This is a genomic window from Pedobacter sp. GQ55, from assembly GCF_059758925.1.
Window position 1 is genome coordinate 173,015 of sequence record NZ_JCAXEI010000008.1, and the last position, 83,030, is coordinate 256,044.

The window sequence follows — 83,030 nt, forward strand, 5'->3', positions numbered from 1 at the left end:
CGTTTCAACGACGAAAAATTAGAGAGCATCATGCGTAAAGTATCCAGGTGGTACGATGTCGAGATAGAATACGAAAATGAAAAATTAAAGAATGAACCATTTGCCGGAGTAACAACACGCTTTGCAAACGTTTCAAAACTTTTCAGAATGCTGGAATTAACAAATGAAGTAAGATTTAAGATAGATGGTAAAAAAATTAGGGTACTAGACAAAAAATAACCAAATACCAAAACCAAAAAAACATGAAAAACAAAGAAAATTCTGCTTAACACCACCTCAAAAAATGGTTATCTGGATAAAAAGTCAGGAACACTCGCGATGTTCCTGATTCAATATCTGATCAATCAAAAAGCATTGCGAACACAATATTTATTAATCTAAACAGACAAACAAATGTATAAAAATTTTACGATTTTTCTTTGTACGGCCACCGGCTACACCAGGAAATTCCTGCTGATTATGAAAATTACAACAATTTTAATACTCGCAGCATTAATGCAGGTAAGTGCTTCAGGCCTAGCACAACGCATTACGCTCAATCAAAGATCCATCGCGCTTAAGCATGTTTTCAATGAGATCAATAAACAAACAGGCTACAACATCTTATGGTCGGCAGAAAAAGTAAAAAGCAATCAAAAAGTTGATGTAAATTTTAATAACCTACCCCTCAAAGAAGCACTCGATAAATGTCTGGAAGGTCTTTCATTAACCTACACCATAGAAGACAAGATTGTAGTTATAAGGGAACAAGAAAAGAGCTTTATAGATCGTTTCATAGACAGACTAAATGATATTGAGGTAACAGGAAAAGTAACAGACCAAAGTGGCAATCCTATACCCGGTGTATATGTTACAATAAAAGGTACAAATCAGACCGTGTCTACAAACGTCAACGGCAAATATAGTATTGTCGTTTCCGATCCTAATTCCACGCTTATCTATAAATATGTCGGTCTGATCAGTCAGGAAATCAAAATTGAAAACAGAACACAGATCGATGTTATCTTAAAAGAAGATCAACAACAACTTACCGAGGTTGCAGTGGTAGGATATGGTGTCACAAAAAAAGTGAATCTGACTGGGTCAATATCCGTGTTAAACATGGCAACAAGAGAGAACAGACCCCTTACTAACGCCAGCCAGGCACTACAAGGCGTTTCCGGTCTTTGGGTAAATCAAGCAGGGGGTAAGCCTGGTCAGGACGTTGGCACCATCAGGATCAGAGGCGTCAGTCAAATAGGCTCATCAGGAAATAACAATCCGCTAGTACTAGTAGATGGGATTGAATATCCTTTGGGCGAGATCAATCCTGATTTTATAGAAACAATAACTGTTCTTAAAGACGCATCAGCTGCAATTTATGGATCGAGAGGTGCCAATGGCGTAATACTGATAACTACGAAAGCTGGCAAAAGTGGTAAAACAGAAATCAATTATAATTTCAATTACGGAATTCAGAATGCCACTGCACTACCTGATGTTCTTTGGGACCCCATCCAATACATGCAACTCAAAAACCAGGCACTTATTAACGAAGGAAAATCAGCGGCAGCAGTCGACTATTCAGAGGCACAGATTAAGGAATACCAAAATGGGATGAGCACAAATCCCTACGCCTACCCAAACAATAACTGGTTTGATTTAGTATTAAAAAACGGCTATCTGCAGCAACATAACATTAGATTATCCGGAGGTACAGATAAAATATTATATAACATAGGCCTTGGCTATATGGATCAAGACGGAATACTTATTGATGCAAACCATGCAAACAGATATACACTAAACACAAATGTATCGTCCAATATCACGGATAAATTAAAGGTAGGTGCTAATATAATCGGTAATTACCGCAGCTACACAGAGCCTGCTTTCGGTGGTAATGGAGGCAATGCAACCAATTACTATTTCACAAGACTAACAAGAGTGCTTCCAATATTCACTCCCTACACGGAAGACGGTAGATGGGGCTCAGTGGTCTTCCCTACCCCTGGAAGAAACACTATTGAAAACCCTTTAATGCTGTTAAAGGAAGGCCGGGATTTCCGCACACCCCAACGGATCCTGGCCAAAGTATTTGCCGATTATGAGCTCCCCTTCAATCTCAAATATGGCATTAACTTCGGGATCGACAGGTTAGACGGATATGCAAGTGTTTTCACGCCATTAGCCATATCCTATCACCCAATAACCGGAGCACCGAATAATTACAACATAAACCCAAATTCATACGAATACAATGAAAATGAGGTAAATATGTCCTTCTATCAAACGCTGGGCTGGGACAAAACTTTGGGCGGCAGCCATACCATCTCCGCTGTGTTAGGAACTAGTTATAATAACTTCTACCGCAAATCCTTTAACGGACAGATAGAAGGATATTTCGACAACACGCTAACGGATCTTTCTGCGGGCTCAATTAATCCCACGACATCTGGAACAAGAACCAAAGATGTTCTGGCCTCCTATTTTGGCAGGCTAAATTACAATTTTAAAGACAGGTACCTGGTTGAAGCCATTGTCCGCTATGATGGGTCCTCAAGATTCTCAGATAAAAATAAATGGGGGGCATTCCCTTCGGTATCCGCAGCATGGCGTATTGATCAGGAAAGCTTCTTTAAAAGCAATACTATAGATCAGCTAAAGATCCGTGGTTCATGGGGAAAACTTGGAAATCAGGCGGTAGACCTTTACAGTTATCTCAATGCGGTTCGCCTTGGCGCTGATTATTCCTTCAACAATGTGATCAATTCCGGTGCATCCGTAAATGCGTACAATGATCCGGGCATATCATGGGAAACCACCACGACAACAGACCTTGGAATTGATGCGGAAGCGTGGAAAGGCATGCTTGGAATAACTTTCGATGTGTTTAAAAAAAGAACCTCAGGCATCCTTCGTCCTGTTAGCATTCCTCAGCAAGTTGGCGGCTTAACCGGTCCTACAAAAAACGTTGGGGTGGTGGACAATACAGGATTCGATCTCAATTTATCACATCGCAATAACATTGGCAAATTCAACTACGAAATATCCGGTGGGATTAGCTATGTAAAAAATAAGGTAGTAGACCTTGGTGGAGAGACCATCATCAGTGGCCGCAGAATAATTAAGGAAGGATTTCCCATAGACTCCTATTATATTTACCAAGCTGATGGAATCTACCAAAATCAACAGGAAGTAGACAACAGCGCTAAAATAAGCACTGCTGTAAAACCAGGTTACATCCGCTACAAAGACATCAACGGCGACAATAAAATTGATGGCAACGATCGGATAATCACCGGCCGATCTACCCCGCAATACACCTATAGTTTTAACGTAAATCTTGGTTATAAAAATCTAAGCCTTACCTCTTTTTTCCAAGGAGTACAAGGAATAGACCTCTATCCAACGGTAAACCTGGCCCAACCATTCAATAATGGCGCAGGTGTAACGAAAGAATGGGCAACAGACTCATGGACTCCTCAAAATCCCGGCGCAAGATTGCCGATACTTACAACAGCTACAGGTACTCCTGAAATGTATTCAACAGCAAATTCGTCATCATTCTGGTTACAGGATGGATCCTATCTAAGACTTAAAAGCTTGCAGCTAAAATACGATTTCCAGCAAAAATGGATCTCAAAAATAGCCTTAAAAAAACTTGTGCTCTTTGTAAACGCAGAGAACCTTGTAACCTTTACCAAGTTTAAAGGATTTGATCCTGAAAAAGACATCAAATCGGATACATTTTATGAATATCCAACATTGAAAACATTCAACTTTGGAATTAACGCAACATTTTAATTTAATGATCTGACAGGTTTTTAACCTTAAAAAAAATATACAGATGAAAAAGATATCAATTATGCTTTTGTTACTGGTAGCGCTTGTGTCATGTAAGAACGCACTTGAAACTGAGCCGAACGACAGATACACCGAAGAAACATTTTGGACTTCCGAAAAAACAGCTCAGGCCGGGCTCACAGGATGCTACCAGGTTCTAACCTCTAATGGGTTATATGGTTATGCTACTCCCCTTTGGGAGGAAACAGCAACACCAAATGCGTACAATTATGATAATTCTGCAGGTTTTGGTGTAATTGCACTTGGTACACACAATGCCAGCAATGCAGACATTGGCAATATCGTAACCGGCGTAATCGGAACAAGATGGCAGGACTGCTACAGGGGAATAGGAAGATGTAACATGCTCCTTGAAAAAATAGACCCCATCTCCATGTCAAACGCAATGAAAAATCGCATGAAGGCAGAGGCTAAATTTCTTAGGGGTCTTTACTACTCTATTTTGGCAACCTACTATGGCGGTGTCCCCCTAATACTCGCAGCTCCCAATCTTGACGAACAAGCCCGCTTACCAAGAAATACCCGCGCCGAGGTGGTGCAGCAGGTAATCAAAGATCTTGATGAAGCAGCAACGGTTTTACCGGTAAAATATACAGGAAATGATATCGGCAGAGCAACCAGTGGTGCCGCACTCGCCATAAAAGCACGGATGTTGCTATTTGAAGCCAGTCCGCTTAACAACCCAACAAATGACGCCGCTAAATGGACAGCAGCAGCAAACGCAGCAAAAGCCGTAATAGACTTGCCGGGTACAGGATATGGCCTTTTTCCAAATTACAGACAACTATTCTTACCCGCCAATGAAAATAAACAGGAAACTGTTTTCGATGTTCAGTACACCATAGTAACCACAGGATTTGGCAATTCTTTTGACCTCATAGACCGCCAGTATAACACCAATGCGCCATTACGCAGCCTCATCGATGCCTACGATATGAAAGATGGCCTGCCGCCATCACAATCATCTCTATACAATGCATCCAAACCTTATGAAAACCGCGATCCTAGAATGTATCAAACCATAGTTTACCCTGGTGATACTTATATTGGTACCGTTACAACGCCGACAAGCCCATTCAAACAAACCGGCTACGGCGTTAAAAAATATAGCATTTACGATAAGGAAGAAAGCAGTAACCTCATCAATTCTGCTTACCGGTCCGAAACAAATTACATGTTGGTCAGATATGCTGATATCCTTTTAATGTATGCCGAGGCACAAAATGAGATCCTGGCAGCTCCCGATGCATCCGTTAGAGATGCGGTAGAAAAAATCCGCCAAAGGGCAGGCCTGGATCCTTACCAGGTATCAGCCTCATTAACAAAGGAACAAATGCGTGAACTTATTCGCCATGAAAGAAGAATTGAATTTGCCTGCGAGGGATTTTATTACACAGACATCAGAAGATGGAAAACAGCCGAACAGGTAATGGTTGGTGCTATATTTAACGCTCAGAACCAACAAATAGTAACCCGTAGCTTTAATTCAGATAGAGATTACTGGTGGCCAATTGCACAAAAACAAATGGAGTTAAATCCAAACCTCGTTCAAAATCCAAACTACTAAAGAACATGAAAAAACTGTCAGTCCTTATTGCCTCTTTTCTGCTTTTAAGTTCAGCATGCGCAAAAAAAGAAGCTAGAGATACTATAATACCGAAAGATCCCCCGGTAAATCTACCGGAGCCCCCGGCAACAGTTGCAGAATGTAAAAAATGCATTGTGCTTTCTGAGCAATCTCAAAATAGAATTGCCATTGCTGACGTGCCATCAAAAACAATTTTCTGGGATTGGAAGGCAGCAACATCCAACGTAAAACCAGAACACGTGAAATGGTTCACCAACCCCAGCGACGCTAAGGTAGTATACAATGGAAAATACATCCTTACAACTGCTTCCGGAGGGGGTGTAGCACTAATAAGGATTGCAGATAAGAAGACGATTTTTTATGCATACGCAGGAGGTAATCCTCACTCTGCAGAACTGTTACCAGATGGAAATATTGTCAGTGCTTCGAGCACTGACAATTATTTAAAGCTATTCAAAGTAGACACCCTTAATTTTCCTGATAACGTTTACACAAAGATTATCCCTATTGAATTTGGTCATAATGTAGTTTGGGATCAAAAAAATCAACTGCTTTGGTCGGCTGCCATGAATCATCTAAAATCATTCAGTTATAATTTCAATTGCTCAAAGCCCGACCTTACATTAACAGAAACTATATCACTACCAGGCACAGAAGCACATGATCTTTTCCCTGTTTATGGCGAAAATTCTCTTTGGTTAACCAATATCAAAAACGTTTATAAATTTGACGTTGCAACAAAACAGCTCAATCAAGCCAATGTTATTCAAGAGAATATCAAAAGTGTTTCTTCCGGTCCCATCGATTTTCCCACAATAGTATTACGCCCAAAAGAATCGTGGTGGGCAGATGAGGTACTCGACAATAAAGGAAACAGTATATTTGTTCAAAGTGGACTGAAGATATATAAAGCACGCTGGGTAATTCCAAACACGTTTAGCTATCCTCCAAATGCAAGTTTTAAGCAATGCAAATAAGATGTACATTTAACGAACACTTTTAGGAACTATTTAATACAAAAATGGAGGCAACAATACAAACACTTTATAAATCAGATATTTGTGTCGTCCATAATTTTTTATGCCAGTGCACTGACTGCACAGTATCTGGTAAAGAACATCAGGAGAACTTTGTTATTGCTTACATCAGAACTGGAAATTTTCAATTCAAAGTATTCAGAAATAATCTGGATGCTTACCATGGTTTTTTTTTAATTAATAAGCCCGGCTATGAATATAGGGTGGGCCATGATCATAAGTTTCCCGACGAATGTACTATCTTTTCTATTTCAGAGGATAGCTTACAGCAGTTAAAGGAACAAGTTGGTGCACTATCCTGGTTTTTTGACAATCCTGATATTCAATCTGTTTTGGTTAAGGCCACTCCCGAAACGGAATACCTGCATCATTGCATATTTCAGCTTTTACAAACAGTTCGGTTACCCCGGCTCTGGGTAGAAACGCTAATGACTGAGCTCTTCATGCAGGTACTTTTAACGTATGAAAAACCTGCACTACCACCATTGCTAACGGTTAAACAAAAGATGAACTACTTGCCGACTATTGAAACAGTTAAACAGTTCATAAACGAAAATTTTACTGCAGATATTTCTTTGTCCGAACTTGCAGAATTGGGCTATCTAAGCCCTTTTCATTTTAACCGGCTCTTTAAACAGATCACTACAGTTACACCGTATCAATATTTACTGCGTGTACGCTTAAAGTACGCCCACCTTCAACTTTGCAATACTTCAACTCCTGTTTCTGATATTGCTTTCTTAGCAGGATTTAACAGTTTGGTGCATTTTTCTGCCTCATACAAAAAAATGTATGGCGTGTCTCCTTCTTCTACCCGAAAATAAAAAGCGCAATTTTCCTTAAATCTTAGCCGAATCCAGGCTTTAACTTTGCTTTCACAAAAATCACTTTTTATGAAAACGCAATTATTATCAACATTGGAACAGGCTAAAAACTACACATTAAGTGTTGCTGAAATGATGCCCGAAGCTATGTATCATTTTAAACCGGCTGATCCTGTCTGGAATTTCAAGGAACTCCTGCATCATATTGGGTATGGGATACATTGGTATGGAGACAATTACCTTAAAAAGAAAGATACCGCATGGGCACCTCCCGTTCCAACAGAAGACAAAACTTCAACTATAGCTTATCTGAACACAGCATTTGCTGCCTTACGGGCAGCCATAGCTCATATGGAGGAAGATTCAGGAGCTATAAATGGCGTTTATGCTGCCCTTGATCACATCACACATCATCGCGGACAAGCAACCGTTTATTTGCGGTGCAATGGAATTGTACCTCCTGAATATATCTATTAATAATTTAACCTTAACTCAAATTAATATGGCAGTGTATTATATGAACAGCTACGATATTGTAGACACAGAATTATACCAGGAATATGGTCCAAAAGTATACCCAATACTGCAGCGATATGGTGCAGAGATTTTAGCTTCGGATGTAGCACCTATAGTTATGGAAGGTGAAGCTAGGAAGATGAATGCAATTGTTAAATTCCCATCAGAAGAAGCGGCTGTGAATTGCTATAATGATGCAGAATACCAGGCAATAAAAGCGATCAGAATAAATTCAACGGCTAATTGCACAATGGTTCTAGTAAAAGAGTTTAGTCTTTAACACCTAATCGACTAAGAAGCAGGGAGTTAGCTTCCCTGCTGTCTTCTCACACCACTGTAGGTACCGTTCGCTATACAGCGGTTTGCTAGAATGACCTCGTTTGGTATGTCGTTTTCCAATAATAATAGTTGGCAAATCCGTCAAGCCCAAGGCCCAAAAAGAACTTTTTGTCGAGGGTCGTAAGCAATGTGGGGCTATTTGCAGTTTGTTGAGTCCTGAAAAAGGTTGACCAAAATCTTAAAAAAATGGTCAATGATAATTTTAAAAGAAAACAACGTCCACCCAGGCGTTACAGTGAAAACTTTAAACAGTTAGTAGTTAGCGAATATGAATCTGGGGGTCTAAACAAGGGTCAGCTGCAGCGTAAGTATGATATCCGGGGTAATCACTGCATCCAAAATTGGTTAAGAAAATATGGTAAATTAGTCTATCCAATTTACAAAAGTATAGGCAGACCGATGAACGATAAAGAACAACAACATATCAAGGAACTGGAGGCTGAACTAAAGCAAGAAAACAAGGTTCTTGAAAAGAAACTCAAAGAAGCAGAGCTTCAACTTGCTGTATATAAAAAATTTGTAGAGATCGCCGAACGTGAATATAAATATAGAGATCCGAAAAAAGTCTGGCGCCAGGCACTCCAGGAAATAGCACTTCTATATGACAAGATTAGTATTTCTAGGTTGTGCAGACTGTTTGGCTATACAAAACAGGCCTTTTACAAAGGCAAGAAGAATGCCATGCAAAGAATACTGAAGCATCAACAGGTTAAAGAAATGGTTCTGGATATCCGTCGCCAGCTGCCCCGGACCGGGGTACGAAAACTCCATTTTATGTTGCGGGAGAACATGGAAAGTAAAAACATAAAAATAGGGCGTGATAAGTTATTTGAAATTTTACGTGCTGAGCATCTCTTAATTATCAAAAGACGCTAGTATACTAAGACCACTAATTCTAAGCATTGGATGAAAAATCACATGCCAAGGAGCGTTAACAAATCACAATTTTTGAAACGCAACAACCTGATTTTTGATCGGTTTGATAGTCCTTAAATAGGCATAGATAGCTGCAAGATCATTGGTCTTCATCCCAGCGTACATATACCATGGCATTGGTATATGTGGATCGCCGGGGTTAAGTTTAGTCGCTTGCTTTTCTTTACCCTCAAAGCTTTTAAACCGTTGGATGAATATATCTTTACTCCATAATCCTATACCAGTTAGTTTATCTGGTGTGATATTTGCAGAATGTACAACACCTCCCTGCTGTTTAAATTCCATCCCGCCGCCAAACTCTGTCCCTGGGATTATATCACCGTGATATCTTTTACTATGACAATCTACACAAGCCGCTGCGTTAACTAGGTAAGCGCCATATTTGATGGTATCATTTTCCGATGGTAGCTTACCTAAATTTGTCTTATGTGGCATGGTATTAATGATAAAATTGACAGGGAAGTCAATTTCTGACGCCGGTATATCCTTTTTAATTGCAGGAAGTGTACGCAAATAAGCAATAATGCTATACACGTCTTCTTTATCCATCTGCCCTATATGGTCCCAAGGCATTAGTGGAAAGACGGCTTTGCCAAATTTGTTCTCCCCGGTAGTTAGCGCCCTGAATATTTCGCCATCCGTCCAACTGAGTAATTTATAAGGGGTTATGTTAGATGCGTAAAACTTTCCGGGAAGGCCCATCTGCTGATCAAATTTTTCCCCGCCAGCACCGAAGCCGCCCACCACCGGGCTTGCGAACAAACTCTCGTCCTTGGTGCTGTGACAGTCCATACAAACAGAAACGTGGTTGGCTAAATAATTGCCACGTTTTATTCGTTCTGCTGTGCGTTCTATTTTAATTTGAGGCGCTGCGCCTGTGTCTGGTAATGCTACCTTTACATAAATGCCGGTGGCAGCCACTACTACCAACAATCCGAGTAGGATAAATCCAGTTATTTTGAATGCTTTCATATTATGCTAATTTTGTGCTTATACGTTTTAATGACATAAAAAATTGGGACAAAACCGACCAATGGCAAGTGCCAAGGTAGCGGCTTTGCACCTCCCAGCTACATTAGTTTTCAGAAATGGTTGGGCTTTTCCTATCGTACTTATCGGATTTTACTATATCAACCATGAATTTAGCTACGCTTTGCCTGCTGATTTGTAAACTTGGTTTAGGAAAGTTATTAAAACTCACCTTTAAAGTTTTTATCTTTCTGGAGTCACTTAAGGCAACAGGCCGTACAGCCGTCCAATTTAAGTTTGAAGCTGCTAATAGTTTTTCCTCTAATTCGTGTTCCGCGTAAACAGGACGGAGGTTAGTGTAGTTAATTAACCACCTGAGCCAAAAAGGGATCTCTTTTTTGGTCTCTCCGACACCCCACGCAGAGACCGTAATTAAACGTTTTAGGTTTTGTTGATCCGCTTCGGCTATCACATTTTTTATGCTTTCAGATATGAAATTTGAGGGAGTTACTAATTTAGACCAGGGAGCATCTGAGGCTCTGACAATACCCAAAGCACTTATTATTAGATCACACCCTTGCATTGCAGCTGCTAAATCTGCTCGACGGGTCGGTGTTCCCTGATATACTTTAATTGATTTTGAACTAAAGGATATTTTGTTTTTATCTCGTACCAAAACGTTTAAATCATATCCTTGCTTTAGTGCCTCTTCAGCAATAAGACGACCGGTTCTACCAGTGGCCCCTAAAATGAGTATTTTCATAATTTTTATTTTACTTGTTTGTTATTTCATTTATTGAAGACAAACCATTTTTATCTTTTGAGCGCCTGTTATAACACTTTATAAATCTGGCCGGTTTGTCCGCCCAGCACGCTTTTGACATAAGCCTGTGTAACCCGGCTCATTGTGACAGGAACATGTCCCGGGAAATATGAAAAATAGGCCGTAGATTCTTCAACTATATCAGGCCCAACCGCATTTATACGCACGCCGTTCTCCAACTCTATCGCTGCGCCCTTTACAAATCCATTGATCGCTCCATTCATCGTACTGATGTTTGCTCCCATAACAATCGGATCATCGGCCAACGCACCTGATGTTAAGGTAAACGAGCCCTTCGGATTGATATAATGCTGCCCAATCAATACCAGGTTAACCTGGCCCATCAATTTGCTGTTTACACCAATTCTGAAATCAGCCTCTTTCATACTAATCAGAGGTCCGAACTGTGCATCCCCGGCAGTGCAAATTAAGGCATCAAATTTTCCGACCTTTTTATAAAAGTTTTCTATGGATTCAGTTGACGATATATCTACCTGTATAGCAGAACTTTTTATACCAGCCTTAATTACTTCATGATCTTTTTGTAATGCGGCGGTTATGTGTTTTCCGATGGTACCTGTGGCACCTATTATTAATATTTTCATTTTCACTTTTTTAAACAAAACTATTCCATAACTTTACCTTTGTCAAGTAATGGCACATTTGTCAAGTATTGACATTTAAGACACTAACGCTCATTATGAACATGTTAGCAGAAAAAATAATTGAAAAAAAAGTAGAGCTGGATTGTGATTGCTCAATAATAGAGTCAATCAGTATCATAAGCGGCAAGTGGAAACCCGTTATTATCTGGATGTTATTATCAGGTCCGAGGCGATTTGGTGAGTTGCATAAAGCAATTGATGGTATAGCACTAAAGGTATTATCCAGGCATTTAAAAGAACTGGAGGCCGATGGCATCATAAATCGGAAGGTATATGCCGAAGTCCCACCAAAGGTGGAGTATACACTCACTGAAAAGGGGATGTCGCTCAACGATGTGATGCAGCTATTAGCAGAATGGGGTAAAAAGAATACAATAACCACATAAGAATCACTTTCTGACCCAAAACCGTTCTATATGGAGGTGATGTACACTTAAAAATGGAGGTGTTAGTTTCGGAAAAAACAGCATCTTTATGAAAAAAAATATCGAACTCCCAAATCGAACGAAGCGACGGCCTTAATATATCAGATTAACAACAAGTTACAGGAAAACAAAAACGAGAAAGAACCACTTTTTTCCGATTTTTCCCGTGAAGTGGTCTCGGCGACACCGATTTCAAACTTATTTTTGGAAGATTTACAGCTAATTATTGACATTCTAGGTCATGAAGGAGGATTTTAAATATCTCGGCGAGACGGATTTCAAACTTTTTTAGTATTGTAGTATGGGTTAAACCGTTCGCACCTATATGTCCAATTTTATCAAATAAATGAACATATGGTGGTTTTATGTCCATTTACTTATCCTTTTTCACGACGTGTTCATATTTTTTAAAAAACTGAACACGTCGTACTTATATGTCCAACCACTATGTGTATATTTGTTTATAAGTTCAATATCATCGAAAAACTGAACATATGCCATACGATAGAACACAGCCTTTCAACGATCTTCCATTTCTACCTCCACTTAAAAATATGGAAGAAGATGTTGAAGTGATGAAGAAACTCGTCACTGCTTCCCGTGCTTTGGCGACTACAAATTCCAGTATCCATAGACTTCCAAACCCTACCATGCTCATCAATACCATTGCACTTCAAGAGGCACAAACCTCTACAGCAATCGAGAACATATTTACCACCGAAGATGAACTTTACAAGGCGGTGTCAGAAACTATTCGGGAAGAAAATATAAAACCAGCTACAAAGGAGGTACTTCGCTATCGGGAGGCATTATGGGAAGGATACAACATCACCCAAGAAAAAGGGAAGATGGACATGGATAGTATCATTAGCATCTTTAGACAGATTAAGAACTCTACAGCTGGAATAAGGCCACCACAGACCCTTACGGTGATTAGACGCGGACAAAGCGAATTCAGATCGGGCGAGGTAATATATACTCCTCCAAGAGGAGCGGGCATCATTGAAGCCAAGATGGAAAATCTGATCGAGTACCTAAATGACGATAAGAAATACCCTACCGACCCTCTGATCAAAATGTGCATTGCCCATTATCAGTTTGAAGCCATACACCCATTTTCAGATGGAAACGGAAGAACCGGTAGGATTTTGAACCTTTTATACCTTGTGAACAAAGGCCTATTAGGGCAACCAGTACTCTATCTTTCCAAATACATCATGATCAACAAGGACGACTATTACCACCATCTGAGCGGGGTTACCCAGCGTGGTGCATGGAAGCCATGGGTGATGTACATGTTAGATGCTGTAGAGAAAACAGCAGCGCTGACCAATCAATTAATCACAAGTATTCTCAACCAAATTGAGGCGACACTTGCCCATGGCAAGACAACCATTAAATGGTACAACAAAGAGGTCAATGAGGCGGTCTTCAGCCAACCCTACATCAAGCCAAAATTCATAGGAGAATTATTGGGCATTACCTCAAGAACTACGCTGACCAAATACTTCGGCGAGCTGGTGGCTGCTAAAATCCTGAGCCCAGCTAAAGATGGAAAAGAGGTATATTACATCAACGATGATCTTATCCAAATTCTGAAAGGCTAATTGCAGGATTAATTTCAAATATATTTTGCAATATCCACAACTGATTATGACAGATTGATTTTATGGACGCCACTTGGAGAGAAAACAATATCGATATTGAAAAAATACAATCTTTTGTGACAACTAGACTTAATAAAAGTCGAGGGCCTAATTTGTTATTTAATCAGCTGTGTGATAGCTACATGATTATGCAGCACAAGATACTAAAATGTTATATATTTGATGATTTTGACACCCTATACGTAGAAGCAGATGATGGAAAAGGTGTTCTTAATGTGATATTTAATTGATTATTAACAACGAAGTTGAAATACAGGATGTCAATGCGTAAAATCGAGATAGAAAAAACTACTAATGCAAATCTGCATGTACAGTTCTTTATATCCAAATCAGAAATCACCGAAATTAAGTTAATTGAAGTCAAAATAAACCCCTAAAGTCCTGTATTGTCGATATATGCTAAAAAGCCTTAAGATAATTCTTAAGGCTTTTCCAATTTTGTGGTCCCGACGAGAATCGAACTCTTCAGGTAACCAACAAACTGTCAATGAATTATAAATATTAAAATCTACTACTCACCGAATAACTCACTGGTATTGAATACGTTTTAGCTGCAATTGCTATACTGCTAATTTACGTAAGAGCCAGAACTTTTGCAAATCCAATCGGCCATTCCAACATTATCTTGTCCTTCAGCTTAGATTACAGTACAAACCGTTTTCTACTTAAATTTTATATCTTTTATAATCCTATTGATAGGTTCCGTGGCCTTCTTTTTATCGGCGAGTTCATATTCCAATACACCATTTAATATTTTCTTGTTGTTTTTGCTTACAGCAAAAAAAGAATATCTGCCTGTCTTGTCATCATCAAACTCAAAATCTATAACAAGGACTCTATATTGATCAAATATTTTAATTCTTGAATTATAAGGTTTCCCAGGGGTCCAACTATTCATTTCTTTGAACCCGTTATCCATTTCTTCAAGATGATTCTTTTTTAATTCGCCACTTGCAGCATTTATAAGGAGGAACATGCCATTTAGTTCATAGACTTCACCAACATTAGGCTCAGTGCGACCTATTACTGAATTTTTACTTTTACCAATTCTTGAATTTTTGCTTTTGGCAACATCGATCCTTTTTGTCCCTTTTAAGTCAATTTGAGCTATATTCGTTAGAGCCGTTTCCTGACTCATTGCAACGTTATTAAATATTATTCCAAATATTAAGCAAGAAATTATTTTGATCTTCATATTATTTAACTTAAATAGAATGTAAGTCTTTGGGAAGGGTAGATATTATAACAAGGTGTAATATGAGCCCCGTCCTATACCTTGACGTTCAATCATCCTTAAAACGATAAGATTTTCAAGCATTCTTTTTACCGTTGCATTTGAGACATCCAGTTTTACAGCTATGTCACTTGTTTTAATTCCCGGATTGCTCTCTATAATATGTAACAGTTGTTTTTCTCTAGCTGAAATACTTTGTTCAACACTACGCGTATCAAGTTTACGCATTAAAGCTTCTTGTATATTTCTAAGGCAAGATAGAAAGAAACCAATCCATTCGGTAACATCCTCTCCCGGTCTTTGAGACTGACAAGCTCTCAGAACTCTATAATATTCTGTTTTCTGACTTTCAATTTCATGCTCAAAACTGACATACCGAATCCATTGATAGCCAAATTTTCTTAGCAGTAGTGTAGCTAGCAAACGACTGAGGCGGCCATTTCCATCCTGAAATGGATGTATAGAAACAAACTCATAACAGAACAAAGCACATCTAACCAGTGGGTGAGCTTCTACATCGGTATCATACCAGGAAATCATTTCCCTCATTGCATCGTCCGTTGGAAATCCCGGCGGCGTTGTCTGAAAAATAATCTGGCTGGTACCATCAGCAAGATGAGCTTCTACAGCATTGGTGTGCTGCTTATAATTTCCTTTATGCCACTCGTCTTTCTGGCTGTATTTTAGAAGCTGGTTATGAAGGTTTTTAAGTCCGTTCTCAGATACGGGCACATCCTCATAGTGTTCATCAATTAAATCCAAGACTTCAAAATAACCTACAACTTCTTGCTGATCCCGCTCTTCAAGTTTCGATATGTCCATGTTCTTTAAAAGAACATCAACCTCTTCATCACTTAATTTCGATCCTTCAATTCGTGTAGATGCCCCGACACTTCTGACTGTAGCAATTGATTTCAGCTCTTTCAGACTCTGCCCTTCCCTCCGTTCGATAGCTTGCCATGACGCATCAAATCGGTCTATTTCACTAATTAAACCGATCAGCTTCCAATTGAGATCGAGTGTTTCTGTATGTACATTAACCTTGCTCATAAAAACAAATATAACAAAATTAAAGCAATCCATGAGCCGCTATGAGCCGTAAAGAACCGATAATGAGCCGATAATTAACCATAAATATTGCTAGCTTTCGATCCAAATCGATCGAAGGCAAAAGCTCACAAAATAAGAAGAGCTTGAACCGCTATGAGCCGAAAAGAACCGATAATGAGCCGATAATTGATCTTTGACAAAAATGGTAACGTGGCTAATGCCGACGCCAGTTATCCAATGCTAAAATCCAGACGGAAATTGAGAGGTTGTTACGTTAATTAGTATACAATTCGTCTCGACGAGAATCGAACTCATCAGATAACCATCATATTTTCAGTGAATTACGAATGATAAAACTTGTTACCCGCCGAATAACTCACTGACTGGAAAATATCCTTTTCAATAACAGAAACCAAAAGAACCAGGAACCAACTTCAGACTGTCAAAAACTGCTCACAAATCACAAAAACGGGAGTAAAAATTCTGCTCATTCAAAAAGCCCATTTGGAATAGACAGGACCAATTAGACTAAAGAAAAACTGGTCTTATTATTCCCACAATTAAATATTCGTGGGTACTTCAATCTTTATATTTGATATATTCATCCTGTAAGAGTTAAACATAAAAACCATCATTATGTCAACAATAGTACCGAGTAACGAATATGAACAACTCTTTAATCTTTTTGACTCCATTTATCCGCTAAGTGAAGAAATTAAGGCAGCGATAATATCCAATAGCCATATTTTCAGTATCAAAAAGCGGCTGAAGCTTTTAAGCATAGGTGAACGGAGCAACATCATATATTTTGTCGTGAAAGGCGCCGTTAGGATTTTTCATCTTGATAAAGAGGGCAAGGAGACCAATACCTGGTTTTTATTTGAGAACGAGCTTGTGCTATCCATTTTTAGTTTCTATACCGGCCAACCAAGTTTCGAGTATATCGAGACTCTCGAAGACTGTACACTTATTGCATTAAAACGGGAAGACTTAGAAACAATGTACATAAAGCATATGGAATTCAACTTTTCAGGCAGAAAATTAACCGAATCTTACCATATGCATAACGAGATACGTGCTAACGAATTACGGATGTTGAATGCAAGAGAGCGCTATGAAAACCTGTTTGACAGGAATCCTCAGCTTTTCCAGCGTGTTTCTCTGGGTCATATAGCCTCCTATCTAGGCATATCGAAAGAGACCTTGAGCAGAATTAGACAACAAAAGTGATTTTTTTGACATTTGTCAAAACCTCACAAATTAAAACGGTCTATCTTCGACTATGAAACCACAACGCCAGCTAAGGATAAAATTTATCACGACTTGCCTTTTATTAGCTTTCGCCTGCAATTGCTCAGCACAGGAAGACTTTACTCCAGATGAAAGAAAATACTATGCGACTGTTAAATCATTACTAAAGAATTTTGAACACAAGAAATACGATTCAACCCAAAGAGCGGAGGTATTTGAAAAGTTTGTGTACTTCGATAATATTCTGGCTGATACATCAAAAGCAAAAATAAACGAGAGAATAAAGTTTTTTGATGCACTTTTCCCCCGCGTATTTCGATTTGTTGATTCTGTTGGCATAGAAAATCTAGATGCAAGACCAACGCGCTTGTTCAAAACTGACACCGCCTATTTTCAACATTTTGATAAAAAAGGTGAACTGGAAGATCTACTCCCTTTTGCGATCACTTTCTACTACAAAAAAACCCCCCAAATACCATTAGGAACACTTCTTTTCGAACCCAAAACACATAAGCTCTTGGCATGGACAATCATCAACCAGGGAGGCTACTGGTATTTTCTTACCTTTAATTTATTCTAAGAATTCTTCATTTCCCGATAACTTAAAATTTACAAGAGGGGTCTCAAATATCTTGACGAAACTGAATGCAAACCCTTTTGAAGATTTGAGCATTGTTATTCAAATTAATATATTTAGAAATGAAACGCCCTTCTATTATTGCACTAGTATTGGTTTTCCACTGGCTTTCAGCCATCAGTCAGGAAAAAATGATTGTTCATCAAGAGGATTGGATTGCCTACACCTATCAAGAGGCATCCAAAACAGTATTATCATTAAATAAGCTCCCACACAAGATACAAAAGAGTGTTAAGGCACTAATGGAAGAATCGTTTGGGGACTTTAAAGATTCCCTCTACTTCGTTAATGCTCAAATTGTTGATATTCCCAGTTATCTTAAAGATGGTGGTCCTCATAAGAAGCACTGGATCGTTCCGAAGTATGAACTTAATTTTTATTTGAAAAATGCATCCATAGGCGTCATCCGTTATAATATAGTCCTTCATTTAGATGATTATGGACAAATTTTACAACTCAACTGGCCAAGAAATGGAGTCGGAAGTAAAAAATTATTTCTCTCGAGAGATTCAATTAAAGTATTTGCACTAAAAGAAGGAAAAAGGCGCAAATACAATCTAGATAAATTTCTGGTCAATTTTGAATACAATAGCCAATTTGATAAACTTTGTTGGGAATTTTGCTTTTTGGAGAAAGACTCGGTAGATGCTACAGAATATAACTTTATTAAGATTCCTAGTGATGAACTAACTATAATTGACAGTACTAAAACGGATAAATAATATCTGCAGAACTATCTATTAAAACCGACAAGGAATTCAAACAAATAGATCTACAGAGAATCGAACTCTTCAGGTAACCATCATACTGTCAGTGAATTATAAACGATAAAATTCCCTACTCACCGAATAACTCACTAGTCTTGAATACGTTTTTAGCTGCAATTGCTATAGCACTAATATATAAAAAAAATAAATCTTTTGCAATACTACTACCCAGGTTGGTCAAATATCTTAAAGACGGACATTATACCATCAGGGAGATTGCTAAGCTGGCGAGCATTTAACCAGGATGTGATGAAGGCCAAAAAAGAAATCGGATTAGAATAATGGACTAGATGTCGAGAGCATTGCATCACCAACCATACCTATTAAAATCGGTGACACCCATAAAATTGTGATGTCGTAAAATTACTGCAATGTATCATTAAAAATGGCTGAATAAACTATTAGCCTTGCAAAATAGTTATTCAGCCATTTAAAAGAAAGTTGTACAGCGATCACATTTAGCTACCCTCTTTTTGCACAAATGTTAGCGGGTGTTTTTTGGCGTAATACGTATTATGTCGTCCGCTATAATGATTTCTTTACCCGGGCTTATCGCAAGAATGAATTGACATAACTCCGGAATACTTGGATAATCGTTATCTCCAGTGAAAAGTCTTGTGTCGTCTATCAGAATAACATGGTCATCACGGTGGTTGATAATCTGTTCTAATTCTGACAACACAGGAGTATCCTTGTCACCCTTGGCCGTAGAACCCCCAGAGTAATGGCCATCAAGCCAGAACAACGCTGGTCCGTTCAACTCTCTTAAGATGTCCTTAAGAATAACTGAACTGTCACCCTGTAAGATTTTCACATTACTATCATCTTTAAATCTTTCAACGGCTTTGCGATGAAGATCAGGACTGAGTTCCACGGAATATACCATATTGAAATGCCCTTTTTGAGCCTCAACCATCTCTCCCAAATAGGTGCCCGTCTCGACCAGCGTTTTGGTTCCGAACCTTTCCCTATAAGCATAAATATTATTCTGCTTAATGATATGAAGGCTGGGCAAAAAGGTCTTTTTGTTCACATACTCTTCAAACTGGTCATAGGCAGCCTTATTTCGGGTATATTCCTTGTATTGTTTTAGTTTCCTCCTGAAAGATTTAAACATTTCGAGTTAATTATGGTGTTCCTAGTTAATTATATTTGTATAAAAGACCATTTTGAGTAGTAATCCAAGGCAGCCCATCTGAGCCTACTGTAACACTTTTGCCGTTGCCACCTGGATATTCAAACCAATCGCCGTTTCCAAATTTATAAATTTTATATTCCCCATAAGCATTTCCGATAATATATGTACTCCCGTCGCTACCTACAGCGATATCGGACGCCTCGCCAGGCAACTGGGTCCAATAACCATTTAAATATTTATAAATCGCTCCAGACTGATCTACTACAAAAGGCCTGCCAAGCTGATCGACGCTGACTCTCTGGGATTTTGTAGGCTTTGGAATATTCGTCCAGTCACTGCCGTTCCACTTATACAACTTGTATCCACCATATGCATTTCCGACAATATATACGCTTCCGTCCGCCCCAATACCGATATCGGTGGCAGCCCCGGGCAACTGTACCCACGAGTTATTTGCGTATCTGAAAATGTACTGCGACTGGGTTATCACCCAAGGGTTGCCCGAAGGGTCGACACTTACCCTAGATAGAGAACTTCTGTTCGTGTCAGTCCAATCGGATCCGTTCCATTTGTAAAGTTTGTATCCACCATAGGCATTTCCGATCATGTAGGTAGTACCGTTGCTCCCTGCTCCGATGTCAATTCCTCCGCCTGGCAACAGCCTAAAGTCTCTGACTTTCATCTGGTTATCCAGCAAGTATTGTTTAACATAGGCTTCAACTGCCGCCTTTTTTGCCGGATCGGCTATTATATCCGAAATCGGGAGAAGGCCCCCAGCCGTGATGTCAATCAGTTCTGCGTTAGCGTCTGTCAAACCAGCACTCCAGCCTGCCGGATTGAAGGTAAAGCTAGGCGTACCCGTCGAGTTGAAGGTCACAGTGCCCACAATTGCGGCTCCAGCATTACCTCCAACGGTTCGCACAAAGGCCTTTTCGTTAAAATTCTGTTCGTACTCGGTTCTATCATACGTTCCTTCCGTGTTGAGACCGAAAATCTTGGTAAAGCTAACTTTTGCTCCGGCGCCTGCGGCAGTTACTTTGTTAAGGCTTTTTGTTTGAGATGTGTATATAAGTTCCAGCTTTCCACCGAGCCTAATATCAGTTAGGATATGGGTTCCATATAGATCTACTAGCTGAGCGGCAGAAAGTGTCGCGAGATGGGTTACAAACCCTGGATGAAGGTAATTCTTTAGCATACTTGCATCGGCGATCATCTTGACCCTCCGTTTAGTCGCTAGCGAATTATAGGTGGCGTATATGTTTTTTTTATTATACTTTTCCTCGTAAGAGCCGTTGTAGTCAAATGTCCCTCCAAACAACATCCCTAAACCTCCTGTTAAGGTCGCTTTATTGGTAAGCTTCCATGAAAGTTCCTCAGCATGCTGCCCAGCCTCAAATGTGTGTGTTCCGGTCTCTGCGCCGGATTGGTTGATGTAAGTCGGATGCTCAAGCTTCAGCCTCTCAACATCGATTATCTCGTATGTAGAAGATTCGGAGTTAGCATAATGTCCGGTAACATCATAACCGTAACCCAGCAAATCCCAATTGCCATCTCCGGCCCCCGAAGTTCCCATGACTGACATTTTTGAACGGTTGATCTTCGTTGAATCTTGAGTAAGTTCGATTGGCTTTTCACAAGACCACATCATTGTCGTAATGGACAAGAGCGTTAAAATTTTTCTCATAATTATTAGCTGTGCCTACTCTTAAGATTTTCGGCGTTCTCTGTTTAAAATATTTTTTTTCGCGAAAATATGAATTTCTCTGGTCGATCGTTAATTTTTTATCCAGTCATTTACATTCTCTGCTTGTTCCGCTTGCTGTACTGTATATTTCGGAGATAGTGGTTCTTCCCCAATTTTGGTGGTCAGGTCGATTTCCCGGTTTTTCCTTCCCCCGAGAAAACTCTTATTACGACCGAAAAGCATATTTTAGAGCCCGATGCACGATGAGGTTTTGTTCTACCACCAAAATTGGGGAAGAACCACGTTCCGCGAAAGAGGTGGCCACATATGGAATAATCCCCAAACACGTGTTTCCAAGCTTTCCAGGTGACGGTTAAGCAACCGGGTATCTTCTCGATCACCTTTACCGCTATTGACTCTAGAGGACCACTTTTTAGGATCACAATCTCGACCGATAGACAACTCTTTAGGGATCCCCTCTACAGTAATTCGCATGTAGATCGGCTTATGTGCCCCGGGAACATAATTTTTCGGCTTTTTAAGATAAAAAAGCAAAGAATAATTTGCATTCATAATTTACTCATTTTAATGTGAACAAAATTAGAATTGCAGCCACCTATAAACAAGATGTACATTTAACGAACATGCTCTTTATCAGAAACTTACCCCATATCCAGTGAGTCAGCATTTTCAAAGTGGTGACTCACCGAATTACTCACTTTAAAAACGGTAAAAGTTGAATAATTTGGTACCTCACTAAAACAAAAAAGCCTGCAAATCGATGATTTGCAGGCTTTTTTGCGTTTTGTTACTCTTTTCAGTGGTCCCGACGAGAATCGAACTCATATCTAAAGTTTAGGAAACTTCTATTCTATCCGTTGAACTACGGGACCAATAATAAGTGCCGTTAAAGGATAAATCTTAATAGCAGGCGCAAATATAATAATAAAACCATTTGCTAGCGTAAAAAATGCAATTCATGCTCCAGATTTGAGCTTAAAGAATTTTGGATTTTATTCTCTTGTGACTTTGCCGCCAAATCCTTTAAAGCTTTCAACACGCATCGAGAAATTAATTGTAGTTGATTACTATCCTAAAGAATAGCCATTGTACAAACTTTGGTGGATAAATTCTGTTATACACTCCTTGAGCTCACGGACTCCCCTTTATTTTGTAATTGGTATATTTAGTACGAATGTCATTGCTCTAATTTTACAGGAAATAACCCTATACGTTTTTAAGAAATGGAAACAAGAATTAACATTAAAAAATTAGAACCAACAGGATACAAAGTCTCAGGGGAACGAAATAGGGTTTGCTGTGTCTGTTAATCCTTCGTATCTTGATATGCTTTATTCCAATTTTCACTCAAACCAATAAACTTATGAATTTCAGCGAACGCCTTACCAGTCTCTCCGATAAGCCTGACATCATCATGATCGTTACCGACCAGGAAAGAGCCACACAGCATTTTCCAGAAAGCTGGGAGCAGGATAACCTCAAGACCCTAACTTTTCTCAAACAAAACGGCTTTAGCTTTGACCGTGCCTTCTGCAATACCTGTATGTGCTCGCCCAGCAGATCCACGCTGCTGACCGGCCTCTATCCTGCGCAGCATCATGTAACACAAACCCTTACCGCAGGTGGAAAATACTCTCAAGGTGAAGTTACCCTCGACAGCACGCTTCCCAACGTGGCGCGCATGTTGACTGGTAATGGCTATGAGGTACATTACCGTGGGAAATGGCATGTAAGCAAAGGCGTCGATGGCGGTAGTCCTGATCCATCGGATAATGCGCTGTACGGCTTCAGGGGCTGGAAAGCCCCGGATGCCGGTGAGGATACCGCACCCGAAAATTTCGGTGGCGGTTTTGCAAACCACGACGGAGCTTATATACAGCAGGCCATCGACTTCCTGAAAAATGTAAGGGAACTGCGCTCCCAGGGAAAGGGAAAGCCGTATTGCCTTATTCTCTCTCTAGTTAACCCCCACGACGTGCTTTGCTATCCCAAGGGATTCAAGTACGGCTACAACGATAATTTCCTCAGAGGGTCAATAACCCTTCCCGAGACAGTAAATGAAGATCTTACCGCCAAAGGCAAACCTTTGGCGCAGGCCCAGATAAAAACCACGGCAGGTCTGGGCCTGGGCCTGCTGAATACGCCAGAGAAGCAAACGAATTACCTCAACTTCTACGGCAACCTGCTGCGCCTGATCGACACCGAGATTGGCTTTTTTATCGACGAGCTGTATAAGGAGGTGGACGGCAGCAAACTGGCCGACCAGGCACTGGTGATCCGCCTTGCTGATCACGGCGAAATGGGTATGGCTCACGGCGGCATGCGTCAAAAGGCATTTGTAGCTTATGAAGAAGCAATTCGGGTACCAATGGTCTTCTCTAATCCAGTAATGTTCCCTAAAACCAATAACTATAAAGGCACACAGAACCTAGCTTCACTGATCGACATTATGCCAACAATCGCTGCCATTACCGGTGCCGATCTGCCTGAAGGCTTGCGAGGTACCAGTCTCTTACCTTTGCTGAACGAGGACAAGCCGGTGCAGGATGCCATCTTATTTACATTCGATGACACGAAGGCCAGCGCTGCCGATAAAGCCAGCGTGGTGAAGGCGGCAAACCGGATACGTTGCGTGCGTACCACCGATTGGAAATACAGCCATTATTTCGATGCGCTTGGTGGCTACCCTGAAGAGTTTGAGCTGTACGACCTGCGTGGTAAAGATGCGCTCGAATATGACAATCTTGCACATGATCCAGCATATACGGAAACTATGGTGGAAATGGCCAAACTGCTGCAGCAGCAGATAAAGCAGAAATTAGTTATCCGCCCCGAACCTTTTAATGAAGCCGAATTCGTAGAATGGTACCAATAGATGGAATAAAATACCTTGGAGGATGGGTATCCTAAATTAAATCAAATATGCATTTTTATATTTAGCACTCTTTCTGTAAGAGCGTGGTTAACAATGGTAGTGTGGTTCATTTATCGAACCACACTACCATTGTTATGATTTTGTGCTGGCGAAACGAAAGCTAACTGGCCCTCTGAGTTTTCAGACATTAAGATCATTCCCTGAGATAGAATACCCTTAATTTCGCGAGGGGCAAGGTTTACAACCAAACTAACTTGCTTTCCAATTATCTCTTCTGGCTTATAATACTCGGCAATACCAGAAACAACAGTTCTTTGATCTATACCGGTATCAAGGGTTAGCTTTAATAGCTTTTTGGTTTTTTCAACCTTTTCTGCTGCGACAATTGTAGCTACCCTAATATCAATTGCTGTAAACTGTTCAAATTGAATGTTTTCCTTAGCAGGCTCAACAGTCGCAGTTGCAGCAACATTATCGGCTTTGCTCTTGTTAAGCTTGTCTATTTGAGCTTGTACAGTTTCATCTTCGATCTTATCAAATAGTAACACAGGCTCATTAAGCTGATGTCCACGTTTCAATAAGCCCATTTTACCTGCATCTTCCCATAGATGACCACCGTAGTTCAGCATTTTCTGCAATTTATCGGCAGTAAATGGTAAAAATGGTTCAATCAAAATTTCTATAGTAGCAGCAATTTGCAAACTGATATTTAAAATGGTACGAACACGATCTTCATCTGTTTTAATTACCTTCCAGGGCTCCGTTTCTGCAAGGTACTTATTCCCTAAGCGGGCAACATTCATTACCTCCGACAAAGCCTCTCTGAAGCGATAATTTTCAATCGAAGCGCTGATTTTTGCAGGGTACGCAGCCAAATCATCGACCACTTGCTGATCTTCCGGAGTTTTAGTCATGCACATTGGGACTTTACCTCCGAAATACTTGTGGGTTAAAACTACCACCCTATTAATGAAGTTACCTAAAACGGCAACCAGTTCATTGTTATTTCTTGCCTGAAAATCTTTCCAGGTAAAGTCATTATCTTTTGTTTCAGGTGCTGTAGCAGTTAAAACGTAACGCAAAACATCCTGCTTGTCTTTAAATTCCACCAGATATTCATCAAGCCACACTGCCCAGTTTTTAGAAGTCGATATTTTTTGACCTTCCAAATTCAGGAACTCATTTGCAGGTACATTGTCTGCCAATATATAATCACCGTGGGCCATTAACATCGCCGGAAAAATAACACAGTGGAATACGATATTATCTTTACCTATAAAGTGAACAAGCTTGGTTTCATCATCTTTCCAATATTGTTCCCAGTTGCCATTTTCTACCTCGTTCTGGTTAATGTAATATTCCTCGGCTTTAGGGTTCCAGATACCCAAACGAGCATATTCAAATAGCTCTTTTGTTGCCGAAATATAGCCAATAGGTGCATCAAACCATACGTACAAAACTTTACCTTCGGCGCCTTTAACCGGAACTTTAATGCCCCAATCTAAATCTCTGGTCATCGCACGGGGCTGTAGGCCTGCGTTAAGCCAGCTTTGGCATTGCCCGTATACATTTGGTCTCCATTCTTTGTGGCTTTCAATGTAAGTTCTTAATTGATCCTCATATTTATCAAGCGGTAAAAACCAGTTCTTTGTTTCTTTGCGTACGGGTTTCTCTCCAGATAAAGTAGACTTAGGATTGATAAGATCTGTCGCATTTAAAGTACTTCCGCAATTTTCACACTGATCGCCGTAGGCATTTTCATTTCCACATTTAGGACAAGTTCCAGTAATGTATCTGTCGGCCAAAAAAGTTTGTGCCTTTTCATCGTAGTACTGCTCGGTTACTTCTTCCGTAAAAACGCCTTTGTTGTAAAGTGTTTCAAAGAAATCTGAAGCAGTTTGATGGTGCATCAAAGAAGATGTACGGTGATATATGTCGAAAGAAACACCAAGTTCCTTAAAGGAATCGCCAATAATTTTGTGGTATTTATCAACTATTGCCTGAGGTGTCGTTCCTTCTTTTTTGGCCTTTAGGGTAATGGGAACCCCATTTTCGTCAGATCCGCAAATAAACTTTACATCTCTTTTATTAGAGCGCAAATACCTCACATAAGTGTCTGCAGGCAGGTAAACACCGGCAAGATGTCCAATATGTACAGGTCCGTTTGTATAGGGCAGCGCAGCCGTAACGGTATATCTCTTTATTTTACTGTTATCCAAAACTATTTTTATTATTTTGTCAAAGATAAGTGTTTTACTAATGATTAAACAGCCAGGATATTTAAAAAAAGGCGACAAAATTGCAATAGTTTGTCCAGCCAAGAAATTAACCCGCAGCATTGCCTATGCAATTACTGTCTTGGAGGGCTGGGGGCTACAAGTTGTAATTGGCAAAACGGTACATGCAGCTCATCACCAATTTGCTGGTGATGATAGTTTAAGGGCTCAGGATCTTCAGTCCGTTTTGGATGATCCGGAGATTAAGGCCATTATAGCAGGGCGGGGTGGTTACGGAACAATCAGAATTATTGATGATCTTGATTTTACTGCGTTTAACGCCAAACCTAAGTGGATTGTAGGCTTTAGCGACATCACCGTTTTGCTATCTCACCTAATTGCAAAACTAAATACACAAAGCATTCATGCTCAAATGCCTTATACTTTTGACAACGCAACTCCTGAATCATTGGAATCGTTGCGGATGGCTCTGTTTGGCGAGAAGATTGTTTACGAATGCCCGGCAGGCAATATCCCCAATAGAAGGGGAGAAGCCGAAGGCGTATTAATTGGCGGCAATTTAACGCTTTTAGTAATGGTTGAAGGTTCGGCATCAGAAATGGATTATACCGACAAGATTTTGTTTATAGAGGATGTTGGGGAGCATGAGTATTCTATTGATAGAATGATGCGTTTGCTTAAACGCAGTGGCAAACTGGCAAAGTTAAAGGGCCTAATTGTAGGTGCTTTTAATGAAGTAGAAGTAGAAGACATTCCTTTTGGATCGAGCCCGGAACAGGTAATCTGGGAGATTGTAAAAGAATATGAGTATCCGGTTTGTTTTGGCTTTCCCGTGGGTCATATTAATGATAACAGAGCGATGGTTTTGGGAAAACCTGTTCAATTAAAAATTGAAGTTAGTGCTGTTAAACTAAAAAGCCCTATCTAATAAATAGATAAGGCTTTTCATGAAAGTTAGTACTGATCTTCTTCGTACTGAGATCTTCTGTGACCAGAAAGAATATAAGTCTTTCCATCAGTCTCAGTTGAATATTTTACATATATACTGTCTGCGATTGTTTGACTTCCTTTAAGCTTAGTAGCCTCAAGTAATACTTTTCCTTCTAAAACGTTAAATCCTTTGTTTGGAGTAAAAGCAATATTAGTTCCGCTACCACTAATGGTTTTAGCCGGAACATCACAGCTCACTTTACCTAATAATCCATAAGGCACAGAACTACTTAACATTTTCATCCAAATAACATTGTTTACGTTATCAGAAGTGTTGTATGTACTGAGAGTAGTATATACTGTAGTAGTTATTTCTCCTTTATCATTTCTCACTTCTTTCCTTGCAAGCGATCCATCTTCATTGTATACATGAACATACCACTCACCTGAAATAGGATATACTGGTGAAACTACCACTTCAGGATGGTCCTTTTTACAGCTCGCAGCCATTAGGCCTACTAAAACGAGCATTGAATATATTAATCTATTTGATTTCATAATTTCTTATTAAAAATTTAAAACTACTGTTTGTGCCACCACATTTTAGTATTAATAGCAACTGCTTTAGGTGTATTAGGGTTAAAGTCAGAAGATATTTTTGGATATAATAATCTTCTAGGAATTTCAACTCCACCTAAACTTGTATTAATCGAAATGGTATATTGACCAGCAACATAGCTAGGAGATTCCGTATCAACAGTACTAATTGCAGGGTATCCTGTTCTGTTTTGATCAAAGAATGAATCCCAGGCCTGGCAACGAACTGCTGCTACCCATTTTTGAGTAATGATAGCTTTAATCATTTCCTCAGTAGTGCCACTTTTAAATTCATATGCACCACCTGCAGCGATAAAGCTCGCCGCGTTTTTAGACCATCTTGTAAATGCAAGTGTCACTGCTTCATCATATGCAGTTTTTGCTTTTCCTGCATCACCTAAACGTGCCCAGGCTTCAGCCTGCAAGAATTTAGATTCTGCTGCAGAAGCAAAATAAACTGGATCAGTAGCAGCTAACACCGCTCTTGATGTTTCGTTAGTTTGAGGACCGGTTAAGGTAAAATTACCTTGCTCTAAACCGATATAAGCTTTTTGACCAGGCGCACCTTTAACATCTGCCAATTCAAAGAAATCAGCAATACGTGGGTCGTTGTTTTTCTTTAAAAAGCTTAGCAAAGTATTACTTGCCTTTATGTTAGAAAAAGTATTTAACTTACGTCTGTCATACTCATAAAGAGGGTTTGATTTGCTTTCAACGTCAGTGAAACCAGTCATCTTTGCATCCAAAGTAGCCAATAAGTCCCCTTCGGTTAATAATGCCTGAATTGCAGCCTGATTTGTTGTAAAATCTCTCATAAGGATTTTAAGCTTCAAAGTTTTAGCAAATTTAATCCACTGAGCCATGTCACCTTGAAAAATAAAATCTTCATTTCCAATCTTAGGTAATGCAATAGCATCAGCGCCTTTTGAAATTGCTTCGTCAAGCTGAGTTATTAATTTAGCATTTACAATTTTGCCTTCTTCCCAATGAGGCGCTTTGTTTTGGTCTCCAGTTAAACCTTCACTGTATGGCAATTGGCTATAAAGATCTACCAATACATGGTAATCTAAAACTGACATTACAGAAGCGGGAATATAATAGTTCCAGGCTCCTGAGGCTTTAGACATTTCCATGGTTAAAGACAAGTCTTTCAATCCACCACCATAAACACTTGTCCAGATGCTGTTATAATCAGCAATACCAACTGCGTACTGTTCTAAACTTTTATATTGATTAGACGTATTGTTCTGGGTATAATGTTGAGACCAGAAAGATCCAATATTTTGAATATCTCCTCCAATTTTAGAAGCAGAGTAAGCAATACCGGTAGGCAAAAGCAACTTTGGATTAGCTTCTGTTGGCAAGTAAGGATCTCTGTTTATATCTAAATCACTTTTACATCCCACCACTGAAACCAGTGCTGCCATGTATAGTCCGATTAATTTTATTTTTTTCATTTCTTTAATGTTAATAGATTAGAAAGTAACTTTTAAACTACCACCGATAGTTCTAACAGTTGGACCTGCAGCAAATTCACCAAAGTTTGATGTAATATCATTACCATAGTTTGTTGATTCAGGATCTACAAAATTGTTTGAATCAGGAGTAAATATTAATAAATTTCTACCCACTAAGCTCAAATCGATGTTTTGTAATTTAAGTTTAGAAACAAACGTTTTTGGCAATGAGTATGTAAATACTAACTCACGAAGTTTAACATAATCACGTTTTAAAACGGCATGCTCATACATCGAGTTGTTAGAGTTCGAATACCAGTAACCATTAATGTTGTTTACAGAAACCTGGTTTGTGTTTTCAGTATAAGTCATTACCCCATTTACTAAACCCGCCTCTTTAACTGAGTTAGGAATAAGGAACGGCTGACGGTAGTTGAAAGTAGTTTCAGTTGAATTACCCACAAAGTTACTTAACTGAGAAGTGTACGAGTAGAAACGTCCACCTTTACGCCAATCTACTAAAGCAGATAATGAGAAACTTTTATAAGTAAATTTATTAGAGAATCCCATTTCAAAATCTGGATTTGAATTTCCTACATTTTTCTTGTTTACTAAATCAATTTTAGGCAAACCATTAGCTAGCACAATCACTTTGCCGGCATCAGGACCTGATTTTACTGTTTCAACCTGAGGAACTTTATAAATTCCAAGAGGCTCACCAACTTTTGCAACATAGTCTACAGAGTAAGCGCTAAAGAATTGATATTCCTGAGCATCATCATATAATGAAAGTACTTTACTTGCGTTTTTAGTGAAGTTAACACCCAAATTCCATTGGAAATCTTCAGTTCTAACAGGAGTTCCTGTTAAAGCAATCTCAACACCTCTGTTTTGGATGTTACCAATATTGATGGTTCTTGTGGTATAACCTGTTTCGGCAGGAAGAGTTGCGTTAATGATCTGATCTTTAGTTTTTCTGTTATAGTAAGAAACATCCAAACCTAAACGGTTGTTAAAGAAACGTCCCTCAGCACCAAATTCAATCTCTGTTGTCATTTCCGGACGTAAATCAAGATTACCTAAGCGTTTATTATGCTGTAATCCTGCAACACCGCCAATAGGCAATAAAATGCTTCCACTTGGTAGTGGTGCAGATGCGTTTTGGTAAGTGTTATAAATTAGATAAGGACTTGCATCATTACCTGTTTTACCATAAGCAGCACGTACTTTAATCAAGTTTACATTATCAGATTTAAGTTCTTTAAATAAATCCGTAACAATTAATGAAGCGTTTGCTCCTGCGTAAAAATAGCTGTTACTATTAACAGGTAGTGTAGATGACCAGTCATTTCTTAAAGCTACGTTCAAGTATAAATAATCTTTGAAAGAGAAATCAAATGCACCAAATGCACCAAATAAACGTCTTCTTACATCTTGAGAAGCATTTACCGGAGTACTACTTGTATTCAATAAACTGTACCAGTTTGGAACATTTAAGCCTGTAACAAATGCATCTAATGAATTGTAACCTCTCTGGTTGTAGTTACCACCAGCCGTTGCATTTAAACCTATATCTTCAGTCAACTTGTAATCTGCCTGTAACATTACAGTCGCGTCAATCTGATTGTTTCTTCTAAAGTTTTCGCCATATCTACCAGTTACCGGTGCTTTTTTACCTGTTGCCGAGAATGAACCCGGACTATAGGTGATAATTGATCCGAAATCTCTAAAACGGGTGCTAGAGAAGTCGCCACCTAAACGACCAACTGCTGTTAAGCCTTTGATTAATTTGTATGATAAATCAACTTTACCATAAACACGGTCATCCTGAGCAACACCTTTATTGTCTTTTACTACTTTATATGGGTTTGAAGCATATAAAGTATAGAAGTTATCGTAGTTGTTGTATACGTTGTCGTAATCTTTTAGCGATGTTAAATCAATATCAACAGGAGTTTGAATTAATTCCTGGAATAAAGTTTTACCACCATCTGCAGTTCCCTGACCACTAAAGATCAAGTTTGCATCTTTTCTAACATAGTTTAAGCTAAAGTTTGCTTCAAACTTGTCGTATTTAGTGTTTCCTCTAAAAGAGAAGTTATTTCTTGTGTATCTGTCAACATTACCTGGTGTAACACCTCTTTGTCCAACATTTCCATAAGAGAAAATTAACGACGTATGTTCACCACCTGCTGAAATCGAGATTTCATTGGTATGGTCTAGGCCAGTATCATAAAAATTGCGCAAATTGTCTTCAACATAAGCAAATGGTTTTTGCTGACGAACGCCATCAACTTCAGTACCCCAGTCTTTAACAAGTCCATTTAATCTTGGCCCCCATGATCCGTTCTCTTCAAAAGCGAAATTAGGCCATCCTTGACCGAATTGATTTTGTGTAGTTGCAGTCATCAAAACATTACTGAAGTTTATTGCTCCATTATAAGTAATTTTTAATTTTTGATTTTGCTTAGCAGATTTAGTTGTAATCATTACCACACCATGTGCCGCTCTTGAGCCATATAATGCAGTTGCCGAAGCTCCTTTTAAGATATCCATGGTTTCGATATCATCTGGATTGATATCATTTACCTGGTTTCCTAAGTCAACCGACCTGGAAGAAGTAACCGTTGAAGCATTATTATCATTGATTGGAACACCATCAACAACATATAATGGCTGGTTCCCCGTAAATGACGAAATACCACGAATGATAACTTTAGTTGATCCACCAACAGAGCCAGAGTTAGAAATACTAACACCTGCAACTTTACCTTGTACACCTGAAAGTGCATTTACATTGTTTGCAGCAGTAATTTCTGATGCTTTTACAGTTGAATTAGCATATCCTAATGTTCTTGCCTGTTTGGTTTGACCCATTGCAGTTACTACAACTTCGCCCAAAAGATTGGCATCTGAGGCTAAAACTGCGTTAAGAACACCTGAAGTTCCAATTACTTTACTTTGGGATACATATCCGATATAAGAAAATTCTAATGAGGTTACTGATTCAGAAACACTGATTGAATATTTACCTTTTACGTCGGTCATCGTTCCGACTTTTGTACCTTTTACTACTACAGTTACACCCGGCAATGGTAGCCCATCATCTTTACCTGTAACTGTACCAGTGATCGTCCGTTGCTGTGCCATTGCTGAAAAAGCAAATAGCATTACCACGAACAAACTTTGTAGAAGTTTTTTCATGAAGAATAAAATTTAGGTTAGTTAATAATCGCCGAATATAGATCGATTTTAATATGCAAGCATATTTTTATTACCAGCAAAAGAATAAATGACAGTAAAATGACGAAACTGATTGTTGCCAAAAACACAAAAAAAGACCGTAATAGAGAACGAAATTTCGCTACATTACCACAAAATTGGTTTTTATTTCGAATTTGTCAAAAAATACACACTATTATCTAATTTAAATTTGATTCGATTTTTGCAAGACCCGTAAACAATAACGTTATCATAATTTTGGCCCACTTTATGCTAAACGCTCTGCCAGAGCGCGTTGAAATATGGGGAAGTCCGGCAAAACCACTTTCTCTCTTGCCACATAAATAAAATGGGAGTCATCAAATTTGATGACTCCCATTTTATTTATTATTTATTTATACTATGGCCTTGGCCCTGTACGTACTAACGTATCCACTGCAAGCCTTGTTGCAGGGGCAGTACCCCAATCAAACGCGACATAAAACGTCTTGGTTGCAGGGTCGTAACGGCTGTCATAACCAGGTGTATTTTTTAACCCTGGATTACCAGGACACGTAATGGTAACTTTATTGGTGGTTGTGTTTATAGTAAATATAACTCCATCAGATTCAGGAGTTCCGATACCGCCAACTGCACCACCATTAGCCCATATTTGCGAATCGAACCAAACAGAATTTGGTGTTCTGGTAATCAAGCTAGCTTCCACTCCACTAAAGTTTCCACCGAATGAAAGATCCGGACCTGTTGCTGAATTACGGGTAATTTTTCCTTTAAAATCGAACACGCCATCGTATTGATTCTTAACTGAAATAAGCAAAACGTGCTTACTATAGTTACCACTTAGGGCCTCTGGACCATTAGTAATACGCACCGGTAAACCAAACAGTTTAAAAATATCTTCGTCCGTTTGTACAATGGTCTGTGGTTTTAAGGTTATTGGAAACTTAACCGATTTTTGCCCTGCAGGTATGGTTACCGAACTTGGCATTTCAAAATCTCCTGCCGTTAAAAGCTCATAATCAGATCCGGTAAGTGAATTATATTCTTGCAGTACATTCGGATCAAACTCGATAGTTACGTCCGAACCTGAACTTACCCCCTGGCCAATATAGCCAACTTGTAGCTCTATAACCGCAGTAGCATCACTTGATACTATCCCTGTACTGGTTGTGTTTGGGCTTGAACTTGATGGCGATGCGTCAAATATACCGATAAAGCTTTTGTCAACTCCGGAAAAATCCTGGTCAACGATATCATCCTTCAGACATGATGATAAAGACAGTACCATCACCATTAGAGGGACAATACCTTTTTTTATATAATTGAATTTCATTTTTACCTGTTTAATAGTGTTATACATTTTCTACTAGGAAATTATCTAGGTCCTTTATCCCAAAATATTCGTGATGAATGTGGGTTAATTGTACCCTCTAACGCTACGTTAGCTGCATTATAGTTATACTCACTCTGTGCGTAAATCAGCCTCAATGGAATATTTTTGCCTCCTCGTTCAGGTGAAAATGATAGCAATTGGGCTTGCTGAGCAGCAGATGACAGTATTGCGTCAGCACCATCTAATCTTCTATAATCTACCCAGCCCTCAAAGTTATTAAGACCCATTAAGGCAATATACTTCTGTGTAGCAATAAGCTTAATCTTATTACTATTTGCTGGAGCATCCCAATTTGAGATTGCGTTTGTGAAATAATCTTCAAGTACATCATCAGGAACACCTAAAAATTTAAATGACGATGCTACTGCTGCTTCATAAGCAGTTTTTGCATTACCACCTATCCATCCTCTTTGAATGGCTTCGGCTTGCAGAAATCTACTTTCAACTACGGTAAACAACCATTGTGCCTGAGATGCAGATACGGACAGGCCAGGACCAGATACATCAGCCTGATTAACCGCCTGAGGGCCAGTATTTGGCGTAACCTCACCATAATTACTTCCCAGATAATCTGCCTCAAGAGTTCCTGCTATTGGCGTAACGGCCTCATCAAAAGTATAGAACAAGCGTTCATCGACATAGTTATCGCCATTTACACCATAAATTTGTTTTAGGAAAAAGTTGTTCGCTCTCCAGAAATCGTTTACAGAAGATCCTGATGGTGCTGTATCATATGTATCCCAGAAAGGATTCTGTTTAAGATTATCAGCTACATAGCCAGGTTGCACGTAGGCTCCACCGTCTGTTGGACTAACAGCTCCGCCGAAAGGAGCGGTAATTCCGTCAAGATATCCTTCGGCTGCAGTTTTAGCAAGTTCGGCAGTAGCGTCTCCCGCACTGATCACTTCCGACTGATGGATAAGCAACCTCAATTTTTGTGTATTAGCCAGTTTTTTCCATTTGGTAACGTTGTTGTGAAATACGATATCTACTCCGGCAATTGTAGGATCAGTTGCAACACCAGCTTCGTTTAACAATCCTATTGCTGCATTCAATTGAACGATAAGGTCGGCATATATTGCAGGTCCTTTATCATAGGTCGGCGTAAGGTTTTTTGTTAAATCGAACGCTGCAGAGTAAGGAACGTTATTGTACTGGTCAACCAGATACATGAAGCCTATACTTTTCATAATTTTAGCAACGGCCACGTAATAATTTTTACCAGCTTCTGCTGCTTTTTTCTCGGCAACATCAAAATCATATAATATATCGTACCAGTCATTCCACTGAGCAGCTTCAAAACTAGAAGTGATGTTGTAGCCCTCGGTAGCCGGATTGGCACCATACGTACCTGAACGTGCATAATAACCCATCCATCCGGCGATATTACTAAATGAGGTTGCTGACTTATCTGCCGCACGTTGAATAGCGCGTGGCAGTAAAAGTTCAGGAGTTATCGACTCCTCTGTCGGTGAGTTTGGGTTCTGATTTATATCAAAAAAACTCTTTTTACACCCTGCGGATATGAACAGAATCGATGTAAAAAATATAACGGTTAGTTTTTTCATAACTATATCTTGTAAGTATTTATGATCTTTTATTAAAATTTAATGGCAATACTACCACCTATAGTACGCACCGGAGGATTGATTTGAGGATCTCCTAAACCACCCTGGTTTGTATTTGCAACTCCACCATCTGCTACCGCTGTAGTTCCAGTAAATTCAGGATCTGTATAAATATTTGTTTTAGGAACCCATAAGAAAAGGTTACGACCAACGGCTGTAAGAGATATCCCTTTGATAACTTTTTGTTTGCTTAATAGCTTAGCAGGGATGTCATAAGACAATGCGATTTCACGAAGCCTCCAAGAACTTGCTTTAGTAATAAAGTTACTAGAAGCGTCCATATAAGCATCTGTGAAGAAGTTTTGCGGATTAAGTGTTACGCTTGTATTCGCAATGTATTGTCCCGGATTTGCCGGATCTTCATATGATGAGTTTGGAAGTACAAATGGCTCACGGTTATTAGTCGCAGTATTGTAACCAACACCAGTCCATGCCATTGAGTTACCAATATCATGATATGCGTAATGACCTGTTCTGTATTCGAACAAAGCCGACAAGCTTACACCTTTCCAGGTTACTGACGGGTTGATGCCTATTATCCATTTAGGCATAGTCTGACCAAAAGGTTTCAAGGTAGGATCAACCGTAGGGGCTCCTGTATATTGGTTTACAATAACACGGCCCTGATCATCTCTAAAGTAATCTGTCCCTTTAAGCAAGAAGGCCGAAGAACCAACAATTGCGGCATTAATCACATTATTTCTGGTTTCACCAGTACCACCGATTGACAGTTCAGTTAAACCAGGATATATTTCTGTAATGTTACTTTCGCTATAAGTTGCATTAGTTCTCAACTTTATATTACCGTCTCTAAACGACACTAAAGGTGTTAAGTTCAAGTCTAACTCAAGTCCTTTATTAATAAAGGATGCAGCATTAACCAATGCACCTGTGTAACCTGTAGCACCTGAAGTGTTTATGGTTACCAGCTGATCTGTATTGTTTTGATGATAATAAGTAGCTTCTATGTTAATGCGGTTTCTCATAAAGCTTAAGTCGAAACCAGCTTCTTTATTATTAATAAACTCAGGAGTAAGAACGCCAACTGCGCTGTTATCAACAGAGAAACCCGGTAATGTACCATAAGGGAAACCACTGCCTTGTGAAAAAGTAGCGGCCAATCTATAAGCGCCTATATCAGCATTCGCAGTTTTACTCCATGACCCACGAAGTTTAAAGTAAGAAAGGATATCGTTGTTCTTTAAAGACTCTATGGCATCTGTAAGTACAAAAGATGCATTTACAGCAGGGTAAAAATAAGAGAATTTACTGTCGCTGTTTAAATATAACTCCGAAGTTACGTCATTACGACCAGTCACCTCAACGTTTGCCCAACCTTTATAGCTTAAGCTTGCACTACCAAAATAACCAGCAAGTCTGGTACGTGAATTTGTTACACCACCAGTTAACTCTCCGGCTCTGTTACCCACGTTAAATAGTTCGGGAACTACAAGATTAGCAGCAGAAGGTGTACTTAAGCGTGTGTCACGCTGGCGTAGAGATGTTCCTAAAACAGCACCTACTTTAAAATCCCCAAACGTTTTGCTGAAGTTTGCGAAGAATTCTGATTGTAACTGGCTGTTTCTTCCAGAACGTTCGGTAAGTGCTCCAGGAATGATCTTAAACGATCTTCTCAAACCAAGTGCATTTGGCACCTCACCTCTAGAAATGTTTCTGTCATTTACAAGATTCATATTTAATGAAGCCCTGTAAGTAAAGTTAAGCCAATCAACAGCTTTATAGTTTAATTCTAATATAGAAGACAGATTTTCTCTTTTACCTTCTCTTCTCCAGTTATCTAAAGCAAAGTAAGGGTTTAAACCATAATCAGTAAAATAACCATTGTATTCAGCAATGGGATTATTCTTGAAATCTTTGAACGAAGTAAGAGGAATGTGAGCAGGAGTATTATAAATTAAGTTCTGAAGACCTCCATTTAAACCTACGTTGTTTGCGCCGTTATAGTCAGACATCGCATCATCATCAAATACACTATAGTTTGATTGTGCATAGTATGTATTAAATGAAGCTTTAAAACGCCCGTACTCTTTGGCTGCATTTAAACGCACACTTGTCCTACGGTTCTTATCATCTGGAACAATCCCCTTAACGTTCGCATCCTGTACACTTAAAAAGAAATCTTTAGCGGCAAAAGAAACGTCGTTTTGGATAGTTACACCTGTATTCCAGAAGTCTTCTCTTGAATTGTTTGCCGAAAATGGAACCTGCTCAGCAACACCCTCTCCATCAGAGAATTTGTGCCCGATATCTACAGTAGAGCCATCAAATGCAGGTCCCCACGACCAGTTTTCGTACGGAGTATACACTTTTGAGCCATCCGCATCGATAAAACCGCTACCAAATTTTGTTTGAAATTTAGGGAAAAAAGAAACGCTTGTGAATTGCGTAGAGTTTTTCACCATAATCTCTGGAGTCTCAGCACCTTTTTTGGTGGTAATAACGATAGCTCCGTTTCGTGCATCCGGGCCATAAATAGCCGCAGCGCCAGCACCTTTTAGGATTGTTGAGCTTTCAATGTCATTAGGATTCAGGGTAGACATATAACTTAACGGAGTAGGGACCCCATCAAGCAATAACAAAGGATTGTTGTTACCTGTTAAAGAACGAATACCACGTAAATTAATCTTTACATCTTCGAATACACCACTGTTAACAGTTGAAATGTTCAAACCAGAAACTTTACCCTGTAAACCATTAGCTACGTTAACAGAGCTGGCTTTGGTTATTTCAGCACCTTTTAAATTCGTGGCCGCATAACCCAGCTCCTTCGCCTGTCTTTGGATACCAAGCGCACCGGTTATCACAACTTCACTTAAGTTCTGCGAGTCAGAGGTTAATGCCGCATTCACCACATTAGATGTAGCAACCTTGGTTTGGGATCCATACCCCAGATAAGAGAATACCAACTCTACTGAGCCAGATGGAACAGATAAGGAATATTGACCACTTGAATTTGTTTGAGTACCTACTTTAGTACCCTTAATCACAACTGTCACACCCGGAAGAGGCAATCCATCGCCTTGGTCCGTAACTGTACCAGTAATTGTTCGATTTTGCGCCATTGCAGAGCCCGCAACAAACAGCAATATGAACAAACTTTGTAGAAGTTTTTTCATAAAAAATTAAAATTTAGGTTAGTTAATAATATTTGAATATACGAATTTGATATGCTAGCATAAATGATTTAATGCGCATTGAAATTAAATGACATAAAAATGACACAATAAACACAACATCGTTATAGCAGAACTATTGGTTAACAAAATTTAATATTGACTTTTAACCAATAAGCATCAATAACCTTCAAAAAACATTGAAAAAGTGGCATTCACCAAAATATTTAACATATTTTAACACTATGTCTCACAAAATTTAACTACCTAGATTTTTAATTTCAATGCCAACATCCTGATTTTCAGAAACATCTAATTAACCAGAAACACAGCATTGATAAACATCTGTTTTCCGTTCTCCCAGAACGACCTGAAAAGTATATCACTTGCAAGATAAATTACGGTCCCTTTTGAGACTGATTGAATGCCAAACAACATTCCATTATCCAACTTTTTCAACACATCCTTGCCCACTACACCAGCCACATAACTATTTGGCTTCAAGACACCTACACTCCAATCTTTATTTAAAAGCTCGTAGATTTTATCATCCGTTTTCAAGGCATAATAATAATCTCCCAAGCCAGCAGATATTGGATGGCTATGATCCAGATTAACTTTAAAAATAGCCCCAGGAATGGCTTCTGACAAATCATCAAGATTGCGTTCTCCATACTTTCTTGCCCTATTAACCTTTATGTCATTTTTTACACTCTCTCTCAATCTAATATTAAAAGGCTTTTTTCCTAGTGCACTTGAAATTGCACCTTCAAACAAAATTATTTTCCCCCCATTCTCAATCCAACTCTCCAATTTCTCGTCAATATCTTCGCTATAATTACCATCTGGCATAATCAAGGTATTTATCTTATTGATATCCAGCTTATCTATGTTATACGCAGTTATCATCGTAACGGGGTAGTTCAGTTCTTGCTCAAAGAAATGCCAGGCCTCACCAACACCTTGAGTAGAGATGCCTGTGCCGGCCACTATAGCTACTTTAGGCACATTTAGAATAGGATAAACGTTTGAACCGAAATCTTTACCCTTATCTACATAACCACTTGCAGAAGTATAAGCTCCAGCATTTAGGTCTTTTTGTATACGGGAAATCTTAGACGAAAGCCCCTTTACTTGTCGCTCATTCTCTGTTCGGTATACCAATAACGATCCGGCAGGAAACACCTTAGTACCAATAGTAAACGCTTGTTCAGCCGATCTTACCTTAATGTTTGCCCGCTGCAATGCAATAAGAACCTGCGCATCTTCAGTCGAATTCCACTTAAAAATCCAGGCGTAAGGCTTCTCTGCTACTTCAGACTGCTCCTTAAATTCTTCTAAAGCGGGGTAGATTCCTTTTACAGATTCTTTACTTGCATACGCTTTTAAACCGTAAACATATGGCAAAGCCCATGCGGTAATGTCGTAGGTATTAGAATCATTAACAGTGGTTTGGGGTTCAAATAGCACATTAGCCAAAACAGCCTTTGGTTGCCGCAGATTTACAATCAGGTCATTCCTATCTACCTTAAAGCCCTCTACTTTCTTTGTTTCATAATTATAGCCCCGCATGTTCTTATCCAATCCAAACCCATACTCAATGCCGTTCTTTTTAAGGAGTTCGGCAAGCTTCTTAACTTTACTCAGATTTTGCGCCTTCACTACATATGTTTTATAAATACCCGGAGGATTCGCAACCGCTTTTTCAAAATAGAGTTTGAACTCCTTTACCAGCTTATCGGCATTTTTTGAAACCGTTTCAACAGTAGCCATACCGGTAGTATAATGGTGACTGATCCTTTCCTTAAGCGTAAGCGTATCTCCATCAATAGTTACTACAGACAGGCCGGCACCAATTCCCCCTTGTTCATAAGTCATTCCTACGGCACCATTGTATAAGGGATACGTATCTCCGTAAGAGGGATAAAGCAGGTCGAAGCGTTCCTTAGTAAAATACTGCCATCCGTTCTCATCAAAATACTTAGCATTGTTTTTTCCAACGGTGACCTGAAACTCACGCTGCCAGGGAGTAACATCCTGATGGATCGGCTCGGCCGCAGGCGCAAAATAATAGGGCTCATTATAACTTTGTTCATGAAAGTCCACATGAACCTCTGGCATCCACTCATGGTATACCTTTAACCGTTGCTGTGTTTCTATCTGTGTTTGCCAGGCCCAGTCTCTGTTTAAATCAAAATAATAATGGTTCGATCTACCACCTGGCCAAGGCTCTGAGTGTTCTCTTGCCATTGGGTTAGCATTGGGCTTATGCCCACTAACCGAGTTAAAATAACTCACATACCTTTCTCTGCCATCCGGATTTAGGCATGGATCTATAATCACAATGGTGTTCTTTAACCAATCTTTAATGTCATTTGTTTGTGCTTCAGCAAGAGCAAATATGGTTTTCATAGCCGTTTCAGTAGAACTGGCTTCGTTCCCATGCACATTGTAGCTTAACCACAATATAGCTGGCTGTTTACCTTTCGGTGCTGCTGATGCCTCGGCTTTACTCAGACTTACATTATATTTTCTGATTTGCTCTAAATCATCTATGTTTTCTTTTGAGGATATTACTGCAATTAACAGCTCTCTTCCTTCGTAAGTTTTGCCATAGCTTACAATCTTTATGTTCTTTTCTTTACTGCTTATGTATTTAAAATAATCGATAACCTTATCATGTGATGTAAATTTACTTCCAAGGGCATATCCTAAAAACTCATCCGGAGACTTTGTCTGAGCATCTGCAACACTTAAACCTAAGAGCAAAAACAAAAAAGGCAGCAGAAAGTATTTCATATCGACGAATTAAGACTCCAAAATACTAATTTTACCATATTAATTATTCATTTTATCTATGGCCGCCATCGAATCCCTTTATCAGCATTATTTAAAGCACCCTGTTATATGTACCGACACAAGGAATATTACTCCTGGTTGCTTGTTTTTTGCCCTAAAGGGTGATAATTTTGATGCCAACACTTTTGCAGAGCAGGCCCTTACAAATGGCGCAGCATATGCTATTGTAGATAACCTTGCATACAAAACCAGCAAGCAATGTATTTTGGTGCCTGATGTACTGACAACATTACAAGATCTTGCCAAACATCACCGCTCACAATTAGATATACCGGTTATAGGTTTAACTGGTAGTAATGGCAAAACAACTACCAAAGAACTAATAAAAGCGGTTCTTTCCGAAAAATATAAAACCTTTGCCACCAAAGGCAATCTAAACAACCACATTGGTGTACCCCTTTCTATTTTATCATTAACCAATGATACCGAGATTGCAGTAATAGAGATGGGCGCCAACCACCAAAAAGAAATAGAGTTTCTGTGTACTATAGCGCAGCCGACTCACGGTTTAATTACCAATGTAGGCATGGCCCACTTAGATGGCTTTGGAGGATTCGAAGGTGTTAAAAAAGGGAAAGCAGAGCTCTATGCGTATCTAAAGAACAATCATGGCTTTGCTTTTATTAACAGGGATAACTCCTACCTTTTGGAAATGAGTGCTGCTGCTGACCTTGACAAGGTTATCTATTACGGCACAGAATCAACAGATACAATATCAGGAAAGCTGATTAAAACAGATCCATTAATTGAAATTTCATGGTCAGACAAAGTAGCCAGTTACCAAATAGCTGTTAATTTAACCGGATCTTACAATTTCGAAAACATATTGGCGTCTATATGCATTGGAGCATTTTTCGATGCTACTCCTTCAGCAATAAACAAAGGTCTTTCTGGATACTACCCCAACAACAATCGCTCACAAATCACAAAAACGGAGAACAACACAGTAATATGTGATTTTTATAACGCAAACCCGAGCAGCATGACTGCTGCCCTAAATAACGTTTCTCTTTTAACTGCCGACAAAAAAACTGTAATTATAGGAGATATGTTTGAGCTTGGTCCAGAATCTGCGGAACAACATGATCTTATTGCCAAACAAGCCGAACAGCTCCATGTAGAAACACTTATTTTTATTGGGAAAGACTTTTACGCATTAAAAGATAGGTACAAAGGGCACTTTTTTAGCACCAGGGATGAGGCTCAGAAATTCTTAAAAAACGATCCTATAAGGAATAGTCTTGTGTTACTTAAAGGATCAAGAGGTATGGCACTAGAACAACTGCTTCCTTTACTTTAGTTCGACCTTTATCCCCGCATCACTGATCTCAGCAAGCGGATTATCGCGCATATTCTGCTCTATTTCCAACTGATATTTACCGGCAGCGGGGAATTTGTAATTGGTAAGCAAAGGCAAATTATAGGTAAACAAGTTACCTGAACCCGAACCGTTCCACTGCCCATCTGGTTGTGCCAATCTATACTCGTAACGTCTAGTGTGTTTTTCCTGCCCACTTCCGCTTATATGGAATAAAACAAAAATATTTGAATACCTGTAATCCGCGGTATGGCGCAATTTAAAATAGATATTATAAGGCTTACTGCTGTCGGTAATTTCAACTAATGTTTTAACCTTGTTAGGGTAGCCCCAGTTACGTGCAGGCATAGACATATTGCTATCCACAAGCGTATTGGTATCGCATCCGCTAAAAAAGAGAATGATTAAAACTGAGGACAGCAGTAAAACTTTAAAATTATTCATCCTTAGGCTTTTCCTTTTGTTTTTTCCTTCGGTTATTGTTTCTATTTCTATTCCTGTTTGCCGACGGCTGACCAATGGCGGCACCTGGTTGCTCGGGAACAGTACCTTCGGCAGCCTGAACTACAGGCTTATTGGCTGGTTTAGGGTGTTGACCTTGTTTCGGATTCTGAACAGGTTTTGCTCCCGGCGCAGGCTTAGGTCCTTTCTCAGGTCTGGCGCCTTGTACAGCTGGCTTAGGCCCCTGTGCAGGCTTAGTATTTTGAGGGGGTCTTGGTCCTTTTTCAGGCCTGTTTCCGCTATTCCTATTTTCGTTGGTCTTGTTAGGATTATTTCTATTATTCTTGTTGCCTTTATTTCTAGGTTTATCGTCTAAACGGGTTAAACTATCTTGTCCAACAACATTTTCATAATCAGGTATTTTCTCTACAACGGCTACCGGAGTTAACTCAACAGCCTCTTCTTTAAGATTAATTGGCTTCTGTCCGCGTTTATTCATTGCCATGATCTCTTTCACACGGTCAACTTTAAGTGGGATCCAATCTTCTGTATTAGGATAACTGAACCACATAATCTTTTTAAAGATGTCTGTTTTTTGGTGACGGGCAACTCCAATTTCAGTTTGTAGGCTTTCAATACGATCAGGGATGTCTTTTAATGCATCTAAATACGTATCCAGCTCATAATTTAAGCAACACTTTAGCTTACCACATTGACCTGCAAGTTTTAAAGTATTCAAAGAAAGGTTCTGATATCTGGCCGCAGCTGTCGATACCGTTTTGAAATTGGTTAGCCATGTAGAACAGCAAAGTTCGCGACCACAAGACCCAATTCCACCTAACCTTCCGGCTTCCTGACGCATTCCAATCTGGCGCATTTCAATCCGGATTCTAAAGGTTTCAGCCATCTTTTTGATCAGCTCCCTAAAGTCAACACGACCCTCTGCAGTATAAAAAAAAGTTGCCTTAGTTTTATCTCCCTGGTAATCAACATCGCTGATTTTCATGGACAGACGTAAATCTAAAGCAAGGGTACGTGCTTTATGCATCGTTTCCCATTCCAAAGCCTTGGCGATCTTCCATTTTTCGACGTCTGCCTCAGTAGCTTTTCTGTAAACTTTTCTGGTTACCTGATCAATAGTTGCTTTACGGCGTTTCATTTGCATGCGCACCAGTTCCCCGGTTAAGGAAACATGGCCGATATCATAACCGCCTGTAGGACCTTCAACAGCAATTAACTCCCCTATTTCGAGGTATATGTTCTCGCTATTCAGGAAAAATTCTTTCCTGGCACCCTTAAATTTAACTTCTATTACTTGAAAAGGTATATAATTTGAAGGCATGTCAAGATTAGACAGCCAGTCGTAAACTTCCATTTTTCCGCATCCTCCAGTAAGGCAAGAGCCATTACTTTTGCAACCCGAGGGGGCACATCCGCCACCTGTAGAACAACTTCCACATCCCATAATTAACTATATATATATTGAGTCCCTTTCGGGAGCGTTTTAAACTTAATTATTTTTACCAGTTGTAAAGATACATCTAAAAACAGAATTTTAGGATTTGCATTTCTCTCGATATGATAGTGCGCCTTTTCCAGCTCTGAAATAATGGCGTCTGCCATATTAAGATTAAGTACATGGGTTGATAGCCGTTTTGCCGTGTCCATAGCTGAACCAGGCAGCTTAACCAGCTCTTCTGCGCCACTTAATAACAGGCTGCATTCTCTTAAAAAACTAATCCCGTACTTTAAAAAATTCTTTTGATTTTCTCTACCCCAGCCCGCAATCTGATCTACAAAATTGGTTAAATCTAAAACCCTGTTGCCATATCCCATCCTCAGCCATTCCGCAAATTTCTCGGCGTTTTCATTTTGTGTATTGGCCACCAATTGCTTGGCCTCAATCAAATTTCCATCTGCAAGAAAGCTATACTCTGTAGCCTGATTTTCTGACAAACCAAATTCATCCATCAAATAACTTTCAACAGTAGAATGTGGTAGTTTAGGAATCTTAACAATCTGCGTCCGCGACAATAGCGTAGAAAGAATCTGTTCCTGGTTGTTTGCCACTAAAATAAACAGGGTGTTTTGCGGTGGTTCTTCAATAATCTTTAATAAGGAGTTTCCTTCTTTATCCAGATATTCGGGCAGCCACATGATCAGCACTTTCGTCTCGGCCTCAAAAGCTTTATAACTTAATTTTTTGATGATATCATGACACTCGGCAATGTTAATGTTTGCCTGTTTATTCTCTGCACTTAATTTAGATCGCCAAATATCCATGTCAAAATAAGGATCAGCAAGCACCATACTCCGCCATTCATCTAAAACATCTACTGCTGTTTTTACATCTTTAGAAGCGAAAAAAGGGTAAGAAAAATGTAAGTCCGGGTGAATATATCTTTCATATTTTCTGCACGAAGAACATTCACCGCAACTGTCATCAGTCTGTTTATCAAGACAGTTAATATATTGGGCATAGGCAATTGCTAAAGGCAAAGCACCACTTCCTTCTGACGAAAGAAACAACTGCGCATGACTTATCCTATTCTCAGCAAATGTTTGTATCAACTGCTGTTTTATGCTTTCCTGACCTATGATATTCTTAAACTGCATTTGGTGCAAAATAGCAAAATTTTAACACTTGCCTATAACGGCACTAAAAGTTGCCTGCCAGATTTTATTATCTTTGCCCACATGCCCAGAATTTTAGCTTTTGATTATGGAACCAAGCGTATCGGATTAGCCGTTACAGACCCCCTGCAAATTATTGCCACGGGACTTGATACCATACACCCCAAAGACGCTATAGAATATCTAAAAAAATATCTTTCAACAGAACAGGTAGAAGCCTTTGTTTTTGGCGATCCAAAGCAAATGGATGGTTCTCCTTCGGATTCTGCACAGCATGTAAAAGGCTTTGCCAGAACCTTAAAAAGAACCTTTCCTGATATCCCCCAACATTGGATTGATGAACGGTTTACTTCTAAACTAGCCCATCAAACAATTATGCAAAGCGGATTAAAAAAACAAGACCGACAAAATAAAGAGCGCGTAGATACCATCTCGGCTACTATTATTTTGCAATATTTTATGGAACAGCACCGTTTATAGATTGCATTTATTAAAATTATATGAGCTTAATCAGCGATGACATGCAGCAGCTTTTGCTTAATTACTGTGAACCAGAAAGCGAATTGCTACAAAAAATAGACAGAGAGACCAATTTAAAAGTGCTGATGCCACGCATGCTTTCAGGCCATTATCAGGGCCGGGTACTTAGCTTTCTAAGCAAAATGACAAACCCTACCCGAGTTTTGGAAATTGGCACCTTTACCGGCTATGCCACCCTTTGTCTTGCTGAAGGATTAACAGAAGACGGAATTATTTATACGCTAGATATAAATGAAGAGCTGGAAGACATGGTACGCCACAACTTTGCCCAATCTGATTACAACAGCAAAATAAAATATATCCTTGGCGATGCGACCCAAACGGTGAACGCATTAGAAGAAACCTTCGACCTTGTCTTTATTGATGCCGACAAGAAAAACAATGGCACCTATTATGATCTTGTTTTCAACAGAATCAGGCCTGGCGGACTCATTATAGTGGATAACGTACTGTGGAGTGGAAAAGTACTGAACACCAATCAGGATAAAGACACTAAAAATATCACTACATTTAATGACAAAATTGCGGCAGATGACCGTGTAGAAAAACTCATTTTACCTGTTAGAGATGGGTTATTTATCATCAGAAAAAAATAAGGTATGTTTAAATCATTACTGTTAGTTTGGCTTAGTGCTATCACCATAACATTTAGTGCCGGCGCTCAAACCACAGCAGAATATATTGCAGAGCATGCAGCATATGCGCAAACACTGATGCGGGAACATAAAATACCTGCCAGTGTTATTCTTGCTGTTGCCATACACGAATCAGCATCCGGCACAAGTAAAATTGCCAGGTATCTTAACAACCATTTTGGAATTAAAGGCGCAAACAGCAATACCGAAATTCGTTCGTCCTATAAGGATTACCCCTCCGTGAAGGAGTCTTATAATAGTTTTTTGGGATTCTTAAAAAGCCGATCATCTTTTACCTCGCTTTTTGAGAAATATGATCAGTTTGATTACAGAAACTGGGCCAGAGGTATACAGCGTGGTGGCTATGCCGGAAGTAGAACATGGGCATCACAGATCATCGGAATCATTAAAAAAAATGACCTTTCGCAGTATGACGAACGACCTGATGATTATGTAGAGCCACCTGCAGCTGTTGTCGCTACCAGATCCAGATCAGCAAAGAATTCAAGATCAACATACACAGTTAAAAGAGGCGATAGCCTAAATAAGATAGCAAAATTGAGGGGAACAACCGCAGCCTCACTAATGAAAAAAAATGGGCTAAAAGGCGCTGCGCTTAAGCCCGGACAAAAACTTAAACTATAATGAACAAAAGAATAATCATCCTTGCCGCCGTGGTGGTATTTTTCTCTGCCTGCAAAACAAAAAAATACAGTCGCAACAATAAAGCGATCGAAAAAGCAGCAGACAAAGCAAATCCGGAATATAAATCGCGTACTACAGTAATGTATATTGATGAATTCAAAGATGTGGCAATTGAAGAGATGAATAAATATGGTATTCCGGCAAGTATTACACTTGCGCAGGGCATTATTGAGTCGGGAAGTGGAAATAGCAGTTTGGCAAAATATGCGAACAACCACTTTGGCATCAAATGTACTTCCGAATGGAAAGGCAAGGGATATTATAAAGACGACGATAAGGCCAATGATTGTTTCCGGGTTTATAAAGACGCCAGGGAATCTTACCGGGACCACTCTGAATTCTTAAGAAGAAAGCGCTACAGCGCTCTTTTTGAGCTTGATAAAAACGATTATAAAAACTGGGCTGTAGGTTTAAAACAAGCCGGTTATGCTACAAACCCTAAGTATCCGGATCTGCTGATCAATACCATCGAAAAGTATCAGTTGTATTTTTATGATATGCCAGAATCTGAGAATGAAAAACTAAAACGCGAAGACCGTGTTTTCTCAGAAATCAACGCGAACATCCCTCAGGAAAAGAAAAAATTCACCCCTGTCGCCACGCCTCCTTCAAAACAAGTAATTAAAACTCCGGATACATTAAAAATAGGTGCTCCTGCTGTAGTAATTAACACTCCTGATCCTGTTTCCTCAACAAGTTTAGAGAGCCCTTACACCGTAAAACAAGGGGATACTCTTTACAACATCTCCAAACGTTTTAACATCTCTGTGGATGATATAAAGGCGCTAAACAACCTTGCAGACACAGGCATCAAGATTGGGCAAAAGCTTGTGTTAGTTAAATAATGTTAATGTTTATTAAGCGCAGATAGTTATCTTGTAGTTTTGTATCTCCAATGAGATTTTTTAGCCTGTTATTAATCCTTTACTGCACAACACTAACTGCAATAGCCCAAACCAATACGGTAAAAGGCTTTGTGGTTGACAAAGATTCGAAGCTTCGCCTGGCTAAAGTATACATCTACAACGCCAGCAAAGACGAGGGGATTTACAATACCCCTAAGGGTGAGTTTTCGATAAATGCCGCTGTAGGAGACACCCTGTACGCTGTATTGCAAGGTTATGCGGTTGATACACTTATTCATCATGGCCAGAAAGCAGTGTATTTTCAATTGAAATCACTTGGTATTAACTTACGTGAGGTATCCATTACCGGCAGGAAATATACCCCTAAAGAATCCCATGCCAATAGGTTAAAAGAGTATAAGTATGCGCTGGATAAGGGTAAGGCAAAAGACTTGCTTAATCTTGGTTTAGGAGGCGCGGGGCTAGGCATTGATGCGATTTACAATCTGCTAAGCAGGGAGGGTAAAAATGCCCGTCACCTTCAAAAAATACTTGAGCGTGATTACCATGAGGCGATTATAGATTATAGGTTTACGCCAGATTATATAAAGAAGGTATTGCAATTGGGCGACTATGAAATGGAGGATTTTATGCAACAATACCGGCCTACTTATCAATTCGTTTTAACCGCTTCAGATTATGCTTTTGTTGTATATTTAAGGAACAGTTATGCCAGCTATAAGCGGAATCCTGCTGCCTTTAGACTACAGCCACTTCCTAAAATAAAAGTAGAAGAATTTTGAGACCCTTCTTTCTCATATTATCTAAATTACCGGCCAATGCAATGGCTATTTTCCCTTTTATTATCTTAAAAAACAAAACGCTAAAGGTTGATAAGGTATTAATTAATCATGAACGGATACATTTTAGACAACAGCTTGAACTGGTTATTCTGCCTTTTTACTTTTTGTATTTACTAATGTACCTGATCAACCTGATCAGATATAAAAATCATTATTTAGCTTATTTCAATATCCCGTTCGAAAAAGAAGCATATTGCTTTGATGCTGATCTATCGTATTTATCTCATAGAAAGGCATTTGCATGGGTTCGTTTCATCAGTAAAAAACCATAGATAAGGGTAAGTTTTGCAATTAGTTTATTAATAAACTTTTAATAAGTCACATTTTTGTTTTTCTTTGTAGTAATGAAGAGTTTTAATATCTGCCTCTTGTTACTGTTTATCACCTCGTCAAGCCTGATCGCTCAGGAGATTGATACTGTGCCTATTGAAACCAAAGGACTGGAGATAAAATTAAAGCGTAGTCCGTTGCCATCAAGGACCGGAATACTGAACTATACACCTGTAAAGATTCCCCCCGTAGTTATTGCCGAAAAGATCAATTACTGGAAGGTGAGGACTTCTGTTGGGATTAATGTGAATCAGGGTAGCTTTTCAAACAACTGGAAAGCAGGGGGAGTAAACTCTCTTGCCGTTGGAGGGCTTGTTAATTACCGTGCTGAATATAGAAAAGAAGGTTATGGTTTTATAAGTGAGGTAATGCTGGAGTATGGTAAGGTCAAAAATAAGGACCAGCTGCAAAAGAAAACAAGGGATAGGATTTTCTGGGATAACAAGGCTGATTTAAGATTGTCAAAAAGCTGGTATTTCTTTGGATCGGTGACGTTTGAGTCACAGTTTGATAGAGGCTATGTCTACGAAAGGCCAAATAATGGCGAAGAAGTACAACATTTAATTTCACGGTTCATGTCTCCAGGCTATTTAACGGAATCAATCGGTTTCGAATATAAACCAGTAGGTTATTTCTCTACGAGAATTGGTACAGGTACCGCAAAACAAACCTTCAAACTAGACAGGGATACCACCAAGTATAATACGGGAAATTTTGGAGTTGAGTACGGCAAAAATTTCAAGAACGAGCTCGCTTTTCAGATCGTAAGTAATTTTGACAAGCAAATATTTAAGAATGTAAACCTGAAAGCCAGGTACCAAATGTTTATTCCTTACGACAGGCCGTTGGTACACGTTGATCATCGTTTAGATGTAGAGTTAAGATCTCAGATAAACAGGTTAATGAATGTAACACTTACCGGCGTGGGATTATTCGATAAAGACTCCGATCCGGAGATCCAGGGGAGTCAAGCCCTCGCATTGGGTGTGGCATTTACCTTCCCTCGTTAATATTCTACATAAAGATTACGGATATTGTTATCTGTATCATGCAAAATTAATAACTTTGCAATTCACAAAAAATTGAACACTAAGCATTAAAGAAAATGTTTGAAAATTTACAGGATAAGTTAGACCGTGCGTTTAAGGTTTTAAAAGGACAAGGAAGTATTACAGAGATCAACGTGGCCGAGACCATGAAAGAAATCCGTAAAGCCTTATTAGACGCCGACGTAAATTATAAAACAGCCAAAACCTTTACCGATGATGTTAAAGAAAAAGCATTAGGCTTAAATGTTCTTACAGCCGTTTCTCCGGGCCAGTTACTTACCAAGGTAATGAACGATGAGCTTACCGCTTTAATGGGTGGAGAGGTAACAGAATTAGATTTAAAGAACAATCCTACTATTATACTTATTGCCGGGTTAAACGGTGCTGGTAAAACTACTTTTACCGGTAAATTAGCCAACTTCCTTAAAAGTAAAGGCAAGAAACCGCTATTGGTAGCAGGCGACGTGTATCGCCCTGCGGCTGTAGATCAGTTACAGATTTTAGGGGAGCAGATTGGAGTGCCCGTTTATTCGAACATTGCCTCTAAAGATCCCGTTGGTATCGCTTTAGAGGGTATTGCTGAAGGTAAAAAACAAAATAATAATGTAATCATTATAGATACGGCCGGTCGTTTAGCAATAGATGAGCAGATGATGGATGAGATCGCTGCCGTAAAAGCCAGTACTAAACCGCACGAAATCCTGTTTGTTGTTGATGCCATGACCGGACAGGATGCGGTTAACACGGCAAAAGCATTTAACGATAGATTAGACTTTACCGGAGTTGTATTAACCAAATTAGATGGTGATACCCGCGGTGGTGCTGCATTATCAATTAAATCTGTAGTAAACAAGCCGATCAAGTTTATTGGTACGGGCGAGAAAATGGAAGCCCTTGATGTATTCTATCCTGAAAGGATGGCCTCAAGGATTCTGGGCATGGGTGATGTGGTTTCCCTTGTTGAACGTGCACAACAGCAGTTTGACGAAAAAGAAGCGGCCGAACTTCAAAAGAAAATTCGTAAAAACAAGTTTGATTTTAACGACTTCTACAATCAGATCCAGCAGATCAAAAAAATGGGTAACATGAAAGACCTTATGGGCATGATACCTGGTGTTGGTAAAATGATGAAGAACGTTGATATTGAAGATGACGCATTCAAAAGCGTTGAGGCGGTAATTCAGTCGATGACTAAATTTGAACGCGAAAATCCTGATAGCATTCAGCAAAGCAGACGCTTACGTATTGCCAAAGGTTCGGGAACAAAAATCGAAGAGGTGACCAAACTGATCAAACAATTTGAAGACATGCGTAAGGTGATGAAGCAATTCTCTAACCCGGCCGCAGCTGCAAAAATGATGAGGAATATGCCAAAGATGCCTCAGGGCAAAATGTAATTTCAATACGTTTTACAAATTCCAACCACTTAATGTCTAAATCAATATAGTTTAGCAGTACACATATTGTATGCAAAATTGTGCTCATCAAGACATTTGGAAGCGTTGTTTTCGAGGTTGATGCTTTAACCATTACCATAGAAGTAAGTACTGGAGCCGGAACAGACATCATATTGTTGGTCTGCCGACAATGCCATTAAAGAAAGCTTAAGAAGGGGCATCCGGGCAAATAGAAAATCCTGAAACAAGCCAATACTTCATCATGGGGGCTTTCTCTGGCGTACAATGGGGTGCTTTTTTAGATGAATTGCCAGAGTTCAAAAGAGCAATGCGACAGCCTCTCGAAGACCGCCAGGTTACGGTATCCCGTTCTAAACTAAGTGTGGAATATCCTGCAATTTTTATGCTTATAGCCTCAATGAATCCTTGTCGAAGTGGCTACCTTATGTTGCCTTGTTCGCGAAGGGTTTCTCTTTAAATGTAGTTATTCGCTGAGTAAGGTTTAGAAAACTCATCATCAAATTTACACAGAGATAAATAAGTTATTTAATAGATAAAGAAGGTTTGATCACATTAGGCATGAAAAATAATTATGTAATATCTTATCTCTTAAAATCATTAGCCATTAAATTTTTTCGAGAACGCAAGAATAAAACAGCTAACATCACTAAATATGGTATACAAAAGCGACGACAAAATAAATAATCCTATCAATGTTCTTGTACAGGAGTGTTAAGTTATTCACCTGTCAATTTCTTATGGCTTGCTCCCCAAGCTTCTAACTCTTTGATAACTGACTTCAACGCGTATCCAATTTGTGTCAATTCATACTCTACACGTGGCGGGACTTCTGCGTAAACGGTCCGGCTGATTATTTTATTCTCTTCGAGCTTACGCAGTTGCAAAGTCAACATCCGTTCAGTAATACCAGGTAATTTCTTCTTTAGTTCTCCAAACCTAAGTTTACCACTTAATAACCAGGAACATATTACCAATGTCCATTGTCCTCCAATAATATTTGAGGCATATGCTTCCGAACATTCATCGCTCAGAGCAACCTTATTTGAGAAGTTGGTTGAGGTTTGCTTGATCTCGCTCATTACTTACATTATTTATAGTACCTAACAATTAGCGGGTAATATACGAAAGTTCACATGCAAACCTAACTTTGTCTTAAATACATGAATCATTACAATATGAAAACTTTAATAATTGTGGCGCATTCTAATATTACTGAGTCTGTGATAAATAAGAAATGGGTTGAGGACGCGCTTAAATATCCTGAAAAATATAGCGTAAACCATTTACAGGAAAGTTATCCGGACGGAAATATAGATGTCTCCTCCGAACAGCGCTTAGTTGAGCAGCATGATAAAATTGTTTTCCAATTTCCATATTACTGGTTTAACTGCCCCGCCCTGTTAAAAAAAGGGTTTGATGAAGTGTTGACACCTGGATGGGCATATGGCAGTAAAAGCGGATGTCCGATGAAAGGGAAGAAAATAGCCTTGGCAATATCTTTAGGAGTAGATGAAAACGATTTGAATGGAACAGGAAAATATAAATATACCATGCAGAAACTCACACGACCCTTTGAGCTGTGTTTTGAATATATCAAAGTTGACTACCAACCGGCATTTGCTTTTTAGGGGATGGATTACAACGTATTTGAAAACCACATCGCTCTTGGTGCAAGATCTATTTGGCATTTTTTGATGAATTGTAACAGGGCTCAGGCTTAAACTGAATTGCAAAATGTAAAAATTATATACTTTAAAAATTTTAATATGGAATCACATAAAAAACGAATCTTAATTGTGGGCGGTTACGGTATGGTTGGAAGTAATATAGCACGACTAATCAGACAAGTTGATGATAGTATCGAACTTATTCTTGCGGGAAGAAATCCGCAAAACGGAATACCTTTAACGAAGGAATTAAATCATTCAGAAACAGCCTATATCAATCTCGAAGAAGGCTTCGATCTAAGTCACTTTCAGGAAATTGACCTAATTATATCAGCATTAGATGATCATAGTAATATATTACGAGAAACTGCTATCTTAAATGGCATTGCATGTATTACTGTAAGCGAATTAGCGGATCAAATTGCTCCCATGGCGTTTCTAGGCCTGCACAAAACGATTGCTGCGCCAGTTGTTTACGCAGGTCATTGGCAAGCTGGATTACTAACCCTTATGGTTAAACAACTGGCAAGCAAGTTCAGCCAAATAAAAACTATCGAACTTGCAGGATTATATGACCCAAAGGATAGCGTAGGGCCGCTAGTTACAGACGAAGTTAGTGGTTTTGTTGGTGAGGCGCTGATTCGCAAGGCGGGAAATTGGCTATCATTACAAGCAAAAGAAAACCCGAGAACTATTGAATTGCACAATCATTCATCAGCAATAGGTTACCCACTCGGTACGCTGGATGTTCCGAGCATCGCTGCTTTTACAAGTGCGAAAAATATTCGGTTCGACTTTATTATAGGGGAATCTATAGGGAGTAGTAATGGCCTGGAAGCTTCACATGATTTATACATTACTATTAAGGGCACCCTGCTATCCGGCGAAAAAAGAACACTCAGCACGATCATATCGGGCCCGAAAGGCAATTCTCATCTCACAGCGGTGGGCGTATATTTAATAACAGAAAAGATATTGGGGCTTAATGGACAATCTGAACAAAAGAATGGGGGTTTGTATCTTCCAGAAACTATTGTCTCAAGTGATAATATCAGCAACCGTCTAAAAGAATTCGGAATCGAAATAATTGAAGAAACCTGGGAAAGTTTGTAGAACTTAATCAGGATACCTGAACACTATTAAACAAAGTCACAAAATTGAGCGAGATTATTATGACTAACAAATGGGCTTATGAAATAGAGTATCGAGATTAGACATTCAAGGGTTGGCGGTAAAGAAAAAAAGTAATAATTAATATAAATAAAATAATAACTTGAAAAAACTAACATTTACAATATCCATCTTACTGTCAGTCGGCATCAAAATCAAAGCAAAGGCGATGAGTTACCTCCCTAATCAAAACACATTTCAGACTGTTATAAATCCTCAAAAAATCAGGAACTGGAATGACAAAATACGAACCATAGATATTTACAATTCCAATGCTGGTAAGGTAATTTACAATGGAGAAAGCTTAGCAATGAAATTACAAGGAAGCACTCCAGATTTAAGCATCACTGAATCGATTCACATCAAAAAACAATCAAAAATGAAAAACGCAACGATATTACATAAAGCCAACGAATTTGTTAAAAAGGGAAACTATGAAAGTTTTCTAGTTTATTGTACACAGGATACCAAATGGGTTTTTGTAGGTGAACGTATCCTTGAGGGTAAAGATAAAGTACGAGAGTATATGAAAGAATTTTATTTGGAACCGCCTGTATTTACCGTCGAAACAAGCATTGAGGATGGTAGCTTTGTAACGGTGACAGGTGAAATCACCTTGAAGGCTGCAAATGGAACCTATAACCACTATGATTATTGCGATGTCTGGCGCTTCGAAAATGGAAAAATTGCAGAATTAAAAGCTTTCGTCATAGAAAAAAAATCTTGACAAATGAATCATTAAATAAAAATGGAACTGGCAATTGAGCCTATATGGGCGCTACAGCTTTATGACTATGACGCAATTATAAATCTTTCAAAAGACGCTAATTAAACTGGAGATTTCGCAAGGGGGTAGCCATGTCATTAGGAAATTTTGAGCCAATGTGCTTCTGTTAAAATTGGACACTATAACATATTGATCGCTAAGATACTCGAGTTGCGCAGTCCAATTTCTTGAAGTGGTCAACTCGCTACGTAATCGCTTAGTGAGTGGCGGCGAAATCTCCATATATATTACAATTCAGCAAATTTAAGAATTGTACCATAAGCGAAGGTAGAAAGGATACTCACTGGCGATGAAGTAAGAGGTCACAATTCTGGAGTAAATCAGGCAATTTATCCGGATCAGGGATAGGGTCAAGTGATTTGGAATTTAAAAATAGTTTCAATCGGGGAGTTGCATTATGCCTTGAGAGGAATTCATTCCTCTTTTTTTTCCAGACTGCTATATAGGTCAACAGAGGGCAGAGGCTTTTTCCAAAATCTGTGAGTGCATACTCTACCTTCGGTGGAAGCTCCCTGTACTGTTTCCTGCTAATTAAGCCATCAACTTCAAGTTCTCTCAGTTGTTCAGTTAATATTTTTCTCGATATAGAGGGTATCCTAACATTGGTTTCCCCAAAACGCCGGGCATGCTTGGAAAGCACATGCAAAATAATCACTTTCCACCGTCCCTCCAGTCAGAGCTATCGTTTCTATAGCAGGACAGCCAGCATGATCTAAGTTATTCTAAGGTTACCACTTTTTTGTTCTGTTATCAAATAACAAGTGTTACTTTTCAAAATCAATATTACTTTTAACTATTGCAGATCTGGCAGAAGCGATACACTACCGAAGCCTTGACCGCGGCAGCTGGGCTGGTTAATCAAGGTCATCTTCCAGATCTTCTTCATCTTCCTCTTCAGGAACGTAAGCCATGATCTCTCTGCCGATGTTGTTGATTTCATCATCTATTTCAAAAACAGGAATAGCTGTTTCCGGATCAAGTTTTAACCACTGTAAATCGGTGTCTTTTTGTATGTGAACATATTCTTTGCCATTTTTAAAGATCACATAAGTATCATTTCCCTCTGGAAATACGGCGTAATCTACATCTCCAATGCTAATGTCGAAGGGCTGTTGCATAGTTTTATTCTTTTTATTTCCGGATGTACTCTTAACGCAGGGTTGAGTAATTATAAAACTGCATTTTTCCAGTTCCGGTTATGTTAATTGTTTTTGTTTCATTATTGCCATTAGCCCCTTTTAAATCCAGCGTAATGGCATTATCTCCTTTTTTCAAAGGGATTCTTGCATAACGGATCTCGCTAGGCAAGGTTTGCCAGTTTCGGGTATCTGCTTTCTCCGAAAGCAAACTATACAACTGCATTCCAAAACCCAATCCCTCAAGTAAAGTATTGTCTTTACCGTCTTTTCCATTTCCTTTAGCACTAGCTTTAAGTACATATTCTGCACTTTTCTTTACCGCCAGGCGGGTAAGTATTTTGCCCATCTCCTTTGCAAAACGCTGATCAAGCGTTTTAAACGCAAGCTCGTTAATATCTTCTGCCTTTTCAAAGTTTATGGTCGATTGCCCATCAGTAATGGTCGCACTTGTAAAATAAGGCTGCTGAGCAACGTATTTCGGATAAGTTACCCTAAGGCTATTAACAGCGTTTAAATTAATGTCACCACTTCCATAGGACGTATTATAGGGAATAAACAAGGTACCTGCAACATTGGTAAACACCAAATCTCCATTCGATCCTCTGATAAGAGAAAAAATAAACTCTTCCTGTTGCTTAACCGGTGCCAATCCATTTTCCCAAAACAGAATAAGAGTTCCTCCTTCTGATGACGGCTCTGGTTGATATTTTAAGTTAAACAGTTCTTCAAATCTGGTCAATTCCGACTTGAAGCCATTCGCGTCCGCCATTCTAAGCACATCCAGCTGAAGCCCTTTAGGTAGGATTGTCCCGTAGTAGGTTTTATCCGGGCTTTTCAAATAAACTTCTGCCGCATTACGGTAAGCGATAAAAGCATTGTTAACGTCTCCATCGCTTTCATAAATAAGGCCTTGAAGCATTAACGAAAATGCGTCTTTAGAATACCTGCTCTCTTTATCATTAAACTTGTCGCCTTGTTCCTGCGATTGCAAAGTAATTCTTCGGGCTTCAACAATAGCATCCTCTGGTTTATGTAGATACAGGTAATTAAGTGCCTTATAATAATGGATCATAAACTTTTCAAAGTCTTCTCCTTTATAAGCCTGGGTCATAGGATTTACAAGCGTACCCACAACAGCATCCATAGCACCGCCGATTCCATTCTCCAATAACTGGTCGGCCTCATTAAAGTAACGGTTGCTATTTTCATAATCACCAATCAGGTGGCTTGCTTTCCCCTTCTCCATTAAAAACAGCAGCTTATTCCGCGGTTTCTGAAGTAAGCGGTTCTTATCAAGCTCCTTAACCGCCTCATTGTAATTTCCAGTCGCGATTTGTTTATAATAACCCGCAATCTTCTCATTATAAGAGGCACAGCTAAAAAGAAAAAGCACCAATCCTAAAAGAACCGATGCCTTAAGCTTATTCTTACTATTATTTGTCATACTGTTATTTTAGCCGGATCAGAATCCTGCTAGTTCTTAACGTATTTAGCAATTTTCTTGTCGCCTATCCATACAACCTCATTGGTTTGTATGTCTGTAAGCTCCAGATTTACCTGATAATAAACTACTTTTTTGCGTTTATGAGAATCAACTATAGAGTTGATTGAGCCTTGCAAAATATAGTCGGCTCCATTTTCCAATCCGAACTTCTTCATGGTAGAAATAGAAGCATTGTCTTGTTGATCAGCTTTCTCTGCACGCAGTTCTTCTCTTTTCTTGCCCCCTTGTACCAAACGAACACGTTCGCTTTGAACAAATGCCTGTTCAACATCTTTCACAAATGTTTCTGCGTCTATATGCTCATGACTTTTGTTTTGAACAAGACCAACAACCACTACCGGTTTCTTACCTGCTTTAGCTTCAAGATGTGTAGATAGCCATTTAGCTCCCAAAACACTTTGGGTCATTTCCTGGGCAACCATTCTCGAATCTGTATTGTTCCAGTTTCCGCTAACATCAACGGTATCTGTAGTGTTAATTCTTGTTACTTGTCTGGAGCATGAAGAGATCATTATACCAGAAACTGCAATGGCAGCAAGGGTTAATATTTTTTTAAACTGCATTTTATTAAATATGATTTTATGTAAATGTTGTGTTTTTACTTACCAGCCAAAGCCCGTTCCATAATAGCCCCAATGGCTATTGTAGCGACGGCCCCATCCGAAATTTAAAGACGGGTAGTAATAAGAGTTCCCATAATAAGGATAGCTGTATAAGCTACGCTCATAATTGCGCTCACGACGAAGCTTACGACGTTCCTCTCTCGCTTCATACCAATCGTATGCTTTGTAGGTGTTTTGAACAGTAGTCCCCTGATCTCGAGTTAAAGAGTCGGACATGTCCATGTATTTAGCCCTTACCACTTCGTATCTCGGGTTTTGATCCTGAACCAAGCTGGCTTGCTGCCCATAGCTATATGTAATTCCGGCCATTAAGCCTGCAATAATCATCAAAGTCCTTTTCATAATATAAAGGTTTAACTAAAAGCAAAATTACTTAATATTTTTATTGATTTGTTTATAGATTTACAATCCAAATGTCAATAATCGAGTTAAAAAATGTTAAATCTTAAGGCGCTTTAACTGTTCAATAAATTCAATGAATTTTGAACTTGAATAGTTGGCTGCCCCAGACTCATTATAAGATAGCCGACCTTGCTTATCAAAAACAATTGTTGTGGGTAATGCCCCTTTAAAAAGATTTTCAGGAATATTGCTGGCTACAGAATAAACAGGCATTTGATAGCTTCTGTTGTCCATATACTTCTGCGCTTTAGCTAAGTTGCTGTCTGCATCTACCATTATAAACACTACATCCTTATCATTCTTGTATTGCTCATAAAGCTTATTGATAGACGGCATTTCTGCCAGGCATGGAGGGCACCAGGTAGCCCAGAAGTTAATAAAAATTACCTTGCCCTTTAATGAGCCGAGGTCTGTAACCTTTCCGCTCTTGTCTTCGAATTTAATTCCCGACAAATCTGCCGGAGGTGTTCCCTTTGCTATTGGTTCCGTTTTAGGTTTAAATAAACCGATTTCCATTAAGCCCTGCATTAAAAATGCTTTTGCCGAAGGGACAAATAAAATCACCAGAAACAAGGCTATAAAGACCGCATTAACAATATTTTTCTTCGTCATCATCTCTTTCATAGCCAGGCAAAGTTACGCCTTTAAAAATAAACGCTAAAAATCCAGCTTAAGCCTTACCCCTGTGCCTATTAATCGTAAATTCTCCTTAGAAACCTCTTTCATTGGAACTTTCATAAAAGGCTCTATTGATACGGCTTTATTTTTAGATATCTTTTGTTTGTATCCAAATGAAAAATTATAGAATCCTATATATCTTCCATCTTTAATTTCAGAATCCTGTGCGGGTTCTACTACCCTTTCATTTACAGCAAATGTCTTTAGCTCAGCCAATCCATCACTAGAATTTACCGCACGCTCTACCAATTTTTCCTGGATATAGCTGTTGCTTTGTTTCTGATTAATTACCGCAAATGCAGATACCCCAACATTGGCATAAAGGTTTTTACTTAAGCGGTACTTCAGCTCAAGCGGAATGTCTATCCCCGTAACTTTAGCCTCTATTGATTCCAAATTTTTGCTTCCATCGGCAATAGCAGTACTCATCACTGGAGCAGGTAGGCTTCTTGAGGCGGCCATTTCGCTATAAGATACTCCAGAGGTTAAAGAAATTTTCTCTGTTAAAGCGTATCCCATACTTACCCCATAACCCATGTTGAGTTTTTTGGTATTTCCAAATGATGGTGAAACAACAAGCCCCATTTCCCACTTGTCTTCTTTTCGGGGAGCTGATGATTTTGCCAACGCTTCTCCCTGATTCTTTTTGGTTTCATTGTTTAGAAACTCCTGGAAAAGAGTGGTTTTATTTTCTCCTACTATTCGTTTCGTCTCTGTTTTAACGATGCCCTGCTTAGTATCGGGAACACGAACCAAAGGCACAACAGGATTGGGTTTTTCAATAATGGTTTCTGCAGAGGTAACCGGAACAGTATTTACAGGTTCCTTAGCAGCGGCATAAACAGTTACATTCTTGTTTTCTCTTACCGCAGCTAATTGATCAGGTTCTGCAACCGCTATTGGCAGGTCTGCTTCTTTGGCAATCTTGTCTTCAATTTTTGCAGAAGGGTCATGTGTTTCCTTTTGTTTATGCTGTACGTTTTGCACAGGCAAAACATCTGTTGTTTTGTTGGTGAAGAATAAAATTGCTGCACCGGCGATAAGTATTACTGCTGCTGCACTACTTAAGCGCCACAACCATAATACTTTTGCATTTCTTTTCCCTTCAATTTTATTGAAGTTTTCCCATGAGCCCGGAACATACTCCTCCTCATGCCCTGTCAGACTTTCCTTTATATGAGCTATTAACTCATCTTCAGATCGTTTCATATGTTCAATTGGTTGCATATGAATTAATTAATGTTTTAGAATACAGGTCCCTCAACTTATTCTTGGCTCGCGTAAGGTATACCCTACTCGAACTCTCTGGAATGTTCAACATTTTCGATATCTCATCGTGCGAAAATCCTTCAATTTCATACATATTAAAAATAAGCCGGTGTGTTTCCGGCAATTGATTAAGGAGCTTTAAAATATCTTGCACATTTAATTGCGAAACTGCATTGACTTGTGTAAGCGGTTGCTGATTCTCACTAATATCATCAACGTACAAGTAAGTCCTTTTTGTTCTTAAAAAATCTATTGCTGTTCGCGATGAAATTCTTGCTATCCAGCCCTTAAAGGCCTTTTGTAATTCTGTGTTATCTTTTGGAAAACTAAATTGGGTTATTCCTTTAAAAATCTTTATAAAACTATCATTTACAAGCTCTTCCGAGTCATTTCTATCATTAACATAACGCAAAACAACGCCCATTAAATAGCCATAGAATGATTTATAGATCATTTCTTTACTCTTGTTGTCATTCTTCAAACACCCCGCTATAATCTCCTCAAGCCCGGGCATTCTTCTTCAGCACAATTAAGAATTCTTCTTATAATCATATCATATCGCGTACAGCAAACTAAATAAGTTTAATTTAAGCCGACTTAAATTGCAGGCCGGCTTATTAAATCTTATTCTTAGTGAGTAAAAATAGCTGCTCCAACCTTCATCTCTTCTGTTGTTGCGGCCTTAAGTCCTTTTACCCAAATGGTATAAACTTTTCCGTTCTCAATTTTTTGATCAACCAACGTTGCAACATCTGCACCGGCAGCATCTTTAACTTTAAATGATACTTTATCACCTGCATCAACACTTTCAAAGTTACTATATTCTTTAAATAGTTTATTAGTAGCCACAGGCACATCCTTTCCAACTATTGATAAACTTAATGCAGGAGCGTCAGGACTAAGGTTTATGAAACGAAGTTTCGCTTTACCGGCACCTGGCATGGTAACAGAATCTTTAACCAATAGGAACTTTACTTTATCAAATGAATCGATAATGAAAAGTGAATATGCCATTTGATCAGCTAATTTTAATTTTTCTGTTAAAACGCTGGTAGAAGATCCTTTTTTGGTGATTTTTACTTCTCTCTCTCCCGAATAAATTTGCTTGTAGTCAATTCTGTTGGTGTAAGCAAAATCATCGTTGTTTACCTTGGTATCTCCAATATAAAAATCTAATTTTTCAGTAGTTGGAGAGGCATGGATAACGTCCATAGCAGATATCGGTTGTGGTGTATAGTCTATCTTATCCTTTGAACAAGACACCAATATTGCCGAGATGGTAACTGCAGCAATAAGTGTTTTCGATATCGCTTTAAATTTGTTTGAAATTTCCATAATGTACTATCTTTTTAAGGGTTGTTTTTTACGATTAATAAAATAAATGGTTAATGGCCATTAACACTTTTTTCACTAAAACGACTCTGATCGTCAAAACGCTACAACAGCATTAAAAATAAAAATCCCGTCATGAATTGCTCATGGCGGGATATAAATATATTATAGATCTGAAAACCTAGATCAGCTCAACGCTTCTGCTTACAAAAGCCGTTAATTCTGCTCCTGTTAACATTCCCTGAGCAAGCAAAGCTAAATCCACTGCTTGTTTAGCAAGCAGGCTCTGTTCTTCCTCATTATCTGTTTTAAGGATCTTTCCAATCAATTTATGGTTTCCATTAATGGCAACCTTATAGCTGTCGGGCATATTGCCATAGAAGCCCATTCCGCCACCCATTTGAGCCATGTCCTTCATCCGGCGCATAAACTCATCCATGGTTACAGTAACAGGTAACTCATCCGGATTTAAGCCCACTACCTCTACGTGCATACCCGGTTTGGTTATTGCTTTTTCAAAAATGCTCGACACTGTTTTGCTTTGTTCTTCAGTAAGCACAGACTCAATAGCATCACCTTTTTCAATTAATTTATCAGCAACGCTTGAATCAACACGTTTTAAAGCAGTTTTTTCGAGCTTTTGCTCCAGGTGGCTAACAAAGTGATTATCAATAGCAGAATTCATCAACAACACATCGTAATCCTTTTTGTTGGCCGATTGAATAAAACTATCTTGTTTTGAAGGGTCGTTGGAATAGATATAAACTACCTGTCCGTTTTTATCGGTTTGGAAATCTTTAACTTTTTCACGGTACTCATCAAGCGTAAAGTTTTCATTTTTGGTGTTTGTTAGTAATGCGAAATCTTTTGCTTTGTCATTAAATTTCTCTTCACTTACCATTCCGTATTTTACGAACAGACCAATGTCTCCCCACTTTTCTTCATATCCTTTACGGTCCTTGTTAAACAGCTCCTGAAGTTTATCAGCTACCTTTTTAGTGATGTAGCTATTGATTTTTTTAACGTTACTATCTGCCTGTAAAAAGCTTCTTGAAACGTTCAAGGGAATATCTGGCGAGTCAATAACACCATGTAATAACATTAAGAACTCCGGTACAATATCTTTTACCTCATCAGTAATAAATACCTGGCGCGAGAATAACTTGATCTTATTGCGCTGCATATCAAAATCATTTTTCACTTTAGGGAAGTACAATACTCCCGTTAAGTTAAAAGGATAATCTACATTCAAATGGATCCAAAACAATGGATCTTCAGAAAATGGATACAGCTGCTTGTAAAATGCAAGATAGTCTTCATCTGACAAATCTGCAGGTGCCTTAGTCCAGATCGGATTAGTTGTATTAATAATATTGTCAACCTCTACTCCTATAGTTTTTGGTTTTCCTTCTTCATCCTCACCATCTGGTTCCTGAACTGTTTTTGTTCCAAACTTAATTGGTACAGGCAAAAATTTACCATACTTATCAAGAATCTCTTCTATTTTATGGTTGTCTAAAAACTCTTCAGACTCTGCATTTATGTGGAGTATAATTTCAGTACCGCGTGTTGTTTTGCTGCCTGCAGTAATTTCAAACTCGGTGCTGCCATCACAAACCCATCTTGCCGGCGCTGCGCCTTCCTGATATGATAACGTCTGGATCTCTACCAAATCAGACACCATAAAGGCCGAATAAAAGCCTAAACCAAACTTACCAATGATCTCATTAGCGTCTTTCGCGTCTTTAAATTTCTCTACAAACTCACTTGCTCCGGAAAATGCAACCTGGTTGATATATTTTTTGATCTCCTCGGCAGTCATCCCCAAACCGTTATCGGTAATGGTAATGGTCTTCTTTTCTTTGTCAACAGCAACCTCAACTAAAGGGTTACCCAGCTCTCCGCTATACTGACCAAGAGCTGCTAAGCGTTTAATTTTTTGTACCGCATCAACGGCATTTGAAACAAGCTCTCTTAAAAAGATCTCGTTATCGGAATATAGGAATTTCTTGATGATTGGGAAAATGTTCTCCGTGTGAATGGATATCGTTCCTTTTTCTTCTATGCTCATATGTTAACTCATTTTTAAGTACATAGGCTTACTATCAAGGGATGTTCCAAATTACTTTTTGTTGTCAAATTGACAGTAAGTAACATTTACACGACATCTTTTTTGTATACTTGAGTATCCTATGATCAACATCTCAGCCAATGAACATTGAACTTTTTAAAAAGCTTTTTGAAGAAGGCAGTATTTCCGAAGAATCATTCGAAAAGGTCCAAAACGCCTCCCGAACGACCTTATTTTCCTTGCATTGGGAGGTAAAAACTTTGCTTTACCTTGGTGTAATGCTGTTAAGTTCCGGACTGGGGATTCTGATCTATAAAAACATAGACACAATTGGCCATCAGGTCATTTTATTGATCATTGCCGCCATCAGTACCGGTTGTTTTTTTTACTGCTTTAAAAACAAGAAGCCCTTTAGCAAAGGATTGATAAAATCTCCAAATTCATTTTTTGATTATATCCTCCTTCTGGGCTGTCTTAGCTTTTTATCATTTGTCGGTTATTTACAATTCCAGTACACCGTATTTAGCACGAACTACGGAATGGCAACATTCATCCCAATGGTTGCATTGTTTTATATTGCCTATGAGTTTGATCATCTGGGTATTTTAGCAATGGGGATCACTAATCTGGCCATTTGGATGGGTGTGTCTGTCACCCCAAAACAATTGTTATTAAACGCCGACTTTAATAGCCAGACCGTTATATTCACTTACCTGTTTCTTGGATTATTATTACTTCTTGCTGCTTACCTGACTGTTTATTTTAACTTTAAAAAGCACTTCAGGTTTACTTACCAGCATTTCGGTGTACACCTTTCCTTTATATCGCTATTAGCAGGCTACTTCTTTTATTACGACTCAGGAACTTCGTTTCTATTCATGGTTGCCCTGTTTGCTTTAGCCTTCCACATTTATAAAGATGCCATGAAACATCAGTCTTTCTACTTCTTGTTACTGGTTGTTATTTATACCTATATAGCCATTAGCACCCTTGTAGTAAGGGGGCTTTTCGCGATGAAAGATGATGCATCAATGACCCTCTCGTTTATGTATTTTATTGCCTCTGCAATTGGCATTATATTTCTATTAATTAACCTCAACAAGAAAATTAAGGCCGCATGATTATTTATAACAACATTTGGCTAGCTAATTTATTAATTAGAGAAGAAGCACAAAGCGCCCGAAAAGCTGAGGCAATAAGTATCCAGGAGCAAAAGAAAATAGAAAATAAATATCCTGTAGGATTTTATTCTCCTAATATTTTTATCAGAATAGGTCTGTTTATTCTAACCTGTATTATTGTTGCGTTTTCTATTGGATTACTAATGCTTATGGTAAGCGACACGAATGTTATTGACAAATGGGGCTTTTCCTTATTTAATGGAATTATTACCTATATAGCCCTGGAGGTAATGGTAAGAAAAAGTAATCACTTTAAATCAGGAGTTGATGATGCCTTAATGTGGATTTCAGGAGGATTACTTTTAACTGCATTTATTATACTGCAAGCAGGTGTCAACAGTGATTTCCCTTACTCACGCATTTCATTCTTTCTATGTTTATTGGCCCTGTACTATGCACTCCGCTTTACAGATATGTTAATGACAGCCATAGGCCTTTTCGCGCTTATTGCCACTATCTTTTTTGTTTGGAAAGACCTTTTTTCATGGGGGATGGCAACCATGCCCTTTTTAATGATAATTGTTTGTTCAGGAATTTATTTTCTATCCAGGCGGAGCGTTGGAAAAAAAACTACCCTCTATTACACCAACTGCTTGTATACACTACAGATTGTAAGTTTGCTTGTTTTATATCTGGCAGGCAATTACTATGTGGTACAATCGTTTAGCCCCGCTAGCGAAGTCATTTACAATAGCGCCGAACCGGCTCCTGTTCCTTTTGGATTTTTCTTCTGGGCATGGACGATCCTTATCCCTTTTATTTATTTAGGGATTGGAATAAAAAACAAAGACGTAATCATATTACGAACAGGCCTGATCCTGATAGCGGCAGCAGCATTTACTTTCAGAAACTACTATCATCTCATGCCAATTGAAGGCGTACTTAGCATTGCCGGGATCATCCTTTTGGGGATTTGTTATACGGTAATGAAATACCTTAGAACACCTAAACACGGCTTCACTTATGAAGATTTAGAGGACGACAATTTTATGGATAAATTAAAAGTAGAATCGCTCATTGTATCTGAAACTTTCTCTGGCACCCAGCCTCAGGGCGACAATACCAGGTTTGGCGGCGGAGATTTTGGAGGTGGTGGCGCCAGTGGTAATTTCTAAAGAAATCGTTATCTTGAGCTAAGATAATGCTTTAAAAATGAATTCTTCGAAATTAAAAGCAATGCAAACCATCCATCTTGCATTCTGCCTGGCCATCGTTTTAATGGCAGTCACTTCGTATCTAACCGTTAAAGATCGTCTTTACCTGGATGCCGATTTGAATCAGAATGATGTTTTCTTTCCGCTATCTCCCTTGACCGGTCTTGTTTCAATTGCATTAGGGCAATTCTTGTTCAAAAAGCAGTTATCTAATGTTCAGGAACTTTCTGCAGACGACAAGATCAATAAATACCAAGTTGCTTTTTTAATGCGCACAGCCCTTTTTGAACTCCCTGGGCTGTTAAATATTGTTGGGTTTCTGCTAAGTGGCAACATCGTGTTTCTGATTGCGGGAGTGGTTTTCTTTATGCTACTGGTATCAGCAAGACCAAACAAGCAGGCTATTATTGAGGCCTTAAACCTGAACTATCCGGACACAGAAAAATTATAATTGCATGATATATTTCTCTGTATCTTTGCACAATTAATGGAATACAACGTTCACACCTTGCCTAATGGCATCCGCATACTTCATGTACCATCTGCATCAGCGATATCTCATGCCTGTATCATTATAAATAGTGGCTCCAGAGATGAGAGCGATGAAAATGCAGGACTGGCCCATTTTATTGAGCACCTGATCTTTAAACGTACTGAAAAGCGCAGCACAAATCAAATACTAAACAGACTTGAAAGTGTTGGCGCAGACTTAAATGCCTATACAACAAAAGAGTATACATGCATCCATGCTTCATTTCTAAACCCTTATCTAGACAGAACCCTGGAGCTTTTTAACGATATCGTTTTTCATTCTACATTTCCTGAAGATGAAATGGATAAAGAGAAAAGTGTGGTATTGGATGAAATAGCCTCCTACCTTGATCAGCCGGAAGAAGCTATTTATGACGATTTTGAGGACATGGTATTTTCCGGACACGCACTTGGGCGTAATATACTGGGGACAACAGAAAGCGTAAGCAAAATTACGCAGAAAGACATTCATCAGTTTATAAAAGAAAACTATCATACAGATAAGATGGTAATTGCGGTATTGGGCAATTATTCTTTAAATAAGGTTGTAAAAGCTGGCGCAAAACACTATTCGGAAATTCCGGCTAACCTGCATAAATCAACCAGACAAGCCCCACTAAAGGCTCCTGTTGTTACTAAAACATTCAATAAGCCAATCCAGCAGGCCCATGCAATGCTGGGTTCTCAGGCATACTCTTTACACCACCCTTATAAAACAGGTCTGTTATTATTAAATAACCTACTTGGGGGCAATGGCATGAGCTCTATCCTGAATCTTCAGATCAGAGAAAAGTATGGAATTGCCTATACCATTGAATCTGGCTATAGCCCATTAAGCGATACGGGTATTTTTACCCTTTATTTTGGCACCGAGAAGGAAAAAGTAAATAAGGCAAGCGCGCTTATTTTTAAAGAATTGAAAAAGCTTCGCGATAATCACTTCAGCGAAGTACAACTCCAAAAAGCTAAGAATAAATTTATCGGACAGATTGCCCTGGGCGAAGAAAACCGAATCGGACTCATTATTTCTATGGCCAAAAGCCTTATCGACTATGATAAAATAGATGATCTCCAGACCGTTTTCAGCAAGATACAAGCGGTATCAACAACAGATATTGGTAATATTACCAATGAAATATTAGATGAAAGTAATCTTAGTGCCCTAACTTTTTATCCTTTAGGGTAATATTTGTATTTTTGTAGCATGAAGTTACCCATTGTAGCATACGGAGATCCGGTTTTGAAAAAAGTATGCGCTCCAATTGATGAGACATACCCGGATTTGGCACAGCTAATCACCAATATGTTCGACACCATGTATAACGCAAGCGGTGTTGGCCTGGCAGCCCCTCAAATTGGCTTGCCAATACGTCTGTTTGTTATTGATACTGGCGCTGATGAAAAAGATAAAAACCGTTTTAAAAAGGTATTTATCAATGCTGAAATTCTGGAAGAAACCGGAGAACCATGGGCTTTTAATGAAGGATGTTTAAGTATTCCTGATATCAGAGAAGATGTGACCCGTAAACCAAATGTTCTTATTGAATATTATGATGAGAATTGGGAGCTTCATACCGAAGAGTTTACCGGCATGCCTGCGCGTGTGATTCAACACGAATATGATCATATAGAAGGCACTTTATTTACTGATAAATTAGGATTGTTGCGTAAAAGAATGCTTCAAAGTAAGCTGGATGCAATTTCTAAAGGCAATATAAAGGCCGATTATAAGATGCGTTTCCCTAATCAACACAAAGGTAAAAAGCGCTAATTATCGGCGCTTCTGCTCTTATCTCCTTTAAAGATAGACTGCATTAGTTTACCCCATGCAAATGGATTAAGCAAAGGATTCGTCTGAACCATGTTCTTATTTAGCGACCTTTCATGATTTGTTCTGAAATTCGTGCTCTGAATTTCGCCGCCATCTCTTGGAAGGGTTTGCATTAATCCAGACAGGCTTTCTTGTGACAGATTTTTAGCGGCAATGGCATAATCATCATCGGCGATCTTCATAGACATAAAGTCCCTCGTGAATTCCTCCACAGTTGCCCAGGGATAAACCCTAACGGTGGGAAGGTTTATGATTTCGGCTTTCAGCTTAATCATAGCCGTATACTTTGTGTCATTAATTACAGACGGGACAGGTAAAAGCAAGTCTTTATAACCTACCGCAGTATACAAAATTGTATCTCCGGGATGGGCTATAAAAGAAAAGAATCCTTTATAATTGGCAGCATAACGCTGCTCCTTGTTTGATAAATTTGTAACCGTAACATAAGGCACAACAGTATTACTATCCACATCGGTAATAATTCCGGAAAATTGGATCAATTTCTTATCCGTAGTTATTTGCTGTGCAAATACCGAAGAAACGAAAAGAAGCAATATTAAGGTGAACGAATACTTCATGTTACAAAATTAGCTGTATTTGGTAAAACGGCTAGTTAAATAGTGTTAAATCGTTTATACTGGTTCAGCTAAATTTATAGCTACTACTGAGGTAATTTGTGGCACGGCCTTCATAATTGCTTGTTCAATGCCCGCTTTCATCGTCATAAAGCTCATTTTGCAGGATCCGCAGTTACCTAATAATTTTAATTTAACTACATTCTCCGGCGTAATCTCTTCAATCGCAACATCTCCACCATCCGCTATTAAATACGGACGAATGGTCTCTAGTGCCTGCTCTACTTGTTCTGTTAAATTCATTGGTTATATTTTATTAAAGTATAAAAATAGTAAATTTTTAGCAATTAGCAGTTTGTGCATTATTTATAGCTACTTGCTGAGCTACTCTTCCTGCTATTTCTGCAAATGCTCCAGAAAGGACGCTCTCTGTATTTAAGGCGATGGGCGCACCATTATCTCCCGCTTCTGCAATGCTTTGTACAATTGGAATTTCGCCTAAAAACGGCACATCAAAAGATTTTGCCAATTCTTTACCTCCATCTTTACCAAAGATATAATACTTATTCTCTGGCAATTCTTCAGGTGTAAAATAAGCCATATTTTCGACAACTCCTAAAACAGGAATATTTATGCCCGGCATTTTAAACATAGCTAATCCTTTCCTGGTATCAGCTAAAGCTACCTGCTGAGGAGTAGTAACAATAACAGCTCCAGTAATTGGAAAGCTCTGCGTAATGGTGATGTGGATATCTCCGGTACCCGGAGGAAGATCTACGATCAGGTAATCAAGCTCACCCCAATCAGCATCATTAAACAACTGCTTTACTGCATTCGAAGCCATGGGTCCGCGCCAGGGCACTGGCTGATCAGGATCTGCAAAAAAACCTAGCGACAGCAACTTTATACCATATTTTTCAATTGGCAGGATAAGCGTCTTACCATCTTCGGTTTCCCTGGCACTTGGCTTTGCACCAACCAGATCAAACATCGTAGGTACAGAGGGCCCGTAAATATCCGCATCTATCAAGCCAACCTTTGCTCCGTCAGCCGCTAAAGACACAGCAAGATTACTTGCAATAGTCGATTTTCCTACGCCGCCTTTTCCAGATGAAACCAGAATAATATTTCTGATGTCTTTTAACTGGGTGCTATCCATTGGCTTGGTTACCCTCGAAGTAATATTGATAGTCACCTCTGCCTCCTGGCTAACAAAATGTTTAATCGAGTTAAGGCAGGCATTCTTAAGCATATCCTTCATAGGACATGCAGGAGTAGTCAATTCTAAGGTAAAACTTACGTTCTTATCTTCTATTTTTAAATCTTTGATCATGTTCAAAGTCACCAGATCTTTTTTAAGGTCAGGGTCTTCAACATTTCTCAAGGCTGCAAGGACTTGTTCTGGGCTAATAATCATTGTTACAAATTTAACTAAAACTCCCCAAGCATTCATGTCTCTTGGTTACATTATTGCAAATGGGTGAATAATTTTAATTGACTTTAGCGTTTTTAGTGTAATTTTAACACGAAATAAAAATTTGTATTTAACGTTTAGCAATAAAAATTTTATTCTACAGCATGCATCTTCCAAAAATTAATATCCCTAAAAAATACATAAAGATAGGAGCGTGGGTTTTAGGCTGTTTTCTAGTGGTTTGTATTACGGTTGGTGCCATTGCTTACAACAAAAGGGAAGCTTTATTAAAGACAATGATGGCCAAAGCAATTGCCAAAGCCGACAAAGACTTTAATCTGAATATTAAAATTGGAACAGCTGGCTTTAGTGGTCTTAGTACTGTTCACATGACCAATATTACAATTGTCCCTAAAGATAGAGATACCTTAACCACCATCAATGATCTAACTGTAGGGGTTAAGCTGTTTCCTCTAATTGTTGGCAACGTAAAGCTATCTGAGGTTACCCTAAATACGGGCAAAATAAATATTGTATTTAAAGATTCACTTAGCAATCTCGACTTCATTTTAAAACGGAAAAAGAAAGATAGTACAGAAAAAAAATCTAAGGTAGATCTTGGTGATTTAGCCCACAACCTACTCAATCAGTTTCTTTATAAAATACCGGACAACATGGAAGTTAAAAACCTGATGTTAACCGTTAATGATAATGACACCGCCCATTTAAAGTTCTTAACTACCACTGCAACAATAGACGATGGCGACCTAACGTCTACAATACTTGTAAATGATAAAGACGCAACCTGGCATATAACCGGAAAATTAAAGCCTGGAAAAAAACAACTGGATGTGATGCTGTTTGCAGATAAAAGCCCTGTTCAACTTCAATATCTTAATGATAAACTGCATGCCAAGTTTAGCTTTGACACCGTCAGAACAGAGATGAAAAATGCAGACTACAGCGGGGATGCTTTCAGAATAGAAGGCTCCTGGTCGGTAAAGAACCTACTTATCAATCATCCAAAAATTGCATCCAATGATATCGTTGTCCCTGATGCAAAGATTGACGCGGAGATGCTTATCGGAGAAAACTACCTTGCTCTGGATAGTTCTTCAACAATTCTTTTAAAAAATGCGACAATACACCCGTACTTAAAATACACACTATCTCCTAACAAGATCTATGAGGTAAAAGTTCGTGCTCCGGAACAAGATGCTCAAGAGCTTCTCAGCTCTTTTCCACATGGGCTATTCGAATCGCTGGAAGGATTAAAAGTGAGTGGAAAGCTTAAGTACGATCTTGATTTTTATCTTGACAGCTCTTTACCAGACAGTGTTAAATTTTACTCCGGCTTAACCCCTACAAATTTCAAGATCTTAAAATTAGGTAAAACTAACCTGCAAAAAATTAACAAGGACTTTGTATATACACCATACGAGCACGGAAAGCCTATGCGGGATATCATGATAGGCCCTTCCAATCCTAATTACACACCGCTCTCACAGGTTTCGAGCAACTTCAAAAATGCAATATTAACCTCCGAAGACCCTTCTTTCTTTACGCACAAAGGATTCGTTCAGGAATCAATTCGCAAATCTTTTGCGGTAAACTTTAAAGAGAAAAGGTTTGTTCGTGGTGGCAGTACCATTTCCATGCAATTGGTTAAGAACATTTTTTTAAGTCGACAAAAAACGCTTGCACGTAAAGCAGAGGAAATATTAATCGTTTGGCTTATAGAAAACAACCACCTTATTACCAAGAACAGAATGCTTGAAGTCTATTTTAACATTATTGAAATGGGGCAGAATGTTTATGGTATTGGTGAAGCTACAAGACATTATTTTGGAAAAAGACCGTCAGACCTGAATATTGGAGAAGGCATATTCCTTGCGAATATAGTTCCCCGACCTAAAATAGCCCTATATAAATTCAGAGGTGATGGTGGCCTTAAGGACTATATGTATCCGTACTTTAAATACATCGGTAACATTATGGCCAAAAGAGGGTTAACGCCTCCTGATACCAGCGGATATGGCTTCTATAACGTACACCTTAGAGAAGGGTTAAGACAATATTTATTGCCTGACACGACCACCATTGATACAAATGCTTTTGACAATGACGATCCTCTGCCTGCAATAGAAACCCACGATGCCTCTAAAAATCTTTTTGATCGCTTATTTGGCGGAGAAGTAAAGAAAGATTCTGTTTCAAAACCGACTATAACTGTTGATACAGTGAAGAAAACCCGGAAACAACTAAGAGAAGAAAAAAGAGAGCAACGAAGAAAAGAAAAGGCCCTGGAGGAAGAACTCGAAAAGCAGAAAAAAGAGAACTAATAATACGCCCTCTTATTGGTTAATCTAGTAACTATGAACACAATTCAAATAGAAGATAAAGAATTCGAAATCTTAATTCAAAATGACAATATCGCGAAGCGAACCCGCTTAATCGGCATTCAAATAAATGTAGATTACGAGGATCGCTGCCCTATATTTATTGGCGTTTTGAACGGAAGCTTTTTGTTTATGGCCGACCTTTTAAAAGAGATTACCATATCCTGCGAAGTCGGGTTTATCAAGGTTTCATCTTATGAGGGTACCGAAAGCAGTGGTAACATCAGAGAGACCTTTGGTTTGCCTAACGACCTAAAGGATAGAGATGTGATTCTGATTGAAGACATTGTTGATACCGGACTTACCCTCACCTATATTCTTGCCGAAGTATACAAGCAAAACCCTGCCTCTGTTAAAGTTTGTTCCCTGTTATTAAAACCAGCCGCACTAAAGAGCCCAATTGAAGAACTGGAATATGTAGGCTTTGAGCTCAGTAATGAATTTGTTGTGGGCTATGGACTAGACTATAATGGTCTCGGACGAAACCTTACTGATATCTACAGAGCCAAAACTGTTGCCCCTCTTTTACCGTAATCCGATATTTTTTTCCCAATTTTGCATCAAACATATTACTAAAAGAATGACCATACACAAAGAAGGATATACCACAATAGCCGTTTCACTACTCTTCATCTTTATAATTAATGCAGTTGTTGACTATAAATTTGCAGACATTACCTGGTTAAGGTGGTTCATTTATATTTTTTCTTTCGCACTGTTTGTTATTGTACTACAGTTCTTCAGAAACCCCAGCCGTACCTTTACAACTGGTGATCATCTGGTAATTTGCCCTGCCGATGGCAAGGTTGTAGTGATAGAAGAAACTCAGGAAGGTGAGTATTTTAAAGACAAAAGATTACAGGTATCCATATTTATGTCCCCTGTAAACGTGCACATTAACAGAAACCCTATTTCCGGGGTAGTTAAATTCTTCAAATACCATCCGGGCAAGTACCTGGCTGCTTGGAACCCAAAATCATCAACAGAAAACGAGCGTACAACCGTTGTGGTAGAACATAAGAATGGCACGCCGGTATTATTCAGACAAATTGCCGGTGCACTTGCTCGACGCATTGTTTGGTATGTTAAAGAGGGCGACAATGTTGAGCAGTCTGAACAATTCGGCTTTATTAAATTTGGCTCAAGAGTAGATATATTTTTACCTATTGGCACCAAAGTTAATCTTGAACTTGATGAGGTTGTAAAAGGCGGTATTACCGTTTTGGCTGAACTTTCTTAAAGAGTTTACTATTTGCTTATACTAATTGTCTGGTTCCTCATCGTCGAGATGACGCTGCAAATCCTCTTTTATCCCTTATTTTCAATAGCAGGAGCATCCATTACCGAGCGCTGTGTAGGATAGGCAAATCCCGATTTATGGGCCTCCACTATCTCGATAAGCTTAAAATTAATCTCCTCCTTAACCTTAACATGCTGGCTAAATTCCATGTTTATCACAAGATATACCACCTGGATATTTAAGGCGAAATCACCAAAATTATCAAAAGTCGCATAGCCATCTCTGGTATTAGAATCATTTTTCAAGAATGTGTTGATATCATCTAAAATCTTTTTAATATCCTCACGCTTCGTCTCATAAGTTATTCCTATATGGAAATTCACCCTTCTGTAATTCCTTAACGTAACATTTTCCAGTACTCCATCAATCATTGCCCTGTTGGGGATAACAATTGTTGTCTTATCCGGACTTATCAGCCAGGTGCTTCTAAAGCCAACCTTTTCTATAGTTCCCTCAATTCCATCAACCTTAACCACATCCCCTACAGTAAAGGGCTTATCCAGAAATATCGTAAAAGAGCCTATTAGATTCTCTAAACTCTCTTTAGCCGCCAGGGCTATAGCTATACCTCCAATACCTAATCCCGTAATTAATGTTAGCACGTTGATTTCAAAAACAAAGCCCAGCAGCACAAAAAAGCCCAAAAAGCAGATCAAAGTTTTTGTTAGCTCCTTTAAAAATGGAATTAACTGATCGTCAGCCTTATTATTAGTTAGGGATGCTTTATACTTTAAAACATGGGCTATAAAGTCAATTATCCTTAAAATAATCCAGAATATAGATAGAATGATGAGGAACAAAAAAATCTTATCAATACAATCCCCTATAGTCACCTCAAGCTTAGTTTTTGCTTTGTGCCATATCACAACATCAACAGGATATTTTAATTGATTTACGGCAAGGTAAAACGCACAAAATGTAATAAAGGATTCGATAGGCTTTAAAAGCAGCGATACAAACGTGTCGTCTTTAATATTTTCTGCGAATTTTTTAAATGCTGTAAAAATCAAAAGACTAAACAGACGAGATACCAATCTTTTAAAAATCAGGCCCAATAAAATGAACCCTCCAAAAAGACAGTATTGCTTTACTGTGTTTCCCCAAAATACCTGATCGAAAATATTAATATCCATAATTTATACCAATTGTTTTAGTGCGATTTCAAAGGCTGTTCTAGACAAGCCGGTTTTGGCTATATCGTGCTTATAAACAGCCCTCATTGCTTTATATATTACATCAGATGCATCAGAAAAAATAGCATCGTCACTCATTTCTACATTTCTTTGCATTAAATATGCAAATACTCTGGCCATGCCGCAATTGGAAATAAAATCAGGAATCACAGCAACGTGATTATCTGCATGCTCCATAATGCTGCCAAAGAAAATCTCTTTATCCGCAAAAGGAACGTTTGCGCCACAGGCAATCACTTCAAGGCCACCAATTATCAACTGATCTACCTCTTCCTGCTTTACCAGACGAGAGGCAGCAGCAGGAACAAATATTTCTGCCCCGATGTTCCAGATCTCCTTGTTCGCTTCTTCAAAAGACAACAACGAAGGAGATATCAGTGTATTGCCCGTCCTGTTGTTAAACAGTCCAATAATTTCTTCGGTAGTAAAGCCATTCGTGTTAATCAGTCCACCAACACGATCAATTATTCCAACAATTTTTACGCCATTTTGAGCAAGATAATATCCTGCAGCGGCAGCAACATTACCCCAACCCTGAATAATTGCTTTCTTACCCGCTAGCTCGCCTCCCCAGATCTTATAAAAATGGCCAATTGATGCTGCTACCCCGTAACCTGTAATCATATCCGCTACCTTATACTTTCTTTTAATATCCGGAGTATAATTCAAATCTTCAAGAACCTTTGAAACACCATAGCGTAGCTGACCAATCTGATGAATGCGTTCATTCTCTCTGGCTTGATAATGCCCATTAATCACCCCTTCCTGAGGATGCCATAAGCCATAATTTTCGGTTATAGGGATAACCTCATGAATTTCATCAATATTTAAATCGCCGCCGGTGCCATAATAGCTTTTTAGCAAAGGCATTACGGCCTTGTACCACCTTTCAAGAACCTGAGCTTTTCTTGGATCTGCAGGATCGAAATTAATTCCCGATTTGGCTCCGCCTATTGGTGGCCCCGATACGGTAAACTTCACCTCCATTGTTTTTGCTAAAGACTCAACCTCTCGCTTGTCCAACCCCTTGCGCATTCGGGTACCTCCGCCCGCAGCACCGCCACGTAGTGAATTAATGACTACCCAGCCTTCAGCTTCAGACTCCTTGTCTTTCCACTCAAAGACAATCTCAGGTCGTTTATCCTCAAATTTTTTTAATAGTTCTTTCATCAATGTTCCAGTTAGTTCCAGAATGAAACTGACAACACCAATACACCTTTAGTGCGTATAATGGTTTGCTTAGTTAAATCCAGATAAGTTAGTTACAACAAACTTAAATAAAAGCAACTATGCATTTACGATACGTCATTAAAATAATGATAAATCGCAATAATTAATGTGGAACAGAGTGGTTTCGGGGCAAACAAAAAAACCTCCCCGATACAATCGGGAAGGTTAATATGCTTTTTCTAAAAAAATTAAACTCTTTTAGATTTGATACGAGCTGCTTTACCAGTTAATTCACGTAGATAGAATAATTTCGATCTGCGAACTTTACCGTGGCTGTTAACTTCAACTTTAGCGATGTTTGGAGAATTTATCGGGAAGATACGTTCAACACCAACACCATTAGACATTTTACGAACGGTAAACGTTTCATTAGCACCAACGCTATTACGTTGTAATACTACACCTTGGTAAATTTGAATACGTTCTTTATTACCTTCGCGAATTTTATAGTGAACACTCACTGTATCTCCTGATTTGAATGCAGGAAACTCATTTTTTGCGATTACCTGCTCTTCAACAAATTTTACTAAATCCATGATTTTAAGCTATTAAGCCGATTTTTTGTTGTTTAAAATCGGACTGCAATATTAGGAATTTTATTTTAGAAATAAAAGTGATTTTTATTTTTTTCCACATTCTTTATTATTTCCACATATTCAAAAGCAAATCTACTCATTTTTCAGATAAATAATTCGGTCCGCAAAGTGCTTGTAAATTGCTCCTATGCAGCCCTACTCGCTAGGCGCTAACAGATTCAGTATTATGATATTCGGCTATCAAAAAGCTCAAGTCCTCACAGCAATTTTTTGATTTGGCCAGCGCTCCAATTTTCATGTTAAACATAATCTCCAGTTTTCTTACCCTTTCGTAAGGAATATCAGTCTTATCAGTACCTTTTAACTTTCTCTAATTATGAAAAGTATTAGAAGCGATTCCCAGTTCACGTGGGACAACCTTTAGCACTGTCTTATGGCTTCCTCAATTTTATATTTTTTTTTGTTCTTTCATGATATAATCTTGTCAGTTAATCAGTTTTTTGAATTTATTCTACACATCATTTTCTACTTTGCTGTAGTTCGGTATTTATCCGCTCATCCAGCGTTTTATCTCTTATTGGCTTGTTCAGCAATCCCCCTGGCTTCAGCTTAAACAATTGCTCAAACAGAACCACAATTTCATGAGGGATATTCTGAGAATCACTGATAAAGAATGTCCCGATAATTATGAGGTCTATTCAGTGAGAGGTCTAAATATTTAGGATTTAGGCAGTTTTCTAATCGCTTCTCGATGGCGGTCGATCGATCTTTTTAGCAAACACTCGTTAATCTTGTACCTCCTCGGCGCACTGTCGCTGATCTTTACTTTTCTCATACTTACGTTAGTTTAATTTGGGTGTACTTATTTTTGTATTTTTATCAAAAAAAACGCTTTGCTATTCATAACTTTATAGCATACTTATACTAAATATTTTAAGTGTCAGCCAAATTTATACAAAATTTTTTATGATATTAAAGCGAATAGTCGATGAGCTACTCAAAGAAAAAGGCAGATCAATGACCTGGCTCGCTCAAGAAATGGACAAAACCTTTGATGGCCTGAAGCTGAGTTTAACAAGGGGATCAATAAAATATAATGATATTATAACGCTGTCAAAGGTACTGGGAGTGCCCCCCGCCACCTTTTTTCAGACCACGCTAATCCCGTACAATACCAAGATCACAGAAAGCCTTGTGGGCGATCAAAAAGCAGAGTACGCCGATCTAAAGAGTAATTTGAAAAATTGCAAAGAGATGCTTACCGTATTGAAAGATCAATTAAAAGATAAGGATAAAATTATTTCGCTCCTGAGCAAATAAAACTAATCTTCAAGTAAATCAGGACGTCTTTGTTGTGTTCTGGCTAAAGCCTGATCATGACGCCATTCATTAATCTTAGCCTCGTGACCGCTTAGCAGCACATCAGGAACTTTATGCCCATTCCAATCAGCTGGCCTGGTATAAACAGGAGCATCCAGCAGCTCTCCCTGGAAACTGTCAGACAAAGCCGATGTTTCATCATTCAAAACACCAGGAATAAGCCTGACAATAGCATCAACCAAAACGGCAGCGGGGAGCTCTCCTCCCGACAAAACATAATCCCCGATAGAAATCTCACGTGTAACAAATAAATCTCTTACGCGCTGGTCTATGCCCTTATAATGACCACACAGAATCATAATGTTCCCCTTGCCCGATAATTCATTTGCAATCGTCTGGTTAAAGGTCACCCCATCCGGGCTCATAAAAATTACCTCATCGTAATCACGTTCGGCCTTTAGTCCTTCAATACATCTGGCAAAAGGCTCAATAGACATCACCATACCACTACCGCCACCATAAGGATAATCGTCTACACTTTTTTGCTTGTTCGCGGCATAATCCCTAAGGTTATGAACCACTATCTCAGCAATGCCTTTCTTTTGAGCACGCTGCAAAATAGAGTGGGCAAAAGGACTATCCAAAAGAGCCGGTAAAACAGTTATAATATCAAAACGCATGGTGCAAAGATAAAATTAAGGATTGATATATATGTCTAATAAGCCTTCAGGCAAATCAACAAGCATAGTACCTTCATCCTCATCAATCTCAACAATCATGTCATCATTCAAAGGAAACAGGATTTCCTTGCCTTGGTACGCCACCGTTGCAACAAATTGCTGAGGGTATTCATTTACTTCAATAATTTCGCCAAGCTCCCCATGTGTCTGGTCAAAAACAACAAAGCCTTTTAGATCATTATAATGAAAATCTTCATCAGAACGATCCGGCATTTTTGTTAAAGGCAGGTATACTTTCTTTCTTAAAAGAGGCTGAGCTTTGTCTATATGATCGATGTCATCAAAATAGAAGTTCCCGGTATTATTAGTCTGAAGCTTATAAGACGACACAAAGAAAGGCACCATTTTGCCATTTATATCAGCAAAAATTACATCAAGTTCTAACAATTCAGGCTCATCATATTCAAAGAATAGCTGAACCTCTCCCTTTAATCCCTTTGTTTTGGTAATGTATCCTATATAAAATGCTTCTTCTATTTTCATTGGTGTATTATTAATTTTTGGTTTATTAGCCACGATTGGCGCTGACAGCTAAAGATTGCCCCGTTAAAGCCCGTGTCTCAAGGCTATCTTTTAAAGCTGCCGTTCTTAAGGTTACCGTCATTTCTCCTATCGTCGAGATGACGCGCGTATTAGCATAACAGCGTACGCTTTAGTAATAACGACGCACGACGCAGACTTTAGCATTTCCAGCGCAGGCCCTTCATAAACCCTAAATAAAAAAATAGCGAAGAAATCATATAAAAGATTCTTCGCTATTATTCAGAATAACAAAAATACTATGCTTCTTCTTCTTTGCTTTCTTCTGTAGCTTCTGCTGCAGGAGCTTCTTCAGTTGCAGCCTCAGCTACCGGAGCTTCTTCAACAACTTCTTCAGTTGCCACTTCAGCTACTGGAGCTTCTTCAACAACTTCTTCTTCTACAACCTCCTCTACCGGTGCATTTTTAATTGCAAGGGCAGCGGCACGGTCAGCATTTTTCTTAGCTTCAGCAGCTAGAGCAGCTTTTCTAACTTCATCTTTAGATTTAGTTAGACCGTCTTTTTTACCTTCAATTTTACCATCTTTAGCGCTTAACCATTCAGCAAATTTTGCTTCCGCTTGTTCTGCAGTTAACGCCCCTTTTTTAACACCACCTTCTAAGTGTTTTTTGTATAAAACACCTTTGTAAGAAAGGATAGCACGACAAGTATCCGTAGGTTCAGCACCTTTGTTTACCCAGTCTAAAGTTTTGTCAAAGTTAAGGTCGATAGTAGCTGGATTGGTGTTTGGGTTGTAAGAACCTAAACGCTCAATGAATTTACCATCTCTTGGTGAGCGGGAATCCGCCACCACAACGTGGAAAAAAGGTTTACCTTTTTTACCGAATCTTTGCAATCTGATTTTAGTTGCCATTTCTCTTTTAGTTTATGTATTCAACATAGTTCCCGGAGCTCCGTGCTTGCGGGGTTGCAAAAGTAAGTAAAATACTAATGATTAACAAGATGCAATAATTTTAAATTCATTTAACATAACTGTCTCCCCAATTGAAGATATTTGAAGCAAACGATATACAAATGAGAATAGCCATTGACATGGACGAGGTTTTAGCCGATCCGATACACAAATTTATACACCTTTATAACAGGGATTACGGAATCCCTCTCGACTTGATTGTTGAACCGGGAAATGAAGTTTACCACCATATGCCCGAGCATATTAACAATAAATGGTTCGATTACATTAATGAAAAGGGCTTTTTTAGAGACCTTCCGCTAATTGAGGGAAGTGTCGAAGCTGTAAAAAAATTACAGGAACATCACGATGTATATATCGTTTCTGCAGCAACAGAATTTAGAAACTCTCTTGAAGATAAGCTTGATTGGCTGGCAGAACATTTTCCTTTTATTACCTGGAAAAACATCATGTTCTGCGGAGATAAAATTGTTGACGTAGATGTAATGATTGATGACAGAGCTAAAAATTTCATTGGTTTTAAAGGCAGAAAACTATTGTTCTCTTCGCCACACAACTTACTGTTAAAAGATTACGAGCGTGTAGATACCTGGCAACAGGTTCTGGATAAATTACTGTAACAAATCCACAAAATCATCATCAAACCTAAAAACCAATTAAAAGATGCTAATTACAACAACCAATTCAGTAGAAGGCAAAAAAGTAGTTAAATACATAGGCCTTGTAAGTGGCGAAACCATTATCGGTGCCAATATTTTTAAAGATCTTTTTGCCGGAATACGAGACATCGTTGGAGGCAGATCGGGATCGTATGAACAAGTATTAAGAGAAGGCAAAAACACTGCAATTAATGAAATGCAGCAATACGCAGCCGCAATGGGTGCAAATGCCATAATCGGAGTAGATTTAGATTATGAAACAGTAGGTAGCGGCGGCAGCATGTTAATGGTTGCGGCAACAGGAACTGCAGTAGTAATAGAAGAATAAAACAAAGGCCCTAAAT

General features: G+C 38.9%; 77 protein-coding genes, 1 tRNA gene and 1 pseudogene (1 of these 79 cut by a window edge). 39 read left to right on the forward strand and 40 right to left on the reverse strand.

What is annotated here, in order from left to right; translation table 11 throughout:
* The 8 genes from AC6CH7_RS19915 to AC6CH7_RS19950 all read left to right on the forward strand — a co-directional run.
* Positions 1-219, forward strand: partial view of a FecR family protein gene (locus AC6CH7_RS19915; protein ID WP_498264380.1) — the end only. It extends 957 nt beyond the left edge of the window; 219 of the gene's 1,176 nt are visible here — the last part of the coding sequence; the start codon falls outside the window, past its left edge; the stop codon is at positions 217-219.
* 240 nt (positions 220-459) lie between these two features.
* A complete protein-coding gene (locus AC6CH7_RS19920; RefSeq protein WP_498264381.1) occupies positions 460-3,786 on the forward strand; it encodes a TonB-dependent receptor in 3,327 nt (1,108 codons plus the stop codon).
* Positions 3,787-3,829: 43 nt separating this feature from the next.
* Positions 3,830-5,413: a RagB/SusD family nutrient uptake outer membrane protein gene (locus tag AC6CH7_RS19925; protein ID WP_498264382.1), complete on the forward strand. Its 1,584-nt coding sequence runs from the start codon at positions 3,830-3,832 to the stop codon at positions 5,411-5,413.
* A 5-nt stretch (positions 5,414-5,418) separates the two neighbouring features.
* Entirely contained in the window at positions 5,419-6,411 is a 993-nt protein-coding gene (locus AC6CH7_RS19930) for a DUF6528 family protein (RefSeq protein ID WP_498264383.1), read from the forward strand.
* Between the two features lie 44 nt (positions 6,412-6,455).
* A complete protein-coding gene (locus tag AC6CH7_RS19935; protein WP_498264384.1) occupies positions 6,456-7,295 on the forward strand; it encodes a helix-turn-helix transcriptional regulator in 840 nt (279 codons plus the stop codon).
* A gap of 69 nt (positions 7,296-7,364) precedes the next feature.
* Positions 7,365-7,772, forward strand: coding sequence for a DinB family protein (locus AC6CH7_RS19940; RefSeq protein ID WP_498264385.1), 408 nt, complete (start codon positions 7,365-7,367; stop codon positions 7,770-7,772).
* A 25-nt stretch (positions 7,773-7,797) separates the two neighbouring features.
* Positions 7,798-8,091: a DUF1330 domain-containing protein gene (locus tag AC6CH7_RS19945; RefSeq protein ID WP_498264386.1), complete on the forward strand. Its 294-nt coding sequence runs from the start codon at positions 7,798-7,800 to the stop codon at positions 8,089-8,091.
* A gap of 245 nt (positions 8,092-8,336) precedes the next feature.
* Positions 8,337-9,026: a transposase gene (locus AC6CH7_RS19950; RefSeq protein WP_498264387.1), complete on the forward strand. Its 690-nt coding sequence runs from the start codon at positions 8,337-8,339 to the stop codon at positions 9,024-9,026.
* 63 nt (positions 9,027-9,089) lie between these two features.
* On the opposite strand, the gene AC6CH7_RS19955 is transcribed toward AC6CH7_RS19950, so the two are convergent.
* From AC6CH7_RS19955 to AC6CH7_RS19965, 3 genes are all read right to left on the reverse strand, one after another.
* Positions 9,090-10,058, reverse strand: a complete 969-nt coding sequence (locus tag AC6CH7_RS19955) for a c-type cytochrome (protein ID WP_498264388.1) — start codon at positions 10,056-10,058, stop codon at positions 9,090-9,092.
* A 103-nt stretch (positions 10,059-10,161) separates the two neighbouring features.
* The gene (locus AC6CH7_RS19960; RefSeq protein ID WP_498264389.1) at positions 10,162-10,818 is read right to left on the reverse strand and encodes an NAD(P)-dependent oxidoreductase; all 657 of its coding nucleotides are present in this window, start codon (positions 10,816-10,818) and stop codon (positions 10,162-10,164) included.
* 68 nt (positions 10,819-10,886) lie between these two features.
* Entirely contained in the window at positions 10,887-11,483 is a 597-nt protein-coding gene (locus AC6CH7_RS19965) for a short chain dehydrogenase (protein WP_498264390.1), read from the reverse strand.
* A gap of 95 nt (positions 11,484-11,578) precedes the next feature.
* Here AC6CH7_RS19965 and AC6CH7_RS19970 point away from each other — a divergent pair, with 95 nt between their 5' ends.
* Positions 11,579-11,929 (forward strand): winged helix-turn-helix transcriptional regulator, encoded by a 351-nt coding sequence (locus AC6CH7_RS19970; protein ID WP_498264391.1) that lies wholly within the window; start codon positions 11,579-11,581, stop codon positions 11,927-11,929.
* 533 nt (positions 11,930-12,462) lie between these two features.
* Positions 12,463-13,575 (forward strand): Fic family protein, encoded by a 1,113-nt coding sequence (locus tag AC6CH7_RS19975; RefSeq protein ID WP_498264392.1) that lies wholly within the window; start codon positions 12,463-12,465, stop codon positions 13,573-13,575.
* 721 nt (positions 13,576-14,296) lie between these two features.
* Here the strand turns inward: AC6CH7_RS19975 and AC6CH7_RS19980 are convergent.
* Positions 14,297-14,830 carry a hypothetical protein gene (locus AC6CH7_RS19980; RefSeq protein ID WP_498264393.1) on the reverse strand — a complete coding sequence of 178 codons (534 nt, stop codon included), beginning with the start codon at positions 14,828-14,830 and terminating at the stop codon, positions 14,297-14,299.
* A gap of 45 nt (positions 14,831-14,875) precedes the next feature.
* Complete coding sequence (locus AC6CH7_RS19985) at positions 14,876-15,919, reverse strand: Fic family protein (protein ID WP_498264394.1); 1,044 nt, start codon at positions 15,917-15,919, stop codon at positions 14,876-14,878.
* 636 nt (positions 15,920-16,555) lie between these two features.
* Between AC6CH7_RS19985 and AC6CH7_RS19990 the strand changes: the two genes are divergently transcribed.
* The 3 genes from AC6CH7_RS19990 to AC6CH7_RS20000 all read left to right on the forward strand — a co-directional run bounded on the left by AC6CH7_RS19990 (position 16,556) and on the right by AC6CH7_RS20000 (position 18,529).
* Positions 16,556-17,149, forward strand: coding sequence for a Crp/Fnr family transcriptional regulator (locus AC6CH7_RS19990; RefSeq protein ID WP_498264395.1), 594 nt, complete (start codon positions 16,556-16,558; stop codon positions 17,147-17,149).
* Between the two features lie 52 nt (positions 17,150-17,201).
* Positions 17,202-17,750: a hypothetical protein gene (locus AC6CH7_RS19995; RefSeq protein ID WP_498264396.1), complete on the forward strand. Its 549-nt coding sequence runs from the start codon at positions 17,202-17,204 to the stop codon at positions 17,748-17,750.
* 119 nt (positions 17,751-17,869) lie between these two features.
* A complete protein-coding gene (locus AC6CH7_RS20000) occupies positions 17,870-18,529 on the forward strand; it encodes a hypothetical protein (RefSeq protein WP_498264397.1) in 660 nt (219 codons plus the stop codon).
* Positions 18,530-19,058: 529 nt separating this feature from the next.
* Here the strand turns inward: AC6CH7_RS20000 and AC6CH7_RS20005 are convergent.
* From AC6CH7_RS20005 to AC6CH7_RS20020, 4 genes are all read right to left on the reverse strand, one after another.
* Positions 19,059-19,691, reverse strand: coding sequence for a hypothetical protein (locus tag AC6CH7_RS20005; protein WP_498264398.1), 633 nt, complete (start codon positions 19,689-19,691; stop codon positions 19,059-19,061).
* Positions 19,692-19,716: 25 nt separating this feature from the next.
* On the reverse strand, positions 19,717-21,285 hold the full coding sequence (locus tag AC6CH7_RS20010) for a tectonin domain-containing protein (RefSeq protein WP_498264399.1): 1,569 nt from the start codon (positions 21,283-21,285) through the stop codon (positions 19,717-19,719).
* A gap of 387 nt (positions 21,286-21,672) precedes the next feature.
* Positions 21,673-21,969, reverse strand: coding sequence for an Arm DNA-binding domain-containing protein (locus AC6CH7_RS20015; protein WP_498264400.1), 297 nt, complete (start codon positions 21,967-21,969; stop codon positions 21,673-21,675).
* A gap of 248 nt (positions 21,970-22,217) precedes the next feature.
* Positions 22,218-22,289 (reverse strand) — tRNA-Arg (locus AC6CH7_RS20020).
* A 491-nt stretch (positions 22,290-22,780) separates the two neighbouring features.
* Here AC6CH7_RS20020 and AC6CH7_RS20025 point away from each other — a divergent pair.
* Entirely contained in the window at positions 22,781-24,292 is a 1,512-nt protein-coding gene (locus AC6CH7_RS20025) for a sulfatase family protein (protein WP_498264401.1), read from the forward strand.
* A gap of 110 nt (positions 24,293-24,402) precedes the next feature.
* Here the strand turns inward: AC6CH7_RS20025 and metG are convergent, their stop codons facing one another.
* On the reverse strand, positions 24,403-26,511 hold the full coding sequence (metG, locus tag AC6CH7_RS20030) for a methionine--tRNA ligase (RefSeq protein ID WP_498264402.1): 2,109 nt from the start codon (positions 26,509-26,511) through the stop codon (positions 24,403-24,405).
* 40 nt (positions 26,512-26,551) lie between these two features.
* On the opposite strand from metG, the gene AC6CH7_RS20035 reads away from it, so the two are divergent.
* Entirely contained in the window at positions 26,552-27,457 is a 906-nt protein-coding gene (locus AC6CH7_RS20035; protein ID WP_498264403.1) for a S66 peptidase family protein, read from the forward strand.
* Positions 27,458-27,483: 26 nt separating this feature from the next.
* Here AC6CH7_RS20035 and AC6CH7_RS20040 read toward each other — a convergent pair whose 3' ends face one another.
* The 7 genes from AC6CH7_RS20040 to AC6CH7_RS20070 form a co-directional block, all read right to left on the reverse strand.
* Positions 27,484-27,990 (reverse strand): lipid-binding protein, encoded by a 507-nt coding sequence (locus tag AC6CH7_RS20040; protein WP_498264404.1) that lies wholly within the window; start codon positions 27,988-27,990, stop codon positions 27,484-27,486.
* A 50-nt stretch (positions 27,991-28,040) separates the two neighbouring features.
* Complete coding sequence (locus AC6CH7_RS20045) at positions 28,041-29,513, reverse strand: SusD/RagB family nutrient-binding outer membrane lipoprotein (protein ID WP_498264405.1); 1,473 nt, start codon at positions 29,511-29,513, stop codon at positions 28,041-28,043.
* An 18-nt stretch (positions 29,514-29,531) separates the two neighbouring features.
* On the reverse strand, positions 29,532-32,717 hold the full coding sequence (locus AC6CH7_RS20050; protein WP_498264406.1) for a SusC/RagA family TonB-linked outer membrane protein: 3,186 nt from the start codon (positions 32,715-32,717) through the stop codon (positions 29,532-29,534).
* Between the two features lie 418 nt (positions 32,718-33,135).
* Positions 33,136-34,068 (reverse strand): DUF1735 domain-containing protein, encoded by a 933-nt coding sequence (locus AC6CH7_RS20055; RefSeq protein ID WP_498264407.1) that lies wholly within the window; start codon positions 34,066-34,068, stop codon positions 33,136-33,138.
* Positions 34,069-34,109: 41 nt separating this feature from the next.
* Positions 34,110-35,696, reverse strand: coding sequence for a SusD/RagB family nutrient-binding outer membrane lipoprotein (locus tag AC6CH7_RS20060; RefSeq protein ID WP_498264408.1), 1,587 nt, complete (start codon positions 35,694-35,696; stop codon positions 34,110-34,112).
* Positions 35,697-35,728: 32 nt separating this feature from the next.
* Positions 35,729-38,893, reverse strand: coding sequence for a SusC/RagA family TonB-linked outer membrane protein (locus AC6CH7_RS20065; protein WP_498264409.1), 3,165 nt, complete (start codon positions 38,891-38,893; stop codon positions 35,729-35,731).
* A 309-nt stretch (positions 38,894-39,202) separates the two neighbouring features.
* Entirely contained in the window at positions 39,203-41,689 is a 2,487-nt protein-coding gene (locus AC6CH7_RS20070) for a M14 family metallopeptidase (protein WP_498264410.1), read from the reverse strand.
* A gap of 58 nt (positions 41,690-41,747) precedes the next feature.
* Here AC6CH7_RS20070 and AC6CH7_RS20075 point away from each other — a divergent pair, with 58 nt between their 5' ends.
* Complete coding sequence (locus tag AC6CH7_RS20075; protein WP_498264411.1) at positions 41,748-43,049, forward strand: UDP-N-acetylmuramoyl-tripeptide--D-alanyl-D-alanine ligase; 1,302 nt, start codon at positions 41,748-41,750, stop codon at positions 43,047-43,049.
* Here AC6CH7_RS20075 and AC6CH7_RS20080 read toward each other — a convergent pair.
* Genes AC6CH7_RS20080 through AC6CH7_RS20090 form a run of 3 tightly spaced genes read right to left on the reverse strand, consistent with a single transcriptional unit; the run spans position 43,041 to position 46,124 of the window.
* Positions 43,041-43,511: a gliding motility lipoprotein GldH gene (locus AC6CH7_RS20080; protein ID WP_498264412.1), complete on the reverse strand. Its 471-nt coding sequence runs from the start codon at positions 43,509-43,511 to the stop codon at positions 43,041-43,043. The two genes, AC6CH7_RS20075 and AC6CH7_RS20080, sit on opposite strands and share 9 nt — an antisense overlap.
* Positions 43,504-44,973, reverse strand: coding sequence for a regulatory iron-sulfur-containing complex subunit RicT (gene ricT, locus AC6CH7_RS20085; protein WP_498264413.1), 1,470 nt, complete (start codon positions 44,971-44,973; stop codon positions 43,504-43,506). The genes AC6CH7_RS20080 and ricT overlap by 8 nt, the downstream gene beginning before the upstream one ends.
* 2 nt (positions 44,974-44,975) lie before the next feature.
* Complete coding sequence (locus AC6CH7_RS20090) at positions 44,976-46,124, reverse strand: DNA polymerase III subunit (RefSeq protein WP_498264414.1); 1,149 nt, start codon at positions 46,122-46,124, stop codon at positions 44,976-44,978.
* Between the two features lie 81 nt (positions 46,125-46,205).
* Between AC6CH7_RS20090 and ruvX the strand changes: the two genes are divergently transcribed.
* From ruvX to AC6CH7_RS20135, 9 genes and pseudogenes are all read left to right on the forward strand, one after another.
* Positions 46,206-46,622 carry a Holliday junction resolvase RuvX gene (ruvX, locus tag AC6CH7_RS20095; protein ID WP_498264415.1) on the forward strand — a complete coding sequence of 139 codons (417 nt, stop codon included), beginning with the start codon at positions 46,206-46,208 and terminating at the stop codon, positions 46,620-46,622.
* Between the two features lie 20 nt (positions 46,623-46,642).
* Positions 46,643-47,278: an O-methyltransferase gene (locus AC6CH7_RS20100; protein ID WP_498264416.1), complete on the forward strand. Its 636-nt coding sequence runs from the start codon at positions 46,643-46,645 to the stop codon at positions 47,276-47,278.
* Between the two features lie 3 nt (positions 47,279-47,281).
* Positions 47,282-47,962, forward strand: a complete 681-nt coding sequence (locus AC6CH7_RS20105) for a glucosaminidase domain-containing protein (protein WP_498264417.1) — start codon at positions 47,282-47,284, stop codon at positions 47,960-47,962.
* A complete protein-coding gene (locus tag AC6CH7_RS20110) occupies positions 47,962-48,867 on the forward strand; it encodes a glucosaminidase domain-containing protein (protein WP_498264418.1) in 906 nt (301 codons plus the stop codon). The genes AC6CH7_RS20105 and AC6CH7_RS20110 overlap by 1 nt, the downstream gene beginning before the upstream one ends.
* A gap of 50 nt (positions 48,868-48,917) precedes the next feature.
* The gene (locus AC6CH7_RS20115) at positions 48,918-49,670 is read left to right on the forward strand and encodes a hypothetical protein (RefSeq protein WP_498264419.1); all 753 of its coding nucleotides are present in this window, start codon (positions 48,918-48,920) and stop codon (positions 49,668-49,670) included.
* On the forward strand, positions 49,667-50,002 hold the full coding sequence (locus AC6CH7_RS20120; RefSeq protein ID WP_498264420.1) for a hypothetical protein: 336 nt from the start codon (positions 49,667-49,669) through the stop codon (positions 50,000-50,002). Before AC6CH7_RS20115 ends, AC6CH7_RS20120 begins: the two co-directional genes overlap by 4 nt.
* Positions 50,003-50,074: 72 nt before the next feature.
* A complete protein-coding gene (locus AC6CH7_RS20125; RefSeq protein WP_498264421.1) occupies positions 50,075-51,070 on the forward strand; it encodes a DUF3078 domain-containing protein in 996 nt (331 codons plus the stop codon).
* A 95-nt stretch (positions 51,071-51,165) separates the two neighbouring features.
* Positions 51,166-52,506 (forward strand): signal recognition particle protein, encoded by a 1,341-nt coding sequence (gene ffh, locus AC6CH7_RS20130; RefSeq protein WP_498264422.1) that lies wholly within the window; start codon positions 51,166-51,168, stop codon positions 52,504-52,506.
* A 269-nt stretch (positions 52,507-52,775) separates the two neighbouring features.
* Positions 52,776-52,960, forward strand: a pseudogene (locus AC6CH7_RS20135) (ATP-binding protein); the annotation flags it as partial.
* A 283-nt stretch (positions 52,961-53,243) separates the two neighbouring features.
* Here AC6CH7_RS20135 and AC6CH7_RS20140 read toward each other — a convergent pair.
* Entirely contained in the window at positions 53,244-53,606 is a 363-nt protein-coding gene (locus AC6CH7_RS20140) for a winged helix-turn-helix transcriptional regulator (RefSeq protein ID WP_498264423.1), read from the reverse strand.
* 96 nt (positions 53,607-53,702) lie between these two features.
* Here AC6CH7_RS20140 and AC6CH7_RS20145 point away from each other — a divergent pair, with 96 nt between their 5' ends.
* From AC6CH7_RS20145 to AC6CH7_RS20155, 3 genes are all read left to right on the forward strand, one after another.
* Positions 53,703-54,155, forward strand: coding sequence for an NAD(P)H-dependent oxidoreductase (locus AC6CH7_RS20145; protein ID WP_498264424.1), 453 nt, complete (start codon positions 53,703-53,705; stop codon positions 54,153-54,155).
* Between the two features lie 138 nt (positions 54,156-54,293).
* Positions 54,294-55,307, forward strand: coding sequence for a Rossmann-fold NAD(P)-binding domain-containing protein (locus AC6CH7_RS20150; RefSeq protein ID WP_498264425.1), 1,014 nt, complete (start codon positions 54,294-54,296; stop codon positions 55,305-55,307).
* 160 nt (positions 55,308-55,467) lie between these two features.
* A complete protein-coding gene (locus AC6CH7_RS20155; protein WP_498264426.1) occupies positions 55,468-56,091 on the forward strand; it encodes a nuclear transport factor 2 family protein in 624 nt (207 codons plus the stop codon).
* Between the two features lie 340 nt (positions 56,092-56,431).
* Here the strand turns inward: AC6CH7_RS20155 and AC6CH7_RS20160 are convergent, their stop codons facing one another.
* From AC6CH7_RS20160 to htpG, 10 genes are all read right to left on the reverse strand, one after another.
* Positions 56,432-56,806, reverse strand: a complete 375-nt coding sequence (locus AC6CH7_RS20160) for a winged helix-turn-helix transcriptional regulator (RefSeq protein WP_498264427.1) — start codon at positions 56,804-56,806, stop codon at positions 56,432-56,434.
* 199 nt (positions 56,807-57,005) lie between these two features.
* Entirely contained in the window at positions 57,006-57,269 is a 264-nt protein-coding gene (locus AC6CH7_RS20165; RefSeq protein WP_498264428.1) for a hypothetical protein, read from the reverse strand.
* A 31-nt stretch (positions 57,270-57,300) separates the two neighbouring features.
* Positions 57,301-58,734 (reverse strand): COG3014 family protein, encoded by a 1,434-nt coding sequence (locus tag AC6CH7_RS20170; RefSeq protein WP_498264429.1) that lies wholly within the window; start codon positions 58,732-58,734, stop codon positions 57,301-57,303.
* Between the two features lie 29 nt (positions 58,735-58,763).
* Positions 58,764-59,357, reverse strand: coding sequence for a penicillin-binding protein activator LpoB (locus AC6CH7_RS20175; RefSeq protein WP_294873905.1), 594 nt, complete (start codon positions 59,355-59,357; stop codon positions 58,764-58,766).
* Between the two features lie 39 nt (positions 59,358-59,396).
* Positions 59,397-59,759, reverse strand: a complete 363-nt coding sequence (locus AC6CH7_RS20180) for a hypothetical protein (protein ID WP_498264430.1) — start codon at positions 59,757-59,759, stop codon at positions 59,397-59,399.
* A gap of 96 nt (positions 59,760-59,855) precedes the next feature.
* The gene (locus tag AC6CH7_RS20185; protein WP_498264431.1) at positions 59,856-60,443 is read right to left on the reverse strand and encodes a TlpA family protein disulfide reductase; all 588 of its coding nucleotides are present in this window, start codon (positions 60,441-60,443) and stop codon (positions 59,856-59,858) included.
* 33 nt (positions 60,444-60,476) lie between these two features.
* Complete coding sequence (locus tag AC6CH7_RS20190; RefSeq protein WP_498264432.1) at positions 60,477-61,706, reverse strand: hypothetical protein; 1,230 nt, start codon at positions 61,704-61,706, stop codon at positions 60,477-60,479.
* A 4-nt stretch (positions 61,707-61,710) separates the two neighbouring features.
* Complete coding sequence (locus tag AC6CH7_RS20195; protein ID WP_498264433.1) at positions 61,711-62,247, reverse strand: RNA polymerase sigma factor; 537 nt, start codon at positions 62,245-62,247, stop codon at positions 61,711-61,713.
* Positions 62,248-62,396: 149 nt separating this feature from the next.
* On the reverse strand, positions 62,397-63,101 hold the full coding sequence (locus AC6CH7_RS20200) for a DUF4397 domain-containing protein (RefSeq protein WP_498264434.1): 705 nt from the start codon (positions 63,099-63,101) through the stop codon (positions 62,397-62,399).
* Between the two features lie 178 nt (positions 63,102-63,279).
* Positions 63,280-65,169, reverse strand: coding sequence for a molecular chaperone HtpG (gene htpG, locus AC6CH7_RS20205; RefSeq protein WP_498264435.1), 1,890 nt, complete (start codon positions 65,167-65,169; stop codon positions 63,280-63,282).
* A 140-nt stretch (positions 65,170-65,309) separates the two neighbouring features.
* Here htpG and AC6CH7_RS20210 point away from each other — a divergent pair, with 140 nt between their 5' ends.
* The 5 genes from AC6CH7_RS20210 to def are packed head-to-tail and all read left to right on the forward strand — an operon-like array spanning position 65,310 to position 69,806.
* Positions 65,310-66,290 (forward strand): DUF2157 domain-containing protein, encoded by a 981-nt coding sequence (locus AC6CH7_RS20210; protein WP_498264436.1) that lies wholly within the window; start codon positions 65,310-65,312, stop codon positions 66,288-66,290.
* The gene (locus AC6CH7_RS20215; protein WP_498264437.1) at positions 66,287-67,465 is read left to right on the forward strand and encodes a hypothetical protein; all 1,179 of its coding nucleotides are present in this window, start codon (positions 66,287-66,289) and stop codon (positions 67,463-67,465) included. Before AC6CH7_RS20210 ends, AC6CH7_RS20215 begins: the two co-directional genes overlap by 4 nt.
* Before the next feature lie 37 nt (positions 67,466-67,502).
* Entirely contained in the window at positions 67,503-67,955 is a 453-nt protein-coding gene (locus AC6CH7_RS20220; protein ID WP_498264438.1) for a hypothetical protein, read from the forward strand.
* A gap of 36 nt (positions 67,956-67,991) precedes the next feature.
* Positions 67,992-69,221 (forward strand): M16 family metallopeptidase, encoded by a 1,230-nt coding sequence (locus tag AC6CH7_RS20225; RefSeq protein WP_498264439.1) that lies wholly within the window; start codon positions 67,992-67,994, stop codon positions 69,219-69,221.
* Positions 69,222-69,239: 18 nt separating this feature from the next.
* A complete protein-coding gene (gene def / locus AC6CH7_RS20230) occupies positions 69,240-69,806 on the forward strand; it encodes a peptide deformylase (RefSeq protein WP_498264440.1) in 567 nt (188 codons plus the stop codon).
* Here def and AC6CH7_RS20235 read toward each other — a convergent pair.
* From AC6CH7_RS20235 to AC6CH7_RS20245, 3 genes are read right to left on the reverse strand one after another with little or no spacing between them, the layout of a single operon-like run.
* Positions 69,803-70,444 carry a peptidase associated/transthyretin-like domain-containing protein gene (locus tag AC6CH7_RS20235; RefSeq protein ID WP_498264441.1) on the reverse strand — a complete coding sequence of 214 codons (642 nt, stop codon included), beginning with the start codon at positions 70,442-70,444 and terminating at the stop codon, positions 69,803-69,805. The genes def and AC6CH7_RS20235 overlap by 4 nt on opposite strands.
* Before the next feature lie 54 nt (positions 70,445-70,498).
* On the reverse strand, positions 70,499-70,744 hold the full coding sequence (locus tag AC6CH7_RS20240) for a NifU family protein (RefSeq protein ID WP_048908103.1): 246 nt from the start codon (positions 70,742-70,744) through the stop codon (positions 70,499-70,501).
* A gap of 37 nt (positions 70,745-70,781) precedes the next feature.
* On the reverse strand, positions 70,782-71,858 hold the full coding sequence (locus AC6CH7_RS20245; protein WP_498264442.1) for an Mrp/NBP35 family ATP-binding protein: 1,077 nt from the start codon (positions 71,856-71,858) through the stop codon (positions 70,782-70,784).
* 161 nt (positions 71,859-72,019) lie between these two features.
* On the opposite strand from AC6CH7_RS20245, the gene AC6CH7_RS20250 reads away from it, so the two are divergent.
* The 3 genes from AC6CH7_RS20250 to AC6CH7_RS20260 are packed head-to-tail and all read left to right on the forward strand — an operon-like array spanning position 72,020 to position 75,494.
* Positions 72,020-74,197, forward strand: a complete 2,178-nt coding sequence (locus AC6CH7_RS20250; protein ID WP_498264443.1) for a transglycosylase domain-containing protein — start codon at positions 72,020-72,022, stop codon at positions 74,195-74,197.
* A 33-nt stretch (positions 74,198-74,230) separates the two neighbouring features.
* The gene (hpt, locus tag AC6CH7_RS20255) at positions 74,231-74,788 is read left to right on the forward strand and encodes a hypoxanthine phosphoribosyltransferase (RefSeq protein WP_498264444.1); all 558 of its coding nucleotides are present in this window, start codon (positions 74,231-74,233) and stop codon (positions 74,786-74,788) included.
* A gap of 46 nt (positions 74,789-74,834) precedes the next feature.
* Positions 74,835-75,494 carry a phosphatidylserine decarboxylase family protein gene (locus tag AC6CH7_RS20260; RefSeq protein WP_498264445.1) on the forward strand — a complete coding sequence of 220 codons (660 nt, stop codon included), beginning with the start codon at positions 74,835-74,837 and terminating at the stop codon, positions 75,492-75,494.
* A gap of 68 nt (positions 75,495-75,562) precedes the next feature.
* Here the strand turns inward: AC6CH7_RS20260 and AC6CH7_RS20265 are convergent, their stop codons facing one another.
* From AC6CH7_RS20265 to rplS, 3 genes are all read right to left on the reverse strand, one after another.
* A complete protein-coding gene (locus tag AC6CH7_RS20265) occupies positions 75,563-76,687 on the reverse strand; it encodes a mechanosensitive ion channel family protein (protein ID WP_498264446.1) in 1,125 nt (374 codons plus the stop codon).
* 3 nt (positions 76,688-76,690) lie between these two features.
* The gene (locus tag AC6CH7_RS20270) at positions 76,691-77,917 is read right to left on the reverse strand and encodes a Glu/Leu/Phe/Val dehydrogenase dimerization domain-containing protein (RefSeq protein WP_498264447.1); all 1,227 of its coding nucleotides are present in this window, start codon (positions 77,915-77,917) and stop codon (positions 76,691-76,693) included.
* A 248-nt stretch (positions 77,918-78,165) separates the two neighbouring features.
* Entirely contained in the window at positions 78,166-78,513 is a 348-nt protein-coding gene (rplS, locus tag AC6CH7_RS20275) for a 50S ribosomal protein L19 (protein ID WP_048908108.1), read from the reverse strand.
* Positions 78,514-79,479: 966 nt separating this feature from the next.
* Between rplS and AC6CH7_RS20280 the strand changes: the two genes are divergently transcribed.
* Positions 79,480-79,833 carry a hypothetical protein gene (locus AC6CH7_RS20280; protein ID WP_498264448.1) on the forward strand — a complete coding sequence of 118 codons (354 nt, stop codon included), beginning with the start codon at positions 79,480-79,482 and terminating at the stop codon, positions 79,831-79,833.
* Between the two features lie 2 nt (positions 79,834-79,835).
* Here AC6CH7_RS20280 and trmD read toward each other — a convergent pair whose 3' ends face one another.
* The 3 genes from trmD to AC6CH7_RS20295 form a co-directional block, all read right to left on the reverse strand.
* Positions 79,836-80,513 (reverse strand): tRNA (guanosine(37)-N1)-methyltransferase TrmD, encoded by a 678-nt coding sequence (gene trmD / locus AC6CH7_RS20285; protein WP_498264449.1) that lies wholly within the window; start codon positions 80,511-80,513, stop codon positions 79,836-79,838.
* Between the two features lie 15 nt (positions 80,514-80,528).
* Positions 80,529-81,056, reverse strand: a complete 528-nt coding sequence (rimM, locus tag AC6CH7_RS20290) for a ribosome maturation factor RimM (RefSeq protein ID WP_498264450.1) — start codon at positions 81,054-81,056, stop codon at positions 80,529-80,531.
* Between the two features lie 296 nt (positions 81,057-81,352).
* The gene (locus AC6CH7_RS20295; protein WP_498264451.1) at positions 81,353-81,967 is read right to left on the reverse strand and encodes a 30S ribosomal protein S16; all 615 of its coding nucleotides are present in this window, start codon (positions 81,965-81,967) and stop codon (positions 81,353-81,355) included.
* Positions 81,968-82,098: 131 nt separating this feature from the next.
* Between AC6CH7_RS20295 and AC6CH7_RS20300 the strand changes: the two genes are divergently transcribed.
* Together AC6CH7_RS20300 and AC6CH7_RS20305 are read left to right on the forward strand one after the other, a co-directional pair.
* On the forward strand, positions 82,099-82,647 hold the full coding sequence (locus tag AC6CH7_RS20300; protein ID WP_498264452.1) for a 5' nucleotidase, NT5C type: 549 nt from the start codon (positions 82,099-82,101) through the stop codon (positions 82,645-82,647).
* 43 nt (positions 82,648-82,690) lie between these two features.
* Entirely contained in the window at positions 82,691-83,014 is a 324-nt protein-coding gene (locus AC6CH7_RS20305) for a YbjQ family protein (protein WP_498264453.1), read from the forward strand.
* The last annotated feature ends 16 nt before the right edge of the window (positions 83,015-83,030 follow it).

Coding starts and splice junctions, on each gene's coding strand:
- AC6CH7_RS20225 (WP_498264439.1), top strand. CDS start 67,992: ATGGAATACAACGTTCACACCTTGCCTAATGGCATCCGCATACTTCAT.
- AC6CH7_RS20245 (WP_498264442.1), bottom strand. CDS start 71,858: ATGATTATTAGCCCAGAACAAGTCCTTGCAGCCTTGAGAAATGTTGAA.
- AC6CH7_RS20065 (WP_498264409.1), bottom strand. CDS start 38,893: ATGAAAAAACTTCTACAAAGTTTGTTCATATTGCTGTTTGTTGCGGGC.
- AC6CH7_RS20035 (WP_498264403.1), top strand. CDS start 26,552: ATGATTAAACAGCCAGGATATTTAAAAAAAGGCGACAAAATTGCAATA.
- AC6CH7_RS20055 (WP_498264407.1), bottom strand. CDS start 34,068: ATGAAATTCAATTATATAAAAAAAGGTATTGTCCCTCTAATGGTGATG.
- AC6CH7_RS20125 (WP_498264421.1), top strand. CDS start 50,075: ATGAAGAGTTTTAATATCTGCCTCTTGTTACTGTTTATCACCTCGTCA.
- AC6CH7_RS20025 (WP_498264401.1), top strand. CDS start 22,781: ATGAATTTCAGCGAACGCCTTACCAGTCTCTCCGATAAGCCTGACATC.
- AC6CH7_RS20190 (WP_498264432.1), bottom strand. CDS start 61,706: ATGAAACGATCTGAAGATGAGTTAATAGCTCATATAAAGGAAAGTCTG.
- AC6CH7_RS19980 (WP_498264393.1), bottom strand. CDS start 14,830: ATGAAGATCAAAATAATTTCTTGCTTAATATTTGGAATAATATTTAAT.
- AC6CH7_RS20070 (WP_498264410.1), bottom strand. CDS start 41,689: ATGAAATACTTTCTGCTGCCTTTTTTGTTTTTGCTCTTAGGTTTAAGT.
- ricT (WP_498264413.1), bottom strand. CDS start 44,973: ATGGGATGTGGAAGTTGTTCTACAGGTGGCGGATGTGCCCCCTCGGGT.
- AC6CH7_RS20075 (WP_498264411.1), top strand. CDS start 41,748: ATGGCCGCCATCGAATCCCTTTATCAGCATTATTTAAAGCACCCTGTT.
- AC6CH7_RS19965 (WP_498264390.1), bottom strand. CDS start 11,483: ATGAAAATATTAATAATAGGTGCCACAGGTACCATCGGAAAACACATA.
- AC6CH7_RS20140 (WP_498264423.1), bottom strand. CDS start 53,606: ATGAGCGAGATCAAGCAAACCTCAACCAACTTCTCAAATAAGGTTGCT.
- rimM (WP_498264450.1), bottom strand. CDS start 81,056: ATGAAAATAGAAGAAGCATTTTATATAGGATACATTACCAAAACAAAG.
- AC6CH7_RS20040 (WP_498264404.1), bottom strand. CDS start 27,990: ATGCTCGTTTTAGTAGGCCTAATGGCTGCGAGCTGTAAAAAGGACCAT.
- ffh (WP_498264422.1), top strand. CDS start 51,166: ATGTTTGAAAATTTACAGGATAAGTTAGACCGTGCGTTTAAGGTTTTA.
- AC6CH7_RS20305 (WP_498264453.1), top strand. CDS start 82,691: ATGCTAATTACAACAACCAATTCAGTAGAAGGCAAAAAAGTAGTTAAA.
- trmD (WP_498264449.1), bottom strand. CDS start 80,513: ATGCGTTTTGATATTATAACTGTTTTACCGGCTCTTTTGGATAGTCCT.
- AC6CH7_RS19950 (WP_498264387.1), top strand. CDS start 8,337: ATGGTCAATGATAATTTTAAAAGAAAACAACGTCCACCCAGGCGTTAC.
- AC6CH7_RS19940 (WP_498264385.1), top strand. CDS start 7,365: ATGAAAACGCAATTATTATCAACATTGGAACAGGCTAAAAACTACACA.
- AC6CH7_RS19975 (WP_498264392.1), top strand. CDS start 12,463: ATGCCATACGATAGAACACAGCCTTTCAACGATCTTCCATTTCTACCT.
- AC6CH7_RS20090 (WP_498264414.1), bottom strand. CDS start 46,124: ATGCAGTTTAAGAATATCATAGGTCAGGAAAGCATAAAACAGCAGTTG.
- AC6CH7_RS20270 (WP_498264447.1), bottom strand. CDS start 77,917: ATGAAAGAACTATTAAAAAAATTTGAGGATAAACGACCTGAGATTGTC.
- AC6CH7_RS19945 (WP_498264386.1), top strand. CDS start 7,798: ATGGCAGTGTATTATATGAACAGCTACGATATTGTAGACACAGAATTA.
- AC6CH7_RS20220 (WP_498264438.1), top strand. CDS start 67,503: ATGAATTCTTCGAAATTAAAAGCAATGCAAACCATCCATCTTGCATTC.
- AC6CH7_RS19935 (WP_498264384.1), top strand. CDS start 6,456: ATGGAGGCAACAATACAAACACTTTATAAATCAGATATTTGTGTCGTC.
- AC6CH7_RS20080 (WP_498264412.1), bottom strand. CDS start 43,511: ATGAATAATTTTAAAGTTTTACTGCTGTCCTCAGTTTTAATCATTCTC.
- AC6CH7_RS20105 (WP_498264417.1), top strand. CDS start 47,282: ATGTTTAAATCATTACTGTTAGTTTGGCTTAGTGCTATCACCATAACA.
- AC6CH7_RS19995 (WP_498264396.1), top strand. CDS start 17,202: ATGAAACCACAACGCCAGCTAAGGATAAAATTTATCACGACTTGCCTT.
- ruvX (WP_498264415.1), top strand. CDS start 46,206: ATGCCCAGAATTTTAGCTTTTGATTATGGAACCAAGCGTATCGGATTA.
- AC6CH7_RS20170 (WP_498264429.1), bottom strand. CDS start 58,734: ATGACAAATAATAGTAAGAATAAGCTTAAGGCATCGGTTCTTTTAGGA.
- AC6CH7_RS20295 (WP_498264451.1), bottom strand. CDS start 81,967: ATGGCAACTAAAATCAGATTGCAAAGATTCGGTAAAAAAGGTAAACCT.
- AC6CH7_RS19990 (WP_498264395.1), top strand. CDS start 16,556: ATGTCAACAATAGTACCGAGTAACGAATATGAACAACTCTTTAATCTT.
- AC6CH7_RS20235 (WP_498264441.1), bottom strand. CDS start 70,444: ATGAAGTATTCGTTCACCTTAATATTGCTTCTTTTCGTTTCTTCGGTA.
- AC6CH7_RS20060 (WP_498264408.1), bottom strand. CDS start 35,696: ATGAAAAAACTAACCGTTATATTTTTTACATCGATTCTGTTCATATCC.
- AC6CH7_RS20200 (WP_498264434.1), bottom strand. CDS start 63,101: ATGGAAATTTCAAACAAATTTAAAGCGATATCGAAAACACTTATTGCT.
- AC6CH7_RS20180 (WP_498264430.1), bottom strand. CDS start 59,759: ATGAAAAGGACTTTGATGATTATTGCAGGCTTAATGGCCGGAATTACA.
- htpG (WP_498264435.1), bottom strand. CDS start 65,169: ATGAGCATAGAAGAAAAAGGAACGATATCCATTCACACGGAGAACATT.
- AC6CH7_RS19985 (WP_498264394.1), bottom strand. CDS start 15,919: ATGAGCAAGGTTAATGTACATACAGAAACACTCGATCTCAATTGGAAG.
- AC6CH7_RS20260 (WP_498264445.1), top strand. CDS start 74,835: ATGACCATACACAAAGAAGGATATACCACAATAGCCGTTTCACTACTC.
- AC6CH7_RS19960 (WP_498264389.1), bottom strand. CDS start 10,818: ATGAAAATACTCATTTTAGGGGCCACTGGTAGAACCGGTCGTCTTATT.
- AC6CH7_RS20265 (WP_498264446.1), bottom strand. CDS start 76,687: ATGGATATTAATATTTTCGATCAGGTATTTTGGGGAAACACAGTAAAG.
- AC6CH7_RS19930 (WP_498264383.1), top strand. CDS start 5,419: ATGAAAAAACTGTCAGTCCTTATTGCCTCTTTTCTGCTTTTAAGTTCA.
- AC6CH7_RS20210 (WP_498264436.1), top strand. CDS start 65,310: ATGAACATTGAACTTTTTAAAAAGCTTTTTGAAGAAGGCAGTATTTCC.
- AC6CH7_RS20000 (WP_498264397.1), top strand. CDS start 17,870: ATGAAACGCCCTTCTATTATTGCACTAGTATTGGTTTTCCACTGGCTT.
- AC6CH7_RS20005 (WP_498264398.1), bottom strand. CDS start 19,691: ATGTTTAAATCTTTCAGGAGGAAACTAAAACAATACAAGGAATATACC.
- AC6CH7_RS20115 (WP_498264419.1), top strand. CDS start 48,918: ATGAGATTTTTTAGCCTGTTATTAATCCTTTACTGCACAACACTAACT.
- AC6CH7_RS20250 (WP_498264443.1), top strand. CDS start 72,020: ATGCATCTTCCAAAAATTAATATCCCTAAAAAATACATAAAGATAGGA.
- AC6CH7_RS20145 (WP_498264424.1), top strand. CDS start 53,703: ATGAAAACTTTAATAATTGTGGCGCATTCTAATATTACTGAGTCTGTG.
- AC6CH7_RS20185 (WP_498264431.1), bottom strand. CDS start 60,443: ATGAAAGAGATGATGACGAAGAAAAATATTGTTAATGCGGTCTTTATA.
- AC6CH7_RS19970 (WP_498264391.1), top strand. CDS start 11,579: ATGAACATGTTAGCAGAAAAAATAATTGAAAAAAAAGTAGAGCTGGAT.
- AC6CH7_RS20175 (WP_294873905.1), bottom strand. CDS start 59,357: ATGCAGTTTAAAAAAATATTAACCCTTGCTGCCATTGCAGTTTCTGGT.
- AC6CH7_RS19925 (WP_498264382.1), top strand. CDS start 3,830: ATGAAAAAGATATCAATTATGCTTTTGTTACTGGTAGCGCTTGTGTCA.
- AC6CH7_RS20110 (WP_498264418.1), top strand. CDS start 47,962: ATGAACAAAAGAATAATCATCCTTGCCGCCGTGGTGGTATTTTTCTCT.
- rplS (WP_048908108.1), bottom strand. CDS start 78,513: ATGGATTTAGTAAAATTTGTTGAAGAGCAGGTAATCGCAAAAAATGAG.
- AC6CH7_RS20240 (WP_048908103.1), bottom strand. CDS start 70,744: ATGAATTTAACAGAACAAGTAGAGCAGGCACTAGAGACCATTCGTCCG.
- AC6CH7_RS20165 (WP_498264428.1), bottom strand. CDS start 57,269: ATGCAACAGCCCTTCGACATTAGCATTGGAGATGTAGATTACGCCGTA.
- AC6CH7_RS20150 (WP_498264425.1), top strand. CDS start 54,294: ATGGAATCACATAAAAAACGAATCTTAATTGTGGGCGGTTACGGTATG.
- AC6CH7_RS20215 (WP_498264437.1), top strand. CDS start 66,287: ATGATTATTTATAACAACATTTGGCTAGCTAATTTATTAATTAGAGAA.
- AC6CH7_RS20050 (WP_498264406.1), bottom strand. CDS start 32,717: ATGAAAAAACTTCTACAAAGTTTGTTCGTGGTAATGCTATTTGCTTTT.
- AC6CH7_RS20045 (WP_498264405.1), bottom strand. CDS start 29,513: ATGAAAAAAATAAAATTAATCGGACTATACATGGCAGCACTGGTTTCA.
- AC6CH7_RS20100 (WP_498264416.1), top strand. CDS start 46,643: ATGAGCTTAATCAGCGATGACATGCAGCAGCTTTTGCTTAATTACTGT.
- AC6CH7_RS19920 (WP_498264381.1), top strand. CDS start 460: ATGAAAATTACAACAATTTTAATACTCGCAGCATTAATGCAGGTAAGT.
- def (WP_498264440.1), top strand. CDS start 69,240: ATGAAGTTACCCATTGTAGCATACGGAGATCCGGTTTTGAAAAAAGTA.
- AC6CH7_RS20280 (WP_498264448.1), top strand. CDS start 79,480: ATGATATTAAAGCGAATAGTCGATGAGCTACTCAAAGAAAAAGGCAGA.
- AC6CH7_RS20010 (WP_498264399.1), bottom strand. CDS start 21,285: ATGGGAACTTCGGGGGCCGGAGATGGCAATTGGGATTTGCTGGGTTAC.
- AC6CH7_RS19955 (WP_498264388.1), bottom strand. CDS start 10,058: ATGAAAGCATTCAAAATAACTGGATTTATCCTACTCGGATTGTTGGTA.
- AC6CH7_RS20015 (WP_498264400.1), bottom strand. CDS start 21,969: ATGAATGCAAATTATTCTTTGCTTTTTTATCTTAAAAAGCCGAAAAAT.
- hpt (WP_498264444.1), top strand. CDS start 74,231: ATGAACACAATTCAAATAGAAGATAAAGAATTCGAAATCTTAATTCAA.